The sequence below is a fragment of the Mycobacterium paraffinicum genome (assembly GCF_025822865.1).
GTDB classification, from domain to species: Bacteria; Actinomycetota; Actinomycetes; order Mycobacteriales; family Mycobacteriaceae; genus Mycobacterium; species Mycobacterium paraffinicum.
In genome coordinates this window covers 57137-172479 of sequence record NZ_JACKUR010000010.1, presented here as the reverse complement: position 1 = coordinate 172479, position 115343 = coordinate 57137, and the positions used below count along the sequence as shown (strand labels likewise).

Annotated in this window: 104 protein-coding genes and 5 pseudogenes (2 of these 109 running past the window's edge); 55 read left to right on the top strand and 54 right to left on the bottom strand. The window is 67.3% G+C overall.

Going from position 1 to position 115343, the window contains the following annotated elements; translation table 11 throughout:
* Positions 1 to 1642 carry the 3' end of an nSTAND1 domain-containing NTPase gene (locus H7J89_RS00935; protein WP_264035695.1) on the top strand. Its footprint begins 2048 nt before the window's first position, so 1642 of the gene's 3690 nt are visible here — the last part of the coding sequence; its start codon lies off the left edge, out of view; it ends in the stop codon at positions 1640 to 1642.
* Between the two features lie 21 nt (positions 1643 to 1663).
* Here H7J89_RS00935 and H7J89_RS00930 read toward each other — a convergent pair whose 3' ends face one another.
* From H7J89_RS00930 to H7J89_RS00890, 9 genes are all read right to left on the bottom strand, one after another.
* Positions 1664 to 2074 (bottom strand): hypothetical protein, encoded by a 411-nt coding sequence (locus H7J89_RS00930; protein ID WP_264035694.1) that lies wholly within the window; start codon positions 2072 to 2074, stop codon positions 1664 to 1666.
* A gap of 188 nt (positions 2075 to 2262) precedes the next feature.
* Complete coding sequence (locus H7J89_RS00925) at positions 2263 to 3054, bottom strand: serine hydrolase (RefSeq protein ID WP_264035693.1); 792 nt, start codon at positions 3052 to 3054, stop codon at positions 2263 to 2265.
* Positions 3055 to 3322: 268 nt separating this feature from the next.
* Entirely contained in the window at positions 3323 to 4225 is a 903-nt protein-coding gene (locus H7J89_RS00920; protein WP_264035692.1) for a DUF4231 domain-containing protein, read from the bottom strand.
* 343 nt (positions 4226 to 4568) lie between these two features.
* Positions 4569 to 5066 (bottom strand): hypothetical protein, encoded by a 498-nt coding sequence (locus H7J89_RS00915; protein WP_264035691.1) that lies wholly within the window; start codon positions 5064 to 5066, stop codon positions 4569 to 4571.
* A gap of 241 nt (positions 5067 to 5307) precedes the next feature.
* Positions 5308 to 6051 carry a TRP family putative cation channel gene (locus H7J89_RS00910; RefSeq protein ID WP_264035690.1) on the bottom strand — a complete coding sequence of 248 codons (744 nt, stop codon included), beginning with the start codon at positions 6049 to 6051 and terminating at the stop codon, positions 5308 to 5310.
* The gene (locus H7J89_RS00905) at positions 6048 to 7172 is read right to left on the bottom strand and encodes a patatin-like phospholipase family protein (RefSeq protein WP_264035689.1); all 1125 of its coding nucleotides are present in this window, start codon (positions 7170 to 7172) and stop codon (positions 6048 to 6050) included. The genes H7J89_RS00910 and H7J89_RS00905 overlap by 4 nt, the downstream gene beginning before the upstream one ends.
* Positions 7173 to 7212: 40 nt before the next feature.
* Entirely contained in the window at positions 7213 to 7371 is a 159-nt protein-coding gene (locus tag H7J89_RS00900; protein WP_264035688.1) for a hypothetical protein, read from the bottom strand.
* 23 nt (positions 7372 to 7394) lie between these two features.
* Positions 7395 to 8069, bottom strand: a complete 675-nt coding sequence (locus tag H7J89_RS00895; RefSeq protein ID WP_264035687.1) for a DUF2510 domain-containing protein — start codon at positions 8067 to 8069, stop codon at positions 7395 to 7397.
* Positions 8070 to 8154: 85 nt separating this feature from the next.
* Positions 8155 to 8289 carry a hypothetical protein gene (locus H7J89_RS00890; RefSeq protein ID WP_264035686.1) on the bottom strand — a complete coding sequence of 45 codons (135 nt, stop codon included), beginning with the start codon at positions 8287 to 8289 and terminating at the stop codon, positions 8155 to 8157.
* Between the two features lie 167 nt (positions 8290 to 8456).
* On the opposite strand from H7J89_RS00890, the gene H7J89_RS00885 reads away from it, so the two are divergent.
* The 4 genes from H7J89_RS00885 (at position 8457) to H7J89_RS00870 (ending at position 11065) form a co-directional block, all read left to right on the top strand.
* Positions 8457 to 8741, top strand: coding sequence for a hypothetical protein (locus tag H7J89_RS00885; RefSeq protein WP_231987318.1), 285 nt, complete (start codon positions 8457 to 8459; stop codon positions 8739 to 8741).
* A gap of 47 nt (positions 8742 to 8788) precedes the next feature.
* Entirely contained in the window at positions 8789 to 9274 is a 486-nt protein-coding gene (locus H7J89_RS00880) for a pyridoxamine 5'-phosphate oxidase family protein (protein WP_264035685.1), read from the top strand.
* Between the two features lie 90 nt (positions 9275 to 9364).
* On the top strand, positions 9365 to 10129 hold the full coding sequence (locus tag H7J89_RS00875) for a cutinase family protein (RefSeq protein ID WP_264035684.1): 765 nt from the start codon (positions 9365 to 9367) through the stop codon (positions 10127 to 10129).
* A 108-nt stretch (positions 10130 to 10237) separates the two neighbouring features.
* Entirely contained in the window at positions 10238 to 11065 is an 828-nt protein-coding gene (locus H7J89_RS00870) for an isocitrate lyase/PEP mutase family protein (RefSeq protein ID WP_264035683.1), read from the top strand.
* Positions 11066 to 11080: 15 nt separating this feature from the next.
* Here the strand turns inward: H7J89_RS00870 and H7J89_RS00865 are convergent, their stop codons facing one another.
* The 7 genes from H7J89_RS00865 to H7J89_RS00835 form a co-directional block, all read right to left on the bottom strand.
* On the bottom strand, positions 11081 to 11515 hold the full coding sequence (locus H7J89_RS00865; RefSeq protein ID WP_264035682.1) for a DUF4383 domain-containing protein: 435 nt from the start codon (positions 11513 to 11515) through the stop codon (positions 11081 to 11083).
* A 182-nt stretch (positions 11516 to 11697) separates the two neighbouring features.
* Entirely contained in the window at positions 11698 to 12276 is a 579-nt protein-coding gene (locus H7J89_RS00860) for a cyclic nucleotide-binding domain-containing protein (protein ID WP_264035681.1), read from the bottom strand.
* A gap of 144 nt (positions 12277 to 12420) precedes the next feature.
* The gene (locus H7J89_RS00855; protein ID WP_264035680.1) at positions 12421 to 13977 is read right to left on the bottom strand and encodes a succinic semialdehyde dehydrogenase; all 1557 of its coding nucleotides are present in this window, start codon (positions 13975 to 13977) and stop codon (positions 12421 to 12423) included.
* A gap of 249 nt (positions 13978 to 14226) precedes the next feature.
* Positions 14227 to 14694, bottom strand: coding sequence for a GreA/GreB family elongation factor (locus H7J89_RS00850; protein ID WP_264035679.1), 468 nt, complete (start codon positions 14692 to 14694; stop codon positions 14227 to 14229).
* On the bottom strand, positions 14687 to 15253 hold the full coding sequence (locus tag H7J89_RS00845; RefSeq protein ID WP_264035678.1) for a GreA/GreB family elongation factor: 567 nt from the start codon (positions 15251 to 15253) through the stop codon (positions 14687 to 14689). Before H7J89_RS00845 ends, H7J89_RS00850 begins: the two co-directional genes overlap by 8 nt.
* Positions 15254 to 15679: 426 nt before the next feature.
* Positions 15680 to 16309, bottom strand: a complete 630-nt coding sequence (locus H7J89_RS00840; protein WP_264035677.1) for an Rv1733c family protein — start codon at positions 16307 to 16309, stop codon at positions 15680 to 15682.
* Between the two features lie 132 nt (positions 16310 to 16441).
* Positions 16442 to 17959, bottom strand: coding sequence for a PucR family transcriptional regulator (locus H7J89_RS00835; RefSeq protein ID WP_264035676.1), 1518 nt, complete (start codon positions 17957 to 17959; stop codon positions 16442 to 16444).
* A 111-nt stretch (positions 17960 to 18070) separates the two neighbouring features.
* Here H7J89_RS00835 and H7J89_RS00830 point away from each other — a divergent pair.
* Both H7J89_RS00830 and H7J89_RS00825 read left to right on the top strand, forming a co-directional pair.
* A pseudogene (locus tag H7J89_RS00830) lies at positions 18071 to 19190 on the top strand (AMP-binding protein); the annotation flags it as partial.
* Between the two features lie 23 nt (positions 19191 to 19213).
* Positions 19214 to 19660 carry a hypothetical protein gene (locus tag H7J89_RS00825; protein ID WP_264035675.1) on the top strand — a complete coding sequence of 149 codons (447 nt, stop codon included), beginning with the start codon at positions 19214 to 19216 and terminating at the stop codon, positions 19658 to 19660.
* On the opposite strand, the gene H7J89_RS00820 is transcribed toward H7J89_RS00825, so the two are convergent.
* Positions 19638 to 19916, bottom strand: a complete 279-nt coding sequence (locus H7J89_RS00820) for a DUF732 domain-containing protein (RefSeq protein WP_264035674.1) — start codon at positions 19914 to 19916, stop codon at positions 19638 to 19640. The two genes, H7J89_RS00825 and H7J89_RS00820, sit on opposite strands and share 23 nt — an antisense overlap.
* A 545-nt stretch (positions 19917 to 20461) precedes the next feature.
* Between H7J89_RS00820 and H7J89_RS00815 the strand changes: the two genes are divergently transcribed.
* The 4 genes from H7J89_RS00815 (at position 20462) to H7J89_RS00800 (ending at position 27922) form a co-directional block, all read left to right on the top strand.
* Positions 20462 to 22267, top strand: coding sequence for an N-acetylglutaminylglutamine amidotransferase (locus H7J89_RS00815; protein WP_264035673.1), 1806 nt, complete (start codon positions 20462 to 20464; stop codon positions 22265 to 22267).
* The gene (gene ngg / locus H7J89_RS00810; RefSeq protein WP_264035672.1) at positions 22264 to 24057 is read left to right on the top strand and encodes an N-acetylglutaminylglutamine synthetase; all 1794 of its coding nucleotides are present in this window, start codon (positions 22264 to 22266) and stop codon (positions 24055 to 24057) included. Before H7J89_RS00815 ends, ngg begins: the two co-directional genes overlap by 4 nt.
* 55 nt (positions 24058 to 24112) lie before the next feature.
* Positions 24113 to 25594: an MFS transporter gene (locus tag H7J89_RS00805; RefSeq protein WP_264035671.1), complete on the top strand. Its 1482-nt coding sequence runs from the start codon at positions 24113 to 24115 to the stop codon at positions 25592 to 25594.
* 150 nt (positions 25595 to 25744) lie between these two features.
* Positions 25745 to 27922: a glutamine synthetase III family protein gene (locus H7J89_RS00800; RefSeq protein WP_264035670.1), complete on the top strand. Its 2178-nt coding sequence runs from the start codon at positions 25745 to 25747 to the stop codon at positions 27920 to 27922.
* Positions 27923 to 27925: 3 nt separating this feature from the next.
* Here the strand turns inward: H7J89_RS00800 and H7J89_RS00795 are convergent, their stop codons facing one another.
* The 10 genes and pseudogenes from H7J89_RS00795 to H7J89_RS00750 all read right to left on the bottom strand — a co-directional run bounded on the left by H7J89_RS00795 (position 27926) and on the right by H7J89_RS00750 (position 37536).
* Complete coding sequence (locus H7J89_RS00795) at positions 27926 to 29398, bottom strand: serine/threonine-protein kinase (RefSeq protein WP_276041579.1); 1473 nt, start codon at positions 29396 to 29398, stop codon at positions 27926 to 27928.
* 132 nt (positions 29399 to 29530) lie between these two features.
* Positions 29531 to 30355: a DUF1707 SHOCT-like domain-containing protein gene (locus H7J89_RS00790; RefSeq protein ID WP_264035668.1), complete on the bottom strand. Its 825-nt coding sequence runs from the start codon at positions 30353 to 30355 to the stop codon at positions 29531 to 29533.
* 7 nt (positions 30356 to 30362) lie between these two features.
* On the bottom strand, positions 30363 to 32144 hold the full coding sequence (locus H7J89_RS00785; RefSeq protein ID WP_264035667.1) for a serine/threonine protein kinase PknE: 1782 nt from the start codon (positions 32142 to 32144) through the stop codon (positions 30363 to 30365).
* A 101-nt stretch (positions 32145 to 32245) separates the two neighbouring features.
* Positions 32246 to 32587, bottom strand: a complete 342-nt coding sequence (locus H7J89_RS00780; protein ID WP_264035666.1) for a hypothetical protein — start codon at positions 32585 to 32587, stop codon at positions 32246 to 32248.
* A gap of 144 nt (positions 32588 to 32731) precedes the next feature.
* Positions 32732 to 33421: a pyrimidine reductase family protein gene (locus H7J89_RS00775; RefSeq protein WP_372513681.1), complete on the bottom strand. Its 690-nt coding sequence runs from the start codon at positions 33419 to 33421 to the stop codon at positions 32732 to 32734.
* Positions 33422 to 33423: 2 nt separating this feature from the next.
* Complete coding sequence (locus H7J89_RS00770; RefSeq protein WP_264035665.1) at positions 33424 to 33921, bottom strand: flavin reductase family protein; 498 nt, start codon at positions 33919 to 33921, stop codon at positions 33424 to 33426.
* Between the two features lie 58 nt (positions 33922 to 33979).
* Positions 33980 to 34399, bottom strand: a complete 420-nt coding sequence (locus tag H7J89_RS00765; RefSeq protein WP_264035664.1) for an ArsI/CadI family heavy metal resistance metalloenzyme — start codon at positions 34397 to 34399, stop codon at positions 33980 to 33982.
* A gap of 27 nt (positions 34400 to 34426) precedes the next feature.
* Positions 34427 to 35927 (bottom strand): annotated as a pseudogene (gene arsB, locus H7J89_RS00760) (ACR3 family arsenite efflux transporter).
* A complete protein-coding gene (locus H7J89_RS00755) occupies positions 35924 to 36250 on the bottom strand; it encodes an ArsR/SmtB family transcription factor (protein ID WP_264035663.1) in 327 nt (108 codons plus the stop codon). Before H7J89_RS00755 ends, arsB begins: the two are co-directional and overlap by 4 nt.
* 38 nt (positions 36251 to 36288) lie before the next feature.
* A complete protein-coding gene (locus tag H7J89_RS00750; RefSeq protein ID WP_264035662.1) occupies positions 36289 to 37536 on the bottom strand; it encodes an APC family permease in 1248 nt (415 codons plus the stop codon).
* Between the two features lie 65 nt (positions 37537 to 37601).
* On the opposite strand from H7J89_RS00750, the gene H7J89_RS25620 reads away from it, so the two are divergent.
* Positions 37602 to 38336, top strand: coding sequence for an arsenate reductase/protein-tyrosine-phosphatase family protein (locus tag H7J89_RS25620; protein WP_276041543.1), 735 nt, complete (start codon positions 37602 to 37604; stop codon positions 38334 to 38336).
* Positions 38333 to 39769, top strand: coding sequence for a multicopper oxidase family protein (locus H7J89_RS00735; protein WP_308205047.1), 1437 nt, complete (start codon positions 38333 to 38335; stop codon positions 39767 to 39769). The genes H7J89_RS25620 and H7J89_RS00735 overlap by 4 nt, the downstream gene beginning before the upstream one ends.
* A gap of 2 nt (positions 39770 to 39771) precedes the next feature.
* Here the strand turns inward: H7J89_RS00735 and H7J89_RS00730 are convergent, their stop codons facing one another.
* The gene (locus H7J89_RS00730; protein WP_264035660.1) at positions 39772 to 40896 is read right to left on the bottom strand and encodes an FAD-dependent oxidoreductase; all 1125 of its coding nucleotides are present in this window, start codon (positions 40894 to 40896) and stop codon (positions 39772 to 39774) included.
* A gap of 95 nt (positions 40897 to 40991) precedes the next feature.
* On the opposite strand from H7J89_RS00730, the gene H7J89_RS00725 reads away from it, so the two are divergent.
* A complete protein-coding gene (locus tag H7J89_RS00725) occupies positions 40992 to 41828 on the top strand; it encodes a hypothetical protein (RefSeq protein ID WP_264035936.1) in 837 nt (278 codons plus the stop codon).
* Here H7J89_RS00725 and H7J89_RS00720 read toward each other — a convergent pair.
* Entirely contained in the window at positions 41821 to 42753 is a 933-nt protein-coding gene (locus H7J89_RS00720; protein ID WP_264035659.1) for a TIGR03619 family F420-dependent LLM class oxidoreductase, read from the bottom strand. The genes H7J89_RS00725 and H7J89_RS00720 overlap by 8 nt on opposite strands.
* A gap of 96 nt (positions 42754 to 42849) precedes the next feature.
* Between H7J89_RS00720 and H7J89_RS00715 the strand changes: the two genes are divergently transcribed.
* A complete protein-coding gene (locus tag H7J89_RS00715) occupies positions 42850 to 43527 on the top strand; it encodes a PadR family transcriptional regulator (RefSeq protein WP_264035934.1) in 678 nt (225 codons plus the stop codon).
* Here the strand turns inward: H7J89_RS00715 and H7J89_RS00710 are convergent.
* Positions 43524 to 45221 (bottom strand): 3-ketosteroid-delta-1-dehydrogenase, encoded by a 1698-nt coding sequence (locus H7J89_RS00710; RefSeq protein ID WP_264035658.1) that lies wholly within the window; start codon positions 45219 to 45221, stop codon positions 43524 to 43526. The two genes, H7J89_RS00715 and H7J89_RS00710, sit on opposite strands and share 4 nt — an antisense overlap.
* Before the next feature lie 102 nt (positions 45222 to 45323).
* Here H7J89_RS00710 and H7J89_RS00705 point away from each other — a divergent pair, with 102 nt between their 5' ends.
* Together H7J89_RS00705 and H7J89_RS00700 are read left to right on the top strand one after the other, a co-directional pair.
* On the top strand, positions 45324 to 46454 hold the full coding sequence (locus H7J89_RS00705; protein ID WP_264035657.1) for a 3-ketosteroid-9-alpha-monooxygenase, oxygenase component: 1131 nt from the start codon (positions 45324 to 45326) through the stop codon (positions 46452 to 46454).
* Between the two features lie 5 nt (positions 46455 to 46459).
* Positions 46460 to 46750, top strand: a complete 291-nt coding sequence (locus H7J89_RS00700) for a ferredoxin (protein WP_264035656.1) — start codon at positions 46460 to 46462, stop codon at positions 46748 to 46750.
* An 86-nt stretch (positions 46751 to 46836) separates the two neighbouring features.
* Here H7J89_RS00700 and H7J89_RS00695 read toward each other — a convergent pair whose 3' ends face one another.
* The 7 genes and pseudogenes from H7J89_RS00695 to H7J89_RS00665 all read right to left on the bottom strand — a co-directional run bounded on the left by H7J89_RS00695 (position 46837) and on the right by H7J89_RS00665 (position 54104).
* The gene (locus H7J89_RS00695; RefSeq protein WP_264035655.1) at positions 46837 to 47913 is read right to left on the bottom strand and encodes a hypothetical protein; all 1077 of its coding nucleotides are present in this window, start codon (positions 47911 to 47913) and stop codon (positions 46837 to 46839) included.
* A 66-nt stretch (positions 47914 to 47979) separates the two neighbouring features.
* Positions 47980 to 48940 (bottom strand): annotated as a pseudogene (locus tag H7J89_RS00690) (alpha/beta hydrolase); the annotation flags it as partial.
* Between the two features lies 1 nt (position 48941).
* Positions 48942 to 49811: an SDR family NAD(P)-dependent oxidoreductase gene (locus H7J89_RS00685; RefSeq protein WP_264035653.1), complete on the bottom strand. Its 870-nt coding sequence runs from the start codon at positions 49809 to 49811 to the stop codon at positions 48942 to 48944.
* Positions 49808 to 50287 (bottom strand): nuclear transport factor 2 family protein, encoded by a 480-nt coding sequence (locus H7J89_RS00680; protein ID WP_264035652.1) that lies wholly within the window; start codon positions 50285 to 50287, stop codon positions 49808 to 49810. Before H7J89_RS00680 ends, H7J89_RS00685 begins: the two co-directional genes overlap by 4 nt.
* A 69-nt stretch (positions 50288 to 50356) precedes the next feature.
* A complete protein-coding gene (locus tag H7J89_RS00675; protein WP_264035651.1) occupies positions 50357 to 51382 on the bottom strand; it encodes an acyl-CoA dehydrogenase family protein in 1026 nt (341 codons plus the stop codon).
* Entirely contained in the window at positions 51379 to 52518 is a 1140-nt protein-coding gene (locus H7J89_RS00670; protein WP_264035650.1) for an acyl-CoA dehydrogenase family protein, read from the bottom strand. Before H7J89_RS00670 ends, H7J89_RS00675 begins: the two co-directional genes overlap by 4 nt.
* Positions 52518 to 54104 (bottom strand): acyl-CoA synthetase, encoded by a 1587-nt coding sequence (locus H7J89_RS00665; protein ID WP_264035649.1) that lies wholly within the window; start codon positions 54102 to 54104, stop codon positions 52518 to 52520. The genes H7J89_RS00670 and H7J89_RS00665 overlap by 1 nt, the downstream gene beginning before the upstream one ends.
* A gap of 102 nt (positions 54105 to 54206) precedes the next feature.
* Between H7J89_RS00665 and H7J89_RS00660 the strand changes: the two genes are divergently transcribed.
* Positions 54207 to 56138 (top strand): flavin-containing monooxygenase, encoded by a 1932-nt coding sequence (locus tag H7J89_RS00660; protein WP_264035648.1) that lies wholly within the window; start codon positions 54207 to 54209, stop codon positions 56136 to 56138.
* Complete coding sequence (locus H7J89_RS00655; RefSeq protein WP_264035647.1) at positions 56135 to 57022, top strand: SDR family NAD(P)-dependent oxidoreductase; 888 nt, start codon at positions 56135 to 56137, stop codon at positions 57020 to 57022. Before H7J89_RS00660 ends, H7J89_RS00655 begins: the two co-directional genes overlap by 4 nt.
* 28 nt (positions 57023 to 57050) lie before the next feature.
* Here H7J89_RS00655 and H7J89_RS00650 read toward each other — a convergent pair whose 3' ends face one another.
* The 6 genes from H7J89_RS00650 to H7J89_RS00625 all read right to left on the bottom strand — a co-directional run bounded on the left by H7J89_RS00650 (position 57051) and on the right by H7J89_RS00625 (position 62598).
* Entirely contained in the window at positions 57051 to 57677 is a 627-nt protein-coding gene (locus H7J89_RS00650; RefSeq protein WP_264035645.1) for a Dabb family protein, read from the bottom strand.
* A complete protein-coding gene (locus tag H7J89_RS00645) occupies positions 57670 to 58017 on the bottom strand; it encodes a hypothetical protein (RefSeq protein WP_264035644.1) in 348 nt (115 codons plus the stop codon). The genes H7J89_RS00650 and H7J89_RS00645 overlap by 8 nt, the downstream gene beginning before the upstream one ends.
* Before the next feature lie 10 nt (positions 58018 to 58027).
* Positions 58028 to 58846, bottom strand: a complete 819-nt coding sequence (locus H7J89_RS00640; RefSeq protein ID WP_264035643.1) for an IclR family transcriptional regulator — start codon at positions 58844 to 58846, stop codon at positions 58028 to 58030.
* Between the two features lie 186 nt (positions 58847 to 59032).
* Positions 59033 to 60499 carry an FAD-dependent oxidoreductase gene (locus H7J89_RS00635; RefSeq protein WP_264035642.1) on the bottom strand — a complete coding sequence of 489 codons (1467 nt, stop codon included), beginning with the start codon at positions 60497 to 60499 and terminating at the stop codon, positions 59033 to 59035.
* Positions 60496 to 61404 (bottom strand): biphenyl-2,3-diol 1,2-dioxygenase, encoded by a 909-nt coding sequence (bphC, locus tag H7J89_RS00630; RefSeq protein ID WP_264035641.1) that lies wholly within the window; start codon positions 61402 to 61404, stop codon positions 60496 to 60498. The genes H7J89_RS00635 and bphC overlap by 4 nt, the downstream gene beginning before the upstream one ends.
* A 9-nt stretch (positions 61405 to 61413) precedes the next feature.
* Positions 61414 to 62598: an acyl-CoA dehydrogenase family protein gene (locus tag H7J89_RS00625; protein ID WP_264035640.1), complete on the bottom strand. Its 1185-nt coding sequence runs from the start codon at positions 62596 to 62598 to the stop codon at positions 61414 to 61416.
* A 191-nt stretch (positions 62599 to 62789) separates the two neighbouring features.
* On the opposite strand from H7J89_RS00625, the gene H7J89_RS00620 reads away from it, so the two are divergent.
* The 3 genes from H7J89_RS00620 to H7J89_RS00610 are packed head-to-tail and all read left to right on the top strand — an operon-like array spanning position 62790 to position 65816.
* Positions 62790 to 64406: a flavin-containing monooxygenase gene (locus H7J89_RS00620; RefSeq protein ID WP_264035639.1), complete on the top strand. Its 1617-nt coding sequence runs from the start codon at positions 62790 to 62792 to the stop codon at positions 64404 to 64406.
* Positions 64403 to 65203: a mycofactocin-coupled SDR family oxidoreductase gene (locus H7J89_RS00615; RefSeq protein ID WP_264035638.1), complete on the top strand. Its 801-nt coding sequence runs from the start codon at positions 64403 to 64405 to the stop codon at positions 65201 to 65203. The genes H7J89_RS00620 and H7J89_RS00615 overlap by 4 nt, the downstream gene beginning before the upstream one ends.
* Before the next feature lie 16 nt (positions 65204 to 65219).
* Positions 65220 to 65816 carry a PaaI family thioesterase gene (locus tag H7J89_RS00610; protein ID WP_264035637.1) on the top strand — a complete coding sequence of 199 codons (597 nt, stop codon included), beginning with the start codon at positions 65220 to 65222 and terminating at the stop codon, positions 65814 to 65816.
* Positions 65817 to 65821: 5 nt separating this feature from the next.
* On the opposite strand, the gene H7J89_RS00605 is transcribed toward H7J89_RS00610, so the two are convergent.
* Complete coding sequence (locus H7J89_RS00605; protein WP_372513680.1) at positions 65822 to 70312, bottom strand: HAD-IC family P-type ATPase; 4491 nt, start codon at positions 70310 to 70312, stop codon at positions 65822 to 65824.
* A 354-nt stretch (positions 70313 to 70666) separates the two neighbouring features.
* Between H7J89_RS00605 and H7J89_RS00600 the strand changes: the two are divergent.
* Positions 70667 to 71144: pseudogene (locus tag H7J89_RS00600) on the top strand (nuclear transport factor 2 family protein).
* A 76-nt stretch (positions 71145 to 71220) separates the two neighbouring features.
* Here the strand turns inward: H7J89_RS00600 and H7J89_RS00595 are convergent.
* The 3 genes and pseudogenes from H7J89_RS00595 to H7J89_RS00585 form a co-directional block, all read right to left on the bottom strand.
* Positions 71221 to 72090 (bottom strand): alpha/beta fold hydrolase, encoded by an 870-nt coding sequence (locus H7J89_RS00595; RefSeq protein WP_264035636.1) that lies wholly within the window; start codon positions 72088 to 72090, stop codon positions 71221 to 71223.
* A 41-nt stretch (positions 72091 to 72131) separates the two neighbouring features.
* Positions 72132 to 73522, bottom strand: a pseudogene (locus H7J89_RS00590) (WS/DGAT/MGAT family O-acyltransferase).
* Positions 73523 to 73704: 182 nt separating this feature from the next.
* Complete coding sequence (locus H7J89_RS00585; protein ID WP_264035635.1) at positions 73705 to 74172, bottom strand: nuclear transport factor 2 family protein; 468 nt, start codon at positions 74170 to 74172, stop codon at positions 73705 to 73707.
* A 76-nt stretch (positions 74173 to 74248) separates the two neighbouring features.
* Here H7J89_RS00585 and H7J89_RS00580 point away from each other — a divergent pair, with 76 nt between their 5' ends.
* Entirely contained in the window at positions 74249 to 75091 is an 843-nt protein-coding gene (locus tag H7J89_RS00580; RefSeq protein ID WP_264035634.1) for a transglutaminase-like domain-containing protein, read from the top strand.
* Between the two features lie 13 nt (positions 75092 to 75104).
* On the opposite strand, the gene H7J89_RS00575 is transcribed toward H7J89_RS00580, so the two are convergent.
* Positions 75105 to 75287: a hypothetical protein gene (locus H7J89_RS00575; RefSeq protein WP_264035633.1), complete on the bottom strand. Its 183-nt coding sequence runs from the start codon at positions 75285 to 75287 to the stop codon at positions 75105 to 75107.
* A 184-nt stretch (positions 75288 to 75471) separates the two neighbouring features.
* On the opposite strand from H7J89_RS00575, the gene H7J89_RS00570 reads away from it, so the two are divergent.
* The 4 genes from H7J89_RS00570 to H7J89_RS00555 all read left to right on the top strand — a co-directional run bounded on the left by H7J89_RS00570 (position 75472) and on the right by H7J89_RS00555 (position 79926).
* Positions 75472 to 75897 (top strand): PPOX class F420-dependent oxidoreductase, encoded by a 426-nt coding sequence (locus H7J89_RS00570; protein WP_264035632.1) that lies wholly within the window; start codon positions 75472 to 75474, stop codon positions 75895 to 75897.
* 48 nt (positions 75898 to 75945) lie between these two features.
* On the top strand, positions 75946 to 78180 hold the full coding sequence (locus H7J89_RS00565) for a molybdopterin-dependent oxidoreductase (RefSeq protein WP_264035631.1): 2235 nt from the start codon (positions 75946 to 75948) through the stop codon (positions 78178 to 78180).
* A 124-nt stretch (positions 78181 to 78304) separates the two neighbouring features.
* Positions 78305 to 79411 (top strand): type III polyketide synthase, encoded by a 1107-nt coding sequence (locus H7J89_RS00560; protein ID WP_264035630.1) that lies wholly within the window; start codon positions 78305 to 78307, stop codon positions 79409 to 79411.
* Entirely contained in the window at positions 79405 to 79926 is a 522-nt protein-coding gene (locus H7J89_RS00555; protein ID WP_264035629.1) for an isoprenylcysteine carboxyl methyltransferase family protein, read from the top strand. The genes H7J89_RS00560 and H7J89_RS00555 overlap by 7 nt, the downstream gene beginning before the upstream one ends.
* 15 nt (positions 79927 to 79941) lie before the next feature.
* On the opposite strand, the gene H7J89_RS00550 is transcribed toward H7J89_RS00555, so the two are convergent.
* Positions 79942 to 80787: an SDR family NAD(P)-dependent oxidoreductase gene (locus tag H7J89_RS00550; protein ID WP_264035628.1), complete on the bottom strand. Its 846-nt coding sequence runs from the start codon at positions 80785 to 80787 to the stop codon at positions 79942 to 79944.
* Between the two features lie 195 nt (positions 80788 to 80982).
* Here H7J89_RS00550 and H7J89_RS00545 point away from each other — a divergent pair, with 195 nt between their 5' ends.
* The gene (locus H7J89_RS00545; protein WP_264035627.1) at positions 80983 to 82020 is read left to right on the top strand and encodes an alpha/beta hydrolase; all 1038 of its coding nucleotides are present in this window, start codon (positions 80983 to 80985) and stop codon (positions 82018 to 82020) included.
* Between the two features lie 371 nt (positions 82021 to 82391).
* Entirely contained in the window at positions 82392 to 85058 is a 2667-nt protein-coding gene (locus tag H7J89_RS00540) for an FHA domain-containing protein (protein WP_264035626.1), read from the top strand.
* A 22-nt stretch (positions 85059 to 85080) separates the two neighbouring features.
* Here the strand turns inward: H7J89_RS00540 and H7J89_RS00535 are convergent, their stop codons facing one another.
* Positions 85081 to 85245, bottom strand: a complete 165-nt coding sequence (locus H7J89_RS00535) for a hypothetical protein (protein WP_197500864.1) — start codon at positions 85243 to 85245, stop codon at positions 85081 to 85083.
* 274 nt (positions 85246 to 85519) lie between these two features.
* Between H7J89_RS00535 and H7J89_RS00530 the strand changes: the two genes are divergently transcribed.
* From H7J89_RS00530 to fadD1, 9 genes are read left to right on the top strand one after another with little or no spacing between them, the layout of a single operon-like run.
* The gene (locus H7J89_RS00530; RefSeq protein ID WP_264035625.1) at positions 85520 to 86698 is read left to right on the top strand and encodes an acyl-CoA dehydrogenase family protein; all 1179 of its coding nucleotides are present in this window, start codon (positions 85520 to 85522) and stop codon (positions 86696 to 86698) included.
* Positions 86699 to 86718: 20 nt separating this feature from the next.
* On the top strand, positions 86719 to 87837 hold the full coding sequence (locus tag H7J89_RS00525) for an acyl-CoA dehydrogenase family protein (RefSeq protein WP_264035624.1): 1119 nt from the start codon (positions 86719 to 86721) through the stop codon (positions 87835 to 87837).
* The gene (locus tag H7J89_RS00520; RefSeq protein WP_264035623.1) at positions 87834 to 88343 is read left to right on the top strand and encodes a MaoC family dehydratase; all 510 of its coding nucleotides are present in this window, start codon (positions 87834 to 87836) and stop codon (positions 88341 to 88343) included. The genes H7J89_RS00525 and H7J89_RS00520 overlap by 4 nt, the downstream gene beginning before the upstream one ends.
* Before the next feature lie 7 nt (positions 88344 to 88350).
* Positions 88351 to 88806 (top strand): MaoC family dehydratase, encoded by a 456-nt coding sequence (locus H7J89_RS00515; protein WP_264035622.1) that lies wholly within the window; start codon positions 88351 to 88353, stop codon positions 88804 to 88806.
* Positions 88803 to 90005: a thiolase family protein gene (locus tag H7J89_RS00510; RefSeq protein WP_264035621.1), complete on the top strand. Its 1203-nt coding sequence runs from the start codon at positions 88803 to 88805 to the stop codon at positions 90003 to 90005. Before H7J89_RS00515 ends, H7J89_RS00510 begins: the two co-directional genes overlap by 4 nt.
* A gap of 2 nt (positions 90006 to 90007) precedes the next feature.
* The gene (locus H7J89_RS00505; RefSeq protein ID WP_264035620.1) at positions 90008 to 90409 is read left to right on the top strand and encodes a Zn-ribbon domain-containing OB-fold protein; all 402 of its coding nucleotides are present in this window, start codon (positions 90008 to 90010) and stop codon (positions 90407 to 90409) included.
* Positions 90410 to 90439: 30 nt separating this feature from the next.
* Positions 90440 to 91396, top strand: a complete 957-nt coding sequence (locus H7J89_RS00500) for an alpha/beta hydrolase (protein WP_264035619.1) — start codon at positions 90440 to 90442, stop codon at positions 91394 to 91396.
* Positions 91393 to 92985, top strand: a complete 1593-nt coding sequence (locus H7J89_RS00495) for a flavin-containing monooxygenase (RefSeq protein WP_264035618.1) — start codon at positions 91393 to 91395, stop codon at positions 92983 to 92985. The genes H7J89_RS00500 and H7J89_RS00495 overlap by 4 nt, the downstream gene beginning before the upstream one ends.
* A complete protein-coding gene (gene fadD1, locus H7J89_RS00490; protein WP_264035617.1) occupies positions 92982 to 94571 on the top strand; it encodes a fatty-acid--CoA ligase FadD1 in 1590 nt (529 codons plus the stop codon). The genes H7J89_RS00495 and fadD1 overlap by 4 nt, the downstream gene beginning before the upstream one ends.
* On the opposite strand, the gene H7J89_RS00485 is transcribed toward fadD1, so the two are convergent.
* A complete protein-coding gene (locus H7J89_RS00485; RefSeq protein ID WP_264035616.1) occupies positions 94547 to 95422 on the bottom strand; it encodes a DMT family transporter in 876 nt (291 codons plus the stop codon). The two genes, fadD1 and H7J89_RS00485, sit on opposite strands and share 25 nt — an antisense overlap.
* 257 nt (positions 95423 to 95679) lie before the next feature.
* Here H7J89_RS00485 and H7J89_RS00480 point away from each other — a divergent pair, with 257 nt between their 5' ends.
* The 4 genes from H7J89_RS00480 to H7J89_RS00465 all read left to right on the top strand — a co-directional run bounded on the left by H7J89_RS00480 (position 95680) and on the right by H7J89_RS00465 (position 100206).
* Complete coding sequence (locus H7J89_RS00480) at positions 95680 to 96777, top strand: ferredoxin reductase (protein ID WP_264035615.1); 1098 nt, start codon at positions 95680 to 95682, stop codon at positions 96775 to 96777.
* A gap of 16 nt (positions 96778 to 96793) precedes the next feature.
* Entirely contained in the window at positions 96794 to 98200 is a 1407-nt protein-coding gene (locus tag H7J89_RS00475) for a fatty acid desaturase family protein (RefSeq protein ID WP_264035614.1), read from the top strand.
* A 130-nt stretch (positions 98201 to 98330) separates the two neighbouring features.
* Positions 98331 to 99695, top strand: a complete 1365-nt coding sequence (locus H7J89_RS00470; protein ID WP_372513691.1) for a molybdopterin-dependent oxidoreductase — start codon at positions 98331 to 98333, stop codon at positions 99693 to 99695.
* Entirely contained in the window at positions 99688 to 100206 is a 519-nt protein-coding gene (locus tag H7J89_RS00465; RefSeq protein WP_264035612.1) for a hypothetical protein, read from the top strand. Before H7J89_RS00470 ends, H7J89_RS00465 begins: the two co-directional genes overlap by 8 nt.
* On the opposite strand, the gene H7J89_RS00460 is transcribed toward H7J89_RS00465, so the two are convergent.
* The gene (locus H7J89_RS00460) at positions 100183 to 100542 is read right to left on the bottom strand and encodes an SHOCT domain-containing protein (RefSeq protein WP_264035611.1); all 360 of its coding nucleotides are present in this window, start codon (positions 100540 to 100542) and stop codon (positions 100183 to 100185) included. The two genes, H7J89_RS00465 and H7J89_RS00460, sit on opposite strands and share 24 nt — an antisense overlap.
* Before the next feature lie 550 nt (positions 100543 to 101092).
* On the opposite strand from H7J89_RS00460, the gene H7J89_RS00455 reads away from it, so the two are divergent.
* The 5 genes from H7J89_RS00455 to H7J89_RS00435 all read left to right on the top strand — a co-directional run bounded on the left by H7J89_RS00455 (position 101093) and on the right by H7J89_RS00435 (position 106250).
* Positions 101093 to 102688: a class I adenylate-forming enzyme family protein gene (locus tag H7J89_RS00455; protein WP_264035610.1), complete on the top strand. Its 1596-nt coding sequence runs from the start codon at positions 101093 to 101095 to the stop codon at positions 102686 to 102688.
* Positions 102685 to 103461, top strand: a complete 777-nt coding sequence (locus tag H7J89_RS00450) for a class II aldolase/adducin family protein (RefSeq protein ID WP_264035609.1) — start codon at positions 102685 to 102687, stop codon at positions 103459 to 103461. The genes H7J89_RS00455 and H7J89_RS00450 overlap by 4 nt, the downstream gene beginning before the upstream one ends.
* A gap of 116 nt (positions 103462 to 103577) precedes the next feature.
* Complete coding sequence (locus H7J89_RS00445) at positions 103578 to 104846, top strand: amidohydrolase family protein (protein WP_264035608.1); 1269 nt, start codon at positions 103578 to 103580, stop codon at positions 104844 to 104846.
* Positions 104847 to 104964: 118 nt separating this feature from the next.
* On the top strand, positions 104965 to 105435 hold the full coding sequence (locus H7J89_RS00440) for a GbsR/MarR family transcriptional regulator (RefSeq protein ID WP_264035607.1): 471 nt from the start codon (positions 104965 to 104967) through the stop codon (positions 105433 to 105435).
* Entirely contained in the window at positions 105432 to 106250 is an 819-nt protein-coding gene (locus H7J89_RS00435) for a class I SAM-dependent methyltransferase (protein ID WP_264035606.1), read from the top strand. Before H7J89_RS00440 ends, H7J89_RS00435 begins: the two co-directional genes overlap by 4 nt.
* Positions 106251 to 106254: 4 nt before the next feature.
* Here the strand turns inward: H7J89_RS00435 and H7J89_RS00430 are convergent, their stop codons facing one another.
* Positions 106255 to 107274 (bottom strand): NAD(P)H-dependent flavin oxidoreductase, encoded by a 1020-nt coding sequence (locus tag H7J89_RS00430; RefSeq protein ID WP_264035605.1) that lies wholly within the window; start codon positions 107272 to 107274, stop codon positions 106255 to 106257.
* Positions 107275 to 107391: 117 nt separating this feature from the next.
* On the opposite strand from H7J89_RS00430, the gene H7J89_RS00425 reads away from it, so the two are divergent.
* The 3 genes from H7J89_RS00425 to H7J89_RS00415 all read left to right on the top strand — a co-directional run bounded on the left by H7J89_RS00425 (position 107392) and on the right by H7J89_RS00415 (position 110596).
* Entirely contained in the window at positions 107392 to 108999 is a 1608-nt protein-coding gene (locus H7J89_RS00425; RefSeq protein ID WP_264035604.1) for an arylsulfatase, read from the top strand.
* The gene (locus H7J89_RS00420) at positions 108999 to 110231 is read left to right on the top strand and encodes an FAD-dependent oxidoreductase (RefSeq protein WP_264035603.1); all 1233 of its coding nucleotides are present in this window, start codon (positions 108999 to 109001) and stop codon (positions 110229 to 110231) included. Before H7J89_RS00425 ends, H7J89_RS00420 begins: the two co-directional genes overlap by 1 nt.
* Positions 110232 to 110347: 116 nt before the next feature.
* The gene (locus H7J89_RS00415) at positions 110348 to 110596 is read left to right on the top strand and encodes a hypothetical protein (RefSeq protein ID WP_264035602.1); all 249 of its coding nucleotides are present in this window, start codon (positions 110348 to 110350) and stop codon (positions 110594 to 110596) included.
* Between the two features lie 115 nt (positions 110597 to 110711).
* Here the strand turns inward: H7J89_RS00415 and H7J89_RS00410 are convergent, their stop codons facing one another.
* Positions 110712 to 111284 carry a SecDF P1 head subdomain-containing protein gene (locus H7J89_RS00410; protein ID WP_264035601.1) on the bottom strand — a complete coding sequence of 191 codons (573 nt, stop codon included), beginning with the start codon at positions 111282 to 111284 and terminating at the stop codon, positions 110712 to 110714.
* Positions 111285 to 111544: 260 nt separating this feature from the next.
* Here H7J89_RS00410 and H7J89_RS00405 point away from each other — a divergent pair, with 260 nt between their 5' ends.
* The 4 genes from H7J89_RS00405 to H7J89_RS00390 form a co-directional block, all read left to right on the top strand.
* Positions 111545 to 112222 carry a TetR/AcrR family transcriptional regulator gene (locus H7J89_RS00405; RefSeq protein WP_264035600.1) on the top strand — a complete coding sequence of 226 codons (678 nt, stop codon included), beginning with the start codon at positions 111545 to 111547 and terminating at the stop codon, positions 112220 to 112222.
* 252 nt (positions 112223 to 112474) lie between these two features.
* The gene (locus H7J89_RS00400; RefSeq protein ID WP_264035599.1) at positions 112475 to 113677 is read left to right on the top strand and encodes a cytochrome P450; all 1203 of its coding nucleotides are present in this window, start codon (positions 112475 to 112477) and stop codon (positions 113675 to 113677) included.
* On the top strand, positions 113677 to 114525 hold the full coding sequence (locus H7J89_RS00395) for a mycofactocin-coupled SDR family oxidoreductase (protein ID WP_264035598.1): 849 nt from the start codon (positions 113677 to 113679) through the stop codon (positions 114523 to 114525). Before H7J89_RS00400 ends, H7J89_RS00395 begins: the two co-directional genes overlap by 1 nt.
* A 30-nt stretch (positions 114526 to 114555) precedes the next feature.
* Positions 114556 to 115343 carry the 5' portion of an enoyl-CoA hydratase/isomerase family protein gene (locus tag H7J89_RS00390; RefSeq protein ID WP_067208961.1) on the top strand. The gene runs 181 nt beyond the window's last position, so only the first 788 of its 969 coding nucleotides appear in the window; its start codon is at positions 114556 to 114558; the stop codon falls past the right edge of the window.

The window sequence follows — 115343 nt, the reverse complement described above, 5'->3', positions numbered from 1 at the left end:
CAAGCCCATCGGCATTCGCGGAGGCGGAGCGCTTTTCACCGTGGCGTTTAACCGTGCGGCCGACAAGTTTGCGGTGGGTGGCGCGGACGGAGCCATCCGTGTCTGGAACGTCGGCACTGTGCCGCCCGAAGGTGGGCCCGTAGAGCCCAACGCCACAAATCCGAACGCGCACCCCGGTGGGGTCACGAGTATCACTTTCAGTCCGGACGATCGACTCGTCGCATCGGGGGGAGCGGACAACTTGGTGCGGCTCTGGAATAGCGAAAAGCTAAGTCCAGCAGGGCAATTGCCTGCTCTCGGGGCAGTGGGCCACGCCGCGCCGGTGACCAGCGTCGCCTTCAGCGCAGATGGGACGCGTCTGGTGTCGGGGGGCAATGATAAGACGGTTCAGCTATGGGACGTTGCGGGCAAACGGCGCATCGGCGACCCCTTGATCGGGCACCAGGGGTGGGTATTGTGCGTGGCTATAGTCGGCGATCAAATCGTAAGCGGCGGAAACGAGAACGCCTTGCGGTTCTGGAACGCCGCCGTCGGCCAGCCACTCAAAGAGCCCCTGGATGGCCATGGAGGGCCCGTCACGAGCGTGGCGATCGGTCCCGACAGCCGCCAGGTGGTGTCAGGTGATGTCGACGGCACGGTACGACTCTGGGACGCGTACACAGGAACCGAGATCAATCGGATGCCTGACTCCGCTCGAGTGATCACCCGTGTCGCGTTCAATCGAAGTGGTGATGTGGTTGCGTCGGGAAGCGCCGACGGGAAGATCCGATTGTGGAATTTGACCACCGGCGCAGTTCGGGCGATTGAAACGGGCCAGCCGATAACGGCGGTGGCGATGGGGCCCGACGGTAACCTCTTGGCCTCCGCGGGAATTGACGGGCAGATCACGATCTGGGAACTATCGTCCGGGCGACCGAATCGCTTGGAGAACAACGACAACTCGATAATTTCCGATCTGGCCTTCAGCCCGCAGGGCGATCGATTAGCGTCCGGCAGTGTGGCTGGGATGGTTCGCGTATGGGACCTCTCCGGGCGGCAGGTATGGCACGCTGATGCCACCGCTGGAGCACCCAAGCCGTTCAGCGATCGACCCGCACTGGCGATAGAACATCAAGGCGCGGTTCTCGGCGTCGCGTTCAGTCCGGACGGCCGGCGACTGGTGTCCGGCAGCACCGCCGTCGCGAAAGATTCGTCGACAGTCGGTGTTATTGAGCGCTGGGACGTCCACACCGGCGCCCCCATGGGTGACCCGGCGGAGATTCCGCACGCGGTCATGGGTTTGGCCTTCAGCCCCGGTCCGGCCGAGCCCACTCAAGACCGCATCGTTGGCGGAAGTTTCATTCCCTTTACCGTGCAGTTGTTGAGCGCCGCCAACGGAAGTCAGTACACGTTTACTGGTCACCAGGCCCAAGTCGTCAGCATCGCGGTGAGTCCCGACGGTGCCCTCATCGCCTCCGGCAGCGTAGACGGAACCGTCAGGATCTGGCCGAACCCACCCATGAGTTCCCCGGCGGACGCGTTGTGCGCCAAGCTGACTACAACCATGAGCCAGGAACACTGGAAGAAGTGGGTGTCGCCGCACATTCCGTATCGGCAAGTTTGTCCTGGACTCCCTCCCACTCCCGACGAAATGCCCAGTTAGCCTTACCTATTCGTTAGCGATCTATTCAGGTGCGTTGTAAAGGTAAATGACGGCAGCTGACCCGCCGGTGCAGGTGACATAGGTTTGCGAGCTGAGGCAGGCAAGCTCGTACCACGTACGAGTCGCGGGGCTGACGGCGCTCAACTGAGTCGGGCCAGAGGCCGGCGTACTTCGCTTCGCATATTCGAAGCGTACCTGCTCGACGAATTCACAAGTCGTAGTCGACGTGCCGCGCGCCCCGGCATTGAACGGAACGACGACGTCCGCCTCAAGCCGGGGACACGCCTCCGCGCCTCGCGGCAGGCCGCGCACCTGCTTGAAAGCGCCCGATGTAGATCCCGGTGTCGCCCGTGACGACGGGTGCGACAACACGGCGTTGACACCGAAATAGCCGCCTACGCCGACCGCGGCCACGACCGCGGCCAGGGCCACCGCGTGCTTCCGCCGGGCCCGCTTGGGTGGTGCGTCGTTCTGCGGCCGCGGTGTGGGTATGGAAGGGCCGCCGATTTCGGTCCCTACGCGCTCTAGATCAGTCACCGCACCTCCCGGTGCAACATGTTCGTCCAAAGTATCGCCGGGATCGCGTGCCGACGGGTTCGTTTCACCGCAATCGCTCGCTGTCAGTGGGGACATCGACCGCTGGGCAGCGTCACAATGTGTTCAGAGAGCCACTCAGCGATCTGATTGAGTGCCTCAACGCCGTCCATAAGTGAGCCCGAGTACGGTTCAGCGGCTATCGCGACCGCGCTGGTCCCCGCCGGGGTGATGACCAGCCCCATCTGCCGCACTAGGTATCTCTCCGCGGGTGAGGGACCCCAGCCCCCCTTGAATCGTGTCCCACCGATCATGCCCAGGGCCCATTTTTGGTCGTGTTCGATCTGTCCCATCAGATTCAATACCGGGATGCTCCTGCTGTCACACGCTGCCATTGACAGGAACCGCACCTGCGCGGTCAACGGCCATTCGGTTTGCCCATATGCGCTGAACTCAGGGCGAATCTTGTGGAACTGAACGCGGGTGAAATCGTCCGCTGCCGCCAGGACAGCCTCGACCTTCCCAGCGGCGGTAACCGGACCTCCCAGGCTGGCCCAAATCGCGTCGGCCGCGGCGTTATCCGATTGAGTAATCGCCGTTTTCATCTGATCGGTAATTCTTGTCGGCGACTCTTCGCGGAGGGCGGCGAGGACCAACGGCACCTTTATGGTCGACCAGGCCGGACCGCTGTGCCATTCGCCCAAACTGAGGGGCGTTCCCACCCCACCGACAGGAGCGAGCGAGATGCCTATCGCGGCTTTCACGCTGTTTCGTAGCTGCGGGAAGGCGCTGATGAGTGCCCCGGTGTTGCCGGCCCGACCCTCGTTATCGACGACGACCACCGCAACGATGACGCCGAATCCGAACAGCGCGGACACAGCACGGATCATGCTCCGCCTCTTGGCGACGACTCGGGCTCGCATTGACGGTTTCTGTGTGTCGGCACCGCCTCGATGGGGCGTGCCGTGTCGCGTCATGAGCGGCTCTGGGCGATCACGATCGGACTGGCCGCGGCCTCGTTTCATGGTGGGCACCGATACGGTACCTGGCGGTAGCTGCGAAGTGCGGGATTGCCTGGCAACCCTTCTGATTCGCTTGGAAACATCGCGGCTTGACGCTGCCTGATTAGTACCTGGCCGAAGAGGTTCAGCGATCAGGCGTCACCCGAACGCCACGAGATGCGCGCCAGAGGGTGTGCTCACGCGAGATCGCCTCCTCGGCCTCTGCGACCAAACGTGCCCATATCGTTTCGTCCTGCGCTGCCTGGACTTCTGATGCCACAGTCGCCAGCTCCTGGCTTGTGACTCCGTAAGCCGTCGCGAGGTTTTGGTACTGCTTGGCTTGCATCCACCCGGCCGCACCGGCGGCGGCGGCGGCAAGGATCCCTAACAAGTCGATATCGACCCACCCGCCGGCCTTGACCGCTCCGCCAACAAGCCCGAGGAATTCGAGGGCGATGCCCGCGGTGGTCCAGCGTTTGGCTCGAGTGTCGTTCCATGCTGCCTTGGCGGCGTACCAGCCCTCCTGAGCTTGTATACGTTCCTGCAGATACACCGTGCGGCGTTCTTCAAACGGGAGGGCTCGGACCTGCCGCATTACAGGGGTGATTTGAACGTCAGAGCCTGATTTGGCGTGCACGGGAAGGGCATCGAGGTCGCGCAAGATCTCGCGTAGCTCTTTCAGCAGCGTCGCGTCCGAATCCTCTGACTTCGTCTCGAAGGATTCACCGTGCATCATGTATCGCCAGCTGAGCGTTTTCGCGGATTCGGCGGCTGCGCGACCCTCGTACCAGATCTCTTCCGGCCGGCGGATTGCAAGAACAAGCTCTGATCCAAGCGCTACGGCGAAAGCCAAGAAGGCGATCGCCCCACCGACATAGAGATGGCCTGCCTTCCAGGTGATTGCACCGCCAATTGCCGCGATGACAACACCCCCCAGCCGCAGCTTGAACCACCTGAGGAATGACCGCTGCGCATCGGCCGACTGCTGGCTCGCACTCCGATAAAGGGCGGGAAGATCTTCCGAACGGATCGCAGGTGTTGTTTGCACGGTGTCATTCTCACGCGCGAGCCCACAGGCCGCCGAAAAATGTGAGGAATTGTCGTGGAGCGCAAAGGTGTGCTGAGTTGAAAACGCGGCGAATGAAGCCGACGCGGAGCGGATTCAGTCGACATCCTGGGACATTCAGGTGCTTGCCCTTATCCGAACGTCACCGTTATCAGTCGCGATTGTGCCGGATCATCGGCCGGGTTCACCGTGAAGACAGCGCCTGGCCAGACGGCTGGTCACTGTAACATAATCGCACGGACTACGGGTCGCATTTAGAGTGTCGATATTCGTTACACGCCTGTGTTCCAACCTAATTCACCCAACGGTGCCCATTACTCCTCGGTTAGAACGGGTTGACGCTACGGTCGCCACCGATGGTCATTCCGTGGCCAGAGTCATCGCGTGTGAAGGTTATGCCGCCCTCGCCCGCCCTTATCGTCCAGCCCTGTATCTGGTACGTCTGACCCGGCACAAGCGTTTCGAAGGACGGGTGGTCATAGCCCACGCCGATGTTCGCGTCGCGGTAGCTGAATTGCCCAGAGGCCGTAACTACCGCCTGATTCTGGTGCAATATTGATGGATCGCCCACCCAGTCGGGCCAAGGGATGGGATTCATCGGAGATTGAGGGAATGCTCCCTGGCAGACTACATTGGGGCCGACCTCGGGATCCGCATCATCCGAGCCGATCTCACAAAGCATCGGTGGCGTCTGCACTTGCACTTTCGCATCGTGTCCCACGGTGGGATCGGCGCCTGCCACTGGCGCGAGAGTCAGTGCTGCGCATGCGATCCCGGCGCTTGAAAAGATTTTCCTAATCTCATCCTCCTGGTGAAAGCGCATGCTGGCTCATCTAACCGGCGCACCACCAGTATGCAACCACTTATCACGGGCTTCGTCCCAATTTTCGTGACGCGGTCGAGTGCCGCAACGAAGCTCGCGCAGTGTCGCATGTGGCCAATCGTTCTCGGTGAAATTGCGGTTCTGGAATCCGCGGGCCCCAATCTGACTTAGGCATTCGCTCAGCCACCTAAACCCCGAGAGTGAAAACCGGGTTCGTCTAGCCTGTTTTGGTCTTCGGCACTCACTCGGCCGCTGAGCCGCTGAGAGCTGCGACGAGGAACTCGGACAGAAGACTCAAATCGTCCATCGACACCGCTTGAATCAAGCCCGATTCGACCAGTGCGGTCGCTCGTTCCTCGGCCGGCGCGCCGACCAGCGCGCGGACGAGCACATCGGCGGTCCGTCCAGAGCCGGCAATCACGATGACTGGGCGGCCCGCTTCGACACTTCGCTGGAGATCCGAGTAGGTGATTTTTCCGCCGTTGGCGAGCAGCGTGATGGACGGCGCGGTTCCCGCCAAGCACGTCGCAGTCCTGGCGATCCAGGGTGCCTCCGCACCCCACTTTTCACCGGGCACGATGACGAAGTGTGTGTGATTGGATTCGAGTACTGTCCGGCCGTCCTGGAGGGCCCCGCGTGGCAACTGCACCGTCCCCGCGGCCACCACACCTACGAGCGGGAAGGTAGCCCGCGCCGCCGCACGGGCTTCGCCGAGCAGTCGCATGACACCGCTGTGGGTGCCGCCGTCTACACCGACTGCGCTGTACTGCTGCATCACTGGCACAACGCTCGCCGCGAAGACTGGGCGGAGACGCTCCATGAGAGTTCCCTCCAGTCCAGCGGCTCCGCCAACAACCACCACCGTCGGTCTGGGCGGATGCAGCCCGAGCGCCTCCAGCGCGGGCCGCAATTCATCCGCCTTGGCCACGCGCACCGCGGGCGCGGAACCCACACCGGATAATTCGACCTGAAACGGCGATGTCATCGACCCGCCTCGAGGAACCCGGCGAAGTGCTCCGGTGAGACATCGCGTGCCGCTGCCTGCCCCACACGCCTTAGATCGCCGACGTACTGGATCGAGTCCAGTCTTTGCACCCTTTCCGGGATCAGATTGTGAAGGTCTAGGTCGTCGAGGCCTCGGCGCGACAGATCCGCGTTGTAGCGGACGTAGCTGAAAAGCCGTTTCTCTAGCAGACCCTGCTCGTGCATGAGGTTCCCCAGCTCCCGATCGATGTGCGAGCCGTGGCGACATCGGCCGAACACCCGGCGCAGCAGGTCTTGCTCGTTGAGCGCCGCATACATCAGCGCTGCCGGCACAGAATTTGCGTTGAACAGCAGATTCATGTGGCCCGGCTGTAGACGGTCATCAGCTTTGGGAGTGGTTCCCGTCCCTATCGAAACGAGCAAGAGATCGGATTCCGTGGCCGTCCAGCCCAGCCGGTACGCGTCGAGCGTTGCCATGAGGAACAGTTGAAAGGCGGGGTTATTGTACGTTGTCAGTCCACCATCGACGAACACGAATTCGTGCCCTCCCACCCTGACAACCTCCGGTGGAAAATACGTTGGCGCAGCTGTGCTGCCCCGCACCAACTGCCAGAGCGGGATGTTCAGGTTGTTGTCCGCGCGGCTCGGGTCGTTGTAGGGCGCATCAGGATTGTTGCTTAGCGGCCACGGCGAGTCTGTGGTCGCATTTCGCACCACGATCAGGAGCAGAGTTTTAAGGTCCTCGCTACCCAGAGTGGTGTCCTTGCCGAAGACACCCTGCAACAGTTTTTGAAGCCGTTGGCTGCCATAGCGGTAGTGGTAGCGACGCCGGAGCGAAGCGTGATCGAACATCTCCGCGCCCCTTGTCACGTACAGATCCAGAAGCTGCTGCACGCGCAGCCCCTTGGCGAGTCCGGTCGCAATCACCGCCCCGGTGCTGGTGCCGCCGATGTAGTCGAAATAGTCGCCCAGCAGGAAGTCGTCTCCGGCGCCGAGCTGTTCCGCCAGCGTGGATTCCAGCCGCAGCAGCACCTCCAACGTGATCACGCCCCGAATGCCGCCGCCGTCCAGGGCGAGCAGCTTCTTCGGTCCCGGTGAGCTCACGCGGTCCTTATAAGACATGTGACCTCCCGTCTGTTGCCACGAACCCGTAGCCACGCGGCTAGCCGTGATGCGGCGGTCGCTCGTCGCGGAGCCGGCCTTCGTCCGACGCCGCGCGCATCTGCTCCTCGTCGCCGTACCTCTCCAAATCCTCCGGCGTGGTGCGCACCCGCGGGGGCTTCGGTGCGGCCGGTGGTCGGTTTGGGGGTTCGGTGGACACGAGGCGATTATCCGCCCAAGGGTCTACGGCTGAAAGGCCGGAAGGATATTGCCGGAATCGCGTATCTCCCAGATGCTGGCTTTGGTGATGCCGTCGAAGTTGATCTTGTTCAACGTTGCTCGCGAATACGTGAGGTCGATGGCGACCTGAGTCGAGGTGTTGCCGTACGGGTCGGTCATCGGGAAGGTGCCTTGCACGTTCACTGCCGAAGCGTCGGGATAGGTCGCTCTCGCGTATTTGAGGATGTCGATGGTGTCCGCCCGCGCACCGTCTTTGATCATCTGCTCGGTGTAGTTGTCACGAATGGCGAATCGGGCGTCGACCACGTCGCCGCCTTGGCCCGGAGCGGTGGTGAAGGTGACTCCGTCCGGCTTCTTGGGTCCGGTCGTCGTCGACGGCGCCGCCTCGGTCGGCGGTCCCGCTGTGGCCGAACTGCTCGGGGCCGATTGGACGTCCTTCTTCGGATCGAAAACCCAGGTCTTGCCGACGACGATGAGGAGGACAAGGAAGCCCAGCGCCGCGAGGGCCAGGGCCGCCTTCCCGGGAGTGTCTTTCTTCGGCGGTTCTGCAGCGAACGCCCACTCGCTGGTCCAGCTGGTGCCGTCGAAGTACCGTTGCAGCCCGTGGCCTACCCCCGCCGGATCGGGGTACCAGCCCGGCGCCGATTTGGGCGGGGGCGGCGCCTGTTCAAATGGCATCTATTCATTTTCGTCGTGAGTGAGGCTTCTCGGCTACCCGCCGCATCTGCCGCTCAAAACGGATCCCGTTCGGTGAGCTCGCCCTTCAGTCCTCGCGGTCCGGCTCGGTGAGCTCCGGTGCGTTCTCACGCGTCGCCATTCTACCCTCGCCCCCGTGATCCGCTGGACCGGGGCGCCCACCCTTGGGCTCGTCGTCGTCCTTCATCGAATGCCTGCCCATCGCAACCTCCTTCGTCGACCGAAGGACTACCCGCCGCGGCACGATCTGAAGACCCGAGGCCAGATGTGAACTCGAGATGGCCCAGGCGTGACGCTTCGGCGTGACGTCCGATATTCGACGCGCCGGTGTGGCCGGCCCAGGCTATGAATCTAGGAGTGAGCAACCATGTGAACCTGACCCAGCAGGAAAGCTCGTTGATCGGCGAGAGTCATCCCGAGGCTCTCAATCGCATGGACGAGAAGTCGCTGAAGGATTTGCAGAGCCGGCTCAGGCAAGCGCGCGACAAGAACTTCAGCCTGTTGCGGCGTCGGGGTGCGGCTCGGGTGGAGGCCGAAGGCGCCCGCGGCTCCGCCCAGCCCGCCAACGAAAAGCGCGGCGAGAAGGTGGAGATCTTCGACCAGGCACTGGCTCGGGTGGGCGAGCGCCTCGGCGCCATCGGTGAGCCCGAGTAGCGGCTGAGTGCCCCACCCGGGTCCTATCGGGTAGGACTGCGAGTGTGATGAACACCCACGAGTTGGCCCGCGAGCTCGGCCTCCCCGGGGCCCAGAAGCTGCTCTCCGGCTCCATGGCCCGCCTCGCCTACAACGGGCACGACGGCTTCCCGCGAGTCGTCCCGGTCGGGTTTCATTGGACCGGCGAACGCATCGTCGTCTCCACCGCTCCGACCGCCCCGAAAGCGCGAGCGCTTTCGGCACGTCCCCAAGTGGCCCTGACGATCGACACCGGCTCCACGCCGGAAGAGGCGAAGGCCCTCCTGGTACGCGGGCTCGCCACACTGCAAACCGTGGACGGCGTCACCGAGGAGTATCTCGCAGCGGCGCGGAGTTCCATGGATGAATCGCAACTCGCCGAGTTCGAACGCAACGTGCAGTCCACGTATAGGCAGATGGTGCGCATCTCGATCGAGCCGCAGTGGGCGCGGTTCTATGACTTTGGCGCCGGGCGGTTACCCACGTTCCTCGCGGACCTCGTCACGGATGGCTAGCCGGGCCGGGTGACTCACAATTGCCAAGTTGATGCGGGTCAGCGCTCGAAAATTCGTGGTTTAGAAACCACACGTGTTGGGCACACCGCCATGACCGCACGTCATGTACCACATTTCGTTGCTCCCGCGGTCCTCGCGATGGCGGGCGTCAGCGCTCCGGTCCTCGGTTCTGCCCTCCCGGTTGCCTTCGCCGATCCCTGTCCGGACGTGCAAGTGCTGTTCGCCCGCGGTACCGACGACCCGCCGGGTCTCGGCGCGACCGGGCAGGCCTTCATCGACTCCCTGCGCCCGCGCGTTGGCGCAAGATCGCTCGGCGTCTATCCGGTCAACTACCCCGCCACCCACGACTGGACGAACGCCGGCGAGGAAGGGATCAGAGACGCGGGCGCGCATGTCGTTTCGACGGCGCACGACTGCCCCAATACCAAGATGGTGCTCGGCGGGTATTCCCAAGGCGCCGCCGTGATGGGCTTCGTCACCTCGGCCGCCGTACCGGCTGGAATCGATCCGGCGGCTGTGCCCAAACCGTTGGACCCCGAGGTGGCCAACCACGTCTCTTCGGTCGTGCTCTTCGCACTGCCCAGCGATAAGGCGATGAACTTTTTCGGCGAGCCGCCGGTCGTCATCGGTCCGCTCTATCAGGCCAAGACCATCCAGGTATGCGCCCAGGGGGACCCGATCTGCTCCGATGGAATGAATTTCGCCGCACATGACACGTACTCGACCAACACGGCAATGATCGATCAGGGTGCGGCGTTTGCGGCCAGTCGTCTGGGTGGAGGTTCCGCCGGACCGGCCGGCGCGGTTCCTGGGGGGCCGACGACCGCCGCCGGGTTCCCGGGCGTTCCCGGTTAGTCGCGGCCCGGCCTCGACTGAATATCAAGGTGCAGAGGTTATTTCGCGTCTGGGGGTGGACCGGACGGCGGCGTGGCGAGTTCATTTGGGCGCGAGCATAATCGGGTGGTGGACTCACGCGGCGCCGTTGGAGCCCGTTTTCGCCGGCTACATCAACAGGGGTGTTTTCTCATCCCGAATCCGTGGGACGCCGGTTCGGCAATCGCGCTCGCAAAGCTCGGCTTCCCTGCACTGGCCACTACGAGCGCCGGACTGTGCTTCGCGCGGGGTCTGCCAGACACGGTGACCGCGCTCTCCGTCGACGAGGCACCGAACAACATCGCCGAAATAGTGGCTGCGGTCAGTGTGCCCGTCAATGCCGATTTCCAGGCCGGTTATGCCCGAGATGCGGGCGAGCTTGCGCGCAACGTGACGCGCTGCGTGGCCACCGGGGTAACCGGCCTCTCCGTCGAAGACGGCACCGGCATCGCCGGTACGCCGCTCTTCGAGCTGGCCGAGGCGACCGATCGGGTCCGCGCTGCGCGTTCGGCGATCGACGACTCGGGAGCCGACGTCATGCTGACCGGCCGCGCGGAATGCTTCCTCTACGGCCACCCCGACCCCCTCGCCGAGGCCATCAGGCGGCTGCAGGCTTACGCCGAGGCGGGTGCCGAGGTGCTCTTCGCTCCGGGGATCCGCACCAAAGAGGACATCGCCACTCTCGTTGACGCTGTGGCGCCATATCCGGTCAACGTTCTGGTGTCTTCCGACACGGGGCTGAAGGTGACGGACCTTGCGCAGCTAGGGGTGCGACGGATCAGCGTCGGCTCTGCTTTCAGTCGGGTCGCGTGGGGTGCGTTCCTGACCGCCGCGCGGAAGCTGATTGAGGGCGGGTCCTTCGAGGGACTAACCGGAGCCGCGAGCTTCGACGAGCTGAATTCGCTGTTCACCGAATAGTGTCCGGGCTGCGAGCTACCGCGCTTTCCGGAGATCGGCGAGCGAGTTTCTCAGTCCACCATCCAGGCGAATCTGCACGGCCGCCACGGCGACCATCACCCCCGCGGTCACCAGGTGCACCACCGCGTCGGTGACGTTGTTGGGGAAGGTGAAGACGTAGGCCACCTGATGTGAGAAGAAGGCCCAAATGCCCGGCAGCGCACCGGCTATCGCGGCGAGCAGCAGATATAGCACGGCCCAGGACTTGCGCAGCCCGAACACCAAACCCGGAGCGAATAGCGCTAGACCCGCGACGGCATGCCAGCCGTTGTAATCCATCCCGAGAAGTTGGACGGTCCGCGCGGTAGGGCCGGTCGCGAAGCTGGGATTGACGACGAGGCCGATCACCGCCTGAATGACATGAAATGCGCAGATGATCAGCAGCCCGATCTGGGCGAAACTCCACCTCACGTTGCACCCCCTTGTGCGCGGCGGGATACCCGGATACTACGCGCGGTAGTAGATCGCGGTCAACGGGGAAGGTGGACGGGCCGTTAGTACTGCCACAAAGTCGCCGAAATGCCAAGGGGCGAAACGAGGTTGAACTCCAGGAGGTCCAAATTTTCCTTAAGGCAATGACTGGACCGCAATGACTACGCCGTGCTGTTCCGTTCAATCCACTGGGTGAGCGCGTCCTCAAGCGCGGTCACGACGTCCACTCCGGCGCTGTTGGCGGTCTGCTCAAACCGCTCAACCAATTCGGTGCGGACTGAGGTGTCCAACCTCGTGCGCGGTGGTTTTGGCTTCGGCGGCAGCTCTACCGGCACGTGTCGCGCCACGGATGCGTCAATGATTTCGCGAAGTGCCGGTATCTCATCGAGCATTGTGGCGAGATCCGCGCGTTCGATACGCAAGACCTCGGCCGGCCCGATCGTCGTAACGGTCGCAGAACGCAGCTTCCCACGGTGGAGCGCCGATTCGCCGATCACCTCGCCCGGACCCAGCACGGCGACGCGGTCCCGGCCCATGTAAACGCCGACCTCCCCGCTGAGCAGGATGTAGCAGGAGTCCGACGGCGTCTGCTCGTGAATCAGCGGCAACGGGGCGGACGTCGAAGTGCGATGAGCCGCTCGGGCGAGACGCAGCAGGTCAGCATCGGAGAAGTTATCGAAGGTGGCGTATTGGCGTAACCGGCGAGCGTCTTCTTCATATTGCCTCGCGTCGGCCTTCATGGCGGACTCCTGACGTGCGATGTGACGCTACATCGAGGAGCGTAACGCGGATTTGCGGGACAGAGGGCAGAAGACCGCGACACATTTTAGGCGGCCCGCCGACAGAACCGGATGCGGTGGGTGTGAACGCGGTACCGGCCGTGGTCAGTTCCGCCCGGGAAGCCTCATCACCGCGCGCACGACGGGGACCAGCGACTTCTGCCACAGCGTTCCCGGAATGCCAAGCGGCGGATCGAGATTGAACACGCGCGCGGTCGCGATCGTCTGCGATTCGGTGTACTTCAGCAGCCCCTCGGCACCGTGTCGGCGGCCGACGCCGGACTGGCCCATCCCGCCCATCGGCGCACTGAGGCTGCCCCATGCGAACGCATAACCTTCGTTCACATTGACCGTTCCCGACCGCAACCGGGCGGCGATTTGCTCGCCCTCCGCGGAGGAGCCGGCCCACACGCTGGCGTTGAGCCCGTACTCGGTGGCGTTGGCCTTCTCGACGGCTTCATCCACGTCGGCGACGGGGTAGATCGACACGACCGGCCCGAACGTCTCGTTGGCCGCACACTCCATCTCCGGCGTGACGTCGGCCAGCACGGTGGGCTCGTAGAACAGCGGCCCGATGTCGGGCCGGGCCTTACCGCCTGCAATCACCTTGGCGCCCTTGGCTTTCGCATCGTCTACGTGGTCCGTCACGGTGTCCAGCTGACCCGCGGAGATCAAGCTCCCCATGTCGACCGAGAAGTCGTACGCGGTACCCAGCCTCATGTTCCGCACCGCGGCACCGAACTTGCCGACGAAGTCGTCGGCGATGTCCTTCTCGACGTAGATCCGCTCGATCGAGATGCACAACTGGCCGGCGTTCGAGAAGCACGCGCGGGTGGCCGCCTTAGCGGCCTTGTCGAGGTTGGCGCCCCGCGTGACGATCATCGCGTTCTTGCCCCCGAGTTCGGCCGAGAAGCCGATCAGCCGACGGCCCGCGTGTTCGGCGAGCTGCCTGCCGGTGGCGGTCGAGCCGGTGAACATCAAGTAGTCGCAGTTGTCGATGATTGCGGTGCCGACCACCGAGCCCGGCCCGGGCACGATCGCGTAGAGGGCTCGCGGCAGCCCTGCCTCGTACAAGAGCTCGGCACACGCCAGCGCGCAATACGGGGTCTGGCTGTCCGGCTTGAGCACCACCGCGTTACCCGCCAGCAGCGCCGGCACCGAGTCGGACGCCGTCAGCGTCATCGGGTAATTCCACGGCGAGATCACCCCGACCACGCCCTTGGGCTGGTAGACCACCGTGGTCTTGCCGATCGCCGGGAGCAGCGCCTGCACCTTGCGCGGCTTCAGTAGATCGGCGGCGACGCGCGCGTAGTAGTTCGCGTTCGCCATCAGATCGACGATCTCCTCCTGCGCCGCCCAGCGGGCCTTTCCGGCCTCGGCTTGCAGCAGGTCCATCAGGAACTCGCGGTTCTCGACGACCAGGTCGCGGTAGCGGCTGATCACATCGATGCGCTCGGAGACCGGGCGGTTCGCCCAGTCGGCCTGAGCCGCCCGCGCCTCGGCGAATGCCGCTTCGACGTCTTCGGCCGTGCCGACGGGGATCGTGGTCAGCGGCTTGCCGGTGAAGACCTCGTCGATGGTCTTGGTCTGGCGTGCAGCGGCGTCTTTGATCGCGGCGAGCTGGCGCAGGCGGTCGAAGACCTCGGCTGACGGTGCAGGCATGTCGCTTCCTCTCGCAGAAGTCCAGGACACCAGACTATCCGCCTGAGATTCCCCAATGTTCCCGTGCTCGCGCGCGAAGCAGTGGGGGCGAGGCGCCGTCACATTCGTCCATAAGCGACCGCCATCATGAGAAAGAGCACTGCCAGCAGAAGGAACATCATCGCCAACGGGTCGATTACTTCGAACAGCATGCCGGCACAATCGTTGTCGGGCTCAAAGTGCCAGGAACTGCAGGCTTCGCGGCCGGCATCAGTTCATGCCGGCGAGGTGGATGCCGTATGGCACCGCGTCCAGGAGCGTGACGGTGAGCCCGACGCCGCTGGGCGGCACGTACCGGCGCTGCTCACCGGGGCGCGCCCCGGTGATGGCCGCGCCGAGCGGCGAATTAACCGAGTACACCTCTACGTCGCTGTACTCGGCGCCGCGCGCGCCCAGCAGGAAGGTCTCGATGTCTCCGGTGTCGTCGTAGCGGACGGTCAAGACCATGCCGGGTTCGGCGACCCCGTCGTCGGGCGGACCCTCGCCGACGACGGCGTTGACCAACAGGTCATGGATCCGTTGAATCCGCAGCCGCCACGCGCGCTGGACAGCGGGCGCGCTCTCATCGGCGTCTTCGCCAAACGCGTTGCCGCCGCACAACTCCCGCAGGGTGGCCAGTTCCTGCTGGAGCCGCACGTAGGCCTGCGGCGTAAGCCACGCGGGCTGCACGCTAGTCATGTTGGTTCCCCTCTCCATCAATGGTGGTCAATGGCTGGCGGTCCGAGACGCCGTTCCCGCGCGTTTGACGGCCGCAATCGCTGCGGGCTTGCGCATCTCGTGGTGCAGCCCGGTACGGAACGGCCTTGAGCAGGGTCACGAGCCGCCCGGTGTCATGCGGAATCGCGTAGATGCGTTGCTCGCCGGGGCGAGCGCCGGCGATGCACCGGCCCAGCGGCGACGCCATCGAGTACACGTGGATGTCGGCGCCTTCGGCGCCCCGTCGGCCGAGCAGCAGCGTTTCTGTTTCACCGCTGGCGTCGTAGCGGATGGTCACCACCATGCCCGGGCCCGCGATCCGTTCGCGTGCGGGATCGTCACGCACTACGGCCGTGGCTAGCAGGTCCTCGATCTCGCGGATGCGCTTTCCCCGTGCCGCGGGGCGCGCGGCGCGGTGCCCGCCGTAATCCATGGCGTCGTCGGGGACTTCGATGCTGCGCCGGGAGCGCAGCACGGCGAGTTCGTCCTGCAGGCGGCGCCGGTGCTGCGGTGTGATAGAGACAGGTGCGCATCTGGTCATCACGTTATTTCCTTCACTGAGTAGGGATGTCGTCAGGGACGGGCCGGCGTGTGGCAGCCGTCCCTGACGACGCGGAGCCCGTGAGGGGCAAGCGTGCGTCGGAGTAATCGTGCGGGGCCCCGACGGGCGGTAAAGCCCGAAGGCGGCTCCCCGGTTGGACGCGGCAAGGAGCAGATGCGTTGTCCGCCAAAGCGATACGCTGTGTTCCGCCGCTCACCGCACACCTCCGCTTGTGGATTCCGAATTGGTAATTCCATGGTTGCCCGCGCGGGCGCCAAGGCGCTTGCCCGAAATGGACAACGCCGGCATACGCCGTTGTTCGGAGCCGACAACGCGATTTGCCGCGGAACCTGCGCCGAACAACCCCGGTACCCGCAGGGGCTGCTGCGGGTACCGAGTGCCCGATCGCTGGTGGCGGTCCTCAGCTCACCGTTGCCCGACGAAGCGGTCGAAGTCGCGCTGCCAGCGGGTATAACGGGCTCGGTCGAGGGCGTGTCGGGCGCCGGCGAACGACGCGGCTACCGCGAGGCTTACGGCACTCCAGATCGCGAAGGCGATGGTGACCGCCTCGGTGCGGGGCGACAAATTTGGCCGGGTCAGCGGCGAACCCTGAGCATCGACCCAGATCTCGACCTCGTCACCGACTTTGGCGGCGGGGGGTGCGGCGATGTCTCCAGTGCGCTCTGCCCCGGCGAAATCCCATCGGGCAGGCATCTGGACTGTCCGGCTGTCAAATTTCCTCGGGGAGTGGCTGTCCCCTACGACCGTCGCGGTCACCCGGCTGCGAGTTTGGACCTGCTCCGCGTAAATGGGGCTCCGGGAGTCATAGACCGCGGTGCCGACGGCAGCGGCGATCGGTACGTTGAACAGCGATACCGCGACGGCCAGCACCAGGACCAGCGCCTCGATCCGGTCGCTGGCCCGTAGCAGTGGGTTGCGACCGAACAGCCGAGAGAACAGCCTTCGCGGGAACGGCACGGTGAACGTCTCCAGCACGGCAGGGTCCTCGGCTCTACGCGGGCACGGCGGTAGATCATCGTGACGCGGGGTAGTCATCGGATGTCCTATCGAGGGATCGGGGAAGGCCTTAGGTTGGTCACCTCAATGGGGGCGCGCACAGGTGCCGCATGGCTTGCCGAAGTCCGATAATGGCGCCGCCGCTGGTTGTCGGATTACGACAGCGTCGACTCAATCGATATCGGTGGCCGCGAGTTCGATCATCATGGCCAGCCGCTTCCTGGCGTCATCCAGTGGGAGATTGGTGATTTCGGCCATCTTGCGGAGCCGGTAACGCACCGTGTTTTCGTGTACTCCTAGACGCTCACCGGCTTCGGTCGGGTCGCCCAGCGCCCCTAGCCACGCCCGCAGCGTGGCGAGGTAGTCGGTTCCGTGAGCGCGGTCGTGGCGTCCCAGCTCGGCCACGGGTCCACGAGTCGGAGACCGGCCGGCTCGCGCCGCGGTCCGTAACCGCTGGAGCAGGATGTCATCCCACGATTCGTCATAGGCGGGGGGCGCGGATCCGGGCGACGCCTCGTGTAACGCCAGGCATTCCTCGGCCTCCTGACGCGCAGCGGCCAGATCGGTCACGGCGGCCGGCCCGCTGACACCGGCCAACAAAGCCACCCCTTCGGGTAGGGCCGCTCCGAGGCCGGCGACCCAGTGACGCGCCACCGAGGCCTGCTCTCCGGGCAGCACGGTGTAGATGGTGTTGCCTGCCAAGGCGCTGCGACCGGGACGCGACCAGCCGAAGCCGGCGGTGGCGCGCTCGAAGGCCAACAGCAGGGCGGCGTCGCGTTTAGCGCCGACGGACGCCTGCAGCGCGATCACCCGCAAACCGCTCTGCGGCAGGCCGAGCTTGCTTGCCGCCGTGGCGGAGTCAGCGCTGCCTTCCAATAACCGGATCACGAGTTCGGATTCGACCTGACGCTCGAGGTCGGCGCTGGCCTGGGACCGCAGTAGGTGTAGGGCCACCGTCTGCGCGCCCTCGGCCAAGGCGTCCCTCCGTGCTTCCTCCAGCGGATCGGAGCAGGCTACCCACACCGACCCCATCAGTTCACGGCCGGAGCGCACCGCCGCGACCGTGCGCCCGGTCACGCCGGATTCCGCATCACCCTCGACGAACACGGGCTCGTCCGAGTTCGTCAGATGGGCGAATACGCCACGGGCATCGAACAGGGCGCGCAGCCGCTCCGGAGTCTGTCGGCCCAGGATGGTCTCGACCTGGGCCGGGTCGGCGTGTTGCTGGAGTCGTGAATACGCGAGCACGCGCAACAGCGCATCCTGAATGACAACGGCGTTGCCGACCGTGTCCGCCAGGCTGTCGGCCAGTGCGAACAGATCGGTCGGGCCTCGACCGGCCGCGGTTTCGCGTCCCTCCAGCACCAGCCCGTAGATGACGGCGGCGGTCTCGCTCCACGACAGCGTCTCGTCGACCAGCATCACCGCGCCGACCCCAGCGCCCTCGTTCGACGTCATCGGTTCGCCGTCGCCGCGCGCCAACACCAGGACTGCGTGCGCCGAGCTCGCCCAGCGGACCGCCTCGCTGACCGAAGCGGCGCCGATCGCCAGGAAGACATCACCGGTCACGGCGCGCTCGCCCTCGCGTAGGGCCACGCTGCGCAGTTCAGTGGACCTCGGCACCGACGACCAGGCCAGCCGGACCCCATAACCACCCAGCACGTTCACCAAGCGGTCCAAAGTGATCACGAGCGCTCCCAACCCGGCCGAGAAATGAGACGCAGATGCCTTTGTATCTTCCCGCGGTCAGGACTTGTTATTGTCGAATTTCCTCGCGCCCGATGCGGCCGGGCTCGGCGCGTGCACTCGTGCGTCGCGCGTCGGGCGCATCGTCTGCTTCATCTCAAGCGTGCCCGCCACGAGGAAATCGGCAACCGGGCGGCGCTGACCCGGCCGGTACCCACGCCGGTGTCGATTGCGGAGTTGTTCGCCGCGCAGGTCGCCCACCAGCCGGACGCCGTGGCGATCAGCTGGGGCCAGCTCTCGATGACGTACCGGGACCTGGACGAGGCGGCGAACCGGCTGGCGCACCTGTTGGTTCGCGGGCCCGGGACAGTCTGTGGCGCTGTTGTTCTCGCGTCCGGCGCAGGTCATCGTGGCGATCCTGGTGGTGCTCAAGACGGGGGCGGCCTACCTGCCGATCGATTCGGCCGCCCCGGGCGCGCGGATCAGATTCATGCTCGAGGATGCCGCGCCGATCGCCGCGGTCACCACCGCGGGATTGCGTTCTCGGCTGGACTGCAGCGACGTACGGGTCATCGACATCGAAGACCCGGAGATTGACGGCTATCCGCGCTCCGCGTTGCCCGCACCCGCGGCGGACGACATCGCCTACATCATCTATACCTCGGGGACCACCGACGTGCCCCCTCACGGCGGGCTCGGGGACGCCGCCGATCGGCTCGCCGGTGCCCGGCGCCGGCTTGTTCGTGCTCGATGGCTGGCTACGGCGGGTGCGCCCCGGAGTGGTCGGCGACTTGTACGTGGCCGGTACCGGGGTGGCCGCCGGGTATGTCGGGCGCGCCGGATTGACCGGGTCGCGGTTCGTGGCCTGCCCGTTCGGCGAGCCCGGGGCGCGCATCTACCGCGCCGGAGACCTGGTGCTCTGGGATGCCGACGGGCAGCTGGCGTACGTCGGCCGCGCCGACGAGCAGGTCAAGATCCGGGGCTACCCCATCGAATGGGCGAGGTCCAGGCCGCGCTCGCCCGATTGGACGGCGTGCAGCAGGCGGTGGTGATCGCCGGCGAGGACCGCCCGGGGGACAAGCGCCTGGTCGGCCACATCACCGGAACGGCCGATCCCGCCGAGGCGCGCACCGCGCTGGCCGGACGACTGCCGGGCTACATGGTTCCCGCGGCCGGCGTGGGACTCGACGCGCTGCCGCTGACATCCAACGGCAAGCTCGACACTCGCGCCCTTTCCTGCTCGACGCCCAACCCGCCATGAACGGCGGCGCCGCTCCGCCCGAGGACGCGCTGGGCGAACAACAGCTGCCGGAGGCCTCGCGCTCCAAGCGGCTTGTCGACCTGCTCGCCGGAAACCTTCGCAAAAACATCGACCGATACCGCGTTCACCGGCCCGCTGTTTTCGACGGCGACATCATCATCTTCTCCGCCATCGGGGGCGGGGGCGATCGCAGTGGGTTCCTGTCCCGGTCCTGGCGGCCGCATGTCTCAGGCGAGGTGCTCATGTACTCCATCGACTGCGCGCACGACGAGATGCTGACCCACGATTCGGTGGGTCTGTACGGACAGCGACTCAGGCATCTGCTGGTCCTCGCGGAACGCCGGCTCGAACTGGCCCACGGTGGTCAGCAAGCGGCGGCGGCGCGGGAAGACAAGGTGCCCGGAGCGCGCCGGGTGATCCTCAGGACACCGAAGTGCCGATAGCAGCTCGGTGTTGGGGGCAGTAGGACGCCACGGAAGCGCCGAGCAGATAGCCGGCTTCATGTGCCGACAGGTCTGTTGCCCGTACAACGTTCAGCACCAACGACGTTGGCGTCTTCCCCTTGTCGAGTCCGGCGCACATGTTATGTCCGGCGGCGATCGCGGCGCCGCGGTCGGTAAAGACAATTCCGTTGCGCTGAATCTCCGAAATGAACGAATCATCGTTTTGGTCGGCCGACGCCGGTGCCGCGAAAAGCACCGCCCCTCCGCAGAGCGCGACTATTGTCGACCAGTTCCCAAGGCGCGCAATTATTCGGGTCACGATGTTCCTCAATGTGGCATCTGGGCTCTACGCATTAACGGTGGCTGAACATTAGCCAGAGTCGACGCATCTTTCCCGCCGACGTCAACCGTGCCACCTCACACAAATCGGCCCACTTTGGTCAGGGAGTCCGGAGGCTCATGCCCTAGCGTGCCGAGCGGCCGCCGCCATGCGGGAGCCGAGAATTCCCGTGCTGCATAACTTTTCATTCGCAACCGCCGCCTGGCGCGATCCGGCCACAGGAGGGAGCGGCGAGGACGGACGTCGCGGCCGGACCGCGGGGCGGCTACCCGTGAGAGCAGAGCGCAACCAAGATTTAACCGTCGCGGGCATCGCCTGCGGGCAAACTCTGGCCTCGACCGATAACCCGCGCCGGTTTTGAGCAACTGCTGCCGTGCGTGAGCTGGTGCGAGCAGGCGCGCCGACGCATTTCACAGTGGCCGTACGGGTGCGCCGCAACCCCCTTCGGTATGGTTCAAGGAGTGTGCGGAGTCACCGGGGAGGTACGGCTCGACGGGCAGGTCCCCGATGTAGCGGCGGTGTCAGCAATGGCCGCCGTGATGGCGCGACGGGGCCCCGATGCCTCCGGCGCCTGGTCACAGGGCCGTGTCGCGCTCGGCCATCGTCGCCTCAAGATCATCGACCTGAGCGAGGCGGGCGCCCAGCCGATGGTCGACCCGGAACTGGGTCTGGCCATCGCCTTCAACGGCTGCATCTACAACTACAAAGAGCTGCGCCACGAACTCACCGGGCACGGCTACCGGTTCTTCTCGCACAGTGACACCGAAGTCCTGATCAAGGGCTACCACCACTGGGGCGACGACTTCGTCAGCCACCTGCATGGCATGTTCGCCTTCGCGATCGTCGAACGCGACAGCGGCCGGGTGCTGCTCGGTCGCGACCGGCTGGGGATCAAACCGCTCTACCTGACCGAGGACAGCCACCGGATCCGGTTCGCCTCGGCCCTGCCCGCGCTGTTGGCCGGCGGCGGCGTGGACACCCGCATCGACCCGATCGCGTTGCACCACTACATGACGTTTCACTCGGTGGTCCCCGCGCCGCTGACCATCCTGCGCGGCGTCCGCAAGGTGCCGCCCGCTTCCCTTGTTGCCATCGAGCCCGACGGCCGGCGCACCATCACCACGTACTGGACCCCCGACTTCACCCGGCACGGCGACCGCGCCGGCTGGTCGGAAACCGACTGGGAAGACGCGGTGCTGGACGCGCTTCGCGTCGCGGTCAAACGCCGGCTGGTCGCCGACGTGCCGGTCGGCTGCCTGTTGTCCGGCGGCGTCGACTCGAGCCTGATCGTCGGCCTGCTCGCGGAGGCGGGCCAGCACGGCCTGATGACCTTCTCCATCGGCTTCGAGTCGGCCGGTGGCGTCGAGGGCGACGAGTTCCGGTGGTCGGACATCATCGCCCGGCGCTTCGAAACCGACCACCATCAGATCCGCATCGAAACCGACCGGATGCTGCCCGCGCTCGACGGGGCGATCGGCGCCATGAGCGAGCCGATGGTCAGCCACGACTGTGTGGCCTTCTACCTGCTCAGCCAGGAAGTGGCGCGGCACGTGAAGGTCGTGCAGTCGGGCCAGGGCGCCGACGAGGTGTTCGCCGGCTACCACTGGTACCCGCCGATGGGCTCGCCGGCCGCCGCCTCGCTGGAGGGCTCGGTCGCCGAGTACCGCGGCGCCTTCTTCGACCGTGATTCGGCGGAAATGGCGGGCCTGCTCGGGCCGGGCATCATGGCCCCGGGTGACCCCAGTGAGTGCTTCGTCACCGAGCACTTCGCGCGCGCCGGCGCCGAGACGGGCGTCGATCGCGCGCTGCGGCTCGATACCACCGTGATGCTGGTGGACGACCCGGTGAAACGGGTCGACAACATGACCATGGCGTGGGGCCTGGAGGGCCGGGTGCCGTTCCTCGACCACGAGCTCGTCGAGCTGGCGGCGACCTGCCCGCCGGAACTGAAGATCGCCCACGAAGGCAAGGGCGTGCTCAAACAGGCTGCGCGACGGGTGATTCCGTCGGAGGTCATCGACCGGCCCAAGGGATACTTCCCGGTCCCCGCGCTGACCCACCTGGAAGGGCCCTACCTCGACATGGTGCGCGACGCGCTCTATGCGCCAGTTGCCAAGGAGCGCGGCCTGTTTCGCACGGAGGCGGTCGACGCCCTGCTGGCCGATCCCAACAGCAAGCTGACGCCCTTGCGCGGCAACGAACTCTGGCAGCTCGCCCTGCTCGAACTCTGGCTGCAGCGGCACGGCATCACGGGCCCGGTGGCATGACCGTGACCGATCCCCCCGGCGATCACACCGAGGCGATCACGATGGGCCTCCACGACGCCTCGCCGCCGGAGCTGGTGGAGGCGATGGCCAAGGACGTCGAGCTCGAATTGGGCTGGGGCCGGCTTATTTTCGGCCAGACCTTCGCCGACTCCCACGAGCTGGTCGAGGCGCTGCGCCGGGAGGGCCCCGGGCGTCGCGACATCTGCATCTACGCCCGCGAATCCCACGTGGTGGTCGCCGAAGCGCCGACCGAGCTCTTCATCGATCCCAGCCACACCTATCGCCTGCGCTTCACCGATGCCAACCCCGAAGACCTGTCGCCCGCGCCGCTCGGCGTCACCGTGCGCACGCTGAACGACCCGGTCGACGCCGACGCCATGAACCGCGTCTACGTGCGCTGCGGAATGGTCCCGGCCGGGGTCGACGTCATCTGGCACAACCACCTGAACGTGCCCGCGGTGACCTACCTGTTGGCGGTGCGCGACGAAGACGGCGCCGTGGTGGGCACCGTCACCGGCGTCGACCACGAGCTGCTGTTCTCCGACCCCGAGCAGGGGTCGAGCCTGTGGACGCTGGCCGTCGACCCGGCGGCCGGGCTCCCCGGGATCGGCGCCGCCCTCACGCGGGCGCTGGCGGAGCGCTTTCGCAACGCGGGCCGCGCCTACATGGACCTGTCGGTCGCGCACGACAACGCCGCCGCCATCGGCCTGTACGAGAAGCTGGGTTTCCGCCGCGTCCCCGTGCTGGCGATCAAACGCAAGAACGCCATCAACGAGCCTCTTTTCAGCCCGCCGCCCGAGACGATCGACGACCTCAACCCCTACGCCCGGATCATCGCCGACGAGGCGCTGCGCCGCGGCATCTGGGTGGAGGTGCTCGACGCCGAGACCGGCGAGATGCGCCTCACCCACGGCGGCCGCAGCGTCATCACCCGGGAATCGCTGTCCGAATACACCTCGGCGGTCGCCATGTGCCGCTGCGACGACAAACGGCTGACGCGCCGCCTGGTCTCCGAGGCGGGCATCACGGTGCCCCGCGCCCGGCTGGCCACCTTCGACGAAGGCGACTACAACTTCCTCACCGAGGTCGGGGAGGTCGTCGTCAAACCCACCCGCGGCGAACAGGGCAAGGGCATCACCGTCGGGGTGACCGCCGACAACGGCCCCGAGGAGCTCGCCGCCGCCCTGGCCCGCGCCCGGCAGCAATACCCGGACGTGCTGATCGAGCAGCGCGTGCTGGGCGACGACCTTCGGTTGGTGGTGATAGACGGCCGGGTGGTGGCCGCCGCGCTGCGGATGCCGCCCGAGATCATCGGCACCGGCGAGCACACCATTCGCGACCTGATCGCCGCCGAAAGCCGCCGCCGCTCCGCGGCCACCGGTGGCGAATCCCGCATCCCGCTCGACGACCTCACCGAGGCGACGGTCGCCGAGGCGGGCTGGTCGCTCGACGACGTGCTGCCCCAGGGCACCCGGCTGCGCGTCCGCCGCACCGCCAACCTGCATCAGGGCGGCACGATCCACGACGTCACCGCGGTGGTGAACCCGGAACTGTGCCGCGTCGCGGTGACGGCGGCCGAGGCGATCGGCATCCCCGTGACGGGCATCGACCTGCTGGTGCCCGACGTCACCGGCGCCGAGTACGCCTTCATCGAGGCCAACGAACGGCCGGGGCTGGCCAACCACGAACCACAGCCCACGGCCGCGGCGTTCATCGACTTCCTGTTCCCCGGGCACCCGGGCCAGCCGCAGGCCTGGACTCCGGAGGAGTCGCGCGCCGAACGCGGCTGAGGCTTGCCGCGCGCCTCGCTTGGGTAATTCTCCAATCACCTCAGATAGGAGCCAGATGAGCGGAAGCGCGCAAACCGGAACCATCACGACCCGCGTGCCGGCGCGGCTGGACAGGCTGCCGTGGTCTCGATTCCACTGGCGCGTCGTCATCGGTCTCGGCGGGGTGTGGATCCTCGACGGGCTCGAGGTCACGATGGTGGGCAACGTGTCCGCTCGCCTCACCGAAAAGGGCAGCGGCATCGACCTGAACGCGGCGCAGATCGGCCTGGCGGCCGCGTTCTACATCGCCGGCGCCTGCCTGGGTGCGCTGTTCTTCGGCCACCTGACGGACCGCTTCGGGCGCCGCAATCTGTTCATGCTGACCCTGGCGGTCTACCTGGTGGCCACGGTCGCGACCGCATTCGCTTTCGCCCCTTGGTATTTCTTCGCCGCGCGCTTCTTCACCGGCGCCGGCATCGGCGGCGAGTACGCCGCGATCAATTCGGCCATCGACGAGTTGATCCCCGCGCGCCTGCGCGGCCGCGTCGACCTGATCATCAACGGCACGTACTGGCTCGGCTCGGCCGCCGGAGCCGCCGGCGCGCTCGTCCTGCTCGACACCTCGAACTTCGCGCCCAATATCGGCTGGCGGCTCGCCTTCGGCGTCGGCGCCATCTTCGGCATCTTCGTCCTGCTCGTCCGGCGCAACGTCCCGGAGAGTCCGCGGTGGTTGTTCATCCATGGCCGCGACGAGGAGGCCGAGCGGGTCGTCGGCGAGATCGAGGAAGCGGTGCGGGAGGAAACCGGCGAGCCGCTGCCCGAGCCGCACGGGCGGGAGCTGAAAATCCGCCAGCGCGAGACGATTTCGTTCCGCGAAATCGCCCGGGTGGCGTTCAAGCTCTATCCGCAGCGCGCCATCCTGGGGCTGGCGCTGTTCACCGGGCAGGCGTTCCTCTACAACGGGGTGACGTTCAACCTGGGCACGCTGTTGAGCGGGTTCTACGGGGTGCCGTCCGGGAAGGTGCCGCTGTTCTTCATCCTCTGGGCGCTCAGCAATTTCGTCGGGCCGCTCGCGCTCGGTCACCTCTTCGACACCATCGGGCGCAAGCCGATGATCACGGCGACCTACATCGGGTCCGCGGTCGTCGCCGCCATCCTGGCGGTCCTGTTCGTGACCCAGACCGGCGGGGTCTGGGCGTTCATCGGCGTCCTCGCGGTCGCGTTCTTCCTCGCCTCCGCGGGCGCCAGCGCCGCCTACCTGACCGTCAGCGAGATCTTCCCGATGGAGACCAGGGCGCTGGCGATCGCGTTCTTCTACGCGGTGGGAACCGCGATCGGCGGCATCAGCGGCCCGTTGCTGTTCGGGCAGCTGATCAATTCCGGGGAACGCGGCCAGGTGGTGTGGTCGTTCTTGACGGGCGCCGCCGTCATGGCGATCGCGGGCCTGGTCGAATTGCGGCTCGGGATCGCGGCCGAACGCCGCCCGCTCGAAGAGCTGGCCCTGCCCCTGACGGTCGCCGACGCCGACGCCGAGCACCAAGACGGCGCGACCCCGTAGTCCGGCGGGTGCCGCGAATTCTGTTCGCAATCATTGCGGCGACGCCGTTGACGCGGGCGTAACAAGCTCGCCATCGAGAGTTCCTAGTGTGAGTCGGTCCACTTGTCCGTCGAGGACCAGTCGTGGATCCCCCCAGCGATAGGACTTCCATTGAGCGGTAACGCGGTACGCCTCCAGGCGATCAACAACGTTGAGGCATACATCCCTCCCGCCATCAGCTTCGTCGCGGGCGAACTGCCAGGTGCGATCTTCGGTTCCAACGTCTTCACCAAGGCGGAGATGCAGGCGCGGCTGCCCAAGGCGGTCTACAAGTCCGTGTTGGCGACCATCGACAAGGGCGCCAAGCTAGACCCGGCGGTCGCCGATGCGGTCGCGGTCGCCATGAAGGACTGGGCGCTGGAGAAGGGCGCCACCCACTACGCGCACGTCTTTTATCCGATGACCGGGCTGACCGCCGAAAAGCACGACAGCTTTCTTGAGCCCGTCTCCGATGGTCAGACACTCGCCGAGTTCGCCGGCAAGACGCTGATCCAAGGCGAGCCCGACGCGTCGAGTTTCCCTTCGGGCGGCCTCCGCAGCACCTTCGAGGCGCGCGGCTACACCGGTTGGGACGTGACCAGCCCGGCCTACGTGCTGGAAAACCCCAACGGCAATACGCTATGCATCCCAACGGTGTTCGTGTCGATGACCGGCGAGGCGCTCGACTACAAGACGCCGCTGCTGCGCAGCCAGCAGGCGATGGGCATTCACGCCGAACGCATCCTGACGCTGTTCGGCCACAAGGACCTGAACAAGGTGGTCTCCTTCTGCGGGCCGGAGCAGGAGTACTTCCTCGTCGACCGCCACTTCTTTCTGGCGCGGCCGGACCTGATCAACGCCGGACGCACCGTGTTCGGCGCCAAGCCGCCCAAGGGCCAGGAGTTCGACGACCACTACTTCGGCTCGGTGCCCGAGCGGGTGCTGGGCTTCATGATGGACACCGAACGGGAGTTATTCAAACTCGGCATTCCAGCGAAGACCCGGCACAACGAGGTCGCCCCCGGCCAGTTCGAGGTGGCACCGATGTTCGAGCGGGCCAACATCGCGTCCGATCACCAGCAGCTGCTGATGACGGTGTTCAAGTCGCTGGCCAAGAAGCACGGCATGGAATGCCTTTTCCACGAGAAGCCCTTCGCCGGGGTGAACGGCTCGGGTAAACACGTCAACTTCTCGGTGGGCAACGCGGAGTTGGGTTCGCTGCTGGTGCCCGGCGATACGCCGCACGAGAACGCCCAATTCCTGGTGTTCTGCGCCGCGGTGATCCGCGCCGTGCACAAGTTCGGCGGACTGCTGCGCGTCTCGGTCGCGTCGGCGACCAACGACCACCGGTTGGGCGCCAATGAGGCGCCGCCGGCGATCATTTCGATCTTCCTCGGTGAGCAGCTCGCCGACGTGTTCGAGCAGATCGCCAAGGGCGCGGCGACGTCCTCAAAGGGCAAGGGCACCATGATCATCGGTGTCGACACCCTGCCGCCGCTGCCGACGGATCCCGGCGACCGCAACCGGACCAGTCCGTTCGCGTTCACCGGTAACCGCTTTGAGTTCCGGGCGCCTGGCTCGGGGCAGACGGTCGCCGTCCCGATGATCGTCCTCAACACCATCATGGCCGACTCATTCGATTACATGGCAACCACTTTGGAGAAGGCCGTCGAGAACGGCGAGGACTTCGATGCGGCGGTGCAGAAGCTCCTCACCGAGATCATCACGGATCACGGTGCGGTTGTGTTCAACGGGGACGGCTATTCTGAGAACTGGCAGATCGAGGCGGCCGAGCGCGGATTGCCGAACCTGAAGACAACGCTGGACGCCATCCCGGAGTTGATCAAACCGGAATCGATCGAATTGTTCGAGAAGTTCGGGGTTTTCAACGAACGCGAGCTGCACAGCCGCTACGAAGTCCGCCTGGAACAGTACGCGCTGACCATCGGGGTCGAGGCCAAGCTTGCCCTCGAGATCGGGACGACGATCATCCTGCCGGCGGCGCTCCGATACCAGACCGAACTCGCCCAGAACGTCGCCATGTTGAGGGCCGCCGGGATGGAGCCGAGCATGGCCGCGCTGGAAGCGATTTCGGCTCCGCTCGCCGACCTGACCGCCGCGCTGAAAACGTTGACGACGGCACTGTCGGACCACTCGGCCGAGTCGGCGCTCGACGAGGCCGTGCACGCCCAGGAGGCACTGCTGCCGGCGATGGAAGCGGTGCGCGCGGCCGCCGACGCGTTGGAAGGCGTTGTGGCCGACGACTTGTGGCCATTGCCGACCTACCAGGAGATGCTCTACATCCTGTAGGGGTCAGCCGTAGGCGTCCCACCAGGTGTGTAGATCCTCAACGGTGGCCGGGTCCCCGGACACGTCGCTGAGCATCAGCTTCTCGTCGTTGGTCCAGATCACGTTCGGGTGGTTGTTGTAGGTGCCGCACGCGATCAGCCCGGCCATGTCGTTCGGGGTCTGGTCGTAATGCCAGCTGACCGGTGAGCGCCCCTCGCCGGGACAGTTCACCAGGCTGACGTTGGCGATGTCGTTCTCGAAGGCCCGCTTCAGCCGGTCGGGCGTCGCGAACAGCCCGTAGGTGGCGTGGCTGGGACCGCCGGGCTGGGTGTTCCGCCCGCATGTGACCATGGCGACCGCGTGCACCCAGATGCTGCCCGACTCCGGCGTCGCCGGCGTGCACGTGCCGGCCAGGTAGCCGGGTGGGAGCAGGCTGATCAGCCGGGCCTGGTCGTCGTTGGGGGCAGCGCTCGACGGGGGCGGGGTCTTCGCGACGGTCGCCTTGGCGTGCCGCTGGCCGGCGGGTTTCAGCATGAGCCAGAGCCCGACGGCGCAGACGGCGACGACGACCACCGCCGCGGCGGTCACGATCGGCCAGCGGTTGCGCTTAGCCGGAGTGCGCGGCCGCCCGGAATCCGTTGCAGGGGGGAGGATTTCGCTTTGGCGCAGGATCGTGTCCGCGCGCTCGCGCTCGGGACTGCTGAGCGCCCGGTTCGCGGCCTCGGCCAGTGCACCGGCGGTGGGGTAGCGCTCGATCGGGTTCTTGGCCATGCCGCCCGCGATCACGGCGTCGAAGGCGGGGCTCACCTCGGCGCCCTGCTCGCTGGGTTTGGGGATGGGCTGCATCATGTGCGCGCTGATCAGCATGCCGGTGCTGTCGGCGCGATACGGCGGGGTCGCGGTCAGGCATTCGTAGAGCACGCAGGCCAGCGCGTAGACGTCGGCGCGCGGCGTCACCTCTTCACTCGAAAACCGCTCGGGCGCCATGTATTTCAACGTGCCGACCGCGGTGCCCAGTTGGGTGAGCTTTTCCTCGGTCTTCGCGCTGGCGATCCCGAAGTCGACGAGATAAGCGAAGTCGTCGCTGGTGATCAGGATGTTCTGCGGTTTGACGTCACGGTGGGTCACCCCGGCCGCATGGGCGGCATCCAGGGCCGATGCGACCTGTTGGATGATCGCCACCGCCCGCGGTGCCGGCAATGGCCCGGCCCGTTCGAGCAGGCTGCCCAGGTCGATGCCCTCGATGAGCCGCATATCGAGATACAGCTGCCCGTCGATTTCGCCGTAGTCGTGTATCGGGACCACGTGGGGTTCCAACAGTCGGCCGGTGATCAGGGCTTCGCGCTCCATTCGCTTGCGGAACACCGGATCCTGGCTGAACGTGTGCGACATCAGCTTCAGCGCGACCGTCCACTGCTTGACGGTGTGTTCGGCTTCGTAGACCTCGCCCATCCCGCCGCGACCGAGCAGCCGCTTGAGCCGGTAGGGCCCGAACATCGTCCCCACCCGCGGGTCCTGCGCGCCGGTCACAGCTGACTCCCATCGAGACCGTGGCGGTAAGCGCCCACCGGCCTCACCGCACGAAACGTACAACATCGCCCCGGCACGTGTCGGCTGCGCGAGGCGGGATTATCGGGCCGGGGGAGCGATCTCCGTGACGGTGCCGTCGGCGGCCAGCACGATGGTGCCGCTGAGCGCGCCGTCGCTGGCATTGATCTGCAAATGCAGGCCGCCGTCCTTGCGCGACTCGATCGTCAGGAAGATCCGGTTGGCGTCGTAGATGTGCAGGGTTTGGGGCGCCTGCTGGACGACGCCGACGACCGCTTGCACGTCGAACTTGCTGAGATCACCGACCGCCAGGCGGGAGGCCACGGCCATTTTGGGCCCGACGCTCGCCCAATTCCCGTCTCGGAAGAGCCATGAGACCACCTTCTGGGGGTTGGCGGTGTCGGGACGCTCGATCACTGCCTGTTCTTGATAGATGCTGAGTTGGTAACCCAACGTGTCGCCGAACTGCGTCCGCATCTGGGCCAGCACTCCGCTCACCCCGCTCAGGGTCAGCAGCTGCGGCGGTGGCGCCGGCGTGCTCGTGGCCGGGGCCGCGGAGTTGGTGGGGGCCGCGGTGGGGGTGGACGGTGCCGTCGGGGCCGAAGGCGTGTCGCGCGGCAGTCCCCAGGCGAGGCCGGCGCCGAGCAGCACCAGCGCGCAGGCGACGGCGATCCAGGCCCCGCGTCGGCCGATTGGTGCCCGCGACGCCGGCGGTTGCTCCGAGGCGGGCCGGATCTGCAAGTCCGTCACCAGCGACCGCAGCTCGCGCAGCGTGGTCGCCCTGGTCGCGGCGGCTACCCGCTCGCGGTGCTCTTCCGTCGACAGCTGACCGTCACCGAGTGCGGCGTCGAGCACCTGGCAGATGGCGTTGCGGTCGTCGTCGCTCGCCCTGGTGTCATCGCTCATCGACCGGCTATCCGAGGAGCTTCGTCAGCCAGGTCGGGTCGGAATAGTTCACCGACGCGGTGCCGTCCCACACGAACGGCGTGGAATTGGCGTTGAGCCCGGAGAGCGTCGCGTACCCGGCCGCGGATTTCGCCTTGCCCGTGCCGACGTCGTCCCCGGACTTGATGCACGTGAGCACGTCGGCGTCGGCGCCGACTTTCTTGGCCAGTTGGGCCAGTTCGCCGTCGGTGCGGTCCTCCGCGGCGTCCTCCGCCGGCTGGAACTTGCTGGCGAACAAGCCGGAATAGAAGTCGGCGTAGACCTTGGCGTCATTCTGGGCGGCGACGCAGTACGACGCCGCCACCGCCCGGGTCGAGTAGTTCTTGCTGTGCGACTTGTCGTCGAGGAAGTCGAGCAGGTGGTAGCGCACCGCGAGCTTCTTGTTGTTCACCGCGGTGTCGATGTCACCCGCGTTGGACCTGATGAAACTGCCGCAGGGCGGACAGATGGGTTCATTGAAGATGTCGATGGTCATCGACGCCGCCGAGCTGCCCACGAACACGCCGTCGTCGATCACCCGCAGCGCGACGGCGTCCGCCGGCGGCGGTGGCTTGGTCGGCTCGGGCGGAGACGCCGATTCCCAGGGCCGAACGACGGCGAGCGCCACGCCCACGATGGCCACCAGGGCGGTGGCGGTGACGCCCACCCACAGCCAAGGCTTTCTACTTCGCCGCGTGGGCTGGCCCCATGGCGGCACCCCGCCGGTGCTGGGACCCCAGGTGGGGGCGCCGGCCCAGCCCGTCGGCTGGGGCACCGGACCCCCGGGCGGTGGCGGCGCCGCCCACATCGGGCCGGATGAAGGGGCGTGCGCCGGGGCGGCCTGGGCGATCCCGGCGGGCTGCTGACCGGCGAATGCCGCCGGCACCCGCGCCACCTGACTGCGCGCCAGGATGTCGGTGGCCCGGTCCTGGTCTGGTTCGGCCAGTGCCGCGTAGGCCGCCGCGGACAGGTCACCGCAACTCGCGTAGCGGTCCGCGGGATCCTTGGCCATGCCGCGGGCGATCACCGCGTCGAAGGCGACCGGGATGCCGGGCCGCGCGGCACTGGGCTGCGGGATCGCCTGGTGCAGGTGGGCACCCATCACGCTGATCTGGTCGCCGGTGTACGGCGGTGATCCGGTCAGGCACTCGTACAGCACGCAGGCCAAGGCGTAGATGTCGGCCCGATGGGTGACCTCGGAGTCGCTGAAGCGCTCCGGGGCCATGTATTTGACGGTGCCCACGGTGGTGCCGATCTGCGTCAGCTTTTCGTCGGCGGTGGCGCTGGCGATCCCGAAGTCGACGAGGTAGGCGAAGTCGTCGCCGCTCACCAGGATGTTCTCCGGCTTGACGTCGCGATGCAGGACGCCGGCGGCGTGCGCGGCGTCGAGCGCCGAACCGATCTGGCGCACGATGGCCACCGCCCGGGGCGGGGACAGCGGCCCGTACCGGCTCAGCATGGTGGCCAGGTCTTTGCCGTCGATCAGGCGCATGTCGACATACAGCTGGCCGTCGATCTCGCCGAAGTCGTGAATCGGGACGACGTGCGGTTCCTGCAGCCGGCCCGCGGTCCGGGCCTCGCGCTGCATGCGGGAGCGGAAGACCGGGTCGGTGGACAGCGTCTGCGACATCAGTTTCAGCGCGACGGTGCGTTCCCGGACCGTGTCCTCGGCCTCATAGACGTCGCCCATGCCGCCGCGACCGATCAGCCGCCGCAGCAGATATGGCCCGAACTGCGAACCCTCCCGCGAATCCGCGGTCGTGTCACCCATCCCGACTCCTCAGTCACCGACCGTGCGCAGGCATAAGGCTAAGGTTTCGCAGGCCGCTGGGCACGGCGAATAGCGAAAGCCAGCTAATTGGGCGACGCGGATTAACAGAGTTCGTCGTCACCGCTGGTGCGTTCGGTCAGCCCTTCGCGGGACAGGGCCCGCACGAATCCGAACGCCTGCATCCCGGCGGGGCCGGGGTTTTCGGTGATCCAGTCGTTGATCTTGCCGAACGCGTTGGCCAGGTCGTCGCGCTTGACGCGGATCAGATAGGTCATTCGGTCGTCGTCCGGATCGTCGATGGATTCGGCGACGGCGACGGGATTCTTGAACGCGTACGCGATCCCGTGTACGGCGTCGTGGTTCAGCGCCCATTGAAGTTCGCTGGGCCGCAGCCGGTTGACCGCCAGATTGCGGTAGTCATGGTCGTCTTTTGAGCTGCTCACCTGGCCGATAGTCCTCCTCTGTGTGGCTCGAGAAAGTGGACGGCGAGGAACTGAAAATGATGCCGCGCAGGCGATTCGATACGAGTGCGCAACCGGGCGTTTCCATCATAGGAAGCGGTTCCGTCGGCTGCATGTCGAGCGGAATCAGCGGCCATATTTCAAGAACACGTAGCCGTCGCAAACCAGGGCGTGTTCGAGGCGCATCGTCACCGGTGCGGGCAGCGACGACGGGGTGAGGCGGTGGCCCACCGGCTGGCTGGCGGCGAGTTTGGGGGCCAACGTCACACAGATCTCATCGACGGCGTCGGCTTCCACCAGCTCGTCGAGCACGGTCGGGCCGCCCTCGCACAGGATGTGGTGCAGTCCCCGTGTGCGCAGCAGCGCGACGGCCCGCGCCACGTCGACGGATTCTTCGCCCGCCACCAGTACCTGCCGCCCACCGTCGCCGAAGTCGTCTCGCGCCGCCGCGGCGTGCGAGCACGTCACCACGATCGGCGGCTGGTCGGGGTCGTCGAAGAGCCTCGACGGCAGCCGGCCGCTGCGGCTGATCACCGCGATCGGGGGCGGTGCGGTCCGGGCCGCCTCGACGAGCCGCACCGGGCCGTAGTTCTCGGCGCGCGCGGTGCCGGCGCCCACCAGGACGACGTCGGCGAAGCCGCGCAGGGTTTTCAGCAGCTGTTGATCGATGGGACACGACAGCGGGCCGGCCCGACCGCCGAAGGCGGCCGCGCCGTCGGCGCTGAAGATCATGTTGGCGCGCACTCCCGGCGGGGGATCGGCGTAGAAAGATGCGAGCTCGGTGATGCCGGCGACGGTGCCCACCCGGGGGATCACTGCTACGCCTCGTGGCCGGGTTCCAGATGCTGAACGTCGCTGAACGACACCCAGCTTTCCAGTTCGGACGGGGGCCGGCCGTCCACCGGCGCGAGCAGATGCCCGACGTGGTCGCCCAGCGTGAAACGCTCGAGAATTTCACCGACGAACCAGGCGGCCGCGTCGTCGAGGATGGGCATCTGGGCCGGACCGCTGTGCCACGAGCAGCGGTCGAACTTGTTGACCGTGTCGCCGGTCTGGCTGCCGAAGAGCTCCACGATGTCGAGGTGCTCGTGGTCGAACACGTGCACCGCCAGGTGAGTCGCCTCGGCGGCGACCCGGAATGTGTGGTTCTTCCGGGACAGACCGACCAGAAATCGGGGTGGGTGAATGCTGGTCTGGCTGGCGAACCCGACCAGGCAGCCCGCCGCGACGCCGCCGGCCCGCGTGGTCACCACGTACATCGGGTAGTTCAGCACCGCGACCAGCTTCTCGAACGCGTCTTCTCCCGGGTCGGCCATCCGCTCAGTGTTCCCGTTCGGCCCGCGGGGGAATCGCATCGGCTCGTTCGCGGCGCGTCTACCCGCTACAAGAGCAGCTCTGCGCGGCTTCGTCGGCGCCGGGTCCGAACGTGTCGGAGTCCGCGATCACGGTGTACACCTCCCAGCGCTCCCCGCCGGGGCCGGTGACCCACACCTTGTCCTGGTTGGCGAAGCAGCAGGTGGTGTCGAGCTCCTCCTGGGTCACCAGCCCGCGCTCGGTGAGGCGCGCGATTTCGGCGTGCACCGTGTCACTGGTGGCGACTTCCACGCCGAGGTGATTGAGGCTGCCGCCGTGACCGGGGTTCTCCAGCAGCACCAGCTTCAGCGGGGGCTCGGCGATCGCGAAGTTCGCGTACCCGGGTTTGACCTTGGCCGGTTCGGCGTCGAACAGCTTGGAGTAGAACGCGATCGCCTCGCCGAGGTCGTCGACGTTGAGGGCGAGTTGCACACGAGACATGAGGTGTCCTTTCTTTTCGGTGCGGGGCTATGGGGTTGGCGCGGAGAGGAGTTCGGCGATCAACGCCTCGACGCGTCGGGCGATGTCGTCGCGGATGGCGCGCACCGTGGTCAACGGCTGGCCGGCGGGGTCGGGCACTTTCCAGTCGCGGTAGGACACTCCCGGAAAGTAGGGACAGGTGTCGCCGCAGCCCATGGTGATGACGACGTCGCTGGTTTGGACGTCGTCACCGGTGAGGATCTTCGGGTTGGCGGCGGTGATGTCGATGCCCAGCTCAGCCATGGCGGCAATGGCAACGGGGTTGACCTCGTCGGCGGGTTGTGTTCCGGCGGAACGGACTTCGATGCGGCCTCCGGCCATCCGGCTCAGCAGGGCGGCGGCCATCTGTGAGCGCCCGGCGTTGTGCACGCAGACGAACAGGACGCTTGGTTTACCGGACATCGACGCGGGCCCCTCGGGTCGATTCGGCCGGGAACAGCCGGGCGCGCAGCGCAAGCGAAACGTAGACCAGCCCAACCAGCACGGGCACCTCGATCAGTGGTCCGACAACGCCGGCGAGGGCTTGCCCCGACGTGGCGCCGTAGGTCGCGATGGCCACCGCGATGGCCAGTTCGAAGTTATTCCCGGCGGCGGTGAACGCCAGCGTGGCGGTGCGGGCGTAGCCAAGCCGCAGCAGCATTCCGAGGCCGTACCCGCCCGCCCACATGATCGCGAAGTAGGCCAGCAGCGGGATGGCGATGCGGGCCACGTCCCATGGCCGTGAGGTGATCGTATGGCCCTGCAAGGCAAACAGAATCACGATGGTGAACAACAACCCGTACAGGGCCCACGGCCCGATGCGGGGGATGAACCGCGTCTCATACCAGTCGCGGCCCCGAATCCGTTCGCCCAGCCGGCGGGACGAGTATCCGGCGAGCAGCGGGATGCCGAGGAAGATGAGCACCGCCTTGGCGATCTGCCAGGGGGAGACGTGGATACCGGTTTGGGGCAGGCCCAACCACCCGGGAAGCACCGACAGGTAGAACCAGCCAAGCGCGGCGAACATGACCACCTGGAACAGCGAATTCAGCGCGACCAGCACGGCCGCGGCCTCGCGGTCCCCACAGGCCAGGTCGTTCCAGATGATGACCATCGCGATGCAGCGGGCGAGCCCGACGATGATCAGGCCGGTGCGATACTCGGGCAGGTCGGCCAGCAGCGACCAGGCCAGCGTGAACATCACCGCGGGACCGACCACCCAATTGAGCAACACAGACGACACCATCAGCTTGCGGTCGGCGGTGACCTCGTCGAGCCGGTCGTAGCGGACCTTGGCCAGCACCGGATACATCATGACCAACAGGCCGGCCGCGATCGGCAGCGAAACCCCTTGCACGGCAACGGCGCTCAGCGCCGTCCCGAGCCCGGGAACGATGCGTCCCAGCAACAGGCCGGCGGCCATCGCCGCACCGATCCATATCGGCAGGAACCGGTCCATGACGGGGAGCCGGGCCGGCGCCGCGGTCGTGGTGGCCGTCGGTGTGCTCATGGCTTCAACACCGATGAAAGTTGTTGCAGTGCAGCGGGAATCGCCCAGTAATACACCCAGGTGCCGCGTCGCTCGCAGTCCAGCAGCCCGGCCGAGCGCAGCAGCTTGAGGTGGTGGGAAATGGTCGGCTGGGAGAGGTCGAAGGTGGCCGAAATCTCGCAGACGCACGCCTCGCCGCCGGGGTGGCTGGCGATCAGGCTCAACAACCTCAGGCGGACGGGGTCGCCCAGCGCTTTGAACATCGTCGCCAGCTCGGTGGCCTGGGACTCGGCCATCGCGGCCGCCCCCAGGGTCGGGCAGCACGCCACCTGTTGATTCGACATTCTTCTATATAAACACTTATCGAATCAATGCGCCACCCTCAGGTCGCGCGGACGAGCCGAATCGCGTAGGCGGCGACGCCCATGCCCAGCACGGTCACACCCGCCAGCATTGACGACAGCGGCATCGCGAAGGCCAAGACGACGCACCCGATTAACCCGATCACCGGGATCGCCCGGGCCGGGCGGCCCTCGTCGGGCCTTAGCGTGAACGCGGAGGCGTTGGCCACGGCGTAGTAGATGAGCACCGCGAAAGAGGAAAACCCGATGGCGCCGCGCAGGTCGACGGTGGCCGCCAAGACCGCCACCACGAGGCCGATCAGCAGTTCCGCTCGGTGGGGGATCGCGAACCGCGGGTGCACGGCGGCGAGCACGTGGGGCAGGTGGCGGTCACGGGCCATGGCCAACGTGGTTCGCGAGACGCCCAGGATCAGTGCCAGCAGGGAGCCGAGCGCCGCGACCGCGGCTCCCAGCTGCACGACGGGAACGAGCCAGGCCGTCCCGGCGGCCCGCACCGTGTCCAGCAGCGGCGCCGTGGCCTGGCCGAGGCGCCGGGGTCCCAGCACCGCTAGCGCCGCGACGGCCACCAGGGCGTAGACGGCCAGGGTGACGGCGAGGGCGAGCGGTATCGCGCGGGGGATGGTGCGCGCCGGGTCACGCACCTCCTCGCCCAGCGTGGCGATGCGGGCGTAGCCGGCGAAGGCGAAGAACAACAGCCCCGCGGCCTGAATCACCCCGCCGACGGTCGCATTCGCCGGGCGGAGTTGTTCCGCGTCGCCCGCCCCCGACGTGAACGCGGCGACGACCACCGCGGCCAGCACGGCGAAGACGAGCGCGACTATGACGCGGGTCAGCCAGGCCGACTTCCGCACCCCGGCGTAGTTCACCGCGGTCAGCGCCACCACGGCGGCGACGGCGACCGGGTGCGCGTGCGCAGGCCACGCATAGGAGCCGATGGTCAGGGCCATCGCGGCGCACGAGGCGGTCTTGCCGACGACGAAGCCCCACCCCGCCAGGTATCCCCAGAAATCGCCCAGCCGCTCGCGGCCGTAAACATAGGTGCCTCCGGAGGCGGGATAGCGGGCCGCCAGGCGCGCGGACGAGGTGGCGTTGCAATAGGCCACCACCGCGGCCACCGCCAGGCCCAGCAGCAGGCCCGAGCCCGCCGCGCGCGCCGCCGGCCCGAGTGCGGCGAAGATCCCGGCGCCCATCATCGAGCCCAGCCCGATCGTCACCGCGTCGAACAAACCCAGGCTCCGGCGAAGCTCGCCGGTGTTGTTGTCGGCCAATCGGTCTCCTCACCGCGCACGCAGCGGCTAACCTATCAAACTAGTTTGATGTAATCTCTGCTGGGATGGCGGTAAGCAAGACGGCGGTTCCGTCGCTGATGCAGATGGCGTCGCACCCGGTGCGCTGGGCGCTGCTGACCGAACTCGCGGGCAGCGACCACCGGGTGCGGGAATTGGCTGCCGCCGTTGACGAACCGCAAAACCTGGTTTCGTATCACTTGCGGCGGCTGCGCGCGGCGCGGCTCGTCGACGCGCGGCGCAGCAGTTTCGACGGTCGCGACACCTACTACCGCCTGAACCTGACGGGCTGCGCCGGTGCGTTTCGCGAGGCCGCCGCGGCGCTGCATCCCGCCCTCGCGCCGACGCCGGTCGCCAAGCCGGCGGCGCGGTCGGTGCTCTTCTTGTGTACCGGCAACAGCGCACGATCACCCATGGCCGAGGCGCTGCTGGAGCACAGGGGTCAAGGGCGCATCCGAGCCGCGAGCGCGGGCAGTCATCCCAAACCGCACCTGCACCCCAACGCGATACGCATCATGCGCGACAGGTACGGCATCGACCTCGGTGGGCGTCGGCCCCAACCGCTGACCGCCGTGGCCCGGCGTCGCTTCGATTGCGTGATCACGCTGTGCGACAAGGTCCGTGAGTACGCGCGCGACCACGACCTGGCCACGACAACGCATTGGAGCCTGCCCGATCCGTCGGCCGGCCGCTACCCCGAATTCGAGCGGGTGGCAGACGAATTGGACGACCGTATCGAGTTCCTGTTGCCCGTCCTGGATGCGTGCCCGCGGAGGCGATAACCGTGTCACTCGATCGTCGTGAGTTTCTCAAGTGGGGCAGCGTGGCCGCCCTGGCCGCGTGTGGACGGCCCGAACCCAAGGCCGACTACACGCTGCGGATCGGCACCGGCGCAGTCGAATTGGCGCCGGGCCACGTCGTGTCGACCCTGACCTACAACGGGCAATTCCCCGGCCCCTTACTGCGGTTCACGGAGGGCCGGCGGACAACGGTGGATGTCTTCAACGACACCGATTCCCCCGAGCAGCTGCACTGGCACGGCCAGCACATCGGCGTCGACGTCGACGGCTCGGCCGAGGAGGGAACGCCCTACATCCCCGCGCACGGCATGCGGCGTATTTCCTTCGTCCCCGGCCCGGCGGGCTTTCGCTTCTACCACACCCATGTGGTGCCGCGATCCGACCTGTCCCGCGGTCAGTACACCGGACTTGTCGGTCCCGTCTACATCGAGCCCAGGCAGAACGCCGGGGCCTATGACCAAGAGATCTTCCTGACGCTCAAGGAATTCGAGCCCACGTTCAGCCGCGGCGGTGACATGGCCGCGGACTTCCTGGCCGGCGACGAAGACCCGGAGCTCAAAGGCAGGGGCGAGTCGTCGATGGCGGCGTCGATGGCTCGCGGCGACCCGCGCGGCTTCGAGGTCGGCTACGGGGCGTTCGCCGTCAACGGCCGCATGCTCGGCCACGGCGACCCGATCCGCGTGCGGGCCGGCCAGCTGGTGCTGTTGCACGTGCTGAACGGCAGCGCCACCGAGACCCGGAGCCTGGCGCTGCCCGGGCATGCCTTTAATGTGATTGCGCTGGACGGCAATCCGGTTCCCAACCCGGCACCGGTGCCGGTGCTGTGGCTCGGCGCCGGCGAACGCGTCTCGGCGCTGGTGACCATGACCAATCCGGGCGTTTGGGTGCTGGGCGACGTCTCCGACGACGATCGGGGCCGCGGCATGGGGGTGGTCGTCGAATATGCCGGGCGCGGCGGGGATCCGCAGTGGGCGGCGCCGCCGCCGTTCAAGTGGGACTACCGGCTGTTCGCGCGGCCTGCGCCCGTCCCCCCGCCCGACCACACGATCGAGCTGCTGATCGAGAAGCGCAATGCCGCCGACAACGGGTTCAACGTGTGGACCTTCAACGGCACACCGTATTCCATGGACACCAACCATCCGGTGCTCGACGTGCAGCGCGACAAGCGCTACCGGCTGCGCTTCCGCAATGCCAGCGACGACCTGCACCCGATGCACCTGCACCGGCACACATTCGAAATCACCCACTTCGCCGGCACGCCGACGGCCGGCGTGCGCAAGGACGTCGCGATGCTGGGCGGCTACCAGAGCATGGACGTCGACTTCATCGCCGACCAGCCCGGCCGGTCGCTGCTGCATTGCCATCAGCAGATCCACATGGATTACGGGCTCATGCTGCTGCTCAACGGCGCCTGATCTCAACCAAGCGGATTGTTCTTCCGCACACCGCGATACATGCCCCAGCGCACGATCCACGGCATCACCACCCGCTCGACCGACCAGGCCGGAAACCGGAACGCGTGCCCGGTGGGCAGAAACACCTCCAACCCGTTCGGTTGAATACCGACCAGCGAACCCCACCGCCGCGTCGGCGCACGATAGGTCTCCAGCCGCCCGCCGCCCAGTTCGGCCAGGACGTTGCGGGCCACCAGCGCATCCCCGCGGTTGCGGGCCGAGCTGCGCAGCGGATCGGTCGCCGCGACGTCGCCGACCGCGAAAACGCCGGCGTGCCCGGGGACCCGAAGCTCCGGGGTCACGCGTACGAACCCGTCCTCGTCGAGCAGCTCGCGCGGCAGCCAATCGGTGTTGGGTCGCACCCGCCCGATCGCCCACAGCACGGCGTCGGCGCACGCCGGGGGTTGTCCGGTGCTCCAGGAAACCGGCTCACCGGTGATTTCGTCGCCCGCGAAGGCGTCGGGCAGCACGGCGCGGTGGCCCGGGTGGATGCCGACACCCAGCGCGGTGAGTCGGCCCTGAATCCGTCTCCAGATCCGCGGATGGTGTCCGCCCAGCGCGGATTCTCCGGGGAAGTACAGGTCGATCCGCTTGTCCGGCCACGTGGTGGCCATGTTGAGCGCACTGCTCACCGCCGCCGCGCCGCCGCCCACCACGGCGACCGAGCCGGCGGCCGCCAGCCGGTCGTGCGCGGCACGCAGCTCCGCGCCGACCTCCACCGCCGATTGCAGGGTCGGCCGGCGCCAGAAGCCGTTACTGACCCCGGTCGCGATGATCAGCGCGTCGTAATCCGCGGCGAGGTCAGCCCCGTCGGCGCGTTTGCCCACGACGGTCCGGGCAACCAGGTCCACGCCGGTCAGCTGGGCCTGCACCGTCCGCACCCGGTCCAGGCGCCGGAACCGGTCGAACGGAATCCAGTAGTCGCGGGCCCAATCGTGCGGGCGCGAGAGCCGAACGCCGAGTTCCTGACCGCTGACCAGCGCGGGCTTGACGGAGATGCCGACGACGTCGGCGTGCCCGGACAGCCGGATCGCGGCCAGGACACCCGCGTCACCAAGCCCGGCAATGACGACACGCTTGCGGTTCATATCGCTATCCTGCCTGGCATGAAGTTTCCGACCACGCGCTGATCGATCGATTGCCAGGAGCACGTCAGTTGATCACCACCGAGTCGCAGCGGCCGATGCACCCGCGCGCGCGTGCCGCGTTGCACGCCGCCGTGCGCGCGTCGGCCCCCCGGCCGGCCGCCGCCCGGCGGGCCGCCAGGGACTTCGCGAAGCCGGCCCTGGGGGCCGCGGTGCTCGCGGAGATCCGATGGGCGTTCACCGCGCCCCGCACCTGGCTGATGGGCGTGGTCGCCAACATCATCTTCGCCGCGGCGTGGCTGCTGGTGCAGCCGCTGACCATCGGCCGCCACCACACCGACTGGGTGATTTTGATTGGCACCTACTTTTCGTCGTGGGTGCTGGCCGACGTCACCACCACCAACCTGTTCGGCGCCGATCACTATCGCGTCCTGGCGGGCCTCTCCGACGGCGTGCCGTTCTGGCGAATACTGCTGATCAAAAACCTTGCCCTGCTTGCGATCGTCGGGCTGCCCACCTTGCTGGCGGCCATGGTGTTGACGCTGTGCCTGGAAACGCCTGGGCGGCTGGGGATCACGATCCCCACCGTCGCCGTGCCCATCGTGTCGTGGCTGGGGGTGGGCAACGTCATCTCGGTGCTGCATCCGGTCAGTGTCGAGCCGCTGATCCGGCGCTGGCGGCAGCGCGGCGATCGGCGCCGCACCGGCAGCTGGCTGACGGTGCTGACCCTGCCGTACGCGCTGTACTACATCGCCGATCCGATGAACGGGGTCGAGCACAAGGTGCTCTGGACCCAGCTGCCCGCGATGATCTGGCCGGTGTTCGGTCGCGACACCAAGAGCTTCGTGCACCTGGCCGTTGCCGTGGCCGTCTGGATCGCCGGCACCGTCGCCGCGGTGTGGTGGGTCCGCAAGCGCGGGTTGACGATCAGGTGATGGGCCCCGGCACTTTGGGTTTGATCTCCTCGATCACCCACTGCGCGTAGTCGAGGTATTCGTCGACGCCGCCGACGGCGGGGATGGGCACGGCGCTGACCGTCACGCCCTGCTCGGCGAGCCAGCCCAACCGGTCGACGATCTCGTCGGCGCTCATGCCGCGCCGTTCCGCCGGGTCGTCGCGGGCGACGTGTCCTTCGCCGACCCGGTTGGTGCTCAGCCCGTGCATCACCTCGAACGGCCGGCCGTCATAAGAAGGCTGGGATTTGAGGTAGTCGAGCCTTTCGGCGATCCGCTCGGGCGGCGTCAGGAACGGCCACCAGCCGGACGCGTACTTGGCCGCCCTGCGCAGCGCCGCATCGGCGTCGCCGCCGATCCAGACCGGAAGGTGGGGCTTTTGAACCGGTTTCGGTTCGAACGCGATGCCGTCGAACGACACGTAGCGGCCGTCGAATCGCGGGGTGTCACTGGTCCACAGCTCCACGATGGCCGCGAGGTATTCGTCGGCGATGCGGCCCCGCTCGCCGAAGGGCACTCCGAGGTGCTCGAATTCCCTTGCCAGCCAGCCAACCCCGAAGGTGACCATCATCCGGCCCCCGCTCATCCAGTCCGCGGTGGCCAGCGCCTTGGCCAGGGCGATCGGTTGGTGCAACGGCAGGATGGTGACGCAGGAGTTGATCGCGACCCGCTCGGTCGCACCGGCGATGTAGGCCTGGGCGGCCGTCGAGTGCAGGTAGTGCGGCCCGGAAAGCTCGATGTGCTCGGTGGGGATGACGAGATGCTCGGGGACGGCGATCATGTCGTAGCCCCACCCGTCGGCGCATTTGACCATGCGGGTTTGGTCCGGCCCCGTCACCGAGGCTTCCCAGGGTTGCGTCATCGCCGGCAGGCGCACCATGTGCGGAAGGGGGAACGCGAATTTCACCCTGCAACAATCGCCCACAACAGCCTGTCCCGGCTAGCGGTCCATGTCCCGCGATCTTGCGACCCATGTTGTTACTCTGGCGATGTGGACTCCGAAATGGCCGCTGCCAGCGGAAACCAGGGGAAGGCGGCGCTTGCCGCCACGAGTTGGGCGCTGCTGGGCATGATGTCCTACGAGGAGGAGGTCTCCGGTTACGACCTGAAAAAGTGGATCGACTGGAGCGTCGATCTGTACTACTGGAGTCCGTCCTACAGCCAGATCTACACCGAGCTCAAGAAGCTCGAGGGGCTGGGCCTGGTGACCTCACGCGTTGAGCACGACGAGGGTACGCGCAGCCGCCGGCTCTACAAGATCACGCCAGCCGGGATGGCCGCAGTCACCGACTGGACCAACAACGCCCCGGTGGACCCCCCGGTGCTCAAGCACAGCGTCCTGCTGCGGGTGACGTTTGGTCACCTCAGCAACCCGGCGCGGCTGAAGGAGCTGCTGGCCGAACACGTCGCCTACGCCGAAGCCAGGCACCGCAAAGCGGTTGAGGACGCCGACGGCGCCGAGGCCCAACCCGCATGGGCGTATTCGGTGATCGCGCTGCGCTGGGCGGCCAAGTACTACGCCGCCGAGCGCGAGTTCGCGCTCGAACTGATGAAGGACATCGACGAGGCGGACGCCATCCTGAAAAAGGCGACCAAGGGGGGCTTCGGGCAGCCGCGCCCGATGCCCGGCTACTGGCGTGAGGTCGAGAAGCAGGTCGAGGCCAAACGCAAAGCGGACTAGCGCGCCGCGTCGCGGGCAGCGATGTACCCGTAGACCAATCCCTGCGCGATCGTCGCGCCCGCGCCCGGATAGGTCGTGCCGAACGCGTTGGCGGCGGTGTTGCCGATTGCATACAGGCCGGCGATCACGCTTCCGTCCTCGTGGAGCACCCGTGCGCGCTCGTCGGCCTTCAGCCCGCCGCACGTGCCGAGGTCGCTGAGCACCATCCTCACGGCGTAGAACGGGCCGTTGCTGAGCGGGCGCAGATTGGGGTTCGGCTTGATCGTCGGGTCGCCATAGTAGCGGTCGTAGGCGCTGCGCCCTCGGCCGAAGTCGGGATCGTCACCGACAGCGGCGTTTTGGTTGAAGTGAGTCATCGTCTCGCAGAATTCCGGCACCGGAACGTTCATCCGGGCGCCCAGCGCGCCTAGGTTGTCCGCCCGCACCGCGATGCCCGCGTCGTACCAGGCTTGCGGGATGCGCATTCGCGGGAACAGTTCGGCGCCAAAGACATAGCTATTGCGGTACTGCTGGTCGAACACGATCCACATCGCGTCCACGGGGCTGCCCGACCGCTCCAGCTCGAGCAATCGCTGGCCGAACGACATGTAATCCGCGGACTCATTCGCGAATCGGTGGCCGCTCTGGTCGACGATGAGACTTCCGGGCAGTGAACGTTCCGCCAGCATTACCGCCGGCGCCTTGCCCGGCAGGGGCGCGATGGCGGGAAACCACCAGGCTTGATCCATCAAAGCAATATCAGCGCCGAATTCCTGCCCCGCACGAATGCCGTCGCCCGTATTGGATTGGGCACCCAGGCTCAGATTGGCGCCCAGCGACTCGGACTGAAACTTCCACCTCATGTCCATGCTGTGGTCGAAACCGCCGGTTGCCAGCACCACTCCTCGCCGGGCGGTGATCGTCACCTCCAGCCCGTCGTGGTCGACGACCGCGCCAGTCACCCGCTGCCCGTCGCCGTCCAGGCGCAGGAGCGGGCAGCCGGTCCACACCGGGATACCGGCGCGCAGCACCCCCGCAAACAGCCCGGCCATCAGACCCTGGCCGCCCGCGGCGTAGCGCCTACCGATAATCCTCCCGCCGAAGCCCTGCGCCACCCGCTTGCCGAACGTGGGAATGCCCTTGCGCGGCACCCGGGCCACGAGGTTCATCCAGCGGTAGTCGGCGCCCGTCGTGGGTATCGAGACACCGGCCTCGAGCACGCCGGGCCGCAACCGGGTGCGGTACCGGCCGAGGATCGATGTGTCGAACGGGTGGCATTCGCACGTCCGGCCCGCCGCGCTGCCACCCGGCTCCTCGGGGTGGTAGTCGGAGTAGTCACGGGCCCAGAACAGCCGCAGCGGAGTAGTGCGGCGCAGCATGTCGACCGTCGCCGCGACATGAGCCACGAATTCGGCCGATCGCTGCGCCGGGGCCGAACCCGCCACCACCGAGTCCAAATACGCGGCGGCGCGCTCGGGGGAGTCTCCGGCGCCGGCATCTCGCAGCACCGGACTGGCGGGTAGCCACAACGCGCCGCCCGACCGGGCTGTCGACCCGCCCACGTACGACGACTTCTCCACGATCAGCACCGACAGCCCGCGTTCGCGGGCGGCCAATGCCGCGGCCATGCCGGTCCCGGATCCGACCACCAGCAGGTCGACCGTCATATCGGCCGCGGGGAGCCCGGCGGGGATCGTCGCGCTCTGGGGGTTCACGCGCAAAACCGTATGCCCAGGCCGCCCGACAACGGAAGCGCCGTCCTGATCAGTGGGAACAAGCGGCCCCGCAAACGGGGCGACGGGAGTTTAATCTTCCCTATGACGACGCAGTACGAGGTCGAGGAAGTTCGGCAGATTGAAGCGCAGGCCGTGCCGACGCGGTTCGCGCGCGGCTGGCACTGCCTGGGCCTGATTCGGGATTTCGGTGATGGCAAGCCGCACGCGGTCAACGCCTTCGGACAAAAGCTCGTCGTCTTCCGCGGCGCGGACGGCAGCATCAACGTCCTTGACGCCTTCTGCCGGCACATGGGCGGTGATCTCTCACAGGGCGAAGTCAAGGGCGACGAGATCGCCTGCCCGTTCCACGACTGGCGCTGGGGCGGTGACGGGCGGTGCAAGCAGGTGCCCTACAGCCGGCGCGCGCCGAAGCTGGCGCGCACCGCGGCGTGGACCACGCTGCAGCAGGACGGGATGTTGTTCGTGTGGAACGACCCGGAGCGCAAACCGCCGCCCGCGGAGGTCACGATCCCGCGCATCGAGGGTGCCACCAGCGACGAGTGGACTGACTGGCACTGGTACACGACGGTCGTGCACAGCAACTGTCGCGAGATCATCGACAACGTGGTGGACATGGCCCACTTCTTTTACATCCATGGCTCGTTGCCCACGTATTTCAAGAACATCTTCGAGGGCCACGTGGCCACGCAGTACATGAACGGCGGGAGCCGTCCCGACATCGGTAGCCCCGAGGGGACCACGATGCTGGGAACCACGTCGGTGGCGTCCTACTACGGGCCGTCCTTCATGATCGACGACCTGACCTACCACTACACGGACGGCGACGCCAAGACGATCCTGATTAACTGCCATTATCCGATCGACTCGAATTCCTTTGTGCTGCAATACGGCATCATCGTCAAGAAATCGGACAAGTTGCCCGGCGATGAGGCGCTGAAGACCGCGATCAGCCTGGGCGACTTCGTCAAGATCGGTTTCGAGCAGGACGTGCAGATCTGGCGGCATAAGGCACGCATCGACAACCCGCTTCTCGTCGAGGAGGACGGGCCGGTCTACCAGTTGCGTCGCTGGTACCAGCAGTTCTACGTGGACGCCACCGATGTCCAACCGGATATGGTGGACCGCTTCGAGTTCGAGCTCGACACCACCCGGCCCTACGAGGCGTGGATGAAAGAGGTCGAGGCGAACATGGCCGCGCAGGGTGCTGGCTAGGTGTGATGTCGTTCGATTCGTCTGTGCGGCAAGACAATCGCCTCGACGAAATGCCCATGCTCCCCGTGGGGTGCCGCAGGTGCGGGGCAGAGGTACTTGCCCGCAAGAGTAGCTGGAATCAGACCAGCGTGCAGTGGAACGCCGATGCGACGGCCCGGTGCGTCGAGCGTGCCGAAGCGCAGAGGATCGCCACGCCCGGCGGTCGCGGCGTGTTCCTGGCGTGTTCGGCGTTGCAGGAGTCGATGCTCGAAGCCGTGCGGTGTGGCGGTTTGACCATCGTCGACGAAACTGCTTGACTCTTATTCCGCCGACTGCCGAATTATGTTGGCGTTCAGGGCGTTTCCGTGCAGAGAAGTCGACGCTCGGCCGTGAGGTGATCCCATCAGGCGAGCTGGAATGCGCTGATGGGCGCCTCTTCTGGGTAGACGGCGGGGCCGCCCAGGTCGTAGCCGGCGTTAAGCGCACTGATGAACGCCGGGTCGTGCAATGGTTCACCGGGAATGTCGAGCTTGATGCCCCTGCCGTTGAGGTCGTCGACCATGATGTCAATGGCCTTCTCGATCGTCAGGTCGTGCGAGCCGTCCATGTTTTTCTTCAGCTCGTCGTGGTCGGTGAACACCTCGGCGGACCAGTGCACCAGGAACCGCAGTTGGTCGGTGTGGTGGCGGGCGATCACCTCGTCACCGTTCTTGAGCAACCACTGGTTCCGGTCACCGGGGTCACCGGAAAAGACGGTGTCGAACGACAATCCGGCCGGAACCTGTTGCTCGAGTGGTCCGTTGGCTTCGCCGCGATGCACCATCATTTCGTTCTGCACCACCACGCCACGGTTATTGATCGGCGGCAAAACGCGTTTGGGGGCCTTGAGCGGCCCGTCGGGCCAGTAGGTGAATCCGCTCCCGGCGTCGAGCGAGAACCAAGTGATCACCTGCGCCATTTTGATCAGGTAGTCGCCGAACAGGCCGGACTTACCCATCACGCTGGTGAGCCAGGTCGGCGCGTTTTCGTGACGCACGCCGCGAAAGCTCGGCGAGTCCAAATGTCCCGGGTCGCGGTTCGCGCAGGGCCCGTTGATATTGAACAGCATCAGCTGTGGTTTGGCGTACTGGGCGTTCCAATAGCTTTTGGCCATCTCGAGGAACTGCGCGTTGTAAAAGCAGTCGTGCAGCTGTGGGTAGAGCACCGCGCCGTAGTTGGCGAGGTAGCCGCGAAAGGTCGGGGTCAGGAACAGGTCGAGCGATGGGGTGAAGCCCTCTGGGAAAAGGCCGCTCATGGTTGCGATCAGCTCGTTGGGGGACGCGAAGTGTTGCGCAATGATCAACCGCCACGGCCCCGCCGTGCGTACCACGTCGAGCAGGCGTTCGCGCTGATCGTCGGTATAGACGTTGTCGACCTCGCGCGGCGGCGCGGCCGGCCGCAACACGTCGGAAAGCTCCATCCGCCGGTCGTCGGTGAGCATCAGCTGTCTCCTTTTGCAGTCGTGGTCTGATTGTGGGCAACGCGGTTGCGATACGCGGGGCGGTAGCCCGGTCACCGGGACGTCAAAACCGGACCGGATGGTCGAACTTCGCCCGCAGTAGCGCGCCGATCTCGGCCATGGCGAGCCGGCCTCGCGCCGTGGCATCGGAACGCATCAGAAATCCGTGGCACATTCCGGGATAACGGGTCAGGGTGGTCTGCACGCCGGCGTCCCGCAGCCGGGTCGCATACCGCTCACCCCAATCCCGGATCGGGTCGCACTCCGCGGTGACGACGATGGCCGCAGGGAGGCCGCCAAGCTCGGATGCGTAGGCGGGAACCAGGTATGGGCTGCTGGGCGCGCCCGCATCGCCGTCGACCAGGGAATGCATGAAGTCGATGTCATCGCGGGTGAGCATCGGGGCGTCGGCCAAGGAGGTGACCGAAGGAGCCGTCACGTCGCGGTCCAGGCCCGGATACAGCAACACCTGCGCGCAGATCGGCGGACCGCCGCGATCACGCGCGGCGAGCGCAACGCCGGCCGCGAGCGCGCCACCAGCACTGTCGCCAATCACCCCGAGTCGTTCGGGGTCGACCCGTAGATGACGGGCATTGCGTGACACCCATTCCGTCGCGGCGTACGCATCGTCGAACTGCGCGGGCGGCGGCCACTCCGGGGCCAGGCGGTAGTCGACCGCTACGACGGTGGCTGCCGACGCCGCAGCCAGCTCACGCGCCAGGGGCTCGAACGAGTGGTTCGACCCCATCACGAGTCCGCCACCGTGCAGATACACCAGCACGGGTCCGCCCTTCTGGGTGTCGGGGTGGTAGACCCGTGCCGGCATGTCGCCCGCGGGACCGGGGATGGCTACCTCACTGACAGCGGCCATCTCGGCCATTGACTCGGGCGGTGGCGCGGATTCGAGTGCGGCGCGCACGGCCGCGAGCCCGCGCTGGCGCATCGGCGGGACGTCACCGAACGAAGCGATGCGGGTGGCGGCATCGGGGTCCAGCTCGGAGGTCCCCATGTCAGAGCTGTTCGGCACTGAACCGGCGTTCCGTGCGCAGTACCGGCCGTCGTTGCGTGGCAAGCACTTCCGCGCGATCCGCCATCGCCGACCCGACCTCCGGATGGGTGAGCAGGTAGAAGCGCCCCTCGGCGGCCTGTTCGAATAGTGTTTCGGCGGCCGTCAATGGGTCCATCGCCACCGCTTTGATGCCCAGCATGGCCTCGCGGTGCGTCTCGGCGGCGATGACGTCAGCCCTCTCCGTGGCATCGACACCCCCCGCGGATTCGAAGATGTTGGACACCACCGGCCCGGGCAACACCGCCTGCACATGGATGTGATGGTCGTGTCCCGCCAATTGGACCTCGGTGCAGAGGCATTCGGTCATGGCGAGCACGGCGTGCTTGCTCACGATGTAGGGCGTCTGCAGCGGCATCGCCACAACCGCGCCGACGGATGCAACGTTCCACACCCACGCCTGCTCCTCGACGGCCATCATTTTCGGCAGAAACGCGCGCACGCCGTGGAAGACTCCGCTGATGTTGACGTCGACGACGCGCCGCCAGTTCGTCACCGGCGTATCCCACAGATAGCCGAACTGTTCGATACCGGCGTTGTTCACCAGCAGCCGCACCGCGCCGAAATCCCGGTAGACCCGGTCCGCGAGGCCCTGTACCGCGTCGGGATCACGCACGTCGCAGACGATGTCGACGGCCGTACCTCCGGTCGCGCACAGTTCGTCGCGCAGCGCGGCGATGCCGTCGGCGTCGACGTCGGCGAGCATCACGGTCATGCCCAACCGGTGGGCGTGCCGCGCCAGACCGGCGCCGATCCCGGATCCGGCACCGGTGATGACGGCGACGCCGCCGGAGAAGACCCCGCGGGCGGTCATGAGGGGGCGGTGCTGCCGGCGTGCAGCTCCGCCAGCAGGACCGAGTTGGTCGCGTCAAGAACGACGTCCATCTCGCTGAATTGCAGCCCATCGTCACCGCGTCGGACGGCGACGTTGACCACCCCGCTGGAAACCGCGAACGGCACGAAATTCGCGATCTGGTTGACAAGGATGTAGAACCGCGCGCGGGTGACGTTCCCGTCGGCGCCGGTGCGGTGGACGTTGGTGGCGTGGTGACGCAACGGGTACGGGCTCTGCATGCGATGCTGGGACAACCACTGGATCACCGCGTCTCGGCCGGTGAGCTCGGGCGACATCAGTTCCTCGAAAGGGCTTGCGCCCGAGTCACTTCTCGTCACGTAACGCAGGTCATCGGCGTATCTGAGTGCCAGCTCGTCGTAGTGGGCCTCGTCGTAGTGGTACCAGAACTCGCCGATGAACTCCTGCAGTTCCGCCAGCGTGATGTCGTGGTTCATGGCATCGAATGAAACTCCACCGTGGCCGCCGCGGCACCGTGACTGCCCGATGAGTGGAACACAACCGCATCACTCGGTGATGAGGCTCCACAAGCCCCCGGCGCTCGCGCGCATGGCGGTGTCGGTGACGACGTCGTCCCAGTAGCGCATCGAACCGAACTCCGATCGCCATGCGAGCGCGGCCCTGGTGAATTCGTGCAGGCGGTGCTCACGGGTGGTGCCGATGGCGCCGTGCACTTGGTGGGCGTTCCTCACCACCACGGACGCCGCGTGGCCCGCACACGAACGCGCGGCGGCCACAAGGAATTCCAGCGTCGGGCTCGACCACTCGCCCCTGACGCCGGCCGCCAACGCCGCCTCGGTTGCGGCCCGGGCGAGCGCGGCCTCGGCGGCAACGTCGGAGACCAGGTGCTGAACGCTTTGGAACTTCGACAATGGGCGCCCGAACTGGGTTCGTGAGCTGACGTGCTCGATGCAGAGTCGCAGTATGTCGTCCAGGGCGGCACACACCTGGATCGCCCGCACCAATCCCGACTTCAGCCGCAGCTGGCTGATCAGGGTCGGGCCGATGGGCGTTCCGTGCAGGCCGGAGAGCTCGGCGGCCACGGTGTCACGCGGTTCACCGATCAGATTGGTGCCGCGGGTGATGGTGAGCGTCTCGGCCGCAACGTCGGCGACGCGGTACCGCCCGTCGGCGCGCCATACGACCACCACGCGTTCGGCCACGCTCGCCCATGGCACCTGGGTCGCGACGCCGCGCATGTCGAGGACGCACACCGTCCGCGCCGCGCCGTCCGCGCCCAACCCGCTGGCGTCCAGGAGCCAGCAGGCCAACAAGTCGTGCTCCGCCAGCGGAATTCGAATGCCGCAGCGCACCGCCGCCTTCAGCAGTTCGGCCGCCTCGTACCACCCGGCCCCGCTGCCGCCGTGCTCGACCGCACCCGTGAGGCGCAGCAGGCCGAGCTCGGTGAGCTGGCGCCACAGATCGGAGCCCCGCTCGACGATCGTTTCGCCCCCGAGCTTTTCGCGGTGAGCGCCGAAGACGGCGCCCATCATGTCGGTGAGGGCTTCGTCGACGGAAGGCCCGGTGTTCACCGCAGCCCCAATGCGCGGGCGATTACTCCGCGAAGCACCTCATTAGTGCCACCGCGCAGGGTGAACCCCGGCCGCTGGTCCACGCCGGCACGCACCAACTCCGCGAAGATCCGGTCGGGGGAGTCCTGCAGGTCGGCGAACTCGGCGATGTCGCCCTCGGTGGCCGTGCCGAGCACCTTGACCAGGGCGGCGGCGATGTCGGCCGGCTCGCGCCGTTCCAACGCGCCGGCGACCGCGGTGGACATGTGGTGCAGACCGGTGACCCGCGCGACGAGCCTGCCCAACTCCGCGTTGCGGGGAACGGCGTTCGCCGCCATCCGGTCGGCGCAGGCGGCCAGCAGGACGAAGGTCGACAGGTACCGCTCGGGTCCGCTGCGCTCGAAGCTCAGCTCGGAAGTCACCTGTTGCCAGCCGTCACCGATTGCGCCGAACACCATCTCGTCGGGGACGAACGCCTCGTCAAGTAGCACCTCGTTGAAGTGGTGGGCGCCGTTCATCGACACAATCGGGCGCACGTCGACGCCGGGCCCACGCAGGTCGACGATGAATTGGCTCAGTCCGGCATGCCGGTGCTCGGGATCCAGTGGCGCCGTACGGGCGAGCACGATGAACGCGTGCGCGAGGTGTGCCCCCGACGTCCAAACCTTGGTGCCGGTCAGCGACCACCCTCCGTCGACGCGCAGCGCCCTGGTGCGCACGCTGGCCAGGTCCGAGCCGGACTCCGGCTCGCTCATGCCGATGGCGAAGAAGCACTCGCCGCCCACGATCCGCGGCAGGAAAGCCAGCTTCTGTGACTCCGTGCCGTATTTCAGCAATGACGGCACGATCTGCCGGTCGGCGATCCAGTGCGCAGCGACTGGGGCACCGGCGGCGAGCAGCTCCTCGGTGACGGCGAACCGCTCCAGGAACGACCGCCCGTGGCCGCCATATTCGACGGGCACCGTCATGCCCAACCAACCGCGCGCCGCAAGCGCGGCGGTGAAGTCTTCGTCCCATCCCGACAGCCAGGCGTCCACCGACGGGATGAACGCCCCGGCAGCCCGTTGGTCGTCCAGGAACTGCCGCACCTCGTCGCGCAGCCCCTGGGTCGACATCGGGTCGACCGAGATCGGTGGCACCAACCGGGAGAACGCCATCACCGTATCTTCCACCCCGAGCCGAATCGCTCGCGCAGCGTGCGTTTCAGCAGCTTGCCGCTGGGGTTCTTCGGCAGGGAATCGACAAAAAAGATTCGCTTCGGTGTCTTGAACCCGGCCAGGCGCGCGCGGCAGTGCGCGAGTATGTCGTCCTCGGCGAGGTCGACGCCGTCGCGCAGCACCACCGCCGCGACGACGGCCTCGACCCAAACCGGGTGGGTCAGGCCGAACACCGCGACTTCTTCTACGCCGCTGTGTCGGTAAATGACTTCTTCGACTTCCCGGCTGGCGACGTTTTCCCCGCCGGTCTTGATCATGTCCTTCTTGCGGTCGACGACATGCAGCAGCCCGCGCTCGTCGTAGTAGCCGAGGTCGCCGGAGTGGAACCAGCCGCCCCGGAAGGCCTCGGCTGTCTTCTGTGGGTCATCCAGGTAGCCCAGCATCAAATGCGGGCTGCGATGGGCAATTTCACCGACGACGCCCGGGGCAAGGGGGGCACCGTCGTCATCCAGGATCGCGGTCTCCACGTTGGCGACCGGACGCCCCGCCGAACCTGCGTGCGCGTCCTGTTCGTCGGGGCCGAGCGCGGAGGCCAGCGGCGCCATTTCGGTCTGGCCGTAGAAGTTCCACAACCTCAGGCTCGGCAGGCGCTCCCGAATCTCGCTGAGGATCTCGACCGGCATCGCCGAGGCGCCGTAGTACCCTTTGCGCAGGCTGGACAGGTCGACGGTGTCGAAGACGGGTGATCGCAGCAACGAGATCCAGACCGTCGGTGGGGCGAAATAGTTGGTGACGGCGTAGCGCTCGACAGTGCGCAGGACGAGTTCGGGATCCGGCCGCGGCAGGATGATGCTGGTAGCGCCGAGGTAGACATCGGTGGCGAGAAAATTGTCGAGTTGTGCGCAGTGGTAGAGCGGCAGGGAATGGATCTCGACATCGTCGGCGGACATGTCGCCGGCCAGGATCGTGCTGATGTAGTTCCACATCAGGCTTCGGCTCGTGTGCATGGCGCCCTTGGGTCGCGATTCGGTGCCGCTGGTGTACATCAGGCGCAGTAGTTGGTCGTCGTGGATATGGGGGCGGGGCGCCGTCGATGTAGTGCTCAGCCACTCGGCGAAGTCGGGCCAGCCTGCCGGGGCGGACTGCCCGGGTGGCAGCAGCGCCGCCTTCGTCGTTACCGATCCGCCCAGTCGCATGGCTTGGTCGGCGGTGGGTGTCAACGCCGCTTCGACGATGAATCCTCGTGCGCCACTATGGCCGAGGATGTAGGAGACCTCCTCGGCGGTGAGCATGAAGTTGACCGGGACGAGGACGACCCCGGCCCGGGCAGCAGCGAATACCAGTACGGCGTATTGCCAGCAGTTGTGCGACAAGAGCGCCAATCGCTCGCCGGCTCTAAAACCGTTGTCGCCCAACGCCGCCGCCGTGCGGTCCACCAGGTTCTCGAGCTCGGCGAAACTCAGCACGACATCACCGTCGACAATTGCGATCTTGTCCGGGTGCCGGCGCGCAGGCCGGCGGGGGATATCGCCGAGCGCATGACTGCGTGCGCGCGCGACGGTGACGTCAAGGTCGCCCAACTGCATGCGGGCCACCGTAGGCGCCGACAATCGACGGCTTGCTGCCGGTGTCCCGCTGAGTAGACACGGGCTGCCCGATGGCGCTGGGCGGCGGCGATACTCGGCGTCATGAGCACTGGCGCAACCGCGAGAGTCGACCGCACCGGGCGCGTGGGTGTCGATAGCGACGAGCTGCGGGCCAACCTGGTTCAGGCCGACCCCGGCGTGCTCGTCGCGGTGCTGACGCAACTCACCGGTGACCCCGGGGTGGTCGACCGCTTCGCGCCGAAGATCACCCACGTGCCCGACCCGCCGGAGCAGGCGGGCACGACCGACCCGGAGACGAGGGCGGCCATCGTCGAGGCAGTGGTCACCGCGCTGCAGATGCGCCGGTCTCTTCACGCCTCCCGTGCCGATGACCCCGACCTGTTCGCGCGGATCGCGCCGGTCGCACTTGGCGGAACGATCGACCCCGAATACATCCCGCTGCTGTTGGAGCAGGGCGGATTCCAACCGCCACAGCCGGTGCTGCCGCGCACCGCGAAGCTCCCCGACGACTTCCGGGTGGCGATCATCGGCGCCGGTATTGCGGGATTGACCGCCGCGCTGGAGTTGGCCGACGCCGGCGTGGACTACCAGATCTTCGACCGTCACGACGAGGTCGGCGGCACCTGGTACACGACCACCTATCCCGGAATCGGTGTGGACACCCCTTCGGCGTACTACTCGTTGTCGCGCGACATCAACGGCGACTGGTCCAGCTATTACCCGATGGGGCCGGAGTATCAGTCCTATCTGGTATCGGTGGCCGACAAGTACGAACTGCGGCAACGCACCCGCTTCGGTACCGAGATCGAAGCCCTTCGGTGGGACGACGAGCGTCATCAGTGGCAGATCAGTGCGCTGGGTCCCGGCGGTGCCCGTGAGATCAGCTACGCCAATGTGGTGATCCCCGCCGCCGGCTACCTCAACCGGCCACGCTGGCCGCAACTGAATGGAAGGGGCACCTTCGCCGGAGTCGAAGTCCATTCGGCGCAATGGGATCCCGGTCTAGATCTGACCGGCAAGCGGGTTGCCATCATCGGTGCGGGATGCACGGCGGTGCAGATCGTCGACGCTTGCGTCGACCAGGTGTCGCACCTGACGGTGTTCCAGCGCCAGCCGCACTGGGTGGCGCCGCGGCGGCGGCTGACCGATGAGGTGCCCGACTATCAGCGATGGCTGGGCACCCGGTTGCCCTTCTACGCCAACTGGATTCGGCTCAAATCCTATTGGGGAACCGCGGACAACAACTACCCCGTGATCTTGTACGACCCCGAATGGGCGGCCGGCCATCTGTCCATCTCGCCTGCCAACGACGCGCTGCTGCAGATGTGCCTGAAGTACATCGACGATGTCTTCGGCGCCGGTAGCGAACTGGCCCGGAAGGTCACGCCGGATTTCGCGCCGTACGGCAAGCGGATCATTCGCGATCCCGGCGGATATTATGCGGCGCTGGCCCGCGAGCACGTCGACGTCGAAGCCAGCGAGCCGGCCCGAGTCAACCAGGCGGGCATCGTGACGCCCGACGGTCGGCAGATCGACTTGGACGTCATCGTTTACGCGACCGGCTACCATCTGGATTTCCTGTCCACCATGGACATTCAGGGGCGAGACGGCAAAAGGCTGGCCGACGAGTGGGGCAATCGACCCCGGGCTTACCGGGGTGGGACCGTCCCCGGGTTCCCCAATTTGTTCATCTCGTCGGCGCCCAATTACAGCCCGGGACACGGCGCGGGCCACAATTTCGGCGTCGAGGTGATGGTGCACTACGTCATGGAATGCCTCCAGCTCATGGCGCTGCGAGCGGCGTCGACGATCGAAGTGAAGCAGCGCGCTTACGACGACTACGTCGCCGACATCGACGCGACGATGCAGGGCACGGTGTGGTGTCACACCCCGGCCGCGCACACGTACTACCGTTCGGGCGGCGGGCGGATCGTGACGGCCTTCCCATATCGGCTGCTCGACGTATGGCGTGATCACCGTGCACCGGTTGAGAACGATTTCGAGTTGCGATGAGCGAGTTGCTCTCCGGTAGGACGGCTTTGGTCACGGGCAGTAGCCGCGGGATCGGCCGGGCGATCGCCCAGCGCTTGGCTGCCGAAGGCGCCACCGTGGCAGTCACTGCCCGTTCACACACCGTGTCGTCGTCCATCCGCGGTGGGGCGGCCACCACGCTTTCCGGCACCATCGGCGAGACGGTCGAGTTGATCGAGGCCGCGGGAGGGAAGGCTTTCGCCGTGGCGGCCGATCTCGAGGATGCCGGGCAGCGCGACGGGCTGATCGACGAGGTGCTCGATCGGACCGGACGCATCGACGTCCTGGTCAATAGTGCAGGTTTCGCGGACTACGCCCTGGTGGAGGACATGAGTCTGGAAACGTTCGACCGCACGGTGGAGCACTACCTGCGCACGCCGTTCGTCTTGACGAAAGCCACTGTGCCGCAGATGCGCAAGCAGGGCGCAGGCTGGATCGTCAACATCGGCTCGGTGACCGGCGTCGCCCCGGTGCGACCGTATCGCGACTACAACAAGACTTCCGGCGACGTGATCTACGCATCATGCAAGGCCGCGCTGCATCGCTTCACCCAGGGCGTCGCCGCCGAATTGCTCGATGCCAACATCGCCGTGAACTGTGTCGGCCCATCGACGGCCGTTCGCACGCCCGGTGCGGCTCAGCTCATTCCTTATGGCTTCCCGACCGAGCCGGTGGAATACCTGGCCGAGACTGTGCTGGCGATGTGTCACCTGCCCGCCGCCGAGCGCACCGGGCTCGTCGCGTTCAGCCTGCACTTTCCGTGGTCGCAGCAGCTGCCGGTGCACAGCCTGGACGGAACCGCGGTGCTGCCGCCACTGCCACCACCGCCGACGGCCAACCCGAATATCCGGGCCGCGGGACTCTAGAGTTCGTCGCCTCCACGACGCTCGTCCTTCAGCCGAGAACCGGGCCGTGGCAGGCACAGAAGCTGTGGCAGACGCGGTCGCGGATGATGACGTCGGGGCACTCGGGGTCGAACCAGCGGTCCACGACGGCCCAGTGGATCGGATGCATCAAATACGGCCCCATCAGTCCGTCGACGTCGGAGAATTCTTGCTCGAACACGTGGGTCCAGGCGGAGGTGCCCAGGCTCTCGGACACTCGGCTCAGTTGCCATGCGCGGATGGACGAGACATAGCGCGCCATCGAGGACAGTTCGTGTTCGAAGCGGGCGACCGTGGCGGCCGGCGTATCGGGGGACACCCGAAGCAACAGTGCGCGATACACCGCGCCCGGGGTGTCGCTGCGGCGAACGGGCCTACCCGAATAGTTCGCGCCGTTGACCCGGGTGACTGCGAAGTCGGTGAGAAGAGGGGTGAATCGCCTTAGGGCGAGACCGGCCCGGTCTTCGGCATCGAACCTCAGGTGCAGCAAGATGTCTCCGCCGTTACGCGCCCCCGGCAAAGTCGGCTGCACCACCCAGCGCAACGCTCGGGCGCCGCGGGCGGCCGCCCGCAACGCGGTGAGCATCCGGTCGCGTTCATCTTCGACGACGTCTAACAACCTGGTGACGCTAAACATCGCAAAGCCGGTCCACGTCCTCGGGGGCCGCGGCGAACGATCGCGACCGCTCCTGCACGAGTTCGGTTAGGTTGCACCACCATTCGCCGAGGGCCGGGTCCGGCCTGCCCTTCCACGTCATCTCCCACCACGCCCGCACGGTGGGCAGCGTCCAGGTGATCGTCACGATGTTGGTTTCGTCATCGAACCAGATCGGCGGGCTGACCAGAACATCGCGCAATGTCATCCCACGCTCCCGTGCGCCGGGGGCGTACTCGGCGAGGTAGGCGTCGACGAACCGTCGAGCACAGCCGGGCCGGGTAACCACCCGGTCGATCACGAAGACGTGGCCGTCTGACATGCGCGCGCGCTCACGCGTACTGGAGGGCGGGCCGCGTCGCCGGACCTGCGGGACGCAGCGGGCGCAGCGGCTGCAGGGTTGGAGCGACGCGTTGCGGGCCGTCTTCGACGTTGCGCCAGATGCCCATCGCGGTCATGCGCACCGGGGCCGTCAGTCGCTGGTCGAACATCATGCGGTTCATTGGACCGCACACCGACACGGCGGCCACCGCCTCACTCGGTCCGCCGATCGGTGCCGCCACGCAGCCGAAGCCGAGCAGTGACTCCTCGCGCTCGAACGCGACGCCGTGGGCCCGCACCTTGGCTAGCTCGACGGCCAGCTGGGTGCCGCTGGATATCGAGTATCTCGTCTTCCGAACCCGCAGATCGAGCTCGGCATCCTCATCGCGATAGGCGAGGATCGCCTTGCCGACTGCAGTGCAGTGGGCGGGTTGGCGACTACCCACCCGGGTGGGGATTCTTTGGTCACCGATCTTGTCCAGGTACACAACGTCGGGGCCGTCGAGCACGGCCAGGTGCACGACAAGGCCGGTGGCGCGGTGCAATTCACCCAGCAACGGGCCGGCCGCCCGCACCAGCCGGTCTTGATGCACGGCGAGCGATCCGAGCTCGACGAGTCGCATGCCCAACTCATAATCGCGACCGCTGCGGCGCAGCCAGCGCAGCTGCACCAGGCGTTCGAGCATTCGATGCGCCGACGAGCGCGGCAGGCCGGTGCGCCTGACGATCTGCGCCAGGGTGAGCCGCCCCGGACCCTCGAACGCGTCGAGAACGAGCGATATGCGGTCGATGACTGCCGTGGGGGTAGCGGGTTCAGCGGTACCTGACATCGATCCTCCAAACGTGCCTGACCGATATATTCCTATTAGGAACATAGTTCTACCACAGCGCTGTGGTCGCTGTCACACGACGCGCGGAAACCGCTGGACGGGATCTTTCAGCGCGCGAGCGTAAGCACACTGCGAATTCCTGAGTGATTTTTCGCAGTGTGCTTACGCTCGCGGCCGCGGCTGGGCTCAGCCCTTGGCCGCGGATCGGCCCGCGCGGCGGCCGTAGAAGCTGCCGTCACCGAGCGAGATACCGCTGGCGTAGCCCCACGCGGCCAGTCCGGCGGTGCAGCGCCCGGCGGCGAAGAGACCGGGAATTGGTTCTCCGCTGACGTGGAGCACCTCCGCGTCCAGCGTGGTGGCCAGGCCGCCCAGGGTGAAACCGCCGGTGTTCTCGCGCAAGTCGATGGCGCCGACCGGGGAACCGATGGGCTTCAACCACTCCGGCTTCTTGTGCAGCAGCGGGTCCTCGCCCCGAGCGGCGCCCTCGTTGTAGGCGGCGACGGTCGCCTGCAGGGAACCCGGCGCCAGGCCCATCTCGCGTTCCAGGTCGGCGACGGTGTCGGCCACCCAGGTCGCCGGGCGCAGCATGAACTTCGGCGACCACGACGCCATCGCCTCTTGCTGGGCGTCGTCGTCGATGATCAGGAAGGCGGTGTTGTCCTGCTGGTAGAGCGTGAGCTGGCCGATGCGTCCCGGGTAGGTGTCCTCGGCGACGTAGCGCTGGCCGCGACCGTTGACCAGGATGCCGCGCACCAGTTGCTGGGGGTCGATGAACATTGCGACCTCGGTGGCGTCCATGTGCGCCAAATCGGCGCCCAACGCCTGGGCCATGCGGATCGCCTGCCCGTCGTGCTGCTCGATGGATGCGGCCGGGCGGCCCGCGATTCGCGGGGCGTAACGGGCCACCATCGCGTCGTTGTAGGCGAAGCTGCCGGTCGCAAGCACCACACCCTTGCGCGCCCGGACCGCAATGTCGTTGCCGTACTGTCGCGCGCGGATCCCGACCACCCTGCCATCGGCTTCGACGATGAGGCGCTGGACCCGCACGTCGTAGAGCGCGCGTGCGCCGGCGGCGGTGGCGGTCTCGACGAGCGGCTTCATCAGCATGTAGCCCGCGCTGGCTTCGCCCTGCTTCTTGTTCGACATCTGCGGGACGTGCCCGCGCGGGGCGGGGGAGGCGATCGTGTTGAACGGATAAGCGTTTTCGCCGCCGCTGTACATCAGGCCCTGGTCACCCATTGGTTCCCAGCCGGGCTCGGAAAAGAACTCCGCCTTGAACGGAACGCCGCAACCGACCAGCCAGTCGAAGTGGGCGACGCTGCCGGCGCAGTAGTCGGCGATCCGCTTCTCGTCGGCACCGGGCCCCATCGCGACGTTGAGAAAAGCCACCATGTTGTCGACGGAATCGTCGAAGCCACAGGCCTTTTGCAGGGGCGTTCCCCCGCCGAGGTAGATGAACCCGCCGGCCATCGCCGCCGCCCCGCCCCAGGACCCGGTGCGTTCCAACACCAGCACGTCGGCGCCGGAGCGCGCCGCCTCCACCGCCGCGGCGGCGCCGGCCACCCCGTAGCCGGCGATGACCACGTCGGCCTCGTCATCCCACGACGTGATTGACGCGGCCGGGACCGGCGTGACCTCGGTATCCGGCGTCATAGCCGCATGGCCGCGGGCATTTCGCCGATCCACTGGTGGCCCCAGTAGCTGTCGGCGGTGATTTCCTCTGCGGTGTAATAGGTTTCGTCGACGCGCATGCCGTCGGTGCCGAACTCGATGTCCCAGTCACCGGGCGCGCGGACGTAGAACGACACCATCTTGTCGTTGGTGTGCCGGCCCAGCGTGGAGGACAGCTGGAAGCCCTCGGCGTTCACGCGGTCCAGCGCCTGGCCGACGGCGTCGAGGCTGTCGACCTCCACCATGATGTGCACCAGGCGGGGGTCGCGCTGATGTGCGGCAGGCACGATCGCCAGGCTGTGGTGGCGTTCGTTGATGCCAAGGAAGCGAACCCGCACGGGCCCAAACTCTTTCGGCAGCGGCACCCGGAACGCGCCGCGGGCGCGGAAACCCAGCACCTCGGTGTAAAAGTCGAACAGCCCGCCCGGGTCGGTCGCCGGCACGACCACATGGCCCAGGCCCTGGTCGCCGGTGACGAATTTCGCACCGAACGGGGTGACGACGGGGCTGTGGTCGAGCACCGCGCCATGGAAGACCTCGAGCGCGGTGCCGGCCGGGTCCTCGAACGTGATCACCTCTTCCACGCGGCGGGCCTCGGCCTCGTCGGCGGACAGTTGCTTGAACGGGGTCCCCGCGGCGTCCAGGGTCGCCTTGACCCGTTGCAGCGCTGGGCGGTCACGGACCTCCCAGCCGACGGTCAGCACCCGGTCGGTCTCACCGGGCACCACGATGAGCCGGGCGGCGCGCTCGTCCATCCGCAAGTAGAGCGCCTCCGGGTCGGGACCCTTGCCCTCGGCGAAACCCAGTACACCGAAGGCGAATTGCCGCCAGCGGTCGATGTCGTTGGTCGAAATGGTGATGTAGCCCAGGCTTTTCAGGTCGGTCAACGTGCTCTCCTAGATCAAAGCCCGCAGGGGGCCCTCGGGCGGATCGATACCCAGCGAACTCAGCGCCGACGCGTGATAGGTCGTGCCCGGCATGTGGATGGCGTGCAGCTGGCCGACGTGCACATCGCGCCAATACCGTTGCAGCGGCTTGTCCATCCGGGCTGCGTTGCCGCCCGAGCGGGCGAAGATCTCGTCGACCGCCGCCACCGCGCGCCACACCGCACGGATCTGGGTGCGCCGGCCGGCCGCGCGGTCGGCGAACGACACCTCCTTGCCCGCGGCGACCATGTCGTAGATGCGGTCGGCGTTGGCCAGCAGTTCCTGGCGGGCGGCATTGACGTCGGCGGCCGCCTCGCCGATGGCGAACATGACGTAGGGGTCGTCCTTGATCGCGGTGCCGGTGGCGCCGACGCGCTCGCGCTGGTAGTCCAGGTGCGCGGCGAGCGCCCCCTCGGCGATGCCGATCGTCGCAGCCGAGATGCCCAGCGGGAACATCGTCGACCACGGCATCAGATACAGCGGCTCGGTCATGCCCGCCTCGCGCTGGGCGGTGCCGTCCATCACCTTTGTCGCGTCCATCGTCCGGTAGGACGGGACGAACGCATCCTTGACGATGACGTCCTTGGAGCCGGTTCCACGCAGCCCCACCACGTTCCACGAGTCCTCAACGATCTCGTAGTCCGTGCGCGGCAGGATCATATGCAGCATCTGCGGCGGCATGATCGGAATGCCCTTGTCGTCGCCCAGCATCGCGCCCAGGATGATCCAGTCGCAGTGGTCGGTGCCCGAGCTGAACTGCCAGCGGCCGTTGAAGATGTAGCCGCCGTCGACGGGTTTGGCCACCCCCTGCGGGGCGTATGGCGAGGCCATCCACGTGTCGACGTCGTCGGCCCAGATTTCGGCGGCGACCCTCGGGTCCGCGTAGGCCAACTGGTAGGGGTGCACGCCGACCACGCCGACAATCCAGCCGGCCGCCGGGTCCAGCGCCGCGGTCGCCATCGTCGTCTCGGCGAACTCGCGGGGATGGACCTCGAAGCCCTGATATTGCTTGGTTTGCAGCAGCCGGATCAGGCCGGCGCCCTTCATCAGCTTGACCGTGTCATCGGTGAGCCGGCCGATCCGCTCGGCCTCGGGGGCCTGGTCGCGCAACTGGTCCGCCATCGCCACGACCCGGTCGAGTACCCGTTCGCTCATGTTGGTGTCCTTTACGTCTGGGGCTTAGTAATGGTCTACCGCAGTTCGTGCCTCAGCCGAAGCGCTTCCCGATGAGCGGAAGCAAAAGCGCTCAGAATTGCACCGCGGTGCTCAAGGCCGAGACAACGTCACCTCAGTGTCCGGTGACCGGGAACCGGCCCCGGCGGTCGAGGTGGCAGGCCATACCGTCCGTGCCTGTGAGTAGCGCGGAGCTGGTCGACGTCGTCGTGGTCGGCGCAGGGTTCGCCGGCCTCTACGCCCTGCACAAGCTGCGCGGTCAGGGACTGTCGGTGCGGGTCCTGGAGGCGGCGCCGGAGCTGGGCGGCACCTGGTACTACAACCGCTATCCGGGGGCGCGCTGTGACGTCGAAAGCGTCGATTACTGCTATTCCTTCTCCGATGAACTGCAGCAAGAGTGGAACTGGACCGAGAAGTACGCGACCCAGGCGGAGATCCTCGCGTACCTGAACTGGGTGGCCGACAAACTCGACCTGCGCCGTGACATCGCTTTCCGCACTCGCGTCGTGTCCTTGGCACTACACGAAACAACGCTGCGCTGGGCGGTTACCACCGACCGCGACGAGGTGCTGTCCGCCCGGTTCTGCCTGATGGCGACGGGCCCGCTGTCAGCCGCTTTGACGCCAAACTTCCACGGCCTCGAGTCGTTCGCAGGCGAGATTTACCACACCGCCGCGTGGCCACAGCATGCCGTCGATTTCACGGGAAAGCGGGTCGCCGTCATCGGCACCGGTTCGTCTGGCATTCAATCGATTCCGATCATCGCCGAACACGCCGAGCATCTCTTCGTCTTCCAGCGCACGCCCAACTACAGTGTCCCGGCCGGCAATAAGCCGTTGCTCAAAAGGGAACTCGACGACATCAAGGCGAACTACGCAGAACGGCGGCGGCTCTCGTGGCGCAGCGGCGGCGGGTCACCACACATCACGGCGCCGAAGCCGACCATGGAGTTCACGCCGGAGGAACGCCGGGCGGCGTTCGAGAAGCGTTGGCAGCTGGGCGGTGTGCTGTTCTCGAAGACGTTCCCGGACCAGATGACCGACTTGACCGCCAACGAAGAAGCCCGGAAGTTTTACGAGGAGAGGGTGCGCGCGGTCATCGACGACCCGGCGCTGGCCGACCTGCTTATTCCCACTGATCACCCGATCGGTACGAAGCGGATCTGCACCGACAGCAATTACTTCAGCACCTTCAACCGGCCGAACGTCTCGCTCATCAGCGTGCGCGACACACCGATCGAATCCGTGGACACCACGGGGATCAGAACCGCTGGCGCGCACTACGACGTCGACATGATCGTGCTGGCGACGGGTTTCGACGCCCTCACCGGTGCGCTGGCCAAGATCGACATCGTCGGACGCGGTGGTCGTCGGTTGCGGGACGACTGGGCCCAGGGACCGCGCACCTACCTGGGGCTCGCCGTCGACGGATTTCCCAACCTGTTCCTGATCTCCGGCCCCGGGGCGCCCGCCGTGCTGGCGAACATGGTGCTGCATGCCGAGGCGCAGGTGAATTGGATCGCCGCAGCCATTGCTTACCTCGATGCCCACGGGCTTTCCGCGATCGAAGCGACCCGCGACGCCGTCGACGGCTGGGGAGCCGAATGCGCCCGCCTTGCCGAGGCCACGCTGTTCACCAAGGCGGAGTCCTGGTACATGGGCGCCAACGTGCCCGGAAAACCAAGGGGATTCATGCTATTCGTCGGCGGATTCGCCACTTATAACGACATCTGCGACGAGGTGGCCGGGACCGGGTACCCGGGCTTTGATCTCGTCAAGAGGCCACGATGAAGAGACTGCTTGACAAGGTAGTGCTGGTCACCGGTGCCGCCAAAGGTACGGGACGGGTGCATTGCCAGCGCGTCGCCGACGAGGGCGCAAATGTGATCGCGCTCGATGCCGCCGCAGCCAGCACCGAGTTGCTCGACACCGCAAAGGATGTCGAAAACCGCGGTCGACGCTGCGTGCCGGGCGTTGCCGACGTTAGTGACCTGGAGGCCGTGGCGAAGGCCGTTAACGCCGGCGTCACCGAGTTGGGGCGACTCGACGTCATCGTCGCCAACGCGGGGATCCATATCGCGGGCGGCCCCACATGGGAACTCGACCCCCAGGACTGGCATCGCACGCTCGACATCAACCTGACCGGCGTATGGCACACGGTCAAGGCTGGCGTACCGCACATCGGTGAGGGTGGCGCCATCGTGATCATCAGTTCGACCAATGGTCTTCGCGGGACGCCCAATACGGCGCATTACACCGCGAGCAAGCACGCGGTGGTGGGGCTGGCTCGCACTCTCGCGAACGAACTCGGGCCTTCCGGCGTCCGGGTCAACACGGTTCATCCCGGGGCGGTCGCGACCCCGATGGTGCTCAACGACAGGACGTTTCGACGCTTACGCCCAGACCTCGAGAACCCCACCGCCGCGGACGCGGCGGAAGTGCTGCGGGCGCGCAACCTGCTGCCGGTGCCGTGGGTGGAGCCAGTCGACGTGGCGAACGCCGTGGTGTTCCTGGCCTCAGACGAGGCCCGCTACATCACGGGCACCCAGCTCGTGGTGGACGCCGGGCTTACGCAGAAGGCGACATGAGCGGGCGAACGAAAAAGTGACCGCAAACAATGGCAGCGACGCACCGGAGTATGAGCCGCTCGCCCAGTCCGTTCGCCGACTGATCGACGCGACGATCCGCACCGAGGCCGGCGCCGGTACCGTTGCGGCGGCGAAGACGCACATCGATTGCGCGGTGGAGCAATTGAGCGAAAGCCTCATGCCGGGGTCATTCGGTGTTCGCGATCCGGTCGACGGCCAACCCGTGACCTCCGGCAACGTCATGATCGGCGCACGCAACCCGGTCGCTCCTCCGCCGACAATTCACCGCGGCGCCGGTGGTGTGGTGTGGACCGAGATCACATTGGGCGCCGCGTACGAAGGGCCACCGGGACACGTCCATGGGGGAGTGTGCGCGTTGGTCCTCGATCACATCCTGGGCGCGACCGCGCACGAACCCGGCCGACCGGCCTATACCGGCACGCTCACGCTGCGCTATGTCCGGGGCACTCCGCTAGGTCTGGTGCGGGCAGAAGCGTGGGTCGACCGCGTCGAGGGCGTGAAGACCTTCGCGAAGGGGCAGATCACCGATAGCCAGGGAATCACGGTCACCGCGGAAGGCGTGTTCATAACGCCGCGCGGTGACCGCCACTGAAGGTCTCACGGGCGATCGGTGACGACCTCTAGCGAAATCCGATGCTGTTGTCGATCCACCAATTTCAGCGCACGCGCGGCCTTAGCGGGAGCCATCAGAATCGCGGTATGCGGCGCCCGCGGGCCGCTGTGCGGCGGTGGTTGTGGAGCCGATTTTGCGGGCTCATCGAGTTCCGGGTCATCGGTGAGCGGCGACTCCTGGTCGCGGCGGCCCGACCGCAATTGATTCGTGGCGGCGACGGCGAGGACCGCGGCCGCGGCGGTGCCCAGCCCCTGTGCCCAGCCCAAAGGGCCGACCGGTGTGCAGCCCAGGAGTTGGCTGATCCCCGGGGTGCTGATCATCGCGGTGAAAGCTGCGAACGAGCCGGCCGCGGTGAGCAGCACCAGCGGCGCGTGCGAGTCGACCACCGTCTGGCCCAGCTCGACCGCGACCAACGAGATCAGCGCGACCGTGGAGGCCCGCTGCGGTAGCCCGGTGACCGAGGCCATCACCCAGGCCGTCGTGGCGGCGGTGGCGGTGAGCGCTCCGCGCGCGGCCACGGTTCGCATGAGCGCGCGTTCGTCGATGCCGCTCCCGACGCGTCGCACCGGCCCCGCGGGCGTGCTGACGGCGACGGCGGTCGCGGGTAGCGCGTCGGTGAGCGTGTTGATCAGCAGCAGCTGGCGGGTGTTCAGCGGCGAGGTCCCGGCGATCGCCGTGCCGATGACGGAGAAGATCACCTCGCCGGCGTTGCCGCCGAGCAGGCCGGCCACGGCCGCCTGGACTCCGCGCCACAGTCGGCGGCCCTCGTCGATGGCGGCGACGAGCGTCTCGATGCGCCCGTCGGTGAGCACCAGGTCGGCGGTCGTGTGCGCGGAGTCGCTGCCGCGCGCGACCACACCGACACCGACGCTCGCCGCCCGGATCGCGGCGGCGTCGTTGGCGCCGTCGCCGACCATGGCGCACACCCGCCCGGCGCGCTCGAGCGTCTGGACGACCTGCACCTTGTTCTCCGGCGACATCCGGGCGAAGATCACCCGTTCGGTCACTGCGCGCTGCTGATCCTGCCGGGACAGGGCGTTCCATTCGGACCCGGTGATCACCTCGTTGGCGCACACCGTGACCCCCAGCTCGCGGGCGATCGCGGTGGCGGTGACGGGATGGTCGCCGGTGATCAGCCGGATCGCCACGCCACGGTCGGCCAGGGCGGCCAGCAACTGTGGCGCCTGGGGGCGCGGGGTGTCCGAGAGGCCGAGGAATCCGGTGAGCGTCAGCCCGGCGCCGCACACCGCGGTGATGCGGTCGGGGTCTTTCCGCGCCGACCGCGCCTGTGCCGCGGTCAGGCGGCGCTGTGCCACGGCGATCGTTCGCAGTCCCGCGGTCGTCAGGGCGGTGACCGCGTCGTCCACGTCTGCGCCGACGTCACCGCACGCCGCCAAGACCACTTCGGGTGCGCCCTTGACGGTCAGCTGCGTGCCCGTCACCGAGGCCGAGAAAGCCCGGCCGGACCGGAACGGCAGATGCGCGTCGGGTTCGGGCCGCGAACCGGCATCCGCCACCGCGTCGGCCGCCTTGATGATGGCCTCGTCGGTGGCGTGCACGTGCGGGTTGCCGTCGTCGGCCGGTGCGGCCTGGGCGGCGCACCGCAAAACGTCCTCGCGGGAATGCCCCATAATCGGGTGCACCTCGGCGACGCGAAGTCGGTTCTCGCTCAGCGTTCCGGTCTTGTCGAAGCAGACCACCTCGACGCGCCCGAGCGCCTCGGTCGCCCGCGGCACCCGGACGAGCGCCCCGCATTCGCCCAGCCGTTGCGCCGAGGCCGATTGGGCAAGGGTGGCCATCAGCGGCATGCCCTCGGGGACGGCCGCCACGGCGACTGCGATGGCGCTGCCCAGCGCTTGGCGCAGCCCGCCGGCGCGCAACAGGCTGAGCCCGCCGACCAGAACGCCGCCGCCCGCGCTGAACGGGAACGCGCGTCTCATCAGTCGGCTGAGCTGATGGTGCAGGCCGACGGTCGGCAGGTCACCGGAGGCCAGTTCGGCCGCGCGGCGGGTCTGGGTGTCAGCCCCGACGGCGGTCACCACCGCCACCGCTGTGCCGGCCACCACGGTGGTTCCGGCGTAGATCATGCAGCGGCGCTCGGCCAGTTCGGCCCCGGGCGTGGCCTCGACCTGCTTCTGGACCGACAGCGATTCACCGGTCAGGGAGGACTCGTCGACCTCGAGGTCGTGCGCCTCGATCACCCGAGCGTCGGCGGGCACCACCTCGTCGCTGCGCACCTCGATCACGTCGCCGGGCCGCAGCTGCTCGACGACGACTTGGCGGTAGCCGCGCGCGGCATTCGTACCCGGGGTGACGACGCGGGCAGGCGGGGCCTGCTGGGCGAGCAGGCGGTTCAGCCGGTTCTCGGCCCGCAGCTGTTGGGCGGTCGACAGCAAGGCGTTTCCGGTCAACACGGCCCCGACCATGATCGCGTCGGCCGGTGAGCCCAGCAGCGCTGTTGCCGCCGAACACAACCCGAGGATCGGCGTCAACGGATCACCGGTCAGTTCCGCGGCGGCGGCCCTGGCGAACTCCCACGCCGCGGCGGGGAACCGCGTGCCCTCCGATGCGGGCTCGGTCGCGGCCGAGGACTCCTCGGGGTCATGCAATGCCGCCAACACCTCGCGGACCTGCTCAGCCGACATCGCGTGCCACTCGTAGGCCGGCGCCGGCCGGGGTGTCGAAGCGTGAATCGCGCTGCGGGCCAACAGGTATCCGGACAGGATTCCCGCGACGGCGCCGACGGTCACCGGGCCAGGCCCGCGCAACCGGCGCACCCCGGGCACCATGAACAGCGCGCCCAGCGCCGAAGCACCCACGGATATCGCGATACCCTGCTGACTCGCCGTTCGGGCCGCGGGCAACGCATGCAACACCCGCCACGCTCCGGCCAGGTCGTCCAGCATCAGGTCCGCATTCCAGGGCGGCGGCCCGCCTGCGCTCGGACTGATTCCCAACGCCACGTCGGCGCCCGAAAGCGCTTGTGCGGCAAGCGAGGACAGCACCGCGACGGTGTGCCCGTCATGTTGCAGATCCGAAACCGCTTCGGCGAGTGCACGATCGATGCCGGCGTCACCGACTGGCAGGACATCGTCGAAGGCGGGACGCAAGTCGCCGAGCAGGTCGGTGTCGACCGACACCAGGCGCGCCCCGGAGTCACGCGCCCGGGTGATCAGGGCCGATGCGAGCGGGTGAGGAGCTGGTGCGACGAGCGCTTCGACGGTATCGCTGCCCCCTTGCTCGTCGGTTGCAGCCACGGGAATCGGGTGCCAGCCCGGGGCCGGGCCGTCGTCGAGCAGTTCCTGGGCGCGGGTCCAGGCGGCGAGCATCTCGGCGTCGCGAGCACCGCGCACGCGCACCACCCGCATCCTCTCGTCGCACAGCACGCGCGGATCGATGAGCAGCGCATCGACTTTGTCGAGCCGGCGCAAACCCTCCGGCCGCAGCGGCAGCACCGCGTGCTTGTCCGCCAAGCCCCGGCCCAGCGTGGCCGCAAACGCCTCGTGCGAAGTGCGCATGGCCTTGGGCGACGCCGCCAGCGCCGCACTCGAGGCCATCGTCACGTTGCGGGTGAGGGCCCCCGTCAGCCCGACACCGATCAGCTGCACCCACGCCACACGCTTCCCATGACGGTCGACCGGGCCGGCCGGCGCGGGAACCGGGCGCGGCAACCGCTGCATCTCAGGCTCGTCGGCGTACCGGGCCAACTCCGGCTCATAACGGGCCCACGCCCGCGCCGCGGCCCGGCACTCGGCGGCCTTGAAGGCCTGCATCGCCAGGTCGACCGACAGCTTCACCGGTGACAACGTGACGACATGCGCCGTCGTCCCCAGCATTGATAACGCGGTGTCGGTCGCGCCGGGGCCGATGCCGCCCTCGAGCAGGCGACGCACCCACGGTTGATAATTCGCGATCGCCGACACCGCCTCGACGGCGATCGGGGCCGCCGGCAGTCGCAACGCCCGACCGGCCACCGCGACCGCGAACCCGGCGGCGTTGACCGCAACCATCGCGCCGCGGGTGGCCAGCAGCAACCCGTCGCCCGGCAAGCTTTCGGCACGCCTGGAATCGCTTACACCGTCGGGGTTTTCGATATCGTCGAGCGCGGCGCACAGCTCGTCGAGCGATGCCCCGCCCTCGTCGATCTCGACGACCACCCGCGACAGCGGACGGTTCAGGCTGACCTTCGTGACCCCTGGCCGCGCCCGCAGCGCATCGACGGCGGCGCGGCCTCGTGCCGGCCCGCCCGTGCCGTCGAGGCCGCGCACCTCGATCCACAGGCGGCCGTCGCCGCGCCCGCACCTCCGGGTCAGCGTGGACCGCGAGAGCTCACCCGAGAGCACCTGTGCGCCCACCCGGACCGGCAGCGCGGCAACGTCGAGGCCGGCGGTCGCCAGCCTGCCTACCGCGTCGCCAAGTCCCGCGGCGGCCCCGAGTCCCGTCGACACCACCCGCAGCGGTGAAAGCTGTCGCACGCGCAACCCCTTTCACGCATGTGACGAATGGATTTCGCGGTTTTCCGCGAGGGAGGCCGCCGACCGACGCTGGCCGCGACCGCAAACCCGACCAACCTAACCCGCGGTCAAGGGGCCAGCAACTTGAGATGGATCCGCGTAACGAACATGTAAATAGTGATCGCGGCTGTTCGGGGGTTTCGATCAAAATGTTCGGGTCGCCTGATTCAAAGATTGAGCAAACCCCCATGGGTCGTTGCGGTTACGCCCGCTACGGATTGAAGCCCGTCAGCCCTTGATGCTCATGCCGTCCGCCCTAGCGTGTGGGGAATTGGTAGTGTCCGCTGCCGCGATCCCGACGATGAGGAGAAAATCATGACCGCTCTCGACGAGTTGGCGACTCGGCTGCGCCGGCTCGAGGACGAACGCGATATCGCGCGGCTGATCGCCTCGTACGGTCCGGCGGTCGACGCGGGGGATCCCGATGCGGCCGCGCGGTTGTGGGCACACGACGGAATCTACGACGTCGACGGCCGGCGCATGGAGGGCCGGGGCGGAGGTACACGCCATGGTGAGCTCGTCGGCCCACCAGAACCTGGTGGCCAACGGATGCGGCCACTTCCTCGGGCCCTGCGTCGTCACGGTCACCGGCGACTCGGCAGTGGCGGTGTGCGAGTCCTTGGTCCTGGTTCGCGACGGAGAGGGTTATCGCGTATGGCGTTGCGCCGCAAACCACTTCACGCTGCGGCGGATCGACGGCCAGTGGTGGATCGACGTCCGTACCACCCGTGTCCTGGACGGCAATCCCGACGCACGCGACCTGTTGAGCCGAGGCCTGGCCGGGGCGGTCTAGTCCCGATGGTGGCGACCCGTCCCCCGCAAGCGGGAGGTGCCCCCCTCGCCCGGCTGCACCGCGCTCGCGATCACCACTAGCGGGAGAGAAACGCCAGGACGGTGCTCTCGAACGCCTCCCGGGCTTCGATCATCGCCCAGTGGCCGGAGTTGGGGAAGACGTGCAGCTCCGCGTTGGGGATGGTGCGCATCGGGATGAGCGCCATGTCCGGCGGGCTCACCCGATCGTCGCGTCCCCATGTCAGCAGGGTGGGCGCGGTCAACTTGTGCATGACGGCCCACGGTAGTGGGCGGTCGGAGGCGGCCATCGCGGCGTTCATGGCGGCGAAGGCCGCCTTCCCGTACATGCGGCGCGCGGCGGCCAACGTGTCCGGGTCGGTGGCCAGCTCCCAGCGTTCCTCGACCAGTTCCTCGGTGATCAGCGCCTGGTCGTAGACCATCGACTTGAGCCAGTCCACCAGCCGCTGGCGGGTTGGGTCCTCGACGAACTCCTGCAGCAGCCGGATGCCCTCGCTGGGGCTCGGGCTGAAGATGTTGGTCCCGATGCCGCCGATGGTCACCAACCGGTGGACGCGGTCCGGGTTGTGGGTGGCGAAGTTGATGCCGACGCCGCCCCCCATCGAGTTCCCGACGATGTGCACCCGCTGGACACCGAGTGCGTCCAGGAGCGGTGACACCGTGCCGAAGGCGGTGACCATCGGGTGGCCGCCGAAATCGTCGCTGACGCCGAAGCCGGGAAACTCCAGGATCAGGCAGCGAAACCGTTCGGCGAACGCGGGCAGTATGCCGCGGAAGTTGCGCCACCCCGTGACGCCCGGTCCCGAGCCGTGCAGGAACAGCAACACCGGAGCGGATTCCGGGCCGCAGTCGTAGTAGCGCAAAGCGCCCTTGGGAGTGCTGATTTCGCGCAGGTCCTGCTGCGTAACGGTGTCTGCCACGGGTGCCACCTTGCCATGCCACGGCGGCGTGGCCCTACAGGGTTGGCGGCTCAGGCTTGGTCGTGCCCTGGCTCGCTGCAATTCAGCAGCTCTTTGAGCGCCGCGGGACACGCGTCGGCGAGGTCCCAGAGGTCGGCAACCAGGTCGGGGCAGGAAATGAGGCCGACGCCGAGTCGGCCGTTGAGCGACATGACGGTGATGTTGAGACCCGCACCGGCGATGATCGGGCCGAGCGGATACATGGCGTCGACCCGGCAGCCCATGAAATAGAGCTGTTCCTGCGGCCCGGGCACGTTGGACAGCACCAGGTTGTGCGGCGGCTTCTCCGGCAACGGGATACGGGGCAGCAGCTTCATCGCGGCGCCGAACATGGTCTGGCCGGCCACCTGCGTCCAGTCCTGCAGCAGGCTGGAACCCATGGCGGCGGCATGGTCCTTGGCCGCGGCGTTGCCGTGCGCGATGCTGCTCAGCCGTTCGGCCGGATCGTCGATGTGGGTTTCGAGGCGGCAGAGCATCCAGGTGGTCTGGTTGCGGCCCGGCCGGTCGGATTTGCCGCGCACCGAGACCGGCACGCTGGCCACCATCGGGCTGTCCGATAGTTCGTTGCGGTCCAAGAAGAACTGTCGCAGTGCGCCCGCGCACAGGGCCGTCACCACATCGTTGATGGTGACTCCGAACCTGCTTTTGACCTGCTTGACGTCCTCGAGGTCAAGCGACGTAAACGCGACGTTGCGGCGCCGAGTGAATGGACCGTTGAACGCCGTGGACGGTGCGGCGAACGGGGCGGCCATCGTGGGTCCGCCGCCCCGGGCACGGAGAATCGTTTGCGCCAGCGTCAGGACGGTTGCCGGCACTACTTTGGCAAGGCGCCACGGCCGCAACCCGGCCCCGATGAGGCCCGCCGCGGCGATCTGAAGCGGATGCGCCGCGCCCACCCGGGCGGCGGGTTCCGGGGGCGGAGCGTCCGGCGCGGTGCTGCACAACTGGGCCAGCAGGTTGGCCCCGCCGATCCCGTCGACCACCGCGTGGTGGGCCTTGAGGACGACCGACAGCGCGCAGCCGTGCAGGCCCTCGATCACCCACATCTCCCACAACGGGCGATCGCGATCCAGCGCCAGCCCGGCGATGTGCCCGCAGATTCCGCTAACTCCCTGGATCCCCCGGGCGCCGGCAGGGCCACCCGGTGGAGATGGCGCGCCAGGTCGAGACGGTCGTCGTCCACCCAGACCGGGTGGTCGAAGTTCAGCTGGTTGTCGGCCAGCTTGAGGCGGAATTCCGGCACCGCGTCCACCCGCGCCGACAGCGCCTCACGAAACCGGTCGAAGGTGTAACCCCCGGGCAAGTCACCGGGGTCCAGCTCCAGCACGCAGCAAACATTCAACGGCTGCTTCGGGGATTCCAGGTACAGAAAGAACGCGTCTAATCCACTCAGTCGTTGCATTTTCGCTCGTCTCGATTGTGCGGCCATGACCGCTGGTCACGTGACCTGCGCTCAACCCCGGGCCCCACCGGGGAACGCAATCACGGTTGACTGCAATCTCTAGGTGTGATTCCTATCTGTAGCCGTTGAGCGGTCTGCGGCAAACATTTGAGCGAGACATTCAACGAAATTGCCATCGACGTTCATCTCGGCGCAGGACTCAGTCGCCGTGCGACTGCCCTGCCATGCCCCGACCCGGGCGCCGCCCAGTCGGTCGACACCTTGCGATGCTTGATCAGCCAGGCGTCGCCGTGGGGTACCAGGGTGTCGCGATAACGACCGAAAGGGTCGAGGCCGATGTTGGTGAGCACGGTGAAGTACGACGAGACCTGCGCCTGATCGGCATCGAGTGCAGTGAACAGCACGTTGGTGAGGTTGTGCCGGACGACGGGCTTGTCGCGGGCGCCGGCGTCGACGTTCCCGGTGATGCCGCCGAGGAACGTGACGATCGCGGCCCGGCCGCGCAACGGCTCGAATCCGCGTATCTCGAGAACGCCGTCCGGGCAGAACGTCTCCGCAAGGCCCTCGAGGCGGCCCGCGTCGCCGGACCAGTTGTATCTCGCCAACGTGTCGCGGATTCGCTCACGGGCGACCAGTTCCCACGTCTCCACCGTCGTGACTCCTCGCCAGGAGCGCTCTCGCGCTGCGTATCGCCGGGTCTTTGTGTTGGATGACTAGCGTAGGCAGGTGGCGAGCAAGCAGGGGGCGGTCATTACAACAAGCGATCTCAAACGTGTCGTCGGCGCCGACATCGAAGTCGAGGTGACGGCGCCGACGACCCTGGAATTCCAGGTCACCGTGGCCCAGCAGCAGGGTATCGACGTCAGCGAATCGCTGGTGATCACCTTGGACGGCAAGCCAATTCAGCCGCGCGAGATCGTCGGTGAGCACGGCACCCGGATCCATTCCATTGAGGCCGAAGGCGGGATCGTCACGCTGTCGTACTCTGCAACGGTGGCCGGAGAAGCTGCGCCCCCGCCGGTGCGCGACATCGACTTGATCACCTATCTGCGCCCGAGCCGGTACGCGGAGGCCGACAAATTCTTCGGCTTCGCCGCCACAGAATTCCAGCAGTATGCGACCTCGGAGACGCTGCTCGAGAGGGTCTCGTCGTGGGTGGGCACTCGCCTGAATTACGTTCCCGGCTCCAGTGATCCGATCGACGGCGCCACCGACACGTTGCTGGCGGGCGCCGGTGTGTGTCGTGACTACGCCCACCTGGTGATCGCATTGCTGCGGGCGCTGAACGTCCCGGCCCGGCTGGTGGCGGTCTACGCGCCGGGATGTCAGCCGATGGATTTCCACGCGGTGGCCGAGGCATTCGTCGACGGCGCCTGGCGTGTGGTCGACGCGACGTGCCTGTCGCCGCGGCAGTCGATGGTGCGGATCGCCACCGGTCGTGATGCCGCCGACACGGCGTTCCTGGACAACCACAAGGGAGCCATCACGTTGAACAACGCGACGGTCACCGCGGTGGTGGACGGAGAGCTACCCAAGGATTCGGTCGATCAACTGGTGACCCTGTGGTAGCGGCACGGAGAAGTCACCTCACGATGTGGGGCCGGAAGCCTTGTGGGGCGGCCGGTGTCACGCCGTTCAGATCGAAGACGGCGATCAGGGCCCGCAGCAGGGCGGGGGACCAGTCCTCGAACGGTTGCGCGTCCAGTCGGCTGAGGACTTCGTCTCGCAGATAATCGATGCCCGACGGGTGCCGTGGGTCGCTCAACGAGCCAGCTCCCTTCCCGAAGATCTACTGCGTCGACGCTAGGGCCGGGGCGTCGCGCTTGTACAGCCGACTGGTCAAACTCAAATGTGTTTCAAGGGACGCCCTACGCACCACCAACCCGCCACCCGTCCATGCCTATTCCGCACACGGGAATGAATCCCGGCCCGCGGCCGTCACATCACGCATGAAACTTAACGACGCCGCCCGCGATCTGATCGGCAAGGGTGCCGACGCCACCCTGGTCACCCTCAACCCCGACGGCAGCCCCCAGGTCAGCCTGGTCTGGGTCGCTCTGCAGTCGACGCCCGACGGAGACGAACTCGTCACCGCGCACCTCGCCGCCCACAAGAAGGTTCGCAATATCCGTAACGACCCGCGGGTGGCCGTCACCATCGTGTCGCTCGACGGGCCGAGCGCGGGGATGCGGCCGTACCTGTCCATCACCGGCACGGCACGAATCGTCGAGGGCGGCGCGCCGGAGCTTCTCCGGGAGCTCAACCCGATCCTCGGGGACCCGAACATGAAATTCCCGCCGGACGGCGCGCCGCCCGGTTTCCTGACCCGCATCCGCATCGAAAAGGCCGGCGGCATCGGCCCCTGGGCGTCCTGACCCGGATTGCCACTTCCGCGACGGTCAGTAGCGGAATACAGTGGGTGGGTGACGACGGGCGAAGACGGCAGGCATGTGCGCACCTGCCCCCTGTGTGAAGCCATGTGCGGCTTGGAGATTCAGGTCGGCGGCGGCAGGGTCACCAGCATCCGGGGAAACCGCGACGACGTGTGGAGCCGCGGGCACATCTGCCCCAAGGGCGTCTCACTTGCGGCGCTGCACGAGGACCCGGACCGCATCCGCCGGCCCATGATCAGGGTTGACGGTCAGTGGCGGGAGGTCAGCTGGGACGCGGCGTTCCGCCGCTGCACGGAGTTGCTGACGCCGGTGATCGAAAAGTATGGAATCGGGGCGGTCACCGCGTACACCGGCAACCCGCTGGCGCACTCGTTTTCACTGGCCCGGTACGCGGGTGTGCTGATGGGCATGTCCGGCATGCCGATCACGTATTCACCGGGGACGGTCGACCAGTGGCCCAAAAACCTGTCGTCGCACCTGATGTACGGCCTTTGGTGGAACTTCCCGGTGCCCGACATCGAACGCACCGACCTGATGGTGATCATGGGCGCCAACCCCGCCGCGTCGCAGGGGTCCTTGCTGGCCGCGCCCGATGTGATGGGTCTGATCGACCGGATCCGCAAGCGCGGCAAGGTGATCGTGATCGACCCGGTGCGCACGCAGACCGCGGCGCGCGCCGACGAATGGCTTCCCATCGTGCCCGGGACCGATGCCGCGCTGCTGCTGGCCGTGGCGCACACGCTGTTTGAGGAGGGCCTGATCGATCCGGGGCCGCACGTCGACGGTATTGACACGATGCGCCGGGTCGCCGCGGAGTGGCCGCCGGACCGGGTCAGCGCCGTCACCGGCATCGACGAGGACCGCATCCGGCTCTTGGCCCGCGAGCTCGCCGGCACCGAAAAGGCGGTGGTATGCGGCCGAATCGGTCTGTGCAATCAGGAGTTTGGCAGCCTCGCCAGCTGGCTGGTCGACGTCATCAACATCTTGACCGGCCATTTCGACGTTCCCGGGGGAGCGATGTTCCCCAAGCCGGCGGCCTGGTCGATCACCACGCAACCGCTGCCCGGCCTGGAAGGTGGCCTCCCGGAATTCGGCCGCTGGCGCACCCGCGTGCGCGGGGCGAAGGAAGTACTCGGCCAGGCGCCGGTGTCCTGCATGGCCGAAGAGATCGCCACCCCGGGCGAGGGACAGCTAAAGGCCCTCATCACCGTCGCCGGCAACCCGGTGTTGTCCACCCCCGGTGGCGACAAGCTCGACGAAGTCCTGCCGATGCTGGAAGCGATGATCTCCGTTGACCTTTGGCTCAACGAGACGACGCGGCACGCCGATGTGATCCTGCCGGGCCTATCCCCGCTCGAACAACCCCACCACGACGACCTGATCCTGCTGTTCGCCATCCACAGCATCGCGAATTACTCGGCGCCGGTGTTCGATCCGGGGGACCGCCCACACGAATGGGAGATCCTTATCCGGCTGACCGGACTGTGCGCCGGCACGCCGGCCGAAGATGTCGACGTCACGGCGATCGACGACGGCTTCTTCGATTACCTGGCTTTCACCCGCGGCGTCGACGGGGCGGAGATTCGCAAGCTCTATGACCAGGGCGGTCCCGAGCGCATGCTGGACCTCACGCTGCGAACCGGGCCCTTCGGGGACCATTACGGGAAAAACCCGGGCGGGCTCACGCTGGATCTGCTGAAGGCCAACCCGAACGGGATCGACTTCGGCCCGATGGTCCCGCAGCTGCCGGACATCCTGGGCACCCCCGACAAGAAGATCCGGCTTGCCCCGCAATACCTGCTCGACGACCTGCCCAGGCTGGCCGCCCGGATGGAACGACCGGCCGAACCGCTCGTTCTGGTGAGTCGCCGGCACCTGCGCTCGAACAACACCTGGCTGCACAACGTGCCGGCGCTGATGAAGGGAAAGGTCCGGTGCACGTTGCTGATTCACCCCGATGACGCGGCCCGCTGCGGCATCGAGGACGGCGCTGTCGTCACCGTGAAATCGGCCGCCGGGGAAATCAAAGTGCCGGTCGAGGTCACCGACGCGATCAAACCCGGCGTGGTGTCGATGCCGCACGGCTGGGGCCATGGCAAGCCGGGCACCCGCATGGCGGTGGCCAACAGCTCCCCGGGCGCCAACACGAATGTGCTCTCCCTGCCGACGTTTATCGACGAGCCGTCCGGCAACGGCGCGCTCAACGGCATCCCGGTGACGATCATCGACGATCAAGCCCGATTCCGGTCCGCGCAAACAATCTAGTCGCGTGGGCCTGCTGCCCCCGGCCTCCCCCTCGCTTGGTTAACGCTAAGTGCAGGAATGTGGTTCATCTCACCTGGATGACACTCCGATGAACCACTGAGCGCACCCCGTCGTCGGCTTAGGCATGACTGCAACATCGCATCTCACATCCCCAGCGCGGGCCGTCCGGCGTGGCGGCGGCGCGCCGCACATCGCCGGCGCCGCGGTGGCCTTCACCTCGCACCGCTACGACCAGGACGAAGTCGCCCGCGAGCTAACCGAATTCGCCGACCCGCGGTTTATGCGCTTCGCGCAGACGACGGGGGTCGATCACCGCAGCCTCGCGCTGCCGCTCTCGCGTTACCCGCGGCTGAGTGGCTTCACCGAAGCGAACGACGCCTATCTCGAGGTCGCCGTCGACCTCGGCGAACGGGCGATTCGTTCGGCGTTGGCCGAGGCGGACATCGAACCACACGAGGTAGACACCATCGTGATGGTGTCCAGCACCGGCATCGCGGTACCCACCATCGACGCGCGTCTGATGACCCGAATCGGACTGCGGCCCAATGTTAAACGGGTCCCGCTGTTCGGCCTCGGTTGTGTTGCCGGGGCCGCCGGGATGGCGCGTGTGCACGACTATCTGCGTGGCTACCCGGGCCACGTGGCCGTGCTCCTGTCAGTGGAGTTGTGTTCACTCACGCTGCAGCGTGACGACACCTCGATTCCCGCCCTCATCGGTGTGTCGTTGTTCGGGGACGGCGCCGCCGCCGTGGTCGCCACGGGCGCCGACCGAATTCCCCTGGGCCGCAACGGCCGCCGAGCCCCGCGTGTCCTCGGGACCCGCAGTGCCGTGGTTCCGGAGACGCTTGACGTGATGGGCTGGAACGTGGGATCGGGCGGGTTTCAACTGGTGATGTCGCGCGACGTGCCGAAGATGGCCGACACCTACTTACGGGAAGAGGTCGACGGTTTTCTGTCCGACCACGGCTTGTCGCTCGCGGACATCTCGGCATGGGTGTGTCATCCCGGCGGCCCGAAAGTCCTCGACTCGATCGAGGACGCGCTGGCGTTATCGCCGGAGGCGTTGATCCACAGCCGAAACTCCATGCGCGACAACGGCAATATCTCCTCGGCATCCGTGCTCGACGTGCTGCGCCGGACCGTCGCGGATCCGCCGGCCGAAGGAACCTTCGGGGTGATGCTGGCGATGGGCCCGGGCTTCAGCTTCGAGCTGCTGCTGCTGCAGTGGTGAGGGGCGAGGCCGTGTACTACTACCTGTTGATTCTGGCGATCGGCGGCGAACGCCTGGTCGAGCTGGCGGTCGCGCAGCGAAACACCAGATGGTCACTCGCGCACGGGGGCAAGGAGTTCGGCCGGGACCACTACCCGGCGATGGTCAGCATGCATGCGCTGCTGCTGGTTTCGTGCGTCGTGGAAACCTGGGCGCTGCACCGGCCGTTCATTCCGTGGCTGGGCTGGCCCATGCTCGCTATCGTGGTGCTCAGCACAGTGGTGCGATGGCGCTGCGTGAGCGTCCTCGGCAGGCGTTGGAACCCAAGGCTAATCGTGATCCCGGATGCTCCGCTGATTAGCGACGGGCTCTATCGGTGGGTGCGCCATCCCAATTACACGGCGGTCGCGGCTGAGGTGGCGGCGCTGCCGCTGGTTCACTCGGCGTGGCTGACGGCAATCGTGTTCACCATCGCGAACGCGCTCGTGCTCAGGGTGCGCATCCGGGCGGAGAACGCCGCGTTGGGCCTGGTCTGAGGACTGCCCGGGATATCAAGGCGCGATGGGGCGATTCGTCCACTCGCGGTCGGGCCGGCGCGACGAGCGGAACCAACCGCCCGCCGCGCCGGTACCGCCGTCGGTCGGGATGGTGTGGCCGGTGACGAAGGCCGCCAAGTCGGAGGCCAGAAACAGGATGGCGTGGGCCTGATCCTCGGGCACGCCCATCCGGCCGACCGGCACCCACTGCGGCCACTGGGTCTGCTCATCGGCCGACAGCCACTGCGAGTAGGGCACCTGGAGGGATTCGGTGACGTCGGGGGCAATCGCGTTGACCCGCACCCCATGCGCGCCCACCTGCACCGCAAGGCTGCGGGTGAATTGGATTACGGCGGCCTTGAAAGCGGCATAGACCGGGTCCTCCGGGTAGCCGCGCAGGCCCTCGACGGAGGAAACGTTGACGATCGCGCCGGCCCGGCGGGCCACCATCGCCGGCAGAAAGGCGTGGGTGACCAGGAAGACGTGGTGCAGGTTGATCCGGTAAAGCTCGTCCCAGAACTTGGGGTCGGTGCTGACGAAATCTCCCGGATGGCGCAGCCAATGGCCCACGTTGTTGACCAAAACGTCTACCTGGCCGTAGCGGTCCAACACCGATCGCGCGAGGTCGTCGACCGCATCCGCATCACGGACGTCGGTAATCACCGCCACGGCCGATCCACCCGAGGCCGCGATGCCATCAACGGTGCCCGCGGCAAGTCCGCCGTCGATATCGACGATGACCACGTGTGCGCCATGCTGAGCGAACACCCGCGCGGTGGCCGCGCCGATGCCGCCGCCTCCGCCCGTCACCACGGCCACCCGGCCGCCGAGCAGCGGCTCAGCGCGCGTTTCGTCGCTCATCGCTCATATCTTGGCCCACCGGGCGGAGATCGGCCGGAAATCGGCCAGGCCCGGAGGCGGAAAGGTGGCGGAAAGGTCTTTTATACCCAGCCGCCCGCGTCGATAAACCGTGATGTAGCCAACATTCGTGCGACCTTCACCCGCAGTTTTTCCGGGCCATGGAGGGGTACTCCCTGCCCACTTAGGAGGGATTGCATGGTTAGCACCACCGATCCACGTCGCGTATTGCCAAGTCGCGCAATGAAGCGGCGAATCCACCATCGCCACAGTCCACAATCGGTCGCGGTCTCGTTGGCCAGCCGCCTGATCGTGAAAAACACCGTGCGCGCCTGGGCAATCACTCCGAACCTGCACTGGCCGTTCGAATACGTCGACGGGCTCGCGGGCTTGGCGCCGCGGCTCGGCATCGCCGCGGATATTGAACCGGTGCGGCTGGAAAACTGCGCCGCCGAGTGGGTTTGCGCCCACGGCGCGTCGACGGATCGGGCCATCCTCTATCTGCATGGCGGCGCCTTTTTGACCTGCGGCCTGAACACCCATCGCTCCGTGGTGACGCGTCTTTCGAAAGCCGCGGACGCCGCCGTGCTCACGGTCGGATACCGAAAGCTGCCCACGCACCAGATAACCGACGCGATCGACGACGGAATGAGCGGTCTGCGCTGGCTGCAGGATCGCGGCTTCGACGGTGACCAGGTAGTGGTAGCCGGCGATTCCGCCGGGGGATATCTCGCGTTCATGACCACGCTGCTGGCCATCAGCAATGAGCTGATGAGGCCGGCGGGGATTGCGACGATCTCACCGTTCACCGACGCCGACCCGGCACGAAAGCTGAAGCACCGCAACGCGCGCAAGTGCTCGATGTTCACCCGCGGGGCTTTATCGATGTTCGCCCAATACCTCAGCCAAGCGCAGCTTTTGGAGGGGCGCGGCGACTCCACCGTCGCCTCACCTGTCGACGCCGATCTCTCGTCGTTGCCGCCGGTGACCATCCACGCCAGCTCCGATGAGTTGCTGCTTCCGGATGCCGAGTTCATGGCAAAGCGGTTGGAAGCCAGCGGAATCCCGTGCGATCTGCACCTATGGGACGGACAGATCCACGACTTCCCGCTGGCGGCGGACATCCTGCCCGAGGGCAGGCGGGCCATCCGCTACATCGGCGATTTCATCAAGGACGTCACCGCAGTGCGCGAGTCGTGGCGCTATAGCCTGCACGCCACCGCGGCGGCCGGGTAGTAGAACCCGGAAAGCGCCTGCGGCGCGGGCTGATTCAGCGATGCCGAGCCGCGGCCACCACTGAAGCCCCCGGATTGGGGCCCCCGTCAGCATGATTCACGCTGCTCCCGCCAGTCGGGTGGGGCGTCTGGAGCGGCACACCATATCGGTATCGTCGCTGGGCGGCACGTCCGCTGGGGCGCGCTGCCGCTCCACGGCATCGGCGACGGGGTCGTCGTCAGGAAAATTATTGTCGCTCTCCGGCACGAACGGTGGCCTATGCGCCGCCCACGTCGGGGAACCCGGGGGCCAACACGCGCGTCGTAGCTGGTGGCGAGGCCCCGGCGAATTCGGCGTCCTGATTCTTGCGGCTGCCGATACAGTTGGTCCTGATGAGCCGACCAGCCCCGCCCGTGTTGACCGTGCGGTACGAGGGATCCGAGCGCACGTTCGCCGCAGGCAACGATGTTGCGATCGGGCGTGACCTTCGGGCCGACGTACGCGTGGCACATCCCCTGATCTCCCGCACCCACCTCATCGTCCGATTCGACCAGGGCCGATGGGTCGCCGTCGACAACGGCAGCCTGAACGGGCTGTTCGTCAACCATCATCGCGTGCCCATGGTCGACATCCAGGACGGCACGCGCGTCAACATCGGCAATCCGGACGGTCCGGCGCTGACCTTCGAGGTCGGCCGCCACCAGGGCTTGGCCGGGCGGCCCCCGCTGACGACGTCAATACCGATCGTCAACCCAGCCAGCGCGGCGAACCCCCGGGTGCCGCAGACCCAACCGCCCAGCGCGTCCTGGCCCGGCCAGCCCCAGCAGTCGCCGTCGGCCTCATTCCGGCAGCCCACGCATCAGCCCAGCGGACCGCAGCCCGTCCACCCGCCGAGCGGATCGATGCCGAGCCACCCGTCCGCCCCCCAGCCCCGCTACCCGACCGGTGGCCAACCGGCGGCCCCGCCGAGCGGGCCGCAACACGCCCCGCACATCTACCGCTCGTCGCCGATGAATGTCCCCCCGGCCCAGCCGCAGCCGGCCGGGCTGGAGACCGGGCGCGTCGGTGGTGATGCGGCGAACCTCGCGACGTCGATGCTGAAGATCCTGCGGCCCGGCAAAGCCGGGCTGGAGTCGACGCCGGGCGCGGTCAAAATCGGCCGGGCCAACGACAACGACATCGTCATTCCCGAAGTGCTGGCTTCGCGCCACCACGCCACCCTGGTCCCGACGCCGCGCGGCACCGAGATCCACGACAACCGCAGCATCAACGGCACCTTCGTCAACGGCGCGCGGGTCGACTCGGCGGTGCTGCACGACGGCGACGTCGTCACGATCGGCAACATCGACCTCGTCTTCGCCGGCGGCACGCTGGCCCGCCGCGACGAGAGCGCGACCGCCACCCCCACGGGCGGCCTGGACGTGCGCGGGGTGACCTGGACGATCGAGAACAACAAGACACTGCTCGACGACATCTCGCTGGGCGCGCAGCCCGGAACGCTGACGGCCGTCATCGGCCCCTCGGGTGCGGGCAAATCGACGTTCGCCCGGTTGGTCGCGGGATACACGCACCCGACCAGGGGCACCGTCGCGTTCGAGGGCCACAACGTGCACGCCGAGTACGCCTCGCTGCGCAGCAGGATCGGCATGGTCCCTCAGGACGACGTGGTGCACGGGCAGCTGACGGTGCAGCAGGCGTTGATGTACGCCGCCGAGCTGCGGCTGCCGCCGGACACCACAAAGGACGACCGGGCTCAGGTGGTGGCGCGGGTCCTCGAGGAACTCGAGATGACCCAGCACCTGCACACCCGGGTCGACAAGCTCTCCGGTGGCCAGCGCAAGCGCGCCTCGGTCGCCCTCGAGCTGCTGACCGGCCCGTCGCTGCTGATCCTGGACGAGCCGACCTCGGGGCTGGACCCGGCGCTGGACCGCCAGGTGATGACCATGCTGCGGCAGCTGGCGGACGCCGGACGTGTCGTGCTCGTGGTCACCCACTCGCTGACGTACCTGGACGTCTGCGATCAGGTCCTACTGCTGGCGCCGGGAGGCAAGACCGCCTTCTGCGGACCGCCCGGCCAGATCGGGCCGGCCATGGGCACGACGAACTGGGCCGACATCTTCAGCTCGGTCGCGGGCGACCCGGATGGGGCGAAGGCGCGCTACCTGGCGCGCACGGGCCCGCCGCCGCCGCCACCCCCCGCGCAGCAGCCCGCCGACCTGGGCGACCCGTCGCACACGAGCCTGTTCCGGCAGTTCTCCACCATCGCCAGGCGGCAGGTCCGGTTGATCTTCTCCGACCGCGGCTACTTCGTCTTCCTGGCGGTGCTGCCGTTCATCATGGGTTCGCTGTCCATGTCGGTGCCCGGCACCGTCGGGTTCGGCATCCCCAATCCCATGGGCGCCGCACCCAACGAGCCCGGGCAGATCCTGGTGTTGCTCAATGTGGGCGCGGTGTTCATGGGGACCGCGCTCACTATCCGCGACCTGATCGGTGAACGCCCGATCTTCCTGCGCGAACAGGCGGTTGGCCTGTCGACCAGTGCCTACCTGATGGCGAAGGTCTGCGTCTACACGGTTTTCGCGGTCATCCAATCGGCGATCGTGACCATCATCGTGCTGCTCGGCAAGGGCGGTCCGACCCAGGGTGCGGTGGCGCTGGGCCGGCCGGGTCTCGAACTGTTCGTCGACGTCGCGTTGACGTGCGTGGCCTCCGCGATGCTCGGGCTGGCGCTGTCGGCCATCGCCAAGTCGAACGAACAGATCATGCCGCTCCTGGTGGTGGCGGTCATGTCGCAGCTGGTGTTCTCCGGCGGCATGATCCCGGTAACCGGGCGGCTCGGACTGGACCAGATGTCCTGGGCGACCCCGGCGCGCTGGGGGTTCGCGGCGTCGGCCTCCACCGCCGACCTGACCAAATTGGTGCCGGGTCCGCTCAGCCCGAAGGATGCCCACTGGCATCACACGCCGGGCGCATGGTGGTTCGACATCGCCATGCTGGTGGTTATCAGCGTGTTCTACCTGAGCTTCGTCCGCTGGAAGATCCGCCTGAAGGGCGGCTGAGACCCCGCCGATTGAGGCCGGGTCACGCTCCCTTGCGGATTACCTGCTCCGCGGCCGTCCGCATGCGATCGGACAATTCCAGGAGTGCATGCTCGCCGACGCCCAGCGGCAGGGTGTACGCCAGTTGGCGCAACTCGACGGCATAGTTGCGCATGTCTTCGCGGAGACGGGTCTCAACAGTGGGCATGACTTCTCCCTGAGGCTGCGGCTGGGCAGAGTGCCTGGTCAGCATCGACCGGCCGATGTAAAAAGCTTGGCAGCCCGACCGCACATCTGCGAGAGCGCCGATACGAATTAACGGGAGTTTGACAGCGTATTTACAGTCGGGACGCTCAGATCGGCGCCGCGCGCCGAGCGCGACGTCACGACGAAATCCCTGGCGCGATGTCGCCGTGGCGTTACGCTGACGCTGCTTGGTGGAAAGCCTTTCAGAGAGGCTGCAGAAAGGCAGTGGCGCCCGAATGGATTTCGAACTCGACGCCGGGCAGCGCGCCTGGCTGGCCGAGGTCCGCGAGTTCCTGCACGACAACGTCACTCCGGAGCTGCGGGCCGAGCTCGCCGAGCACGACCTGGAGTTTCCCGCAGGCGAGGTGGCGCGGTTTCGTCGCAAGATCGGGGAAAAGGGCTGGTTCGGGCTGAACTGGCCCCGCGAGTACGGCGGGCTGGGGCTGGGCGCCATCCACCTGCACCTGTTGATGAGCGAATTCGAGTACTGGGGCGTCCCCGGGCCCGACCTGACGGTCACCTCCGTCGCGCCGATGATCATGCGCCACGGCACCGAACGGAACAAAACCGAATGGCTGCCGCTCATCGCGAGGGGCGAAATGGTCTGTGCCGTCGGATATTCCGAGCCCGAGGCCGGAACCGACCTGGCCAATTTGCGCACCAGCGCCGTCCGCGACGGCGACGAATGGGTGATCAACGGCACCAAGATCTGGAACAGCGGCGCCCAGCGCGCCACCCACGAGTGGCTCTGCGTGCGTACCGAACCGAACGCCGTTCGCCATCGGGGCATCTCGGTCATCATCGTGCCGATCGACAGTCCAGGCGTGACGATCAGGCCGCTGTACGCGTGGTCGGGCTATCGCACCAACGAGGTGCACTTCCGCGACGTGCGGGTGCCGGTCACCAACCTGGTCGGCGAGGTCAACCGCGGCTGGACGTACATCACCGGCGCGCTCGACCTGGAACGCGGCGCGCTGACCAACGCGGGCGACCTGCGCCGCGCGGTTGAGGAGCTGCGTGAGCTGGCGCGGGTGCCGCGCCGAGATGGCACGGTGCCCTCCGACAGCCCGTCGCTGCGGCGCCGGCTCGCGCAGGCGGAGGCCGACGTGGCGGTGGCCACCCTGATGGGCTACGAGGCCGCGTCGTTTCTCGACAGCGGCGTCATCCCTTCGGTGGAGGTCAGCGTCGAGAAGATCTTCACCAGTGAACTGCGTCAGCGCATCGCGGTGCTCGCGCTCGACCTGCTCGGCCCGGACGGTTTGTTGGCGCACCGCAGCCAAGAGGCGCCGCTGGGCGGCAAGTTCGAGCGGCTCTATCGGGCGGCGCCCCTGATGCGTTTCGGCGGCGGCACCAATGAGGTGCTCCGCGACATCATCGCCCAGCGCGGGCGCAAGATGCCCAGCTATGGGCGCTGACGGGAACGCACAGCAATCAGATGAAGGCGATACCCACCGCTGAGCAGCGCGAGTTCGCCTCCGCGTTGCGCGCCCTGCTGGCGGCCGAGAGCGCCGTGCCGTTGGTGCGCGCGCTGAACGAACCGGACGCCGACCGTCGTACCCCGGCGCTGTGGAAGGCGCTGACCGACGCGGGCGTCCTCGGGCTGGCCATCGCCGAGGAATACGGAGGGTCCGGCGGCTCGCTCGACGATCTCGCCGTCTTCTACACCGAGGCGGGGCGCGCGCTGTGCCCGACGACGATCCACAGCAGCATTCAAGCCGCGCTCGCGGTCGACCAGCTCGGCTCCCCGAATGCCAAGGGCACCTGGCTGCCGCCCCTGGCCCGCGGCGCCGTTCGCGGCACCACGGCGCTGTGGAGCGCCCGCGACGCCGCCGTGGTGTCGGCTGCACTGCGCGCCGACCCGGTGTCGGGGCAATGGCGGCTGAACGGCACCGCGGACTACGTCGCCGACGCCGACGTCGCAGACATCGTCGTGATTTCGGCTGCGGTGCAAGAGCATACGTTCGCTTTCATCGTCGACACCAAAGCAACCGGGGTGGTCACGAAACCGCTCGCCATGGCCGGCGGGAACCGGGCGTTTACCGTGCGCTTCGACGATGTCATGGTCCCCGCCGACGCGCTGCTCGGTGACGTCTCCGCCTTGAAACTGCGGCGGTTGGCCAATGCGGCGGTGGCGCTGGGATCGCTGGACCTGGTGGGAATCGGGCAGGCGGTCATCGACCGCACCGTCGAATACACCACGCTGCGTCACCAGTTCGGCCGTCCCATCGGGTCGTTCCAGGCCGCCCAGCATCTGGTCGCCGACATGCACATCGCCGTGGCGGCGGCGCGGCTGGCCGCGCACGCGGCGGTATTCTGGATCGCACGCGGTCGCACGGCGACCCGGGAGACCGCCATCGCGCGGATGCACGCGGCCGGCGCGGCCAGGCTGGTCACGCTGAATGCTCACCAATTGCACGGCGGCATGGGGTATGTCACCGAAACCGACCTGCATCTGTGGACCGAGCGGGCACGGCTGGGCTCGACGTGGGGCGGCGGGGCGGACGTCGCCGCATCGTGGCTGGAGGAGACCTTGGACTCGGAGGAGCCTGGATGAGCGCGAATGAACACGACAGCTTGATCGATGCCGAATCCGCGTCGCGCGTCGGCGCCGTCGCCGCCACGGCGACGGGTGAAATGAACCGGCGTGACTGGCAACGCTGGGCGGCGGCGATCGGTGACCACAACCCGTTATGGTTCGACCCGGACTACGCCAGGGCCAACGGCTTTCGTGACATCATCTGCCCTCCGCTTTTCCTGCAGTACGCGGTGCTCGGTGTTACGCACCTCGAGGCACTGCGCCCCGACGGTTCCTCCGGCGCGGTCTCGGGCAGCCTCGCCTTCCCGCGCGCTCCCAAGCGGATGGCCGGCGGCGAGAGCTTCACCTTCCACCTGCCGGCCTATCACCGCGACGACATCGAGATGGTGCGCAGCATCGAGTCGATCGTCGAAAAGCAGGGCCGCTCCGGCAGATTCGTGTTGGTCACCTGGCACACGGTTTACCGCAACCAGCACCGAGAGCTGCTCGCCGAAGCATCGACTTCGATGATCGCCCGTCCCTAGGAGCGTCATGGCCGGCCAAGTCTTTTATGAGGACGTCGAGGTGGGTGACGCGATGCCCGAACTCACCGTCACCGTCGACGAGACGCAGTTGTTCTTCTTCAGCGCCGCCACCTACAACGGCCACCGCATCCATTACGACAAGGACTGGGCGCGCACGGTCGAGGGCTACGACGACGTGCTGGTCCACGGCCCGCTGCAGGCCGCGCTTCTCGGCCGGGCCATCGGGGACTGGATCGGCGGGCGTGGCCGGCTGGTGTCGTTCTCCGTCCAGAACCGCGCGGTCGCCCACCCCGGCCAACCCCTGAGCTTCGGCGGCACGGTCACCGGCAAACGCCTCTCCGACCGGGGCGCCGGGCTGGTGGACCTCGACATCGCCGGTCGCCGCGAGGCGACGGTGCTGATGCCCGGCACGGCGACGGTCGAACTGCCCCGCCGCGGAACGCCTCGGGGAGCCGATCAGTGACCGGCCTGCGTGGTGATGCCGCGATCGTCGGCATCGCCGAGTTGCCGGCGCAGCGGCGGCCCACCCGCCCGCCGCTGTTCACCCTCGACCAGTACGCGATGCTCGCGCGGATGGCGATCGAGGACGCCGGCGTGGATGCCGCGTGCGTCAACGGCCTGCTGACCCACGGCATCGCCGAGTCGGCGATGTTCGCACCTGCCACCCTGTGCGAATACCTCGGCCTGCCACTCGATTTCGGTGAACGCGTCGACCTGGGCGGCGCAACGGCGGCGGGCATGATCTGGCGGGCCGCGGCCGCCGTGGAGCTTGGCATCTGCGACGCGGCCCTTGCCGTGGTTCCCGGATCGGCTGCCCAGCCGCAGTCCGAGAAGCGGCCACCGCCGGCCGCGAATTGGTATGGGGCGTCGTCGAACAACTATGGGTCGCCGCAAGCGGAATTCGAGATCCCGTACGGCAACGTCGGCCAGAACGCGCCCTACGCGCAGATCGCCCAGCGCTATGCGGCCGAGTTCGGCTACGACCCTGCGGCGGTGGCCAAGATCGCCGTCGACCAGCGCACCAACGCATGCGCCCACCCGGGCGCGGTCTTCCACGGGACCCCGATCACGGTCGACGACGTGCTCGCCAGCCCGATGATCGCCGACCCGGTCCACATGCTGGAGACCGTGATGCGGGTGCACGGGGGAGCGGGTGTGCTGATCGCCAACGCCGACATCGCCCGGCGCGGCCGCCACCGCCCGGTGTGGATCAAGGGCTTTGGCGAACATATCGCCTTCAAGACCCCGACCTACGCCGAGGACTTGCTGCACACCCCGATCGCCCGCGCCGCCGACCGGGCGTTCGCGATGGCCGGCCTGAACCGGCCCGAGGTGGACATGGCGTCGATCTACGACTGCTACACCATCACCGTGCTGATGAGCCTCGAGGACGCCGGCTTCTGCGCGAAGGGCGAAGGGATGTCGTGGATCGCCGACCACGACCTGACCTACCGCGGCGACTTTCCACTCAACACCGCCGGTGGCCAACTGTCGTTCGGGCAGGCCGGAATGGCCGGCGGCATGCACCACGTCGTCGACGGCGCCCGGCAGGTGATGGGCCGGGCCGGCGATGCGCAGGTGCGCGACTGCCACACCGCTTTCGTTACCGGCAACGGCGGCATCATGAGCGAGCAGGTCGCCCTGCTGATGCGGGGGGACTAGCGATGAGCATCCCCGTTCCCGAGCCGACGCCGGTGTCGCGGCCGTTCTGGGACGCCCTGGCCCAGCACCGCATCCTGGTGCAGTACTCTCCCTCCCTGGGGCGCTGCGTGTTCTACCCGCGCACTCTTGCCCCGGGAACATTGGCCGATGATCTGGAATGGCGCGAAATCGACGGCGCGGGAACGCTGTACACGTTCACGATCGCCCGCCGGCCCACCGGTCCACCCTGGGCCGATTCGCTACCGCAGCTGCCGGCCGTCGTTCAGTGGGACGCGGGACCGAAATTCAGCACCGAGCTGGTGGACGTCGACCCCGGCGACGTCCATATCCGCATGCGGGTCGAGCCGGTGTTCTACGATCTGCCCGAAGACGGAATCACCCTATTGAAGTACCGGCCGGCGTGACCGACTCAACGAGGAGTTCGGGAGGTGTACATGGACGATCCGTTTGACGGCGTCCAGGCGATGCTGCGCGAGTTGGATGCGGGATTCCCGCGCGTCGAGACCATGACCGCCGCGCAGGCCCGGGCCGCCGTCGCCCAGCAGCGCCGGCCCGTCGACAACATCGACGACGTGCACCGCACCGAGGACCGGTCGATCCCGGGCCCCGCCGGCACCATCCCCGCGCGGGTCTACTACCCGCACGGCGCGCCGCAGGAAGACCGCGCCGCGGTCGTGTTCTGCCATGGCGGCGGATTCGTGTTGTGCGACATCGAGTCCCACGACGGCTTCTGCCGCGCCCTGGCCCGCGGCACCCAGGCCGTCGTCGTGTCGGTCGGCTACCGCCTCGCGCCCGAACACCCGGCCCCCGCGGCCGCCATGGACGCCTTTGCGGCGTTCTGCTGGGTGCTCGACCACGCGTCCGAACTCGGCATCGACCCGACGCGGGCCGCCATCGCCGGTGACAGCGCCGGCGGCAACCTCGCCGCGGTCACCGCCATCCTGTGTCGTGAACGTGCCGTCGCCGCGCCGGCCGCGCAGCTCCTGATCTATCCGGTCATCGATCCGTCTTTCGACACCGACAGCTATCAACGCTGCGCCACCGGCCACTTCCTCACCAGCGCCGCCATGCAGTGGTATTGGCGCCAATATCTCGGCGCCCAAACGCTTTTGGACCAGGCCCACCTGGTGGCCCCGGCGCGCGCGGGGACGCACGCCGACCTGCCGCCCGCGGTGATCGTCACCGCCGGCCTCGATCCGTTGCACAGCGAGGGTTGCGGCTATGCGCTCCGGTTGCGCGAGGCGGGGGTGCGCGTGGTGCACCGCGACTTTCCGGACCTGTTCCACGGCTTCCTGACCATTCCGTCGTTTCCACCGGCGGCCTCGGCGCGTGACCTGATCTGTTCCGACCTGCGGGAGCTACTTCAGCCCACCCTCTGCGAGTCGGCATGACGCAAGCCGACGTGATCGTGATCGGCGCGGGGTTCGCCGGGCTCTACGCCGTGCACCGGGCCGTGTCGGCGGGCCTGTCGGTGATCGGCATCGAGGCGGCGCCGGACGTGGGCGGCACGTGGTACTGGAACCGGTACCCGGGCGCCCGGTGCGACGTCGAAAGTGTCGACTATTCCTACTCATTCGACGAGGAACTGCAGCAGAGCTGGACGTGGACCGAACGCTTCGCCGCCCAACCGGAGATCCTGGCCTACCTGCGCCACGTCGCCGACCGGTTCGATCTGCGCCGCCACTACCGATTCGGCGTCGACGTCGTCGGCGCCACCTTCGAGCAAAGCCAATGGCGGGTCCGCGCCCGCGACGGTCAGGCCTACGCCGCGCCGTTCCTGATCTGCGCGACGGGCTGCCTGTCGGCGGTCAACCGCCCCGACATCCCCGGCGCCGACGATTTCACGGGCGAGGTGTACTTCACCGCGGCGTGGCCACGCGAAGACCCCGACCTGCACGGCAAGCGGGTGGGCCTGATCGGCACGGGATCCTCTGGCATCCAAGCGGTTCCGATCGTCGCCGCGCAGGCGGATCGGCTGGTGGTATTCCAGCGGTCCGCGAACTACAGCATCCCGATGCCCAACCGCCCCTGGACGCCGGAGGAGCAGCAACAGATCCGGGAGCGGTATCCCGAGCGCCGCCGCGCCGCGGCGTACGCGGCCGCGGGCACCCCGCATGGCACGTACCACAAGAACGCGGTCGACACCGATCCACAGGAACGCGCCGAGGCACTGTGGCGCCGCTGGCGCGAGGGTGGGGTGCTGTTCGCAAAGACGTTTCCCGATCAGAACTCCGACCTCGCCGCCAACCACATCGCCCGGGAGTTCGCCGAGGAGCGGATCCGCGAAATCGTCGCGGATCCGGGCGTGGCCACCGACCTCATACCCGTCGACCACCCGATAGGGACGAAGCGAATCTGCACCGACGGCGGTTACTACGCTGCGTTCAACCGCGACAACGTCGCGCTGGTGAACCTGCGCCGCGAGCCAATCGAGGCGATCACCGCCGACGGCGTGCGAACCAGCGCCGCGACCTATCCCTGCGATGTGCTGATCTTCGCAACCGGTTTCGACGCGCTGACCGGCGCGCTGACCCGCATCGACCCGGAGGGGCCCGGGGGAGTGCGACTGCGCGACGTGTGGGCCGACGGACCCCTGACATTCCTCGGCCTGATGGTGCCGGGCCTGCCGAACCTATTCACCATCAGCGGCCCCGGCAGCCCGTCGGTGCTCGCCAACATGGTGCTGCACGCCGAGGTGCAGGTCGACTGGGTCGTCGAGCTGGTGTTGACCGCCCGCCGCCTTGGGGTGACGGAGGTGGAGCCCCGACGCGATGCCGCCGAGGCCTGGACCGACCACGTCGGGCAGGCGGCCGAGCGGACGCTCTTCCCGAAAGCGGCCTCGTCGTGGTACCTGGGCGCCAACATCGAAGGCAAGAAACGGATTTTCATGCCGTATGCCGGCGGGTTCGGCACGTATCGGCGCCACTGCGACGATGTGGCGCGTCGCCACTACGCCGGGCTGGTGCTGACCACCCGATGATCGAGACGGTCCAGCAGCTGCTGCGGCAACGTCGTGGCGACGACACCCCGGCCCTCTCGTCCGGCGAGCGCACCTGGACGTGGCGCGAACACCTTTCCGAGGCCGAGGGGGAGGCCGCCGCGCTGATCGGGATTGCCGACCCGGCGCGTCCGCTGCACGTCGGGGCCCTGCTGCCCAACTCCCCGGCGATGCTGCGCGCCATGGCCGCCGCCGCGCTCGGCGGCTACGTGCTGTGCGGGATCAACACCACGCGGCGCGGAGCCGGGCTGCTGGCCGACATCCGGCGGTCCGACTGCCAGCTGCTGCTCGTCGACCCGGAACACCGCGAACTGTTGGATGGCTTGGACCTCAACGGGATTCAGGTGCTGGACGTGACGGGTCGGCGCTACGCCGAACTGGTGGCCGCCGCGCCGCCCCTGGTTCCGCACCGCGAGGTCACCGGCGGGGACACGCTGATGATGATCTTCACCTCCGGGACCAGTGGTGACCCGAAGGTCGTCCGGCTCGCGCACGCGATGGCGGTCATGTGCGGTGCCAGCCTGATCTTCCAGTACGACGTCACCGCCGAGGACGTCTGCTACCTGTCGATGCCGCTCTTTCACTCCAACGGCATCGCCGCCGGATGGGCGGTCGCGATCGGTGCCGGCGCCACCATGGTGGCGGCCCGGTTCTCGCCGTCACGCTTCCTCGACGACGTGCGCCGCCACCGCGTGACGTACCTCAACTACGTCGGCAAGCCCCTCGCGTTGATCCTGTCCACCCCCGAGCGGCCCGACGACGCCGACAACACGCTACGGGTGGCGTTCGGCAACGAGGCGACCGACCGCGACATCGCCGAATTCGCAAGGCGTTTCGGTTGCCGCGTGGTGGACAGCTTCGGTTCGAGCGAGTTCGCGGTGATCATCGTCCGCGAGGACGGCACCCCGCCCGGATCGATCGGCAAGCCATATCCGGGCGTCAGCATCTACAACCCGTCGACGCTCACCGAGTGTGCGGTCGCGGAATTCGACGAACACGGGGCGCTGACGAACTTCGACGACGCGGTCGGTGAGCTCGTCAACACCCAGGGCGCGGGCCCGTTCGTGGGCTACTACAACGACCCGGCCGCCACCGCGCAGCGGATGCGGCACGGGATGTACTGGTCGGGCGATCTGGCCTACCGCGACGCCGACGGGTGGATCTACCTGGCCGGCCGCACCGCGGATTGGATGCGGGTGGACGGCGAGAACCTGGCGGCGGGGCCGATCGAGCGGATCCTGGAACGCCTGCCGGAGGTGAGCCAGGTCGCGGTCTACGCGGTGCCCGACGAGCGGGTCGGCGACCAGGTGATGGCCGCGCTGGTGTTGCGAGAGGGGGCGCGGTTGGGGCCAGCAGGGTTCGCGAGCTTCCTCGCCGCACAACCGGACCTGTCGCCCAAGGCCTGGCCGCGGTATGTGCGCATCAACGCCGAGCTGCCGACGACGGCGACCAACAAGATCCTCAAGCGGGCGCTGACGGCCGCGGGCGTCAGCGCCGAGGGTGGCGTGTTGTGGACGCGCCCGGCGCGCGGGACGGCCTACCGTCAGCTGACGGCTTCGTCGGCCTGAGCCGATTCGGGAACGTCCTGCGGCGCTTCACCGAACCGCGCCAGCACGAGCGTCGCCGACACCGCCACCACGAAGCCCGCGATGACCAGCCAGCCGAGCCCGTCGCGTGCGCTGTCGCCCAGCCACACCGCGCCGACGAACGCGGGCGCGATGGTTTCACCGATGACCATCCCGGCGACGGCCGTGGTCACGGACCCACGGTGCAGGGCGGAGGTCAGCAGCAGGAAACCGGCGGCCCCGCCCGCGGCCGCCGCGTACAGCGCCGGATTGGTGTAGAAGGCGCGTTTGGTCGGATCGATCACCTCGATCAGCCGCACGCCGACCTCGATGACCCCGAAACCGGTCCCCGCCGCCAGCCCCAGCGCCAGCGCGCGCGGCCGGTCCGGGAGTCGGCCCGTCACCGCACCGGCGATGAATATCGCCGCCACCACGCCGAGCAGCGCCCACCCGAGACCGGCCGGGGCGTGCCGGAAGTGTCCGGGCCCGGCCGCGAGCGCGAGGACGACCAGGCTCGCGCAGACCACGCCCACCGCGGTCCATTCGGATAGAGACAACCGCGCCGACAGCAGCCAGGCGGATGCGATGCCGGTGACGGCGATCGAGGCGGCCAGCGCCGCGGCGACCACATAGATCGGCACCAGGCGCAGCGCCGCCACTTGCAGGAGGAAGCCGACGCAGTCCAGTCCGATGCCGACGAGATACCGCCACTGCCGGGCGGCGCGTATCAACAGCACGGTATCGACGCCCGAGCCGCTGCCGGCTTCCACCGATCGCGTCGCCGCCGCCTGCAACACCGACGCGGTGCCGTAGCAAACCGAACAGCCCAACGCGAGGAGGAAGCCGATCAGCACACCTCGAACAATAGGCGTCAGCGCCGAGCGGTGCGGGGCGGGCGGCCGGCTGAGAATTCTCTGAACAAATGTTTGGGCGGGGTGCACTGCGGGCACGTCACACCTACGCATGGCGTCAGCTCCGGCCCGGCCGCGATCACGAGCAGTGAACAGCCATGCGTTCTTCCCATTGCCATTGAGTGTCTGTCGAGCAATGCGCTACAAGGCAATTCAATACGGACGTTTAAAGTGAGTGTACAACTGTGTACTCTTGCGGCATGGCTGAACGAGGCGCCGAGCCCCAGGTCCCACGGGGACGACGATTGTTCCTGCGGGCGGTGCGGCGCTTGTTCAGCCCGCTCCAGCCCGACGACTACCTCGAGATGATCAACCCGCTGTGGACCACCAAGGAGCTGCGCGGGAAGGTCGAAGCCATCGAGCAGCAGGGCTCGGAAGCGGCCAGCATTCTGATCCGTCCGGGATACGAGTGGCCGGGCCACAAGCCCGGTCAGTATGTGCGCCTCGGCGTGGTCATCGACGGCGTCTACCACTGGCGTGCGTACTCGCTGACGTCGGACCCCTCGCCCAAGGACGGACTCATTAGCGTCACGCCCAAGCGGGTCGACGGCGGCGCCGTTTCGCCGTATCTCGTGCACAAAATTCAGCCCGGCGATCTGGTGCGGCTCGGTGAGATCGAGGGGGTCTTCACGCTGCCCGAGCCCGTGCCGGACAAGATGCTGTTCATCAGCGCCGGCAGCGGCATCACGCCGATCATCAGCATGCTGCGCAGCCTCGATAGCCGCGACGAGTTGGGCGACGTGGTGGTGATTCATTCCGCGCGCACCCGCGAGCAGACCATGTTCGCCGACGCGCTCGACGAGCTCGCCGGCCGCCACGACGGGATGCGGCTGGACCTGCGCCTCACCTCCGAGCAGGGGCGGCTGACCCCCGAGGACCTCGATGACCTGTGCCCCGACTGGCGCGAACGCGAGGCGTTCTGTTCCGGTCCCGGTGAAATGCTCGACGCCCTGATCGAGCACTGGGAAGAAAACGGAGATCGCGAACGCCTGCACTTCGAGCGGTTCCAACCGAAGATAGGCGGCGACGCGAACGCCGGTGAGGGCGGCACGGTGTGCTTCCTCGACAGCGACAAGGAAGTCGAATGTGACGGCGGCACATCGATTCTCGAGGCGGGTGAGAAGGCGGGTCTCAATCTCGCATTCGGCTGCCGGATCGGCATCTGCCACACCTGTGTCGGCACGCTGAAGTCAGGCAAGCTCCGCGACCTGCGCTCGGGCGACGTGATCGAACCGACCGGACAGGACGTCCGAATCTGCATCAATACCGCCGAGGGCGGCGTCGAACTCGAACTCTGATCGAAAGGAGCGGCTTGTGACAACTGCCGTGAAGCGTGCCGGGGAGAGCCCACTGTCCCGACTGGGGGAACAGGAACTCGAAAAACTCGCGAAGGAATTCGACGCGATCCACGACGACGTGTTCGCCGATCTCGGCGACCGCGACCGGCGCTACATCAAGAACGTCATCTCGGCCCAACGGCAGATCGTCGTGGCCGGCCGGGTGCTGTTGCTGGCATCGCGATCGAAGACCGCGTGGCTGCTGGGCACCGCCTGTCTCTCCATGGCCAAGATTCTGGAGAACATGGAGATCGGCCACAACGTGATGCACGGTCAATGGGATTGGATGAACGATCCCGACATCCACTCCTCGGTCTGGGACTGGGACACGGCGTCGACCGCCGAGTCGTGGAAGCACTCCCACAACTACATCCACCACACGTTCACGAACATCCTCGGCAAGGACAAGGATCTCGGCTACGAGATCATGCGGATCGACCCCAACCAGAAGTGGGCTCCGCGCTACCTGGGCCAACCGATCTACAACCTGCTGCTGACGTTGCTGTTCGAGTGGGGTGTCGCCGTCCACGACATGGACATCGACGCGATACGCAAGCGGGAGAAGCCGTGGTCGGAGGTGCGCAAGGACCTGCGGGGCATCGGCGTGAAGGCTCGTGCGCAGATCTATAAGGACTACCTGGGTTGGCCGGCGATAAGCGCCGGGGCGTTCGCCCTCACCCAACTGGCGTTGCGCGGCCGGCTCGAGCAGCCGGCGCAGTCGCGCATCGGCAGGAGGATCCGTCGGGTCTCCAACAAGGGCAGGGCCGCCAAGGCAGCGAACTTCCTCGACAAAGTCGCGCCCGGCGTCGAAAGCACCTACCTGCGCACCCTGACCGCCGACGCACTGGCCAACGTCATCCGCAATGTGTGGGCGCACGCGATCATCTTCTGCGGCCACTTCCCCGACCAGACTTACACGTTCACGCAGGAAGAAGTCGAGAACGAAAGCCGCGGCGGTTGGTATGTACGCCAACTGCTCGGCGCCGCGAACATCGATGGCGGCCCGCTGTTCCACATCATCAGCGGCAATCTCGGTTACCAGGTGGAGCACCACCTCTACCCGGACATGCCGAGCAGTCGATACTCGGAGATCGCGCCGCAGGTCAAGGAAATCTGCGAGCGCTACGAGTTGCCGTACAACTCTGGCCGGTTCTCGAAGCAGTGGGCGATGGTGCACCGCAGCATATTCCGCCTGGCCTTCCCGGGCGGGAAACCCCGACCGAAGCCGGGCCCCTACCACGGCAACGTGCATCGGCCCGATCCCGAGCGGCCCAGCGAGGGCACGCGGTTCCGTGAGCGTGTCCCGGCCGAACACCCGGCCGCGGGACCCGAGCACGATTCCACGGGCGTCGAAGTCGAGCCCCCGCCCCGCGGCAAGGACTGACGCGCGGCGCCGAGTGCGGCGCCGATGCATGATTTCGGGGCGCCTCGTACCTAGGCCCACTCGCGCTGCGGCTTGAACAGACGCCGAATCTGAACCATTTTCGTCCGCCGGTCGTGGATGATCATCGATGATGCCCCGCATCCGCAGATCCGATATCTCAGACACCGGGCCGACGGCCGATTCCGGCGGCTTCGGGTTTCCCGCGCCGCTGTGGAGCTTGCTGGACAAGCACCCGCCGCCGGGAGTCAGGCAAGCACAACGGTGGCGCAGCCCGCTGCGGGGCCCGTGGCTGACATCCGTGTTCGGTTCGGTGCTGCTGGTCACGCTGCCGATCGTCATCGTCACCGGCTTGCTCTCGTACATCGCCTACGGACCTCGGTTCGGCCAGGCCATTCCGGGCGACGTCGGTTGGCTCAAGCTGCCCACGTTCGATTGGCCCACCAACCCGTCATGGCTGTATCGGCTGACCCAAGGACTGCACGTCGGGCTCGGGCTGGTCCTGATCCCGGTGGTGCTCGCCAAGCTGTGGTCGGTGATACCAAGGCTGTTCGCATGGCCGCCGGCCCGATCGATAGCCCAACTGCTGGAACGGGTTTCGCTGCTGATGCTGGTGGGAGGCATCCTGTTCGAGATCGTGACCGGCGTGCTGAACATTCAGTACGACTACATCTTCGGCTTCAGCTTCTACACCGCGCATTACTTCGGTGCGTGGGTGTTCATCGCCGGGTTCGTCGTGCACATCGCGATCAAGATCCCGGCCATGTGGTCCGGACTGCGCTCGATCTCACCGCGCGACGTCCTGCGTACCGGGCGTGCGGACACCGCAGCCCAGGCGTGGGAGCCGGACGGGCTGGTCGCCGCGGACCCGCACCCCGCGACGATGAGCCGCCGCGGGGCCCTGGCGCTGGTGGGCGGCGGTGCGCTGTTCATGGCGGTCATCACCGCCGGCCAGACGCTGGGTGGCTATACGCGGCCCGCCGCGCTCCTGCTGCCGCGGGGGCGCATCCGTGGCGACGGGCCCAATGACTTCGAGGTCAACCGGACCGCGGCGGTCGCCGGCATTTCCGCTGAGAACACCGGCGAGCGCTGGCGGCTCACCGTGACCGGAGGTCCCCGTCCCCTGGCGCTGGGTCGCGCCGCGCTGCTGGCCATGCCGCAGCACACCGCCGTCCTGCCGATCGCCTGCGTGGAAGGCTGGTCCACCACCCAAGCCTGGACCGGGGTGCGGTTGGCGGACCTGGCCCGGCTCGCCGGCGTTTCCGCGCCGGAGTCGGCTCGCGTCGCGTCGCTGGAGCGCTTCGGCGCATTCGGCCGCGCAACACTGCAGGGAAGTCAGGTGCTGGACCCCGATGCGCTGTTGGCGTTGCGCGTCAACGGCGCCGACCTGTCGCCGGACCATGGCTTCCCGGCGCGCATCATCGTGCCGGCGCTGCCCGGGGTGCACAACACCAAATGGGTGGAGTCGATAGCCTTCCGGCCGGCCGCAAATGCGTAGCGCCCGAGCGGTTTTCGCAAGGGCGTACGGGTCTCACCCGATGCATCTACTGACCCTGACCGCCGGGTTTGCGCTCCTGGGCTACGTGCTGGTCACGATCAAACCGGCCGCACTGTGGAACCCACAGGTGTGGTGGCAGTCGATCATCGTGTGGTTCACCGCGGCCATCGTCGCCCACGACCTGGTCTTGTTCCCGATCTATGCGTCGCTCGACCGGCTGCTGGGGACCGTTGTCCGGCCCAAGACGCCACCCGTGCCGGTGCTCAACTACATCCGGGTGCCCGCGCTCGGGGCGGGCCTGACGCTGCTGGTGTTCCTTCCGGGCATCATCGAGCAGGGCGGTGCCACCTATTCGGCCGCGACCGGTCAGACACAGGACCCCTTCTTGGGTCGCTGGCTGCTGCTGACCGCGGCGATGTTCGGCGTCAGCGCCGCAATCTACGCGGTCCGCGCGGGAACGGCGCGCCGGCGGACTGGCACGCCCGCCCTACATGTTGGCGATGATCTGTAGGCGCCGGGCGCTGTACTCAGTGTCGGAGATGGCGCCCTTGGCGTGCAGATCCTCCAGCTGGCTGAGGCGCTCGGAAAGCGGTGGCCCGGAGAGCGGGAGTGCGGCCGGGTGGGGGCGGATGCCGCCGTGCTGCTGCAGGGTGCCCCCCTTGGTGGTCCAGCCCGCGCCCAGGTCGATGAGGCGCAACGCGAAAAGCACGCCGGCGCCCGTGATCGGCAGCCCAAGGTAGAGCATCCACCCCAGCGGCACGCCGGCCCGGCTCAGCGCGAAGTAGCGCGTCAGCAGCACGAGCGCCAGCATCCCGCCGGCCAGCAGCACGACGACCTTGCTTTTCATCGGCGGTATACCTCCGTGTGGTTCGCTGCGGGCGGCAGCGGTGGTTGGGCAAGTCCAAGCCACCGGCGCCGCTACCGATCCCAAAGGGCGCCGGGCGACTTCACCGTCGCGGGCCACCCTTGGAGGATTCTTGACGATTTCTAGGAGTGTTCTTTTAGCTGCGCGCGCGTTTCTGCGCACCGCCTTTCGACTAACTACAGTGGTGAGGCGTGGGAAACGGACAAGCCAGGACGGCGGCGGCGCTCTGCGCCTGCGGGGCCGCGCTGGTCTTGGCGTTCGGTTGGTCGGCCGGCGACGTGGCCGTTTCCGTCGCTTCGTCATCGAGGGTGACGCCGGCACCGCCGACGCCAGGTGGCGCCCTGCCCGTGCAGCCCGCCGGCGGGGGCGGTTGCATCATCGGCCTCAACTGCGGTTGCGTTCACAATTGCCACAAACCCCGCCCGCGTCCGCCGGACGTCGCCGGCGACCCACAACACGGCGCTCCGGCTCCGGCCCCGCAGGATCCCTAGCGGACGTTAGGGGGCGCTCCCTGCTTTCCTATCATCTGTCCATGGAGACCGAGTCCTCGCCGGCGTACACCGAGGAAGACTCGGCCCGGTTTCGTGCCGCAGGCTTCTGGTCCGACACTACGCTGTCGGACGCGGTGCGCCGCAACGCCGAACAGTCCCCGGATCGTCTCGCCTTTGTCGACTATCCGGGGAGGGCGCTGACCTGGCGCCAATTCGACCGTGCTGCAAGTTGTCTCGCCGAAGAGCTGGCCGGAGCGGGGGTGGCCCCGGGCGATCGGGTGGCGGTTTGGCACGGCGACTCCGCCGGCCTGCACGTGCTGTTCGTGGCGATCGAGCGGTGCGGGGCCGTCGTCGTCGGCGTCGGGGCGCGCGCCGGCACCCGTGAAGTCGCGGCAATACTGCGCGGCTCGCAGCCGCACCTGCTGATCAGCGATCAGCAGCGCGGCGGGGAAGCGGCGACTGTGGCCCACGAGCTTTCGCTGCCCACCCTGGTCCTGACCGCCGACGCCGGCGCGCCGCGACTCAACGTTCGGGTGCCGCCCAGGGCGCTTACCGGCGAGTCCCGACTGGGGCCCGACGACGTCTTCCTCATCAACTCCACCTCCGGGACCACCGGCCTGCCCAAGTGCGTGGTGCACACCCAGAATCGTTGGTACTACTTCCATCAAAAGGCCGTCGCCAACGGGCGGCTGACGCCGCAGGACACGTTTTTGCCCGTCATACCGACGCCATTCGGCTTCGGGCTGTGGACTAGCCACACCACGCCGATCTATCTCGGCGCCACCGCGGTGATCCTGGAACGGTTCAGCGCGAGGGCGACCTGCGAGGCGATATCCCGGCACAAGGTCAGCGTGTTGTGTTGTGTCAGCACACAATTGACCATGCTGATGGCCGACCCCGCCACCCGCGGTTACGACCTGAGTTCGCTGCGCGTCGTGTTCACCGGTGGCGAGGCACTGCCATACCGGCCGGCGGTCGAGTTCGAGGAGCTCACCGGTGCCACGATTCTGCAGTTCTACGGCTCGAACGAAACCGGGATGCTCAGCGCGACCACTTTCGACGACCCACGTGAACGCCGGCTGCGCACCGGTGGCCGGATCGTCCCCGAGATGGCCGTTCGGCTCTTCGACGGGGACACAGACGTCACCGCGACGGGGCGGGGCCAGCCGGCGTGCCGCGGCCCCGCGACCAGCCTCGGCTACCTTGGCGGGACCGACCACGACAAATTGTTCACCCGCGACGGCTGGATGCGCATGGGCGACATCTGCGAAATCGACTCCGACGGCTATCTGACCGTCACCGGGCGAACCTCCGACTTCATCCTGCGCGGCGGCAAGAACATCAGCGCGAACCAGGTCGAGGACGCCGTCACGACCCACCCCGCCGTCGCGGTGGCGGCGGCCGTGGCGATGCCCGATCCCGTGTTCGGTGAAAAGGTCTGCCTCTACGCCGAACTCGTCGACGGGGCCACCCTGGACCTGCCCGAATTGGTCGAACACCTGCTGGCGCTGGGAGTTTCCAAGGAGTTATTGCCCGAACGTCTCATCGTCGTCGACGAGCTGCCGCGATCTTCCGGCGGGAAGGTTGCCAAAGGCCGGCTCCGCGAGGATATTCGAGCCAGAACGGAGGCTCGATGACGGATGCTCCTAACCCGCGCCGGGGTGGCCTGGAAGTCTGGGCGCCGTCGGTGGCCCCCCCGATCGGCGTCGAGCTGTCCGAGGAGCAGGCGCTCGCCGTGGCCTTCCGCCACCTGGCCGGCATCGGATTCGCCGAGAACATGGCGGGACACATCACCTGGCAGCCGGGCGGACAGACGCAGATGTTCGTCAATCCGTGGGGGCTGTGGTGGCAGGAGATCACCGCGTCCGACATCTGCGTGGTCGACGCCGACGCGCAAGTGTTGCGAGGCCGTTGGGATGTCACTCCGGCCATCCACATCCACACCGAGCTGCACCGCGTCCGCGACGACGCCCGGGTGGTCGTCCACAATCACCCCTACTACGTCTGCGTGCTCGCGGCGCTGGGCAGACTGCCCGAATTGGTGCACCAGACCGGTTCGCTGTTCCTCGATGACCTGTGCCTGGTGGACACCTACGACGGCGAGATCGACAGCCCCGCCCGCGCGGCCGAACTCGCAGCCCGCATCGGGCCCGCGAACCTGACCATCCTGGCCAACCACGGCGTCATCGCCACCGGCCGCAACCTGCCCGAAGCCGTCTACCGAGCGGCGTCGATCGAACGGGTATGCAAGCTGGCCTACGACGTGCTGCTCACCGGCATCCAGCCGGTGGCCATGAAGTGGTCCGACATGGCGGGCATGCAGCGGTCGCTCGTCGAACGCGCCGCCGACGTGTACTGGGCAGGGGCGGCCAGGATGACCATCAAGGCCGACCCCGATGTGCTCACGTGAACCCCATCGGCGAGTGTGCAGCCACGGCGGCGACACGCCGGCAGGCGTCGCCGTCAGCGCACACTGAACGCCGTCACTGCACACTCAACCACGCCGTCCCGCAAGGAGATTGACGAGTGAAATCGATCGACGAGCTGGCCGCCGACCTGAGCTTCACCACCGCGAAGACGGGCGAGCAACGCTCGGTCACCTTCCTGCCGGACCCGCCCCGCGCACCCCGGCGCTACACGGTGATCTCGGTCGACGACCACATCGTCGAGCCGCCGGACACCTTCACCGGACGGCTGCCGCGCAAATTCGCCGACCGCGCACCCAGGGTCGTGGAGACCGAGAGCGGGGGCCAGACCTGGGTCTACGACGGCCGGGAACTGCCCAACGTCGGATTCAACGCCGTGGTCGGGCGACCGGTGGCGGAGTACGGCTTCGAGCCGGTCCGGTTCGACGAAATGCGCAGGGGCGCCTGGGATATCCACGAGCGCGTCAAGGACATGGACCTCAACGGCATCTATGCCTCGCTCAATTTCCCGTCCTTCCTGCCCGGGTTCGCCGGCCAGCGGTTGCAGCAGGTGACCAACGACCGCGACCTGGCGCTGGCCTCGGTGCGCGCATGGAACGATTGGCACCTCGAGGTCTGGGCGGGCTCCTATCCCGAGCGCATCATCCCGTGCCAGCTGCCGTGGTTGCTGGACCCCGAGCTCGGCGCGAAGATGATCCGCGAGAACGCCGAGCGTGGATTCCACGCCGTCACGTTCAGCGAGAACCCGGCGATGCTGGGACTGCCGAGCATTCACACCAAGCATTGGGACCCGATGATGGCGGCGTGCGCCGAGACGGGCACCGTGGTGAACCTGCACATCGGCTCGTCGGGGTCCTCGCCGTCCACCACCGAGGACGCGCCGCCGGATGTGCAGGGGGTGCTGTTCTTCGCCTACGCCATCTCGGCGGCGGTCGACTGGCTGTATTCCGGGCTGCCCAGCAGATTTCCCAACCTGAAGATCTGTCTGTCGGAAGGCGGAATAGGCTGGGTCGCCGGCCTGCTCGATCGCCTCGACCATATGCTCACTTACCACGCGATGTACGGCACCTGGCAGGCGCTAGGCGAAAGCCTCACTCCCGCAGAAGTTTTCACGCGAAATTTCTGGTTCTGCGCGGTGGAGGACAAATCGTCGTTCGTGCAGCGCGACCGGATCGGCGTGGACAACATCATGCTGGAAGCCGACTACCCGCATTGCGACTCCACCTGGCCACACACCCAGCAGACTGTCCACGAGCAAATCGGTGACCTGCCCGAGGACGTGATTCGCAAGTTCAGTTGGGAGAACGCGTCTCGGCTGTACCGCCATCCGGTTCCGGAAGAAGTGCAGCGCGATCCCGAGGCGTTCTGAACGCAGGCGGGTCCGCGCGGGGGAGTCGGCAGCGCGAAACCTGAGCGATGTTCCATGGGCGCCGTCCCTGGTGTACGCTACGTTAAGTACGTACTGAACGCAGCCTGACGGAGGGGCCGTGTCGCCGGAAGAGTCCGAGTTCGTCGATCGCCTCGGGCTGTTCTTCGAGCTGCTCGGCGCCACCCGCACCATGGGGCGGGTGTATGGCTGGCTCCTGATCTCCGATCCGCCCCAGCAGTCATTGACCCAGCTGGCCGACGCGTTGTCGGTCAGCAAGGCCTCCATCAGTACGGTTGCCCGGCAGCTGCTGGAAGGCGGCATGGTGGAGCGGTTGCCGAGCCCGGACCGTCAACACCTCTACCGGGTGACGGCCGGCGGCTTCACCAGTGTCCTGGAAACGCAGCTGTCTCTCATGCGGCTGGGGATCGGGCCCGCCGAGTTCGCGCTTTCCGTGCTCGGTGAGGACCGTGCCGAACAGCGGCAGCGTGTCGAGGATTTCCGCGATTTTTGCGAGTTCTGCACCCGTGCCTACCGGGACCAGCTCATGCAGATGTGGACCGAATATCGGGCGGCAAGGAGAAAACCATGACTACGGCCAAAGTCGACTTCAGCTCTGTCCGCTGGGGCTCGGTGGAGTGGACGAACCTCGTCACGCTGTACCTGCGTGCCTACGAAAGCCGCTCCAGCCGACCAATCTTGGGTGACAACGCGGCCGCGGAGGCGGTGGACCGCATCGACTACGACTTCAAGAGGATCCATCGCAGCTCGCTGCCGGTGTCGAACCAATACCTGGTCGCGTTGCGGGCGAAAGCGCTCGACGACTGGTGCGCGGACTTCTTGCGGGGTCACCCCGACGCGGTGGTCCTGCACCTGGGTTGCGGCCTCGATGGCCGCGCCTTCCGGCTCGCCGTGCCGCATTCGGTTTCGTGGTTCGACGTCGACCAACCCGGTGTCATCGAGCTGCGGCGGCGACTCTACGACGACTCGGAGTGCTACCGGATGATCGGCTCGTCGGTGACCGATCCGAAGTGGCTCGAGCAGATCCCGACCGGGCGCCCCACGTTGGTGGTCGCCGAGGGCCTGCTGATGTATCTGACCGAGCAGCAGGTCCGCGAGTTGCTGCAGCGGCTCACCGATCGATTCGACTGCGGTGAAATGCAATTCGACACGCTCTCCGCGCTGGCGCCGCTGCTGTCGAAGCTTTTCACCAGGGGGATCATCAAGTGGGGCGTCCGCGACGCGCGGGTGCTGCAGACGTGGAACCCGAGGCTGCGGTTGGTCGAGCAGGTGCCCGCGCTGGCGGGCTACCGGGAAATCGAATCGACGGCGGTGCGGTGGATGTACAAGCTGACGTGCGCATCGCCCGGCGGCAAGTATGACGTGCTGAACCGCTTCGAGTTCTGAGGCGTCACAGGTCGGAAGCCAGCCGCCGCAGGATGTCGGATGTCGGTTCGGCGGTGGCGCTGCGGTATCCGGTGCCCGCCCACAGGTGGACGTATTCGGGCTTTCCCGCCGCGGCCGCGGCTTTGCGCAGCGGGCTGGTGAGGTAGTGGATGGCGGGATAGCCCAGCGGCGCCTGGGCCTCGTGGGCATCGATGAACGCGTTGCGCAGCCCGCGGGCGGGGCGGCCGGTGAAGGCGCGGGTGAGCACCGTCTCGCTGTAGGCGGGATCGGTCAGGGCGGCCTGGTGTGTGGCCGAGGCGCCGCTTTCGTCGGCGCGCAGCAGGATCGTCCCGACCGCGGCAGCGGCGGCCCCCGCGCGGATCACCTCGGCAACCGCGCCCGGGGTGGCGAGCCCGCCGGCAGCGATCACCGGCAGTGGCACCGTCGCGACGATCCGTTCGACCAGCTCGGCGATCGGCACCGGCCTCAGCGGCTTGCGCGGCGAGAGCGTGCCCGAGTGGCCGCCGGCGGCCGCCCCCTGAACGGCGAGCATGTCCACCCCGGCGTCGCGCGCCTGCGCCGCCTCCTCGGGCGTGGTCACCGTCTGCACCACGACACTGCCCGCCTTGCGCAGCGCCGCGATCACGCTGTCCGACGGGATCCCGAAGGTGAACGACACCATCGGAACCGGATCGTCGAGCAGCAGCGCGATCTTCTCGTCGAACTTGTCGGTGTCCTCGACGGGCTCCGGGGGCAGCGTCACACCGAACCGGTCGGCTTCGCGCTGAACGATAGCGGCATAGGCCCGGTAGGCCTCGGGGTCAACCGGTAGAAGATTGGGCGCAAAGACGTTGATACCGAACGGGATTGCCTCGGAGCGGACCTGTTTGAGTTCGGTTTCGACGGCCTCCACGGTCTTGTAGCCGGCGGCGAGCATGCCCAGGCCGCCCGCGCGAGTCGCGGCCGACACCATCGCGGGGGTGGTCGGGCCGCCCGCCATCGGGGCGGCGACCAGCGGAATGGACATTTCGAACTGTGCCAGCATCTCAAAGCCCTTCCGATGTCGCAGTGTCGCAGGCGCGGAGATCGCCGCCTCGACAATAACGACGTGCCGTCGCGGCAGCATTCCGCCCGGGAGCGGGACCTGGCAGGATGCTTCAGCGTGAAGAGGCCCAACTTCCTCGTGATCGTGGCGGACGACCTCGGGTTTTCCGATATCGGCGCGTTCGGCGGCGAGATCGAGACACCCAATCTCGATCGGCTCGCCCACGCGGGGATCCGGTTCACCGATTTCCACTCCGCGCCCGCCTGTTCGCCCACCCGGGCGATGCTGCTGACGGGAACGGACCATCACATCGCCGGAATCGGCACCATGCTGGAGGTCGCCGGGCCCGCGTTTCGCGGCGCACCCGGCTATGAGGGTTATCTGAACGATCGGGTCGTGGCGCTGCCCGAGCTGCTGCGCGACGCCGGATACCTGACGCTCATGTCGGGCAAGTGGCACCTGGGCGCGACCATCGAGACATCGCCGTGGGCGCGAGGGTTCGAGCGCTCGTTTGCCTTGCTGCCGGCGGGGGCCAGCCATTACGGGGGCCGGGCGGCCGGTGGCTTCTCGCCCATTCCAACCCTTTACACCGAGGATGACCAGTTCGTCACGGTCGGGGACGACTTCTACTCGTCGGACTTCTACACCGACAAGCTGTTGCAGTACCTGCGCGAACGGGCACCGGGCGAGGACCGGCCCTTCTTCGCGTATCTGCCCTTCCAGGCGCCGCACTGGCCGCTGCATGCGCCGGACGAATCCATCGCGAAATACCGTGGCCGCTACGACGGCGGTCCGGACGCGCTCCGCGAGGAGCGACTGGCGGCCCTCAAGCGGCTGGGCCTGTGCCCGCCGGACGTCGAGGCGCATCCGGTCGTCGCCGACGACGCCCCGGAGTGGGCCGACATGACCGACGAACAGCGGGCGGTGTCTGCCCGCAGCATGGAGGTCTACGCCGGGATGGTCGACCGGATGGACTGGAATATCGGCAGGGTGATCGAATACCTTTCGGACAGTGGCGAACTCGACGACACCGTCGTTATCTTCCTGTCCGACAACGGCGCCGAAGGTGCCATCGTCGAAGCGATGCCGCTGCACGGTGCGCGTATCGCCGCGCAGATCGAGAAGCATTGCGACAACAGCGTCGACAATCTCGGCCGGCCCTCCTCGTTCATCTGGTACGGACCGCGGTGGGCGCAAGCGGCCACCGCGCCGTCGCGGCTGCACAAGGCGTTCACCACCGAGGGCGGCATCCGGGTGGTCGGCTTCGTCACCTGGCCCGGCTTTGACCGGCAACGCGAGGTTGGGACCGCGTTCAGCACCGTCATGGATATCGCCCCGACGGTGCTGGAACTGGCGGGGGCCGCGCATCCCGGCGCGGCCTATCGCGGACGTGAGGTGGCACCGATGCGCGGCCGCTCCATGGTGCCGTATCTGTCGGGCGGCGCGGCGGCCGTGCATGACGCCGAGACCGGCACGGGCTGGGAGTTGTTCGGCCGCCGCGCGATTCGCCAGGGGGACTGGAAGGCACTGCACCTGCCCGCACCATACGGTCCGGGCAGCTGGCAGCTCTACGACCTCGCTACCGATCCGGGTGAGATCCACGATCTCGCCGGCTCGCACCCAGAGAAGCTGGCCGAACTGCTGATGTTGTGGGACCGCTACGTCGAGGAAAACGGCGTCATCCTCGATCCCGTCTCGGTGTTCGACGTCGAGGCTGAGGTCTGATGGCTGAGACAACCTCGTGTGCGATCGTCGGTGGCGGCCCGGCCGGAATGGTCCTGGGGCTGCTGCTGGCGCGGGCGGGTGTCCAAGTCACCCTGCTGGAGAAACACGGCGACTTCTTGCGGGACTTCCGCGGCGACACGGTCCACCCGACCACCATGCGGTTGCTCGACGAACTGGGCCTGTGGGAACCGTTCGCGGCCTTGCCTTTTACCGAGGTCCGCACCGCAAAACTCGAATCCAACGGGCAGTCGGTGACCTACGTCGACTTCGAGCGGTTGCGCCAGCCCCACCCCTTTGTCGCGATGGTGCCGCAGTGGGACTTGCTCAAGCTCCTCGCCGGTGCGGCACAGGAGGAGCCGAGCTTCTCGCTGCGGATGAACACCGAAGTCACCGGGCTCCTGTGGGAGGGTGGCCGGGTTGCCGGTGTGCGCTACCGCGGGCCCGAGGGGCCCGGTGAATTGCGGGCCGAGTTGACCGTTGCCTGCGACGGCCGCTGGTCGGTCGTTCGACACGAGGCCGGGCTGAAGGCGCGCGAATACCCGGTGAGGTTCGACGTGTGGTGGTTTCGGTTGCCGCACAAGGAAGACACCGAATACTCCTTTTTGCCCCGCCTCGGTCTGGGCAAGGGGCTCGCCGTGATCCCGCGGGAGGGTTATTTCCAGATCGCCTACCTCGGGCCGAAGGGCACCGACGCCGAGCTGCGGGCGCGCGGCATAGAGGCTTTCCGGCGCGACGTCGAAGAATTGCTACCGGACATGCCCGAGTCGGTCGCGGCGCTGCAATCCATGGACGACGTCAAACATCTGGACGTGCACGTGAATCGGCTTCGGCGCTGGCACACCGACGGGCTGCTGTGCATCGGGGATGCGGCGCACGCGATGTCGCCGCTGGGCGGGGTCGGCATCAACCTGGCGATCCAGGATGCCGTCGCGGCCGCGAGCGTACTGGCCGAACCGCTTCGACAACACCGGGTCGGTGACCGCGAGCTCGCCGCGGTACACCGCCGCCGCGTGTTCCCCACGGTGGTGACCCAACTCGTGCAGCAGGTGCTGCACCACATGTTGCTCGGGCCGTTGTTGCGTGGCGCGGACCCCACGCCGCCTGGCGCGCTGCTCGGCCTGATGAAGCGATTGCCGTGGCTGTCGGCCGTGCCGGCCTACTTTGTCGGCGTCGGCGTGCGGCCCGAGCATGCGCCCGCATTCGCGCGCCGTACCCCGCGGGAGGCGGTTTGATTTTTCGCGAGCGGGGGTAACCTAATCGTGAAAATTTCTCGAAGGTCGTGAAATTGGTCCTGTCTCCGCAGTGCGGACGGCGCCTCCGCGAGCCATGGACCGACAGGAGGCCAGTCATGAATCTCAAGAAAATCGCAGGTAAGGCCATCGTCGCCGGCGCATTGAGCGCGGCGGCATTCAGCCTTGGAACCGGTACGGCACAGGCCCACCCCGGACCGTGGCCGCCACCGGTTCCGCCGGGTCCGCACGTCGTCGACAATGGTCACTGGAATCCGCTGCCGCCTGGGCAGGTCAAGCAGATTTGTCCGTGGCAGGCGCCGCCGGGTCAGTGGATTGGTGGGCCGCACGGCGTCCCCTGCACCTGATCTCCGCACGTTTGATGCACCCTTGCCGCGCGGCGTGATCCCGCCGAGTTCTACCGGCGACGCTCGAACGCGTTGAGCATGCCGATGCCGAGCCAGCCCGGGCCCCGCGCTCATGTCATGAGGACCGGCTGGCCAGCTGGGCCAATTGTGCTGCCCCCTCGGCTGTTTGGGTGGTCAGCGCGATCCGCCCGGAGGCCACCTGGTCTTCGATGATCGGCGCCTCCAGAACGAGATTGTCGCGGATGAAGGCCACGTGGTCCTTCAGGTGCGCGGCGGTGTAGGACGCCCACGCGGTCGCCGACGGTGGGTCCAGGGCCAGGGTCACGTCGTAGAAGCCCGCGGCCAGTGACTTCGGTGGGTCGACGTGTATCAATCCGAGCTGCATGCTCTCCGGACCCAGCATGTACAGGGTGGTCCGCGCGATATCACAGGTGGTGAGCGCATCGGTCGGAGCCACCACGTGATCGGTGGCCGGGCACTTCTCCGGGGTGGTCGGCTGAGACTTCGTCACCGGCCGGACGGGCAGCGGTGCAATCTTCACAATCGGGGCGGGCAATGCAGTTGCGGTGGGTGCCGGGGCGGTGTTGGCAGTGGTGGTCGACGCGGTGGGTTCGGCCTGATGCCGCGTCGAGTGGCAGCCGCAGAGCAGCGCCCCGAACAGGCCGGCGCACGCGAGCCAGGCGGCCATGACGCGACCGCAGCGATGGCTCACCACGCCCTCTGTCTGATCACTCCGACGTCCAATCATCCGACCCATTGTTCCAGTCGGACACACGCCGTCCCGCCGTTGCCTGATAGTCGTTGCGTGGCAAACGGTTTCGTGTGGTTTCGTGCGGGCGGGGAAATCCCCGCCTGGTGGCCGACCGGCCCGCCGTCATGGGCGATCACACCGGCCCCTTTACCGACACTACGAATATAGAGTAAGGTCTCGGTCCGAGACCGATCGCCATGGACAAACGCCGAAAACCTAATCCCGGGGAGCGCCGCCGCGACTTGTGCGATGTGGCGATTCAGTTGTTGGCCGACGACGGGGCCAAGGGATTGAGCCACCTCAAAGTCGACCGCAAGGCGGGCGTGCCCGACGGCACCACGTCGTTCTACTTCCGCACCCGCTCGGCGCTGCTGCGCGCCGTGGCCGAGCGGTTGGCCGAGCTCGACCTCGCCGAGCTGCAATCGGTGGCGGACAGCTCGGTCGACCGGGAAAACGATGCCTCACCCTCACGGTTGTCGCAGGTGGTCATTCAGGCCGCAAGCGACCCGCAGTTGTCGCGGACCAAAGCCCGATACGAGCTGACGATGCAAGCCACTCGCGACACCTCGCTCGCCGCGATCTTGCAGCAGGCGACAGACGAGTTCACCAAGCTGCACCGGGAGATCCTCGTGCAACTGATGCCGCACGGCGCAGACCTGGAACCGGCGGTGGTCGAGGATCTCAGCAACGTCACGCTGACGTTCATCAACGGCCTGCTGCAGCGACTCGCCCATGGCGACCGGCTCATCGATACGGCAGAGCAGTTGGATGGGATTTTGTCCGCGATTGCGGCGGGGATTCTCAAGAGTCCGGACAAGGGGCGCCTGACACGGAGCTACGGGGTGCCACTGGCGCGCCGCAGCGGATCCGGGTGAGCGTGCGGGGCCGGACACGGCGTGCGTGGCTCTGCCTCTTGCCAGGGCACCCGCTGTATGGTTCTCTACGAGAATAGAGTAGGGCCACGTTCCCGGGCCGCTTCAGCCCAAAACCCGTGAGCAACTGCGAACAATGCAATTAAGCGGAGTGTATAAATTGGCCGAGCCCGATCCGGCTCTGACAGAGCGGCGGCGCCGGCTCTGTTGTAGGGGGCGTGGGTACCCGGAAATGTCTGCAGTAGGAGGGATTTCGTGACGGCGAGCACCGATAGCCAGGTTCGTTTCGACCCATATGATGTCGAGCTGATTGCCGACCCATATCCCATGTTCAAGCGCCTGCGTGACGAGGCGCCGCTTTACTACAACTCCGAATACGACTTCTACGCGCTGAGCCGATTCGCCGATGTAAACAAGGCAATCATCGACTACGGCACTTACAGCTCCGCTCGGGGCGTGATCATGGAACTGATCAAGGCCAACCTCGAGATCCCGTCGGGCATGTTGATCTTCGAAGACCCGCCGATCCACGACGTGCACCGCAAGCTGCTGTCGCGCATGTTCACCCCCCGCAAGATCGCGGCGTTGGAGCCGATGATCCGCGAGTTCTGCGCGCAATCGCTGGACCCACTGGTGGGGTCGGGGCGGTTCGACTTCGTCTCCGACCTGGGCGCGATCATGCCGATGAAGGTCATCAGCGCACTGCTCGGGATTCCCGAAGAAGATCAGGAGTACATCCGCGATCGCGGCAATGCCCAACTACGCACCGAGCCCGGCAAGCCGATGAGTGCCGCCGAGCACGGCTTGTCAGTGGGCGAGCAGTTCGAGGCCTATATCGACTGGCGTGCCGACAACCCGTCCGACGACATCATGACCGAGCTGCTGAACGTCGAGTTCGTCGACGAAACCGGCACGACGCGGCGACTGAGGCGCGAGGAGATCTTGGTCTACCTCAACGTGGTGGCCGGAGCGGGAAACGAAACGACAACGCGGCTCATCGGTTGGGCGGGCAAAGTTCTAGCGGAGCACCCCGACCAGCGTCGCGAGCTCGTCGAGAACCCCGGACTCATCCCGCAGGCAATCGAGGAGCTACTGCGCTTCGAGCCCCCCGCTCCGCACATGGCACGCTATGTGACTCGCGACGTCAGCCTCTATGGCCAGACGGTGCCGGAAGGCAGCGTGATGCTGATGCTGCTTGGGGCGGCCTGCCGCGACGAGCGACAGTTCGGGCCCGACGCGGGTGAATTCAACATTCATCGCGCCGCCCGGCCGCACCTCACGTTCAGCGTCGGCGCCCACTTCTGCTTGGGTTCGGCGCTGGCCCGGCTGGAAGGCCGTGTCGCCCTCGAGGAGATCCTCAAGCGGTTCCCGGAGTGGGAGCCCGACCTGGCGAACGCCACGCTCAGCCCGACGTCGTCGGTGCGCGGCTGGGAAACCATGCCCACCGTGGTGCCCTAATGACCGGCCGCGTCGAGGGCCGGGTAGAGGGGAAAGTCGCGTTCGTCAGCGGCGCCGCCCGCGGTCAGGGCCGCAGCCACGCGGTGCGCCTGGCGCAGGAGGGCGCCGACATCATCGCGATCGACGTCTGCGGACCGATCGAGAACCTGGCCTATCCCCATTCGACACCGGAGGACCTGGCCGAGACGGCCGACTTGGTCAAAGCTCAGGATCGCCGCATCGTCACCGCGCAGGTCGACGTCCGCGACTACGACGCGCTGAAATCCGCCGTGGACGCCGGTGTGGAACAACTCGGGCGGCTCGACATCATCGTGGCGAACGCGGGCGTGGGTACCGACGGCAGGAAGCTGCACAAGATCCGGGAGAACGTCTGGCAGGACATGATCGACATCAACCTGAGCGGCGTCTGGCATACGGTCAAAGCGGGCGTCCCACACCTACTTGCGGGTGGCCGCGGCGGATCGATCGTACTCACCAGCTCGGTCGGCGGGCGCAAGGCCTACCCGAACACCGGCCACTACATCGCCGCCAAGCACGGCGTCATCGGCCTGATGCGTGCATTCGCCGTCGAGCTGGGCCAGCACATGATCCGCGTCAACGCCGTGCTACCCACTCAGGTGAGCACCACGATGGTGATGAACGACAACACATTCCGCCTGTTTCGCCCAGACCTGGAAAATCCGGGCCCCGACGACTTCGCCCCCATATCCCAGATGATGCACACCCTGCCGGTGCCCTGGGTGGACGCCGTGGACATCAGCAACGCGGTCCTGTTCCTCGCCTCTGACGAATCTCGTTATGTCACCGGCGTTTCGCTTCCCGTTGACGCGGGCAGCTTGCTCAAATAGGCGCTAGTTCAAGAGAAGTTGGAGAAGACCATGCCCGAATACGACTACGAAGAAATGAAAAAGGAAGCCGAGCAGTACATCAAGTTCGAGAAGGACAAGAAGAACCGGATCGCCTACATCACCTTCAACCGCCCCGAGGAGCTCAACTCCACCACCTTGGGTATGCGGCAGAACTACGCCGACCTGATCCACAAGTGCAACGTGGACGACGACGTGAAGGTCGTCGTGATCCGTGGCGAGGGAGATGATTTCGGAAGCGGTGGCGACCTGCCCGAGCAGCGGGGAATGCTGGAGAACCCCGGCATGCCGCTGCTGCACGAGCTGGCCATCAACGATGACGACGTCAAGTACCCGCCCGGCGGATCCTATCGCTACCTGTCGACCGTCACCGACTTCTACGCCAAGGCGCGCGCGGGAAACCGCCCGCTGCAGGAGCTGCGCAAGATCAGCATCATCGAGGCCAAGGGCTACTGCTACGGCTGGCACTTCTACCAGGCCGGCGATGCCGACCTGGTGGTCTCGTCCGACGACGCCCTCTTCGGCCACCCGGCGTTTCGCTACGTGGGTTGGGGACCGCGCCTGTGGTGGTGGGCCGAGACGATGGGCCTGCGCAAGTTCTCCGAAATGTTGTTCACCGGAAGGCCGTTCAGCGCCAAGGAGATGTACGAATGCGGCTTCGTCAACAGCGTGGTGCCGCGCGAGAAGCTGGAAGAAGAGACGCTGAAGTACGCGATGGCCTGCTCGCGTTCCCGCCCGACCGACACCGTCGCGGTGCAGAAGACCTTCTTGGAGCTCTACAAACAGCACAAGGGTGAATA

Coding starts and splice junctions, on each gene's coding strand:
- H7J89_RS00915 (WP_264035691.1), bottom strand. CDS start 5,066: ATGCGCTTTCACCAGGAGGATGAGATTAGGAAAATCTTTTCAAGCGCC.
- H7J89_RS00910 (WP_264035690.1), bottom strand. CDS start 6,051: ATGACATCGCCGTTTCAGGTCGAATTATCCGGTGTGGGTTCCGCGCCC.
- H7J89_RS00905 (WP_264035689.1), bottom strand. CDS start 7,172: ATGTCTTATAAGGACCGCGTGAGCTCACCGGGACCGAAGAAGCTGCTC.
- H7J89_RS00895 (WP_264035687.1), bottom strand. CDS start 8,069: ATGCCATTTGAACAGGCGCCGCCCCCGCCCAAATCGGCGCCGGGCTGG.
- H7J89_RS00890 (WP_264035686.1), bottom strand. CDS start 8,289: ATGGGCAGGCATTCGATGAAGGACGACGACGAGCCCAAGGGTGGGCGC.
- H7J89_RS00880 (WP_264035685.1), top strand. CDS start 8,789: ATGAACACCCACGAGTTGGCCCGCGAGCTCGGCCTCCCCGGGGCCCAG.
- H7J89_RS00875 (WP_264035684.1), top strand. CDS start 9,365: ATGACCGCACGTCATGTACCACATTTCGTTGCTCCCGCGGTCCTCGCG.
- H7J89_RS00860 (WP_264035681.1), bottom strand. CDS start 12,276: ATGAAGGCCGACGCGAGGCAATATGAAGAAGACGCTCGCCGGTTACGC.
- H7J89_RS00855 (WP_264035680.1), bottom strand. CDS start 13,977: ATGCCTGCACCGTCAGCCGAGGTCTTCGACCGCCTGCGCCAGCTCGCC.
- H7J89_RS00850 (WP_264035679.1), bottom strand. CDS start 14,694: ATGACTAGCGTGCAGCCCGCGTGGCTTACGCCGCAGGCCTACGTGCGG.
- H7J89_RS00845 (WP_264035678.1), bottom strand. CDS start 15,253: ATGACCAGATGCGCACCTGTCTCTATCACACCGCAGCACCGGCGCCGC.
- H7J89_RS00840 (WP_264035677.1), bottom strand. CDS start 16,309: ATGACTACCCCGCGTCACGATGATCTACCGCCGTGCCCGCGTAGAGCC.
- H7J89_RS00825 (WP_264035675.1), top strand. CDS start 19,214: ATGAACGGCGGCGCCGCTCCGCCCGAGGACGCGCTGGGCGAACAACAG.
- ngg (WP_264035672.1), top strand. CDS start 22,264: ATGACCGTGACCGATCCCCCCGGCGATCACACCGAGGCGATCACGATG.
- H7J89_RS00805 (WP_264035671.1), top strand. CDS start 24,113: ATGAGCGGAAGCGCGCAAACCGGAACCATCACGACCCGCGTGCCGGCG.
- H7J89_RS00795 (WP_276041579.1), bottom strand. CDS start 29,398: ATGTTCGGGCCCTACCGGCTCAAGCGGCTGCTCGGTCGCGGCGGGATG.
- H7J89_RS00790 (WP_264035668.1), bottom strand. CDS start 30,355: ATGAGCGATGACACCAGGGCGAGCGACGACGACCGCAACGCCATCTGC.
- H7J89_RS00785 (WP_264035667.1), bottom strand. CDS start 32,144: ATGGGTGACACGACCGCGGATTCGCGGGAGGGTTCGCAGTTCGGGCCA.
- H7J89_RS00770 (WP_264035665.1), bottom strand. CDS start 33,921: ATGGCCGACCCGGGAGAAGACGCGTTCGAGAAGCTGGTCGCGGTGCTG.
- H7J89_RS00765 (WP_264035664.1), bottom strand. CDS start 34,399: ATGTCTCGTGTGCAACTCGCCCTCAACGTCGACGACCTCGGCGAGGCG.
- H7J89_RS00755 (WP_264035663.1), bottom strand. CDS start 36,250: ATGTCGAATCAACAGGTGGCGTGCTGCCCGACCCTGGGGGCGGCCGCG.
- H7J89_RS25620 (WP_276041543.1), top strand. CDS start 37,602: ATGGCGGTAAGCAAGACGGCGGTTCCGTCGCTGATGCAGATGGCGTCG.
- H7J89_RS00730 (WP_264035660.1), bottom strand. CDS start 40,896: ATGAACCGCAAGCGTGTCGTCATTGCCGGGCTTGGTGACGCGGGTGTC.
- H7J89_RS00725 (WP_264035936.1), top strand. CDS start 40,992: ATGCACCCGCGCGCGCGTGCCGCGTTGCACGCCGCCGTGCGCGCGTCG.
- H7J89_RS00715 (WP_264035934.1), top strand. CDS start 42,850: ATGGCCGCTGCCAGCGGAAACCAGGGGAAGGCGGCGCTTGCCGCCACG.
- H7J89_RS00705 (WP_264035657.1), top strand. CDS start 45,324: ATGACGACGCAGTACGAGGTCGAGGAAGTTCGGCAGATTGAAGCGCAG.
- H7J89_RS00700 (WP_264035656.1), top strand. CDS start 46,460: ATGTCGTTCGATTCGTCTGTGCGGCAAGACAATCGCCTCGACGAAATG.
- H7J89_RS00695 (WP_264035655.1), bottom strand. CDS start 47,913: ATGCTCACCGACGACCGGCGGATGGAGCTTTCCGACGTGTTGCGGCCG.
- H7J89_RS00685 (WP_264035653.1), bottom strand. CDS start 49,811: ATGACCGCCCGCGGGGTCTTCTCCGGCGGCGTCGCCGTCATCACCGGT.
- H7J89_RS00680 (WP_264035652.1), bottom strand. CDS start 50,287: ATGAACCACGACATCACGCTGGCGGAACTGCAGGAGTTCATCGGCGAG.
- H7J89_RS00670 (WP_264035650.1), bottom strand. CDS start 52,518: ATGGCGTTCTCCCGGTTGGTGCCACCGATCTCGGTCGACCCGATGTCG.
- H7J89_RS00665 (WP_264035649.1), bottom strand. CDS start 54,104: ATGCAGTTGGGCGACCTTGACGTCACCGTCGCGCGCGCACGCAGTCAT.
- H7J89_RS00660 (WP_264035648.1), top strand. CDS start 54,207: ATGAGCACTGGCGCAACCGCGAGAGTCGACCGCACCGGGCGCGTGGGT.
- H7J89_RS00655 (WP_264035647.1), top strand. CDS start 56,135: ATGAGCGAGTTGCTCTCCGGTAGGACGGCTTTGGTCACGGGCAGTAGC.
- H7J89_RS00650 (WP_264035645.1), bottom strand. CDS start 57,677: ATGTTTAGCGTCACCAGGTTGTTAGACGTCGTCGAAGATGAACGCGAC.
- H7J89_RS00645 (WP_264035644.1), bottom strand. CDS start 58,017: ATGTCAGACGGCCACGTCTTCGTGATCGACCGGGTGGTTACCCGGCCC.
- H7J89_RS00640 (WP_264035643.1), bottom strand. CDS start 58,846: ATGTCAGGTACCGCTGAACCCGCTACCCCCACGGCAGTCATCGACCGC.
- H7J89_RS00635 (WP_264035642.1), bottom strand. CDS start 60,499: ATGACGCCGGATACCGAGGTCACGCCGGTCCCGGCCGCGTCAATCACG.
- H7J89_RS00625 (WP_264035640.1), bottom strand. CDS start 62,598: ATGAGCGAACGGGTACTCGACCGGGTCGTGGCGATGGCGGACCAGTTG.
- H7J89_RS00615 (WP_264035638.1), top strand. CDS start 64,403: ATGAAGAGACTGCTTGACAAGGTAGTGCTGGTCACCGGTGCCGCCAAA.
- H7J89_RS00570 (WP_264035632.1), top strand. CDS start 75,472: ATGAAACTTAACGACGCCGCCCGCGATCTGATCGGCAAGGGTGCCGAC.
- H7J89_RS00560 (WP_264035630.1), top strand. CDS start 78,305: ATGACTGCAACATCGCATCTCACATCCCCAGCGCGGGCCGTCCGGCGT.
- H7J89_RS00550 (WP_264035628.1), bottom strand. CDS start 80,787: ATGAGCGACGAAACGCGCGCTGAGCCGCTGCTCGGCGGCCGGGTGGCC.
- H7J89_RS00545 (WP_264035627.1), top strand. CDS start 80,983: ATGGTTAGCACCACCGATCCACGTCGCGTATTGCCAAGTCGCGCAATG.
- H7J89_RS00540 (WP_264035626.1), top strand. CDS start 82,392: ATGAGCCGACCAGCCCCGCCCGTGTTGACCGTGCGGTACGAGGGATCC.
- H7J89_RS00535 (WP_197500864.1), bottom strand. CDS start 85,245: ATGCCCACTGTTGAGACCCGTCTCCGCGAAGACATGCGCAACTATGCC.
- H7J89_RS00530 (WP_264035625.1), top strand. CDS start 85,520: ATGGATTTCGAACTCGACGCCGGGCAGCGCGCCTGGCTGGCCGAGGTC.
- H7J89_RS00525 (WP_264035624.1), top strand. CDS start 86,719: ATGAAGGCGATACCCACCGCTGAGCAGCGCGAGTTCGCCTCCGCGTTG.
- H7J89_RS00520 (WP_264035623.1), top strand. CDS start 87,834: ATGAGCGCGAATGAACACGACAGCTTGATCGATGCCGAATCCGCGTCG.
- H7J89_RS00515 (WP_264035622.1), top strand. CDS start 88,351: ATGGCCGGCCAAGTCTTTTATGAGGACGTCGAGGTGGGTGACGCGATG.
- H7J89_RS00505 (WP_264035620.1), top strand. CDS start 90,008: ATGAGCATCCCCGTTCCCGAGCCGACGCCGGTGTCGCGGCCGTTCTGG.
- H7J89_RS00500 (WP_264035619.1), top strand. CDS start 90,440: ATGGACGATCCGTTTGACGGCGTCCAGGCGATGCTGCGCGAGTTGGAT.
- H7J89_RS00495 (WP_264035618.1), top strand. CDS start 91,393: ATGACGCAAGCCGACGTGATCGTGATCGGCGCGGGGTTCGCCGGGCTC.
- fadD1 (WP_264035617.1), top strand. CDS start 92,982: ATGATCGAGACGGTCCAGCAGCTGCTGCGGCAACGTCGTGGCGACGAC.
- H7J89_RS00480 (WP_264035615.1), top strand. CDS start 95,680: ATGGCTGAACGAGGCGCCGAGCCCCAGGTCCCACGGGGACGACGATTG.
- H7J89_RS00470 (WP_372513691.1), top strand. CDS start 98,331: ATGCCCCGCATCCGCAGATCCGATATCTCAGACACCGGGCCGACGGCC.
- H7J89_RS00465 (WP_264035612.1), top strand. CDS start 99,688: ATGCGTAGCGCCCGAGCGGTTTTCGCAAGGGCGTACGGGTCTCACCCG.
- H7J89_RS00460 (WP_264035611.1), bottom strand. CDS start 100,542: ATGAAAAGCAAGGTCGTCGTGCTGCTGGCCGGCGGGATGCTGGCGCTC.
- H7J89_RS00455 (WP_264035610.1), top strand. CDS start 101,093: ATGGAGACCGAGTCCTCGCCGGCGTACACCGAGGAAGACTCGGCCCGG.
- H7J89_RS00450 (WP_264035609.1), top strand. CDS start 102,685: ATGACGGATGCTCCTAACCCGCGCCGGGGTGGCCTGGAAGTCTGGGCG.
- H7J89_RS00435 (WP_264035606.1), top strand. CDS start 105,432: ATGACTACGGCCAAAGTCGACTTCAGCTCTGTCCGCTGGGGCTCGGTG.
- H7J89_RS00430 (WP_264035605.1), bottom strand. CDS start 107,274: ATGCTGGCACAGTTCGAAATGTCCATTCCGCTGGTCGCCGCCCCGATG.
- H7J89_RS00420 (WP_264035603.1), top strand. CDS start 108,999: ATGGCTGAGACAACCTCGTGTGCGATCGTCGGTGGCGGCCCGGCCGGA.
- H7J89_RS00415 (WP_264035602.1), top strand. CDS start 110,348: ATGAATCTCAAGAAAATCGCAGGTAAGGCCATCGTCGCCGGCGCATTG.
- H7J89_RS00410 (WP_264035601.1), bottom strand. CDS start 111,284: ATGGCCGCCTGGCTCGCGTGCGCCGGCCTGTTCGGGGCGCTGCTCTGC.
- H7J89_RS00405 (WP_264035600.1), top strand. CDS start 111,545: ATGGACAAACGCCGAAAACCTAATCCCGGGGAGCGCCGCCGCGACTTG.
- H7J89_RS00395 (WP_264035598.1), top strand. CDS start 113,677: ATGACCGGCCGCGTCGAGGGCCGGGTAGAGGGGAAAGTCGCGTTCGTC.